Here is a 115,343-nt window from a genome sequence, read left to right as displayed (position 1 = left end):
GTAACACTTCTTTCTCCACCCGATGCTATGACGGTCAATGCCACGCATTTGACCAGTATCATGATCCGTGAAACCCGTGGTTTGAGGGATGTTCGACAGTTTTTTGCCGAACGCAAGGTCGCAGCAGCGGTACTCGGTCCGGGCTATGGAAATCCCGCGTTCGCGCGTGAGCACGCCCTGTTTCTCGCAAGCGGCGAGGCTGAGGGGGTTCATGGTTTGGTTCTTGATGCCGACGGGATTACGGCCTTTGAGCAGAATCCAGCTGAGCTTTTCGATAAGCGACAGGGCATAAAGACTGCTCTTGTGCTTACACCACATGAGGGAGAGTTCCGGCGGCTTTTTCCTGATATAGCAAAGAGTTCGACATCAAAGATCGAAAAGGCTCGCGAGGCTGCAAGGCGTGCTAACGCAGTCCTTATATATAAAGGTCCCGATACCGTGATCGCGGACCCGGGTGGTCTGGCAGTGGTCAACGCCAATGGAACCCCGCTGCTCGCCACAGCGGGATCAGGCGATGTCTTGACAGGAATCGTGTGCGGCCTGCTTGCTCAAAGGATGCCCACATTTGCAGCGGCCTGTGCTTCCGTGTGGATGCATGCGGACGCCGCGCGACGCTTTGGCCATGGACTTATTGCGGAAGATTTGCCTGCTCAGATACCTGCTGTCCTGTCGGCATTGGTGCGATCCTCTCGCAATTAACGACCGGACGTCCGGCTGTTCTTGGTGCCGACATCAATCGTGATGCTTCCAGAGACCGAAACGTCAGTATTGCCAACACGAAAATTTTTCCAGTTACCGCTTGGTGCCTGTTCCGGTTCGGGAGCAGGCGGCGGGGCGGTCACAATGGGTTTTTGAGCCTGAACGCCGGGCAGTCCCGGCGATCCGTCGTTCGCAGACGCTGTTGATACCGTGGCTAAGAAAACAAAGCCAAATATAAGAAAACGCTGCGTAATCATTTACCATTCTCCCTTTATACGGGATCGGTGACCGCATCGATGAGCTGTTCGGCCATTTCGAGGGTGAACTCGTCAAAATGCGAAATCACACGGCTTGGATCGTAATGCTGCACGGGAAGATCGGTATACCCAAAGTCGACGGCAACAACGGGGATGCCTGCAGCTTTTGCGGTGTCGATGTCGGTTCGGCTATCCCCGACCATGATTGCCCGTTCACGATTGCCACCAGCCCGTACGATGGTCTCGGTGAGATGGCGCGGATCAGGCTTGCGATAAGCAAATGTATCGGCTCCGCAGATTGCAGCAAATCGTTCGGCTTCACCCATGGAAGTCAGGAGTTTTACCGACAAGGCCTCAAATTTGTTCGTGCAAACTGCCAACTCGTAGCCACTTGCCGAGAAGCGGTCCATTGCTTCCACAACGCCTGGGAAAAAGGTTGAATGTCCCGGCATGTGATCCGCATAATGTTCGCGGAACTCTTCCACGAGGTTGTCGAGCAGTGCTTCGTCAGCCTGTTTCTTCTGCGCAGCGAAAGCACGCTCGATCATGACGCGCCCGCCTTGTCCTACGAATCTGCGTAACGATTCACGATCTGCTGTTTTCAGGCCCGATATAGCGAGGCAGTGATTGAGACTGTCGAGAAGGTCTGGTGCTGTGTCGACAAGGGTTCCGTCGAGATCGAAAACGATGATGGGCTTGGGGTTGGCAGCAGACATTAGCTTCTCGTGTGTGAAATGGGGAATAAGGAAGTCCTATCTGATTGTCGACTTCGGCTCAACCTCGCGATCGGGATGCGCTCTAAAAACCGAAATTCTGCGTCATAGTTCGAATAGGCGCTTTGTTGTGCCGCGTCCGCATGCTAGAGGCGAACCGGACCACAATGAGAATCCGCAGGGGAATATCGGGAATTCAAGTATGGACGAAGCTCGCAAGCTGAAAATCGCAGCCGCCGCAGAAGCGCTCACGCACGTCAAGGACGGAATGCGTCTGGGGATTGGTACTGGTTCGACAGCCGAGGAATTCGTGCGCCTGCTTGCCGACAAGGTAAGCAACGGCTTCAAGATCATTGGAGTGCCTACTTCCGAACGCACCGCAAAACTTTGCGAGGAACTCGGGGTTCCGCTTACGACGCTCGATGAAACGCCTCATCTCGATCTTACCGTGGATGGTGCCGATGAAGTCGATACCAACCTTTCGCTCATCAAGGGCGGCGGTGGAGCGCTTCTTCGTGAAAAGATCGTGGCTGCGGCATCTGACGCAATGATCGTTATTGCCGACAGCTCAAAGGTAGTTGAGGCGCTTGGGCGTTTTCCACTGCCTATAGAAGTCAATCGCTTCGGTCTCGGTGCTACCATGCACGCGATTGAAGAGGCAGCTGCGAAGTGTGGTCTTGCAGGCCCACTGGCACTGCGTTTAAAAGATGGCTCATCCTTCGTAACAGATGGTGGGCATTATATCGTGGATGCATCTTTTGGCCGCATTCCCGATCCAAAGACACTATCTGACGCTCTCTTCGCAATTCCAGGCGTTGTCGAGCACGGACTTTTCATCGGACTGGCGCGTGCGGCAGTGGTTGCCGGCAACGACGGCATCCGCACCATGAACCGGTCTTGAACTGATTGAACGGAGTACTGACCTTATGATCCCGGCAACTGGCTTTCGCCGTCTGATTGCACCGTTTTCCGCGCTCGTACTGATGTCGGGCATTCATGCAGCTTCGGCACAGGAAATCACTGAAGCTCATCTGGAAGCTGCCCGTGCTGCTATTTCTGCGATTAGTGCTACTGAGCAGTTCGACGAAATTCTGCCGAACGCAGCGCGCTCCCTCAAGGGTGAACTGATCCAGAAAGATCCGAATCTGGAAGCCCTGATCACGAAGACTGTCGATGACAAGGCTCTCGCTCTTGCTTCCCGCCGTGCTGATCTCGAAACCGAATCCGCTCGCGCCTATGCAAAAGCGTTTTCCGAAGACGAGCTCAAAGCCATAGCAGCATTCTATACATCGCCTGCAGGCAAGAAGCTTCTGTCCGAAGGCCCGATTGTGACGCGTGAAGTCGTGAAGGCAGCAAATATCTGGCAGAATGGCATCGCTCGTGATCTGGCGACCGGCGTAGCTGAGGTTCTGGCGGCACAGGCTGGCGCTGCTGCAGCTCCGGCACAGCCTGCGCAGCAGTAATTTTTGCGGTAACGAGGAATTTGAAAGCCCGGTCCCTTGGCCGGGCTTTTTCTTTTGCTTACATAACAGCCAACCTAATGTTTATTGGAGAATCCCATGACCGGCTTCGACTATGATCTTTTTGTTATCGGCGGCGGTTCTGGCGGTGTTCGGGCAGCGCGTCTCGCTGGGGCCATGGGCAAAAAGGTCGGTCTTGCAGAAGAATATCGCATGGGCGGAACCTGCGTTATTCGTGGCTGCGTACCGAAGAAACTCTTCGTCTATGCTTCGCAGTTTCCTGAGCATTTCGAGGATGCAGCTGGCTATGGTTGGGATGTCGGCACATCGACGTTTGACTGGAAAAAGCTGATCGATGCCAAGGACAAAGAAATTGCCCGGCTTGAAGGGCTCTACACCAAGGGCCTCCAGAATTCCGATGTCGAAATTTTTGCCAGCCGCGCCGAATTGATCGATGAACATACTGTCGAGCTGAAGGCAGACGGTCGTCGCGTTACTGCAGACCAGATATTGATTGCGACCGGCGGTCATCCGAGCATGCCCGAATCTATGCCTGGACATGAATATTGCATCAGCTCCAACGAAGCGTTTCATCTCGCTGAGCTGCCGAAAGCGATTGCCATTGCGGGTGGCGGATATATCGCTGTTGAGTTCGCGAACATATTCCACGGCCTTGGCGTCGAAACGACACTCGTGTATCGAGGCAAGGAAATCCTCTCCCGTTTCGACCCGGACTTGCGCCATCTTTTGCATGAAACCATGGAAGCAAAAGGTATCCGTATCATTTGCGAAGCGGTTTTCGAGAAAATCGAGAAGCAGTCCGACGGTAATCTGAAAATCGCGTTGAACAATGGCGATACATTGGAAGTCGGTCAGGCAATGATGGCGATCGGGCGCAAGGCCAACACGACGGGTCTTGGGCTAGAGAGAGCTGGCGTCAAGATGGATGAGCTTGGCGCAATTCCGGTCGATGATTATTCGCGTACCAATGTCGCGAACATCTGGGCCGTCGGTGATGTTACGAACCGCGTCCAGCTGACGCCGGTGGCAATTCACGAAGCCATGTGCTTTCTCGAAACGGCGTTCAAGGACAATCCGACGAAGCCCGACCATGAATTGATTGCGACGGCGGTGTTCTCTCAGCCAGAAATTGGCACGGTCGGTTTGCCGGAAGATGAGGCTGCGAAGAAGTATCCGGAACTTGAGGTTTACCGAGCGCTGTTCCGCCCGATGAAGAACACGCTTTCCGGCCGCAATGAAAAAATGCTGATGAAGCTCATCGTTGATGCCGCGAGCCGCAGGGTGGTCGGGGCGCATATCATGGGGCCAGATGCCGGTGAAATGGCTCAGCTTCTGGGTATTTCCCTCAAGGCTGGTGCGACCAAGGATGACTTCGATCGCACGATGGCGGTTCATCCGACTGCGGCCGAAGAACTGGTCACCATGTACAAGCCGACCTATCGCGTCGTGAATGGTGAGAAAGTCGGCGGCTAACTCTTTCGCGACCGGTTTCTCCGGTTAACGATTATTGCTGGCATAAAGTCTCGGCCTGCATTATATCAGCGCGACCACGCAGGCCGGTTTTCCGGGGCAGACTGTCATCTTTGTCAGATGCGAGCTGTCCGTTAAAGGATTCCAGCATTCGTGTAAGGAGGATATAATCCGAGAGAAATCGAGCGGATAGAAGCAAACAGGTGCTCAAATGACGAAGAACTGGACCCCGCATTCCTGGAGAAACAAACCGATCAAGCAAGTGCCGTTTTATCCGGACGCACAGGCTCTGAACGACGTTGAGGCTCGTCTTCGCACCTATCCGCCGCTGGTTTTTGCAGGTGAAGCACGCAAGCTCAAGCAGCAACTGGCTGAAGTGGCGGAAGGCAAGGCATTTCTGCTCCAGGGCGGCGATTGTGCTGAAAGTTTTGCTGAACATGGCGCGGATAACATCCGCGACTTTTTCCGCGTCTTTCTTCAGATGGCCGTTGTACTCACATTCGGTGCGTCGAAGCCCGTCGTGAAGGTCGGTCGTATCGCCGGTCAGTTTGCCAAACCACGTTCATCGGACATGGAAACGCTGAATGGTGTGGAACTGCCGTCCTACCGTGGTGACATCATCAACGGTATCGAGTTCGACGCGGCATCGCGCATTCCCGATCCGCAGCGTCAGGACATGGCATATCGCCAGTCGGCGGCTACGCTTAACCTGCTGCGGGCATTCGCCCAGGGCGGTTACGCTAATCTGGAGAACGTTCACCAGTGGATGCTCGGCTTTGTCGGCAAGAGCCCGCAGGCAGAGCGCTATGCAGCTTTGGCGCAGCGTATTTCCGAGACCATGAACTTCATGCGTGCAATCGGGATCACGGCTGACAGCAATCATTCGCTGCGTGAAACCGATTTCTACACCAGCCATGAAGCGCTGCTTCTTGGCTTTGAAGAAGCGCTGACTCGTGTGGACTCGACGTCCGGCGACTGGTACGGCACGTCCGGCCACATGATCTGGATCGGTGATCGCACACGTCAGGCTGACCATGCGCATATCGAATACTGCCGTGGAATCAAGAATCCGCTCGGTCTCAAGTGTGGGCCGTCGCTGCAGCCGGATGATCTCATCCGCCTTATCGATCTTCTGAATCCGGAAAACGAAGCAGGGCGCCTGACGTTGATTGCGCGCTTTGGCTACGACAAGGTTGGTGATCATCTGCCGCAGCTTATCCGTGCTGTCGAGAAGGAAGGTCGCAAGGTTGTATGGTCATGCGATCCTATGCACGGCAATACGATCACTGCCGGTGGCTACAAGACGCGTCCGTTCGACCGTATCCTCAAGGAAGTGGAGTCCTTCTTCGCGATCCATCGCGCTGAAGGATCGCATCCGGGTGGTATCCATGTCGAAATGACCGGCAAGAATGTGACGGAATGCACGGGCGGCGCGCGTGCGATCTCGGCAGAAGATCTGCACGATCGTTACCACACGCATTGCGATCCACGTCTCAACGCCGATCAGGCACTGGAACTCGCGTTTTTGCTGGCCGAACTCCTCAAGAAGGAGCGCGATGCCGGTGCGGACAAACAGGTTGCGAGTGCCTGACCGGTTTCCAACATTCTAGAGCTTGCAGGGCGGAGGTTTCGATCTCCGCCCTGTTGCATTTCGGGGAAACTCACCTATTGATTGCCTTGGAGCGGCATGTGTCTGAATGGATGCATAAAGGACGCTTTATGCTTTCAGAAAATTGGCTCTGATTTTCGGGCCAAGCTGTAACCAATTTGATTGAGGGTAATGATGCAGCGCATTTTCCTGGCCTTTCTTAATTCCATGCGAGCACTGAAGTACCTCGCAGGACATGAAAAGGCCGTCCAACAGGAGCTTGTGCTGTTTCTTCTGTCTCTGCCGGTGGCTTTTTTCCTTGCGCCGACATGGCTCGCTTTCCTCTTCATGACTGGCTCGATCTTGTTTCTCATCCTCGTGGAAGTGTTGAACACTGGTATCGAGGCAACGTGTGATGCCGTCTCGCGGGATTTTCACAAGGAAATTCAGATTGCAAAGGACTGCGGTTCTCTTGCTGTTCTGATTTCTATTGTGTTCGTCGTCGCGATCTGGGGCTATATCCTCGCCAATACCTATTTGGCCTGACAAACAGAGTAGTCTGTTGATTGCATCCGTTGCATTTGCTTGCCTAAGCGCGCTAAAGCTTGGGCATGTTAGCCTCTCATGAGAATCTTGCCATGCTCCGTATTGCCGTTGCGCAGCTTAATCCCATCATGGGCGATATCGCCGGAAATCTGACCAAGGCACGCGCGGCACGCGTTGAGGCGGCCAGGATGAAGGCCAATCTCATTTTGTTTACAGAATTGTTCATCTCCGGCTATCCGCCGGAAGATCTGGTTCTGAAACCATCTTTTCTTGCTGCGTGTGAAAAGGCTGTTCGTGCGCTGGCGAGCGACACTGCCGACGGCGGACCAGGCGTCATTATCGGCACGCCGCTTAGCCGTGAAAGCGGTCTGCACAATTCTATCGCAGTTCTGGATGGCGGCGAGATCATTGCCGAACGGTTCAAGGTCGATCTGCCCAACTATGGCGAGTTTGACGAGAAGCGCGTATTTCAGGCAGGCCCAATGCCTGGGCCAGTCAATTTCCGTGGTGTTCGCATCGGGATTCCAATCTGTGAAGATATTTGGGGCGAACTCGGTGTGGCGGAAACGCTGGCTGAGAGCGGCGCAGAGATTTTGCTCGTACCGAATGGTTCGCCTTATCATCGTGCGAAGATGGACCGGCGCCATCAGGTTGTCCTGAAGCAGGTGATCGAAACCGAGTTACCGATGGTCTATGCCAATCAGGTTGGCGGACAGGATGAACTGGTTTTCGATGGTGGATCGTTTGCATTCAACACTGACCGGTCGCTCTGTCTGCAAATGCCTCAGTTTGAGGAGCAGATCACGCTGACCGTTTGGCGCAGAGAGAATGACGGCTGGCGCTGTGACGAAGGCGAAAAGGCTAATCTTCCTGAAGGGCTTGAAGCTGATTATTCCGCCTGCATGCTGGGCTTGCGGGATTATGTGAACAAGAACGGTTTCAAGGATGTGGTGCTCGGGCTTTCGGGCGGTATCGATTCGGCAATCTGCGCGGCTCTCGGCGTCGATGCGTTGGGTAAGGATCGCGTGCGCTGCATCATGCTGCCTTACCGCTATACATCCGATGAATCTCTGAAAGACGCGGCCGATTGTGCAAAAGCGCTCGGTGTTCGGTACGATATTGTTCCGATCTCTGCGCCAGTTGAAGGCTTTCTTGAAGCGCTACATCCGCTGTTCGAAGGCACCGAGAGCGGCGTTACCGAAGAAAACCTGCAAAGCCGCGCACGCGGCACCATTCTGATGGCTGTTTCAAACAAGTTCGGTTCGATGGTTGTCACCACCGGCAACAAGTCTGAAATGTCGGTAGGCTATGCGACGCTTTATGGCGACATGAATGGCGGGTTCAATCCGATCAAAGACGTCTACAAGATGCAGGTCTATGCGATGTCGGAATGGCGCAACAGTCATGTTCCGAACGGCGCACTCGGACCATCGGGTGACGTGATCCCGCACAACATCATCTCCAAGGCGCCGTCTGCTGAACTGCGTGAAAACCAGACGGATCAGGATAGTCTGCCACCTTATCCGGTTCTCGACGATATTCTTGAATGCCTTGTCGAAAACGAAATGAGCAACACCGAGATTGCTAAACGCGGGCATCCGCTCGAAACCGTTCAACGGATCGAACATTTGCTCTATCTGGCTGAATACAAGCGCCGACAATCGGCGCCCGGTGTTAAAATTACCAAGAAGAATTTCGGACGCGATCGCCGATACCCTATAACGAACCGCTTCCGCGACCGCTGAAAGACAATAAGATGACAGTAACCGTTCGTTTTGCTCCGTCGCCGACGGGCTATATCCATATTGGTAATACGCGCACAGCGCTTTCAAACTGGCTTTTCGCACAGAAGAATGGCGGCAAGTTCATTCTGCGCTATGACGACACCGATGTTGAACGCTCCAAAGAAGAATACGCACAGGCAATCGCAGTCGATCTTGACTGGCTCGGTGTCAAACCTGATCGCGTCGAATATCAGTCGAAGCGTTTTGATGTTTATGGCAAGGCGGTAGAGAAGCTCAAACAGGCTGGTTTGCTTTATGCTTGCTATGAAACGGCTGATGAATTGGAGCGTCGCCGCAAACTGCGCCTCGCACGTCGTCTGCCGCCGGTATATGGCCGCGAAGGTTTAAAACTCACTGACGATGAGAAAGCTGCGTTTGAAGCTGAAGGGCGCAAGCCGCACTGGCGTTTCCTGCTGCCGAATTTCGAAGCTGATCCGTTTGATACGCAGCGCACGGAGGTTCATTGGGATGACCTTGTTCGGGGCCCGCAGACTGTCGATCTGGCCTCTATGTCCGATCCTGTGCTGGTGCGTGAAGACGGCACTTATCTTTATACCTTGCCGTCGGTGGTGGATGATATTGATCTCGGTGTCACGCACATCATTCGCGGTGACGACCACGTAACCAACACCGGTGTGCAGATTGCTATTTTCGAGGCACTGGGGGCCAAGGCTCCGGTTTTTGGGCACCACAATCTACTGACGACAATTTCGGGCGAGGGGCTTTCAAAGCGAACCGGCGCACTGTCTGTCGGATCGCTGCGCGACGCCGGGTTCGAGCCGATGGCAGTGGCCTCGTTGGCGATTTTGATTGGCACCTCGGAAAGTGTTTCGGCGGCACCCAATATGGAAAGTCTCGCCGAACGTTTCGATCTGGCATCCATATCGAAGTCATCGGCAAAGTTTGATCCTGCGGAACTGGACACGCTCAATCGTGCCCTGTTGCACGAGATGCCGTTTTCAGAAGCCCAGCCACGTCTGGCTGCCATGGGCATTTGCGGCGAGAAGGCTGAGCCGTTTTGGCAGGCGGTGCGAGGAAATCTCGACCGCTTCAAGGATGCGGTACATTGGTGGTCCATCGTTGACGGTGATCTGCGAGAAACTCCGGACCTGTCAGAAGAGGATCGTGTTTTCCTGGAAGAGGCTTTTGCCCTTTTGCCACCGGCTCCCTGGGATCATCAGACATGGAAAGTCTGGACCGAAGCAGTGAAGGCTGCAACTGGGCGCAAGGGCAAGAACCTTTTCATGCCCTTGCGACTGGCGCTTACGGGGCAGGCGCATGGGCCGGAGTTGGCTGACTTGCTGGTGTTGATTGGTCCGGAAAGAACCCTGACCCGACGACCCTGACTTTTGCGTTTGCCGTATAGGGACGTTCCACAGGCGGTGTCATTGCGACAGGTGCAACATAGGCTGGTGTGGTATTCGAGGTCTGTACCGTTGCAGATGACGTGTAATCCACTTTCTCTGTTTCGACAGGAGTGGGAGTTTCATAGGCAGGCAATGCAATTGAGTTGGCCATCTCGGCGCTCGGCTTGGCGATGCCCCTGGACTTCCGCTGTGGTACGTGGACAGTTTTCGACTGAGGTTTCTTAGGGGACACCACCCAGGAGGCCTTGCACGATTTGACATGTTTGGACGCAGACGGACGTCCGGCAAGCGCCATATTCAGCTCATTGACGCGTTCGCGCAAAGTCTGTGTTTCGGTTGCCAGATGATCTGTTCTGGTCAGCAATTTCGTGCACTGTGCGGATTTGACAGCAGGTGTAAACAGGCTCCCGACGCAACGATTTTGAGCCGAGGTCTTTCTCATCTGAGAAAGCTCTGCTTCCTTGCGATCAAGGAGTGACTGGGTGACGCGGAGTTGCTTCTTAAGCTGTATCTGTTCGGCAGGCGTGCATAATTCTGGAGGGCGTATAGTTGTACAGCCAGCCAATATTCCCGAAAATATCAAAACTACTGAGTAAGTCAGCGATCTATTAGAATTAATTGAAATAAAAGACATGATAACCTCGATAACGATGCTGGCGATATCATGTTTAAAAAATATAGTAAATTAAATACTAACGACGAGTATATTTAAATATACTCGCCGTTATTTAAACTTATGTTATAATTATCTAACTTAGTTGTTGTTAAATTACTTCTTCTTGCGAAGAGTCTCTCCTGATTTTTGCAAGGCTTCAACAACTGCCAGTGCTGTCATATTGACGACGCCACGCGAGGTGACGGATGGCGTCAGAATATGTGCCGGACGTGCCGCGCCGAGCAGGATTGGACCCACGTGCAGCGCATCTGTAACCATCTTGACTACGTTCAGCGTGATGTTTGCAGCGTCAAGGTTGGGGAAGACAAGAAGATTGGCTTCGCCCTTCAGGCGCGAATTCGGGAACACACGGTCGCGCAGAGCCTGAGAGAGAGCAGAGTCGCCGTGCATTTCGCCATCGGATTCTAGCTCAGGCGCCTTCTCGGCAAGAATTGCCGCTGCTTCACGCATCTTTTCGGCGCTGGCTGATTCTTTCGACCCGAAATTCGAATGGGATACGAGGGCAGCCTTTGGCTCAATACCGAAGCGGCTGATTTCCTTTGCGGCAAGAATTGCCATTTCGGCGATCTCGTTCGCGCCCGGTTCGACGTTGACATAAGTGTCTGTGAGGAAGAGGGCGCCACGCTGCGAGATGAGCAGGCTCAAGGCGGAATAGTCTCGGATACCGGGAACCTTGCCGATAATCTGCCGTACGACACGGAGGTGGCGTTCGAAGCGACCTTCAAGACCGCAGATCATGGCGTCTGCTTCGTCGCGCATAACCGCGAGAGCGGCAATTGCGGTCGAGTTCGTGCGGACGATGGTGCGTGCAGCTTCCGGTGTGACGCCCTGCCTGCCGGTGTAGGACAGATAAAGGTCTACATAGTCGCGATAGCGCGGATCGTCTTCCGGATTGATGAGTTCGAAGTCCGTTCCCGGACGAATCTTGAGGCCGTAGCGGCGCAAGCGTGTTTCGATAACCTGCGGGCGTCCGACGAGAATCGGAGCTGCGATACGCTCTTCAATGACTACCTGAGCAGCGCGGAGCACGCGTTCATCTTCACCATCTGCATAAATGACGCGCTTTGGTTTTTCCTGGGCGCGGGCGGCAGCAAAAACCGGCTTCATGATGAGGCCGGAGCGGAAGACGAAGCGGTTCAGACGATCGAGATAGGCTTCCATGTCTTCGATCGGGCGTGTCGCCACGCCTGTTTCCATGGCCGCTTTGGCCACTGCCGGGGCGATACGCAGAATCAGGCGCTGATCGAATGGCGATGGAATGATGTAGTCTGGTCCGAAAGTGGGTGTGTCGCCGGAATAAGCGCGTGCTGCGACATCCGAAGGCTCTTCGCGGGCAAGAGCGGCAATTGCGCGAACAGCCGCCAACTTCATTTCTTCGTTAATTGCAGTCGCACCGACATCGAGTGCGCCGCGGAAGATATAGGGGAAGCAGAGAACGTTGTTGACCTGGTTCGGATAATCCGAACGTCCGGTGCAGATCATGGCGTCGGCGCGGGCCGCACGAGCCTCTTCCGGCATGATTTCCGGCTTCGGATTGGCAAGGGCCATGATGAGTGGCTTTTCGGCCATCTGTTTCAGAAGTTCAGGCTTCAGCACGCCAGCAGCCGACAGGCCGAGGAAGACGTCAGCACCACCGATGACATCGGCCAGAACGCGCGCGTCAGTCTTCTGGGCGTAAACTTCCTTCCAACGATCCATCAGTGTGTTACGGCCTTCGTAGACAACGCCTTCGAGATCACAGACCCAGATGTTTTCGCGTTTCGCGCCGAGATTGACGAGAAGATTGAGGCAGGCAAGGGCAGCAGCGCCAGCGCCCGATGTAACGATCTTGGCGTCCCCGATTTTCTTGCCGGCAAGTTCCAAACCGTTCAACACCGCCGAAGCAACGATGATCGCTGTGCCGTGCTGGTCGTCGTGGAAAACCGGAATGTTCATTTTCGCGCGAAGCTGTTCTTCAACTTCGAAGCACTCCGGTGCCTTGATGTCTTCAAGGTTGATGCCGCCGAAAGTCGGCTCCAAAGCGGCAACAACATCAACGATGCGACCGATTTCGTGCGCGTCGATTTCAATGTCGAACACGTCGATGTCGGCGAATTTTTTGAAAAGGACAGCTTTACCTTCCATGACCGGTTTGGAAGCAAGCGCACCAATGTTACCAAGGCCGAGAACCGCAGTGCCGTTTGACACGACGGCAACGAGATTGCCGCGAGCGGTGTATTCGGCGGCAGTTGCCGGGTCTTCGTGGATTGCGAGGCAGGGAGCGGCTACGCCGGGAGAATAAGCTAACGCCAGATCTCGTTGGTTGCCAAGTGGCTTTGTCGCCTGAATTTCCAGCTTTCCGGGCTTCGGATAACGGTGGAAGAACAGAGCTGCTTCATCGAAATCCGAACGGGAAGTGGAAGGTGTTTTCTTGGTCATGGTCGCATCGCTTTCCAAAATCTTTCGTGCAGGGCAAAAGCTCGTTTGCACGTGGAGGGTGCGGTATCCGCATACAGTTTCCGTACACGACTTCCGCACTCTGGGCCGTCATTGTTCTTAGTCTATCGGCTCAAATCTCAGTAGGCCCGTTTTCGAGAATGAGTTTTTCCAATTTTGCAGATCTATTATTTGATGCTGTTAAAACGCACTCTGATAGGCGCCGCCATCGATAACGAGATTCTGCCCGGTAATGAACCCGGAATGTTCCGAACATAGGAAGGCACAGGCCTGACCAAATTCCTTTGGCTGCCCGATTCTTCCGGCGGGAATTGCTGATGCTCGCTTTGCAGCTTCCGCATCCGCTGTCGTGCCGTTCTTCTGGGCTGAGAATGCAAAGCCATTGCGAAGGCGATCCGTGTCAAAGGCCCCGGGAAGGATGTTGTTGATCGTCACATTGGAGGCTGCAACCGTGCGGGCGACGCCAGCCAGAAATGCAGTCAGACCGGCGCGGGCGCCAGATGAGAGATCAAGCCCGGGAATGGGGGCGTAAACCGACGTCGATGTGATATTGACGATACGGCCGAAACGGCGCTCGACCATTCCGTCGATAACAGCTTTGATCAATTCTATGGGGGTGACCATATTCTGTGTCACACCCTGCAGGATCGCGTCGCGGTCGAGCAGGCGGAAATCCTTGAAGGCTGGACCGCCGTTATTATTCACGAGAATGTCGGGTGCAGGGCAGGCGGCAAGCAGTTTGGCTTGCCCTTCAGCGGTGGACACGTCGGCAACGACAGCATCGACTTTCACGCCAAATGTTTTGCGAATTGCTTCCGCGGTTGTGGCGAGAGTTTCTTCGTTGCGTCCATTGAGAACCAGATCGCAACCGGCTTCGGCGAGCGCCTCCGCGCATGCCCGTCCGAGTCCCTTGCTGGAAGCACACACAATTGCTTTTCGACCCTTCAGGCCCAAGTCCACGGCTCGATCCTCACATCTTGTTCAAGTTTTAGAGACATGCCACCAAGCGAGCAGTCCGATCAACCGGATTCTGGTTCACGGGCGCATATGTCCACCTTTTACCGGCAGAATATGCGTTCATTGCGAACAATATTTGGTGAAGTGCTATTCAAGCGGCGGCATGAATTCTGCCCTCGGGCGTATAAGCGATCCGCTATCAGCCTGTTCCAGTGCATGGGCGAGCCATCCCACAATGCGTGCGAGCGCAAACAGAAATAGCGGTGCGTCGGGCGGTAGATCATAGATTTCTGTAACGGCGGCGAGGGCGAAATCGACGTTTGGCTTTTCTCCGAGAATGTTCGCGGCACTTTGTTCCAGATCGCTATAGGAGGCAGGCAATTCCAGATGTTCCAATAGTGCGATGGCGCGAATATCACCTGTTTCGCGGTAAAGCGGGTGGCCGAAAAAGTGAAACTGTGTTCCTTGCCTGAGCTGGCCCTTGATCGCTGCTTCCGCTCCTATTTGCCGGGTTTGCGTAATAATAGCCGCCGCCGCTGTGGCCGCTCGTCCATGCCGCGGGCCAATCAATGTTGATAATCCGGCGAGAACCGCAGCGGAAAGCGGTGTACCTGTCGACGCCGCAACGCGTGTAGCGAATGCCGATGCATTGAGTTCGTGGTCGGCCAGAAGCACAAGAATGCGCCGGATCACATCACTTGCCTGCGGCTTTTGCCAAGCCTGAGCAATGCGTTCATGCATCGGCATATTCGATGCGGAAACGCCCAGAACGGTATTGTGAAACAGTTGCAGCAGACCAAAAGCCTCTTGCTGCAGAATCGATGTTGAACGCCCCGAACTGGGTAGATCATTCGCGGCGCGAACACCAAGAACAGTAAACAGCCGTTCCAGAGGCGCAGTCTCGGTCTGACGAATGTTCAAGGTCGATTCGTTGTCACTGCTGATGATACCGTCGAAATCCATCTGCCACAGCAGTGCAGCCACTTCCTCCAGCGTCGCTGTTTCGGACAGCTCAGCAGCGTCGCAGCCTCGATAGAGCAAGCGGCCATCCAGGATGGTCGAAATGCCCGAGCGCATGATCGGCAGGCCCCAACGAATGGTGTCGGCGGCAACCACGCTATCTCTCTTGCGACCGGGACGCTTGCCAGCCAGACGATGGACATCCTCCGACCGATAGAGGCTGCGTCTTGGATCATCCGGCAATGGCTTGGAACGGATGCGCCCGCGACTCACATTTGCGTAAAGAGTCTGCGGCTTTGTCTGGAGAACAGCGAGGGCTTCCTCCGCAGTTAGCCAGTCCATTATTGCCCCCTACATTGATCTATTTCGTCAAGATTGACGTCAACTATACTTGGATTCAATGTCGAAAGGCAAACAAGGAGAATAATTATGAATAGCGGACTTGAAGATGTGATTGCTGCTGAAACCGTATTGTCTGACGTCGATGGGCTTGCAGGCAGGCTGGTTATTCGCGGTCGGTCGCTGGACGATCTGGTCCCGCATAGCAGCGTCGAAGATGGAATAGAACTTCTGTGGGGCGGCTTTTTCAATGACCTTCCCAAAGGGGAAGAGCTTCAAAAAGCGCTCGGTGAAGCGCGCGTACAGGTATTTCATCATACGGATGCGCTTGACGATACATTGATGGAAATGTCTCCCATCGAAGCGCTTCGCGCATTGATGGCACGCATCCCTGATGACGATGATCTGACCGCAGCCTTACACCTGATGGCGGCACCGGCAGTCTTTACGACGGCCATTCTGAGGGGCCAGAAGGGGCGCCGTCCCATACATCCTGATCCGACGCTTCCCCATAGCGCTGACATCCTTCGTATGATGAATGCGGGAATGCCGGATGAAGCAGAAGTTGCGGGGCTGAACACCTATCTTATGACGGTTTCCGACCATGGATTGAACGCATCGACTTTTGCTGCGCGTGTCGTGGCATCAACACGAGCCGGATTGACCTCATCGCTGCTTGCCGCAATCAGCGCATTGAAAGGACCGCTGCATGGTGGTGCACCCGGACCGGTCCTCGATATGCTGGATGCAATCGGTAGACCCGACAACGCTGAACGTTGGCTTGAATCTGCTGTTGCCGATGGAGACAGGCTGATGGGGTTCGGTCACAGGGTCTATCGTGTACGCGATCCTCGTGCCGATGCCTTGAAAGGTGCATTGAAGCACATCGAAGCCCTAGAACAAGGGCGTGGAAAACACCGCGTTGAGTTGGCCGAGGCCGTTGAAAAAGCCGCTATCGCAGTTCTAAAGCGCCACAAGCCGGACCGTTCCCTCGAAACCAATGTCGAGTTCTATACTGCTTTGTTGTTGGAACAACTGGGGTTCCCGCGTGAGGCTTTCACTTGCGTTTTCGCTATGGGGCGAACCATGGGCTGGATAGCGCATTGCCGTGAACAGGTTGCGGCAAACAAGCTCATTCGTCCGCAATCGCGATATGTCGGCCCAACTGTGGGACTTGTCGCCTAAAGTGGACACAACAAGAGGCGCGGACGCTACCTTCCGCGCCTCAAAGCCGACCGTCATATCTCTGTGACATGAATCGGGTTTTCTGCGCTCAGATCAGGTTGCCATTGAAGGGGACAACCACATGAGCACCGACGCTCCGCAGCCCAGAAAACTCCGAACCCTCTTTATCTCGGATGTGCATCTCGGTTCCAAGGCCGCACAGGCGGAACTGCTTCTGGATTTTCTTCGCTATCATGAAGCCGAGACGATCTATCTTGTCGGCGATATTGTCGATGGGTGGCGCCTGCGGCGCAATTGGCATTGGCCGCAAGAGCATAATGACGTAGTCCAGAAGCTGCTTCGCAAGAGCCGGAAGGGCGCCAACATCATCTACATTGCCGGTAATCACGATGAGTTCCTGCGCAATTTTCAGGGAACGCATTTTGGCGGCATCGAAGTGATGAACCGCGCGATCCATGAGACGGCAGACGGTCGCAAGTTTCTGGTAATCCATGGTGATCAGTTCGATGTGGTTGTACGCAATGCCCGCTTTATCGCCTATCTGGGCGATTGGGCATATGACACAGCGATCTGGATAAATACGGTTATGAGCCGGGTTCGCTCGCTTTTCGGTCTGCGCTACTGGTCATTTTCAGCCTGGGCGAAGTTTCGCGTCAAAAAGGCGGTCAATTTCATTGGTCAGTTCGAGAGCGTGGTTTCGGAAGAAGCGCAGCGTATCGGGGTTGATGGTGTGATCTGCGGCCATATTCATCACGCCACGATCGAGAGCATGAATGGCGTGGAATACATCAATACGGGCGATTGGGTGGAAAGCTGCACGGCCGTGATTGAACATTTCGATGGCCGTATGGAGCTCATCGAATGGACGGAACGCCGTGATCGCCGCCCGACGACAGGTATTGTCAATTCCGACAGTGAAGAGCATGGCGAGGATAGGGTGATCCAGCTCCCACTTCCCGTCCGCGAACTGGCGACCTTCCGCCGATGAAGAAAATCGTCATCGTTACCGACGCCTGGCATCCTCAAGTCAACGGCGTCGTGCGCACGCTGACCAAATGTCGTGATCTGATGATTGAGCGCGGATACGACGTCACCGTCATATCTCCGCTGGATTATCGGTCGGTCCCCTGTCCGACCTATCCGGAAATCCGGCTCGCCTTGACGACGCCAGGTGCGCTTAGACGACGTCTGAAGGTCATGCGACCGGACTATGTGCACATTGCAACCGAGGGTCCACTCGGGTTTATGGCACGGCGCGCCTGCCTGAAAATGGGCTGGTCCTTCACGACAAGCTTTCACACGCGGTTTCCCGAATATCTTGCGGAACGCTTTCCTGTCCCGCCACAATGGACCTATGCTTTCCTGCGACGTTTCCATAATGCGGCCCAGCATACGCTGGTACCGACCCAATCTATTGTGGATGATCTGAAGGGGCGAGGTTTTACGCGGCTGGACCTCTGGACGCGCGGTGTCGATCGCAATCTGTTTTATCCTCGGCGGGAAGTGGTCAAGGACTTGCCACGTCCGGTGTTCATTTGTGTGGGACGCGTCGCCACGGAAAAGAACCTGCCAGCGTTTCTGGAGCTTGATCTTCCCGGCACAAAGTTGATCGTCGGGGATGGTCCTTCCCTCAACGATCTGCGTGCGCGTTTCCCGGAGGTTGTGTTTGTCGGGAAGCAGGAAGGTGAAACGCTGGCAAACACCTATGCCGCAGCCGACGTGTTTGTCTTCCCAAGCCGGACAGATACGTTTGGTCTCGTCTTGCTGGAAGCGATTGCCTCCGGCTTGCCGGTGGCGGCCTATCCCGTTCCCGGATCACGGGATGTCGTGGGGGCAACCGGGGCAGGCGTTCTCTCCGAAGATCTTGGGAAGGCGTGTCTGTCAGCCCTGCAAATGGAGCCGTTTGAGCCCGCACAGGTGCTCAGGCAGTTCACCTGGGACGCTTGTGCGGACATTTTCGAAGATGCTCTCGCTCCGATAAGCGGAACCGCGAGCGAGAGTTATCAACGTGCAAGTCAGCCCCAAACGGCGGCTTCCGGCGGGTAAACCAGAGCCCCATCATAGCGCAAGCCTGGGTCACGATCATGGGCGAGGAGTAGCGGGCCATCAAGGTCAACCACATTGGCTTTCTGGGCGAGCAGAACAGCTGGCGCCATGCCGAGCGATGTGCCGACCATACAGCCGACCATGATCTGAAGACCGTAGTTGATTGCCTTGTCTCGCATGATGAGACCTTCAGTCAGTCCACCTGCTTTGTCGAGCTTGATGTTCACCGCGTCGTAGCGCTTGGCCAGCTCCTCAAGTCCGACCGACGTATGAACGCTTTCATCGGCACAGATAATGACAGGCCGTTCAATTTCACTGAGAATATGATCGTTATCCGCTGGTAAGGGCTGTTCGATAAGAACGACGCCTGCGTCGGCTGCTGCACGCATGTTCTCGGCAATATTGTCGGCCGTCCAACCTTCGTTCGCATCGATAATGATGTGACTGTTCGGAGCCGCAGTCGTGACCGCTTGTATCTTCTCGATATCGTTTTCACCACCCATTTTGACCTTGATGAGAGGATAGTGAGCGACCTTCGCTGCCGACTCTGCCATTTCGGCGGGTGTGCCGAGCGAAACGGTGATTGCGGTTTCAAGTGGTCGGGTTGGCGTACCGAGCATATCGGCGACGCTTCTGCCTGATGCCTTTGCCTCGAGATCCCATAAGGCACAATCGACCGCATTGCGGGCAGCGCCGGCTGGCATCAAAGTCTGGATATCCTGTCGTGTGGCGCCACTTTCGATAGCTGTACGGGCGGCTTCAATCTGGGCACTCACGCTCTCAATGCTTTCGCCATAACGCGCATAAGGAACGCATTCGCCGCGCCCTTGATTGAGACCGTTGCCAATCACACACACAACGACAACGGCTTCCGTCTTGGAACCTCTGGAGATTGTGAATTTTCCGGCGATGGGATAGCGTTCGACAATGATATTCAAGGTATTGTGCATAGAGATGCCCTCTGGGACGCAGTATTTCGGTCGTTCAACGACTCGTATATGAGGTAGGCCATGTTGACCGACACTGCCGACAAAGCAAGAGCCACCAATAATCCTGCGCCGAAGATTGATCTGACGGAGCAGGACGGTGCGCGCCATATCAGGTTGAGCGGTCGCTGGGTCTCGCAGAGCGTCAATCTTGTCGATGACAAGATGCGCAGTCTTGAGAAAACGGACGAACACAAAGCAACGATAATCGATGTTTCTGGCGTATCCGGTCTCGATACGGCAGGTGCCTGGCTGATTGAACGCTTGCGGCAGCGGCTCGTTGCAAAGAGTGCCGACGCCCAGCTTGAAGGCGTGCGTCAATCCTGGCTCCCTCTGATGGAGGAAGTGGGGCAGGCTGTCGAACGTACTCTGGATATTCCACGTCAGAAGAAGCCGTTCTTTTTCATCTCGTTTCTGGCCGCGCTTGGCGGTGGCGTTATCTCTATGGGTAACGACTTCAAGATGGCGATGCATATCCTGGGCGCCACGATCCGCGGGGCCCAGCTGAAATACGGTCGAGGAAGCGGTATTCCAATCGCTGCCATCGTTACGCAGATGGACCGCATGGGCGTCGGTGCGATTCCCATTATCATCCTGATGTCGACGATCGTTGGTGCGATCATCGCCCAGCAGGGCGCATTTCAGTTGCGCTATTTCGGTGCAGAAATCTTTGTCGTCGATCTGGTTGGCATTCTGGTGCTGCGTGAACTCGGGGTGCTTCTGACAGCTATCATGATCGCCGGTCGTTCAGGCAGTGCGATCACAGCTGAAATCGGCTCCATGAAAATGCGCGAGGAGACGGATGCTCTGACGGTTATCGGCCTCAATCCGGTCGGCGTTCTGGTTTTTCCCCGTCTCGTTGCGCTGGTCGTAGTCCTGCCATTGCTCACCATCATTTCCGATCTGGCTGCATTGATCGGGGCAGGCGGGGTCGCTTGGTTCTACTCCAATATTTCGCCCGATGCTTTCATTAGCCGCCTGCATGACGCGGTGGCGCTTAATACTTATTTCGCCGGTCTTATCAAGGCACCGTTTATGGCCATGATCATCGGGATTCTCGCCTCGGTAGAAGGTATGAAGGTCGGCGGCAGTGCAGAATCACTTGGCCGTCGTGTTACTGCTTCCGTTGTGAAAGCAATTTTTGTGGTTATTGTCGTGGATGGTTTGTTTGCGATGTTCTATGCGGCCATTAATTTTTAGAAACTGCTTATGTTCTTTGTTTTTAATGGGTTCTTTGAGACACAGTTGCACAGAAAATTGACCCCTCAATCGTGTTCAACGGTTCAGTCCGAAGCCAAGCTCGGTTAAAGAATGGTTATGGAGAACGGCATCGACCACCGGTCGCAACTGCAGGACGAAGACAATCGCCAGACGACCGCGCCGATGATCTCGGTGCGCGACGTGACGGTTTCGTTCGGGCGTCAGACGGTGCTCGACAAGCTGTCGCTTGAGATTTACCAGGGCGAGGTTCTGGGCTTCATCGGTCCTTCGGGGGCGGGAAAATCAGTGCTAATGCGGACCATTCTCGGTCTCAACAAGAAACAGTCGGGTGAAATCGAGATTCTCGGTCGCAACATCGATCAGCTGAATGAGATGGAAAAAATGTCCATCGACATGCGTATGGGCGTCTTGTTTCAGCACGGAGCGCTATTTTCGGCGCTGAATGTTCTTGAAAATATTCAGGTTCCGATGCGCGAGTATCTTGATCTGTCGCCGAAGCTGATGGACGAGCTGGCGCGACTGAAAATCGACCTTGTCGGTTTGAAGCCTGACACGGCAGAAAAGTTTCCGTCCGAACTTTCCGGCGGCATGATCAAGCGTGCTGCGCTTGCACGTGCTCTGGCTCTGGATCCGGATATTCTGTTCCTTGACGAACCGACATCGGGTCTTGATCCCATTGGCGCTGCAGAGTTTGACGACCTGATTGCCAATCTGCGGGATACGATGGGTCTGACCGTCTATATGGTCACTCATGATCTCGATAGTCTTTTTGCAATTTGCGACCGGATTGCCGTTCTTGGAAACAAGAACGTACTCGTCAGCGGCACCATTGAAGACATGCTAACGGTAGACGATCCGTGGGTTAAATCCTATTTTCGGGGCAAGCGTGCGCGCCAGATTGATCCATCGGCGCCAACGAGACGGCGGCCCGGCAGCCGCTTGCAGACTGGATAAGATATGGAAACTAAAGCCAATTATGTACTGGTGGGTGTCTTTACGCTGATCGTCAGCCTGTTGGCTTTCGCGTTTGTGTTCTGGATCGCCCGTTTTGGGGAAGCACGCGATTCTCTGGAGCTTGATGTTCGCATCCCGGGTTCCGTGACTGGCCTTTCGATCGGGAGTCAGGTTCTATTCAACGGTATCAAAGTTGGCGATGTTCGGGCGCTGCGTCTTGATCCGTCCAATCCAGAAATGGTGATCGTCAAAACCCGCGTCAACGCGACAACACCTATTACCCGCTCAACTGCAGCAACCCTCGGTTTTCAGGGACTGACCGGGCAGGCTTATATTGAACTGAAGGGCGGTCGTCTTGATGAGCCCAATCTTCTGACCGAGGCTGCAAACGTAGATTCGGTTGCGCGTATTGATGCCGATCCGTCCTCAATCAACAATCTTCTTGCTACCGCACAGGATATTGCTGCACGAGCCAATGCCGTGCTTGGTCAGTTGGAGGGTTTCGTAAAGGATGCTCGTGGACCGCTGACGGATACAATCAACAACACGAAGACTTTCACCGACGCACTGGCACAGAACGCCAACATTATTCAGGAACTTGGTGAGAACACCGGAAACATCAACCAGATCGTCACTGACGCCAAGGATATGATGGCTCGCTTGAACGCTGCTTCTGTGCGTGTTGACGCCATTCTGGCGAAGACCGACAAGCTCCTGTCGAGCGACGACAAGGATGGGGTTGTTGCACAGGCTAAGGCAACGCTGGAATCCATCCGCCAGACATCCGACAATCTCGACAAGCGGATGGGGCCGATTGCGGACAATCTCCAGCGTTTTTCGGGACAGGGATTGCGTGATGTGCAATCCGTCGTGGTGGATAGCCGCCGCTCCATTCAGCGCATAGAACAGGCAATTACCGATCTCGAGCGTAACCCTCAGCGCCTTATCTTTGGCGGTAAAGGGAATGTACCTCAGTATGACGGGAGGACGCGTCATTGATTTCCAAAGCTAGCCTTATTGACATGAAATCACGTCGCACTCTTTGTCGTACAACTTCAATATCTGTTCTGCTCAGCATACTTCTTGCTGGCTGCGGGACGACAACGCCACTTGACACGTTCAATCTGTCTGCACCGCAGCCGGGTGTTTCTTCGCCAAGCCGCAAGAGCACACAGTTGCTGGTTCCGACGCCAACAGCCCTTAAGGCGCTCGATAGCGAGAATATCGTTGTCAGCTCAGCGCCCGGTTCCATCGAATATCTGAAGGGTGCTCAATGGGGTGACAGGCTGACGAACATTGTGCAATCACGTCTGGTGCAGGCCTATGAGAATACAGGTGTGTTCGGCGGGATTGGCCGTCCAGGAGACGGGCTGGCAATCAACTATCAGATTCTGACCGATCTGCGCATGTTCGGCATTCAGGCCTATGCATCGCCTAAGCTCGCAGTGGTCGAACTGGCTGTCAAACTGATGAATGACAAGAATGGCGAGGTTCGGGCCACCCGCGTGTTCCGTACGGCCATTCCGGTAAGCGGTGCGACGAATGCGGCCTATGTGAAGGCACTCGACGCGGCTTTTGAACGGACTGCTAGCGAGATTGTTAGCTGGACAGTGACAGCGCTCTAACCGTTTTTTTTAAAGCACATATTGTCTGAAAACCGTTTCACACTTTTCGAGATGCACTCCAACCGAGGCAAGGTGGAACAATAAAAAAGGTCGGCGTGTTGCGCCGACCTTTTTTATTGAACGGAACCAGCCGGTTTCATCCGAGCCAGACAAACAAAAACGCGGCCCGAAGGCCGCGTTTCCTTTTAGTTCTGGTCTTAGCGAAGGCGACCGCTTGCGTGGGCAAGCATGGTGTAGACCTTGCCAGTGTCCGAGGTGAGGTAAGTCCGCGTCACCATGTTGTCTCGGTCGTTGCGGGCTACATCTTCAAGCAGACGCTGGAAGTCGTCCATGTAGCGGTCGACGGCGCGGCGGAATTCACCATCCGTCTGATACTTGCGCTTGATATCATCAAAAGTCTGCTGACCCTTCAGCGTGTAGAGACGGCGAGTAAAGACGTTTCGTTCACCGCGACGATAACGGTCCCAAAGCTCCACCGAAGCTTCATGGTCGATAGCGCGGGCAATGTCCACCGAAAGCGAGTTCAGCGATTCAACGACATGGCTTGGTGAACGAGGCGTTGCGACCGGCTGTGCTTTCGGCTGCGCGGCTTCTTCTTCCTCGCGGGAAGCACGGGCCAGGAGATCAGACACCCATCCACGTGGCTTTTCTGCCTGTGCGGCTGCCGGTGCAGGCTGAGCCTTCGGCGCTTCGTAGGCGCGCTGGCGAATTGCAACATCTGCCTGTACCACCGGTGCCTGAACAGGGGCTGGACGAGCTGCTGCCGGTGCCGGACGCGAAACCGGGCGATCAGCACGGCTTTCACCGACATCTACCAGACGACCGGACTTATTGACGATTTCGGCGAGTTCCTTGAGCGCATTGATCTGCTCGCTCACGGCTTTGCGCATAGCGGTCGTTGTTTCCTTGGCCTCGGCAGGCATGTCGAGAACGCCACGCTTCAGTTCGCCACGGGTCGTGTTGAGCTCGTTGCGAATTTCGCTTGCAGTGCGGCGAATATCGTCGGTTGCTGCAGAGAACTTCTGTGCTGCCTGTTCAACGATTTCCGAAACGCTTTCCCGCATCTTCTCGGCAGACGAACGGGTCTGGCCTTCGGCGCGCTGGAATGCGGAGGTCACCAGCCCTTCGAAGGACTGCATCAGCTTTTCCACGCCTTCCGACTTCTCGACGAGACCGGATGCCAGTTTGTCGAGCGCCTGATGACGATCTTCAAGCGTGCTGACAAGGCCGTTCTGGGCCGTGTTGATCATGTCGGAAGCCGAAGAGAGAACCTTTCCGTGCTCTTCGAAACGGTCGGCGATGTCTGCGATCTGCGACAGCGTGCTGTCGGAGATAGCGCGCAGCGTACCGATATTGCCGTCAATCAGGCCCGTGGAGGCCTGGAACATCTGCGCTGCACGGTTGGTGTTCTCAACGAAGCTCGACGTCGTGTCGACAAGGCGACCATCGATATCGGTGAGATTGCGCGTTGCAGTGTCGATCAACTTGCCCAGTTCGCCGTTGGAGGCTGCAAGACGATCGATCAGTTCGCTGACATTGTCGGAAAGACCGGTCTTGGCCTGCTGAACAGCGGCAATTGTTTCCGCTGTGCGGCTTGCAAGCGCATTGACCAGAGCGGCATTTTCCGAACGAAGCCTGTCGGTTGCGGCATGGGTTGCTTCTTCAAGCTGCTGCGCCAGTCCACGACCGCTATCAGCAAGCCGCTGTACAAGCGGTTCTGCCGTATCGTTGAGGATCTTGGTGATTTCCTGCGAACGGGCAGCGAGAACGGCATTGAGCTCACGAGTACGTTCTTCCAGCGTCACCGCAGTCGTGTCGGTTACCTGTGCAATACGAGCCTCGACGGAGCCGAGTTCCATCGTGATGCGCGAGCCGATATCACCGAGACGGGTTGCAATCGCGTCAGCACGCTCAGCGAGGCGCGTTTCGGTACCAGCGAGATTGTCGGCAACGCTGGCCGAGAAGGACTCGCTATGGCCTGCAAGCGTTTCACTCGTCTTGGAAGCCGTATCGGCAATCCGCGCTTCAATCGAGCTAAGTTCGCCGGTGAGGCGGCTTTCGATTGCTTCAAGACCGCTGGCAATAGCGCTGGCGCGTTCATTGAGGCGCGTTTCGGTGCCAGCAAGGTTGTCGGCGACGCTTGCAGCGAAGGCTTCGCTATGACCGGCAAGCGTTTCGCTGGTTCTGCTTGCCGTGTTGGCGATGCGGGCTTCGATTGAGCCAAGCTCGCCGGTGAGGCGGCTTTCGATCTCACCAAGACGACCGGCAATCGCGTCGGCGCGGTCGCCGAGACGTGCTTCCGTCCCAGACAGATTATCGATCAGGCGAGCGCTGAATGCTTCGCCGAAGCCGTCCAGAGCTTCACCAGCCTTGGCTGCTTCAGCCGAAAGCGTGCTCGCGGCTTCGCCGATCTTCTCGCGCAGCGTGCCAGCAACGATGCCAGCGCTCTGTTCGAGTGCACGGCGGACATTGTCGACGCCGATGGTGAGTGCCTTTTCCATCGTCTGTGTGCGTTCTTCGATAATGCCGGTCTGGCCTTCGAATGCGCGGCTGATGGTCGAACTGCTGTCGGCAATTGCGTTGTGAAGGTTGGTCGTGCGCTGTTCCAGGATATCACTGTGATCCTGCAGGGTCTGGCTCAGCGATGTCGTGCTCTCACTCAGGGTCGAGCGGATTTCGGCAGCACGCGTTTCAATTGTGCGCTCGTGACCGTCCAGAATGCCGGAGAGGGCATTGTTGTGATCGTTCAGGACGTTATGAAGGCCGCTCGTGCGCTCTTCGACCTGACGAACATGTTCGCCCAAGGCGGCAACAAATGCATCGCGACCGGCACCAATGGAATCAGTCATGCTGCTTGCACGTTCATCGAGAATGCGTGCGAGCGTGTTCTGATTATCAGTGATGAGCGCCTGTAGCGAATTTACGCGCTCATCGAAAGTGCGAGCGAGAACCTCACGGTTTTCGTTGAAGTTATCGCGCATTGCGGCGGCACGCTCATCCATCAGTTGAGCAAGCATGGCTTGATTGCCCGCAATGACACCATGAAGCGTGGTGGCGCGCTCTTCCAGCGAACGAGCGTGGTCTGCAAAGCTTGCATCAAGCAGTGCGGAATGGCTTGCCATTGTCTCGCGCAATGCGTTGGTCCGCTCTTCCAGAATTGCCGCATGACTATCGGCAACGGTGTTGAGGGCAGATGCGCTGACGTTAACGGCATTCTCGATATCGCTCGTGCGTGCAGCAAGCGTATCGGCATGACCGCGGATGACGGAGGAAACGCGTTCCGTTTCGCCTTCCAGCGAAGCAGCCAGAACATCACGGCTTTCGGCAAGCTTGCCTGCAAAGGCATCGGCCTTTTCGCCAAGAATATTGCCGACGCTTTCGCCGATAGACGTCAAATCTTCGCCGATCTTTGTCTTGGTTTCGTCGATCATCGTGCTCAGAGACGTGCGACCGCTGGAGAAGGTCTCTGCGATTTCACGAGTACGAGCGATGAGGTTTTCGTTGATCTGCCGCGAACGGGTTTCGAGAGCTGCATTGAGCTTCTCAGTGCTGCTGTCGAGAGCATGCGCACGTGCTTCGAATTCGGACAGAAGCGACCGGCCACGCTCGGAAAGGGTGCTTTCGAGGTTGGCAAGACGGGTGTCGAATTCGCTGACCATGGATTGCGTTGCACCGCCAAGCAGATTGGCAATACCGGTCGTGCGTTCGTCCAGAGCTTCCGTCAGGCGGTCCGATACAGTGCGCGACTGTTCATCAAGCGTTGCAATGCGCGTATCGAGCAGGTTTGCAAAAGCTTCGCCCGAAGTCGTGATGCGGGAGCCGATGTCACCGGTGCGGGTTTCAATGGCCTCGGCAATAGCGCCGCCGCTTTCGTTGATGCTGCCGATCAGGCGTTCACCGGATTCGCCGAGCAGGGTGCTCAGCTGCTGCGAGGCAGACAGAACATTGTCGCGGATGATGTTGGACGCGCTGGAAAGTTCTTCCTTAAGCTGCTCATGCGCACCGGAGATCGATGAACGTACCCGTTCGGCATGGCTGACAACAGCTTCACGCTCGTTGCCCAGATCGCTGACGAGCGAACGAATGCGAACTTCATTGTCGCTATAAGCACGCTCAAGCTGATTGACTTCGGACTGAACGAGCGTTTCCAGCTCGACGGCACGAGCCAAGGTGCGTTCGATGCCTTCGTTCATGGCGGCGACTTCGCGGCGCACTGCCTGTCCGAGGGTAGAAACGCGATCACCGGATACGGCTTCCGGCTGGAGCAGGCGCATCGCAGCTTCCGACATGCTGCGTGCTGCCGTATGCATTTCCTGCGCGCGTTTTACGAGTTGCGCGAAGCCCCAGAACATGGCGACCGGCAATGCTACACCCGCAACGACGCCGAGGCCGGCGGGCGAGGTGAAAAAGTCCTTGGTGGCTTGCAGGGTCGAAAAGACATCAGGATTGATGGCTTTGCTCAGGGCGACGCCGCCAGCGGCCCAGAGCACGCTGATTGCAGTTGTCGTCCAGAAAAGCTTAGAGGAGTTTTCCGTCGCACGGCGTGGAGCGGCGATAATCGCTTTTTCACTGCGGGAATCGTCATTGGCCGGCGTGAAGGTAGGGGATGCAACGGTGGCGGCGGTTGCAACAGGTGCAGCGGAAACAGGCTTGCTGACAACAGGTTCGGGCGCTGGCGTTGCGACCTTCGAGGTGTTGGCAGGCTTGTGCTGAACGTTGGCCGTACCTTGCGAAACTGGTCCGGCAGCTTTCACAACCGGCGGGACCGGCGGCGCTGCAGGCGTTGCAATCACCGAGGCAGTGGTGATGGTGGCCACTTTTGCAGCAGTTTCCACAGGGGAAACGGCAACGGGCTCTACCGTCTTGGTCTTCTGCTCAGCAACAAGTTCTTCAGCCGCGCGCGAAATCTGTTCTTCCAGATCATCGACGGAGAAGCCTTCATCGAACGCACTCAAGTCCATGTCGATATCAAGATCGTCACCGAAATCGATATCAAGTGCCTGTTCCAGCGCCTTTTCAACCTCAAGGTCGAGCTTCTGTGCCTTGGATTTGGAAGCCATTGTTTGCCTACCTCGTACTCATTACTGCGACGGCCGGACCATAAAAAGGCCGTTACAAAACTTTCTCCGCCATTTTGCATCGTATCGGCTCGGGCTTGTTAAGGAAATAGGCCTCTTCTGCCGATACCTAAAACTTTAAATACAAGGTTAACGGAAACCGGCTCAATTCATGAAAATTCGACATTTCCGGGCTTCCCGCATTTACCAGCAAGTTGTGGAAATCGATCCGGACCGTTTCCTTCATCCAGGAAAGCTCTACGAGTTTATTAACAAAAATACCCGTACAGAGTGTCTGGATGACTGAATTTCATTTCATGATTGCATGCACTGTAGCGCTGGATTCTGTCCGTCATTCCTAACCGTCCCTCAATTCACATCATATGATGCAGTTTCCGCAGACGGCAAGGAAGAGTTTTCGGGTTTTGGGCCCAACTGTCGGGTTTATCAGGCAGGGAAACTCGTCGTCGATGCACGGCATATTGGCGCAGTTGTGGGCGCGGGCGCGGTCAAGGTTGAAACTAATTGCAGAACGCCGTATCTGCCATTTCGAGTTTATTTGCGTTTCCCTGCGAAGGCAGTGATGGGCGCTCAGGATGAAGATCGCGCGAAACTTGCGTGTTTCAAGGAATGAAAATGACGAAGATCGTATTCGTATCAGCTGATGGCGCGACACGGACCGAAGTCGAAGCCGACAACGGGTCAAGCGTGATGGAAGCTGCCATTCGCAATGGCATTCCGGGCATTGATGCGGAATGTGGCGGTGCCTGCGCCTGTGCAACCTGCCATGTCTATGTTGATGAAGACTGGACGGACACTGTCGGCGGACCTGACGCGATGGAAGAGGACATGCTGGACTTCGCTTATGAAGTTCGTCCTACTTCACGCCTCTCGTGTCAGATCCGGGTTTCTGACGATATTGACGGCCTTGTCGTGCAGGTGCCCGAACGCCAGAATTAAGTTTTAAAAGAGATGGTGATGTGATGGGCGCCGAACCGCAGAATGATATTGTCATTATCGGCTGCGGGCCTGTTGCACTCTTTTCCGTTTTTCAGCTTGGGCTGTTCGGTTTCAGGTGCCATCTCATCGATGCCAGTGATCGGCCCGGTGGTCAATGTGCGGCACTCTATGCCGACAAGCCGATTTACGACGTGCCCGGGTTTCCTGAAATCATGGGTGAGGAGCTGGTCGAAAGGCTTCTCAAGCAGATCGCGCCATATAATCCTGTTTTTCATTTCAACAAGATCGCGGTCAGCATCGCGGTCGATGATGACGGCGTGGCTGTTGACACTAGCAATGGCGACAAGCTTGAAGCACGGACAGCGGTGATTGCATCCGGTCTTGGTGCTTTCGGTCTCGATGGACAGGTTATCCGTCCCGACCCTCTGGCCGAAGTTTCCTTAATCAAGACGGGCAACATGCTGGCTGTTAGTCCCGAGACCTTCAGAACTTCAAGTTCGAAGGTCTACGCTATCGGCGATGCTTGCCACTATCCGGGCAAGCTGAAACTTATCCTGTCAGGCTTCCATGAAGCAGCATTGATGACGCAGGCTATACGCCGCGAATTGAGATAGTTCGACACTACTGTTATTTGGAAGCCTGCTGGGCGCGCTCCATGCGATAAGTCAGCAAGCGTGCAAAGCGGTTTTCGAAATTGATCGTCTCAACCCGGTCAAACCGTTGTTGCTCCTTATCATGCGCTTCCATAAGGCGTGCAGTCACTTTGTCGATGTCAGCGCGAAGCACAGAGCAATCCGTGCGGGTGCGCAGTCCGCGTATTTCCCGTTCCATCTGGCTTGCAAAGCTGCGGGCAATGACGATGTGGCTCTCTTCGTGGCGGCGAATATCCTGCAACAGGGTATCCCAGATCAGCGCCAGTTCCGGCGTGGCCTTGCGGCGCTGTTTCCAGCGGGGCAGGGAGACCTTTGCGTGAACGTTTACATAAACGTCCTGCACCTTGCAGGCTTTCCCGGGTGCGCGACCATAACGTACCTTCGCATCGAAACGGATTTCAGCGGCACCGGGATGATGCTGACCAGTCTTCTTGAGGAAGGGGCCATTGCGGGAAAGAGCCTTGTCGAGGTCCGCTGCCGTTTTGCCGCTCACGGTATAGTAGCTGAATTCGCGAAAGATCGCGGCGGCTTCCGCCTGGGGAGCTACGATGGCAAGAACTGCACTGAGAGCCAGAACCTTCTTCCTCAAATTCATGTCCTGGCACCTCTTTCTAAAACCAGTAAGAAATTCTCTTTTTATTGCCGTGAGCATGGCATGCAATCGTCAAGAGAACTATAACGCCCTTCACAAAATGACTTCAGGCGAGGTTGGTTGCAACCTCGCCGCAATGAAATGCCCCCAAGTAAACAGCCCAAGGAAATGACACAGGAACATTTCGCTATGACGAAAGAATGGCACGTTGCTCATGGAAGAAGCCTTCGTCTGGGGGAAAAGTCCGTGATCATGGGCATATTGAATGTCACGCCAGACTCATTTTCCGATGGCGGCCACCACAATGAGCTGGAAAGGGCCGTCGAAGTGGCCGGTCAGATGCTTGCCGATGGAGCGACGATCATTGATGTTGGCGGAGAATCGACCCGGCCCGGAGCTGCTGCGATCGATTCCGAAACGGAGATCACGCGCGTTGTCCCGGTCATCGAAGCATTGGTGAAAAAATACGATTGCATCATCTCCATCGACACTTACCGCGCAGCAACAGCGCAGGCGGCAGTTAGTGCCGGGGCACATATCGTCAATGATGTCTGGGGACTACAACGAGAACCAGAAATCGCTCATGTCGCCAAAAGGAGCGGCGCAGGGCTGGTCATCATGCATACCAGCAGGGATCGACCCGTTCATGCTGATGTCATCGAGGACCAGTTCTCGTTCCTGGATGCTTCACTGGATATAGCGAAAAAGGCAGGCATTGAAGAAACCCGCATCGTACTCGATCCCGGTTTTGGTTTCGGCAAAAACAAGGATGAGGATATTGCGCTGCTGGCGAGAGCAGGCGAATTGCAGAAATTCGGATTTCCGTTGCTCGTCGGCACGTCGCGCAAACGCTTTATCGGCGGCATGACGGGCAGGGACAATCCGCTCGACCGCGACATAGGAACTGCGGCAACGTCTGTCGCACTGCGTTTGGCAGGTGCCGACATCTTCCGTGTTCACAATGTCGCTTTTAATAGAGATGCACTTGCCGTTGCAGATGATATCCTGCAATCCAGACGCAGTGAAAATAGAAAGTGAAGCCGTGTACACGATCCGAATGATGAACTGCGCGTTTTTCGCGCATCACGGCGTTTTCGATGAAGAGCACAAGCTCGGTCAGCGTTTTTACGTCGATGCTATCCTTGATGTCGATCCGGGCAATGCGCTGGAGAATGACGATATCGACGGCACCGTGCATTACGGTATCGCCTTTGCTGTCATTGAAGACATCATCACCGGTCGTCAGCGCTATCTGATCGAGACGCTGGCTCTCGACGTGGCCAAGGCAATGACTGCCCGGTTTCCGCAGGTAAAGCGCGCAGAAATTACCGTCCGCAAGCCGAATGCACCTGTTCCGGGCGTATTGGACCATGTTGAAGTGACGGTGGTTTATCCGCAGTGACTACAGGCAGACATTATCGTGCCTGGCTGGGGCTTGGCGGAAACATCGATGATCCTGTCGCTTCGATGGGCAAGGCGTTGCGTATATTGGACGAACGAGCCGACACAGATGTCGTTGCGGTTTCGGCAGTCTATCGCACGCCGCCATGGGGGAAGACGGATCAGGCGTGGTTTCACAATGCCTGTGCAGAGATAGAAACATCGTTGCAGCCATTGGAGTTGATTGCGACCTGCCTTGATGTGGAGCGTTCTTTGAAGCGTGTCAGGCTTGAAAGATGGGGGCCGCGCATCATCGATATCGACATACTGGCAATGCAGGATGATGCGGGAGAGACTGTCGTCATGACGGATTCCGCTCTCGAGCTTCCGCATCCGCGTATGCACGAGCGCGCTTTCGTCCTCGTGCCCCTGAGCGATATTGCACCGTCTCTCGAGATTGCAGGCAAGGCCGTTGCGGACTGGAATGCCGGGATAGAGCAATCCGGAATAGAAAAAGCCCGCACGGATGCGGGCTGGTGGCGTGAATAGCGTTCCGGTCAGTTCTTGGCGATACTGCCGACAGCGATATTATCGACGCGCTTCAGGCTCATGCCGATGACCGGAACCAGTTCCTTGCCGACCCGCACCGAAACCGTCACGTTCATCGTGTTCGGATCGGAGACACGTGCCAGCATCGCACCATTGAGCTGCTTGCGGTTCAGGCCGAAAACAACCTTGTTTCCACTGACGGAACCCGACGTGACATCAAGGCCTTTGCCCGCTGCGCCATCATTGAATTTGCCGGAATAAGCGGACCCGACACGCGTGACGGTGGCCTTCATCGGCTGCGAAAAGACACCGACGCGGCAGGTGCCGTCGAGTGTCATGCCAATATCTTCATCCGGAGTCGATCCGGCGAGATTGCAGACGAATTTCGTGCCTTTGTATTTCCCGGCGACGATTTCACCCGGGCCTGACCATTGGCCTTCGATCGTTTGAAAGAACTGTTTGTCCTTGTCAGCGGCCAGAACCGGCGCAGCGGAAAATGACACGGGCAGCAGCGTCAGGCAGGCGGCGATGCAATTCTTCATATTCAGCTCTGTCCCGGATTCACGACCTTGATCGGACGTCATTCCTAATCGTTGTTTTCCAGCATGTCACGACCAAAAGCTGGTCGCGCCTCGCAAACCGTCGGATTTGCCGACGTTGCCATAAGCCGATTGACAGAGAAGGACACGGTTCAGGGGAGTGTGCCGATACATCTGGTCGCTCGATTCTGGCGCAGATTTCTATCTATCTATAATCGTCGCGAATGGTTAATGCTTCGGAAATAAACCGCTATTTTCCGGGATGCTTTTTATCCGGTCGTTCGCCGTTGATCTTCACGAGATCGCCGATAAAGTCGCCGATGCCGGGGCGTTTTTCCGCATTGAATGGAAACGGACGCACCACATCCATGGCGGCAATCCCGATGCGCGCCGTCATGAGTCCGTTGACGACGCCTTCACCGAGCTTGGCCGATAACCGGGACGCAAGACCATGGCCGACGAGCTGCTGGATCACGCTGTCCCCCATGGCCAGCGTTCCTGTCACGGCCAGATGGGCAATGACCCGGCGGGCAAGTTTCAGAAAGCCCAGCGTGCCAGGACGACCACCGTAAAGTTGTGACAGTCGGCGGATCAGCCGAGCTGATTCAAAAATGACGTAACCGATATCGACCAGCGCACGCGGGCTGATTGCCGTGACAATCGAAACCCGCTTTGAAGCATTCAGAATAAGTGTGCGTGCTTCACGGTCGAGGGGGCGAAGGATTTCTGTTTCGGCAAGCAGGATCAGGTTTCGGCCGTCAATGATATCGTCTGTCAGAGCGTCCAGAAGCTGTCGTCCGCGTGCCGTCTCCGGCAAGCCCGCCGCAATTGAGCGCAAGGCGTCCACTGCCTTTCTGGCCGCGGCCATATCGTCGCGTTCTGCTGCATCTGCGGCGTCCTTGCGAAGGTGCTGCACGGACGCGAGGCGGCGTAATGCGACCAGTTCACGAACGACGATGGCGATAAAGGCGGCAAGCGCAATTATCGCAACACCAAGAGCCGTCCAGCCCAACCAATCCGCGCGGGAAAATAGCGCTCGGATAAGGTCTTCGGTCCAGATGCCGATGGCGAATGAAACAAGGATACCGAGTGCACCGAAAAGTATTCTGCTGAGCGACCAGCCCTTGCGTTCGGGCGCTTCAAACGACGGATCGAGGATTTCCAGCTCTGCTGCCTCTTCTTCGCTCAATGCAAAAACATCTGGTTGGGCAACAACAACATCAAGGTCTCGCACTGCACGAGGGCGACGTGGTGCTTCATCCGCTGCTTCGGGGCGGTTAGAGGACTGGCTTACCGTAAAGGAAGCTGGTTTGCGTGGTGTCTTCTCTGTCATGCGAGACGATCCCCAATCAGAAACTGCAAGGCACGATCCAGCCTTATATGGGGCAGGGACAACGTGATGCCTTCGGCAGTACGTTCAAGCCGGGGCGGCCGGAAACGGACGAAACGAATGGCTGGGTCATCCTGCGCAAAGGACTTTTCAAAAATCGCATTGGGATTCTTCGGTAAGTCACCGGGAAATATAGCTGTTTCGGTTTCGCCATCGAATACTTCACCGTCGATCCTTTCGCCTTCCAGCGGCGTGCCGACGATGACGGGAAGGGTTTCCTTACCTTGTGTAACGGTTGCCTCGCGAGTGGCGCGCACGGCAGCCATTGCGAGGACATCAATATCCGCGCCGGAAAAATCGGCGCGCTCTATAGCCCGTTCCACGAGACGGCGCACGATGGCTTGCAGACGGTCATGACTTTCATGATGCAGATGGTCGGCCTTCGTTGCAGCCACGAGAATCCGGCCGATCCGTCGCTGGATCAGCCCGGTTAGCAGGTTAGAGCGTCCCGGTCGGAAGCAGGACAGGATATCGGTGAGTGCACGTTCGAGGTCGGCAACGACCGCGCCACCAGCATTCATTGCCTGCATGGCGTCGATAAGCACGATTTGCCGGTCGAGCCGCGCAATATGTTCGCGAAAGAAGGGCTTGATGACATAGGTTTTATAGGCTTCGTAGCGCCGCTCCATCATTGCGCCCAGAGAACCGGCCTTCAGATCGTCCGGTTTCAGGTCGGGAAGCGGGGCAAATGTCAGTGCCGGTGAACCCTCGAGATCGCCCGGCATCAGGAAACGCCCTGGCGGCAAGGTCGATAATGCACGCTCATCCGCTTTGCCTGCACGCAAATAAGCCGTAAAACTCTTGGCCAGACGCTGGGCAGTCAGTTCGTCTGCCTTTTCGGAAGGGGTGACGAGTGAAGCTTCGGTGATCCAATCCTGAGCCAGATCCTTGTGCGTCGGTTCATGGGCCAGAGCAAAGGAATCCGCGCTGAACTCCGCATAGGATTTGCCCAGCAAAGGCAGATCCAGCAGCCATTCTCCGGGATAATCCACAATATCGACCGAAAGCTTGCCCGGTGACAGCCAGCGCCCCCAGGCAGAAGCGGATTCATATTCGATTGTCAGGCGCAATTGCGAGATGGCGCGCGTGGAGTCCGGCCAGATACGCTCATCGATCAAAGCCGACAGATGCTCTTCATATTGAAAGCGGGGGACTGCATCATCGGGCTGCGGTTCGAGCAGCGCGCGTGAAATGCGGCCCGATTTATAGGCCTCGAACATTGGAAGCCTGCCGCCATGCAGCATGTTGTGAACGAGAGCTGTGATGAAGACCGTCTTTCCGGCACGCGACAAACCAGTCACACCGAGCCGCAATGATGGAGACAAAAGCCCGGTCGCACGGTCTGCCAGCGTATCCAGTGCGATCTTCGCTTCGTCGCCAATACTTGTCAGCTTAGCCAATTAATCCTCGCCGAATTCAATGATCTGTCAGCGGTATAGATAGGGTTGCGTCAGCGGTCTTGGCAAGGAATGTTGGTGCACTTACGGAAAATCTACTGGGGTAGTATGAAGCTTTCGAGATAGCCTGCTCCACGTTCGAGTTCGCCCAGTGAAGCAGGAAATGTAATATTTGCCAGTGCGGCAGTGGGAAAACCTGCACGGAGCTTCAAGAGGCCATCCTTGTTGCCATCGCCACATAAGGCCAGCGCCAGATCCTCTATGCTGGGATTGTGTCCCACGAGCAACAGCGTCGGCACATCGCCATGTTCACGTATGGCTTGCATGTAGTCAGCCGCGCCGCCGCTATAGATCGTATCGTCGATGATGGTTTCGACCTCGATACCCAGACGTTCAATAATGCCGAACGCGGTTTCTCGCGTTCTACACGAACCGGAAAGAACCACCCGATCAGGATAAAGATCGATTGACTTCATCGTCCTAGCAAGCCGGTCGAGCGAAGCTTTGCCTTCCTGATCAAGAGGGCGGTCAAAATCCTTCATCCCAGGTTTCGCCCACACGGCTTTAGCATGTCTAAGGAGAAGCAAACGACTCATCTGTAACGTTCCAAGCTGTGTTTTGTGAGCATTTTCGACCATATTTCGAGCGCAATTGAGCGCTCCGGTGGTCCATTCTCCCGATTTTTTGATGTCTGTCAGCATTATTTACAGGTGCCACATGCCTAATTATTGAGCTGATTATGCTTCCATAGGTTGATGGTGACAGTGACTGGAAAATATACCCACTTTATTGGCAATTGATTGAAGTTATTCTGAAAGTCCAAAGAGCAATTTTTTGCGTGCAGTTTTGAATTGCATAATTTTGATGCAAAATCATACAAAATTGATGCACTAAAAAGTAGTGGGATACGGTTGTTTGATGTTGTGTCCTTGTTGCTATGGAACTATATAACCGCTCGCGTCTCCTAGATGTGGGGTAATTCAGAATGAGTGAATTGATTGACCTTGACTATAGGCCCACTGAAGACGAGCCGTTCATGAATGAGCGGCAGAAGTCTTACTTCCGCGCGAAACTGGTCGCGTGGAAGAATGATATTCTGCGAGAAGCGCGTGAAACGCTTGAGGCGCTACAGCAGGAAAATGCAAACCACCCGGACCTGGCGGACAGGGCATCCTCCGAAACGGATCGGGCAATTGAGCTACGTGCTCGCGACAGACAGCGCAAATTGATCTCCAAAATCGACGCAGCATTGAGCCGCATTGATGAAGGAACATACGGCTTCTGCGAGGAAACGGGAGAACCTATCAGCTTGAAGCGGCTTGATGCGCGTCCGATCGCTACGCTATCTATCGAAGCGCAGGAGCGCCATGAGCGTCGTGAGAAAGTCTATCGCGACGACTAAGCTTCGAGACGGTTTGAAAATTTATAGGCTGCGGTTTCCGCAGCCTATTTTCTTTGTATCGAGACAAATTTTGGCCGGAAGTTCAGCTTCTGCGAGTTTCATCCTTGGTCAATTCACCGAGAAGCTTTTCCATTTCATCTTCGATATCATCCTTCGCCTTGTCTTCGACAACGTCGTCCGTTGCGGAAATATCAAGTGAGCTTAGAAGCTCATTCTCGAAGAATTCAGTATCGAATGAGATCGCGTCCTTGGCGTCATCGCTGGCGGCGCTCTCCGAATTGACGTCTGCAGCGATTGCTTCGTGCAACGCACCGCCGAGATCGGCCAGGTTATCGCTCGGCGTTTCTACTGCTACGGCCTCTGTTTCTACAGGCTTTGACTCGGCAACCACGATTTCCGGCTCGACGCGCTCCGGTTCCGAAGGGGCGCTGAATGCCGGAGCTGCAGTCGCAGAGACTGTAGGTCCGGTTACATCGACCGAAGGAGATTTATCCGCAACCGTTGTTTCACGCTCGGGAACGATGCTGCCAAGATTTGCTGAAGCAACCGATGCGGCGGCGGCAACACCGGCTGCAGTGGCGGTCGCACCGGACGAGGTTGAACTCAGAACGCCGCGCGAAACCTGGCTCAATGGATAGGCCGGATGTGCACGTGTTGACTGCGGCTGTGCTTGCGCGGGGCGGGGCGGCAATACGGTGCGTGGCTGTGGCGGATAGTTCGGCGCCGGGCGCGGTTGAGGCCGTGGCTGAGGTGGTTGAGCGGATTTCTGCTCGACAGGGGGGCGTGGCGGGATTGGTGCCGTCGGCGCCTGCGGCGGCACACGAACAGGTGCAGCAGCCTGCTGGACCGGCTCTTCTCGTGCTGGCTCAGGCTTGCGGTAGACCGGTGCTTCGATTGCGGAGGTGATCTGGATCGCTTCGTCCTTCTCTTCGGCTTGCGGTGTTTGCAGTGAGAGAGCAGGGCGCTCCGCCTTGTCATTGGTCAGGGTTGCTTCGTGCTGCTTGAAGCGTTCGATATGTTCAGGCTCGATGCGTGAAGCTTGCACACGCGCATGAGCCCGCGATTCCATGACAATATTCTGTTCCACCACAACATCGGTTGGCCCGCCGATGAGCAGGAGATGTTCCACGTCGTCGCGGCGAATAAGCACGAGCTTGCGTCGGCTGTCGACCGCTGCTGCGTCCATCACCGAAAGGCGCGGCTGTCGCGTACGCCCGTTGGAAACGAAAGTACCACCGCTGAAACGGCGAATGATACTGAGAACAACGAAAATTCCGCCAAGAATGATCGCAAATATTAGGATGAAGCCAACAATATTAGCCGCACTCTCTCCAACGATGCCGCTGAGCCATTCCTTCATGCGGATACCCTCTTATACAATAAACGAAAAACCTGCGACGAATGGAGACTGCGCTTCCCCCGGCACTCCGCATCATCACATGATTGGTACAGTAGTTGAATTTCTAAGCCTTGGGAATGTTTCTTGGAAATGCGAGAAATATATGATCCCCAGGCAAAACGGTGCAAAAAAGTCCAATTTGCACCGTTTCAGTGCAGCAATGCTTGTACTGCTCGCCGATTAAAGCATTCTGCGAATCGGATATACCCTGACATATTGGCTGCGCGTTTCCACGTGAGAGCTGAACTGTGCGGAAAAGTGCATTCGAGAAAATCGGATATGCGGATGATTGAAATGACGTCTTGGCTGATCGAAAAAATGCCTGGCACCCGGGGCACCCGGATGCCTGTTGGTGCTCGGCCACGCAACATGAAAGGGCAGCAGGCTTGATGTCGCGACAGACGGACAACGCTTACCCGAAACCGCTCGTAATGCCCAAGCGCAACCGCAGCGGAGCTCTTCGCCTGCTGATCGTCGGTATTCTGCTTACGGTCGCCGCAATCGCCTATTTTGTGTTCCGCGACCAGCTTGGAGATGGATTCGCCCTCGTTCTTATGGGCGTTCTGTCGATGGTCGGCGTATTCTACCTTTTCGGCGCAGCAACGGGTCTCATTCAATTCAGCCAGAAGAACGGTGAACAGGACCTCGCTCATTCCTTCATGGATTCGCAGCCGGAAGGGACTGTCATTTCCGACGCGCGCGGCCAGATCGTTTATGCCAATCAAGCTTATGCCGTCATGACTGGTGTTGCGAATGCTGAAGGAGTCCGTTCGCTCGATAATGTATTGACGGCAGAACCTGCGGCATCCGATGCCATATACCGTCTGACGAATGCCGTTCGCGATGGTCTGTCGGCACAGGAGGAAGTGCGCCTTTCCGGCGGCCTTTCCCGTGAGGGGCATGGCTCGCTGGCGCCTGTCTGGTATCGCATCAAGGCGCGTCCCGTTGAAGCCGGACACGAATTCAAAAGCCCGCTCGTCGCGTGGCAGATTGCCGATATTTCCGACGAGCGTGCGGAGCAGGAGCGCTTCTTTCAGGAGCTGCAGGAAGCGATCAATCACCTCGATCACGCGCCAGCCGGGTTCTTTTCTGCCGACCCTTCCGGCCGGATCATCTACCTCAATGCGACGCTTGCAGAGTGGCTCGGTGTCGATCTGACCCAGTTCACACCGGGATCGTTAACACTCAACGATATAGTGGCAGGCAGTGGAATGGCGCTCATCAAGGCGGTGAAAGCCGAGCCGGGCACAAGCCGCAACACTGTCATCGATCTTGATCTGATCAAGCGGAACGGACAGAGCCTCGCCGTTCGCTTCTATCACCGTGTCCAGGCTGCGCGTGATGGAACGCGCGGTACGAGCCGTACCATCGTTCTGGATCGTGCGGAGGGCGAGGATTCATCAATGGCGCTGCGCTCCGCAGAAGTGCGCTTCACGCGTTTCTTCAATTCGGCTCCGATGGCCATCGCTGCGGTTGATTCTGCCGGACATATACTGCGCACCAATGCGCGCTTCCTCGATATTTTCGCTCCTGTTGTCGATCGCGATGCGATTGACGGCAATGCGAAGCTTGAAATTGTCGTGCATGAACGCGACCGCGAAACCTTTAACAGGGCGCTTGCCGCAGCCTTTGCAGGACAGGCAAGCATTTCGCCTGTTGATACGGTGTTGCCGGGCAACGAAGAGCGGCACATCCGCTTTTATATGAGCCCTGTCACTGATCTGGGCGGCGAGCGCGCCGAAGAAGCGGCGATTATCTCGGCTGTCGAAACAACCGAGCAGAAAGCCCTTGAAAGCCAGATGGCGCAGAGCCAGAAGATGCAGGCTGTCGGCCAGCTTGCAGGTGGTATTGCGCACGACTTCAACAACGTTCTGACGGCGATCATCATGTCGTCGGACCTGCTGCTGACCAACCATCGCGCATCCGATCCGTCGTTCCCGGACATTATGAACATCAAGCAGAACGCCAATCGCGCGGCCTCGCTTGTGCGCCAGCTGCTGGCATTCTCGCGCCGTCAGACGCTTCGTCCGGAAGTGCTCGACCTGACCGACGTTCTTGCAGATCTGCGTATGCTTCTGGCTCGCCTTGTCGGCAAGGATATAGAGCTGAAGATCGATCATGGACGTGATCTCTGGCCGGTCAAGGCCGATCTCGGACAGTTCGAACAGGTTGCTGTCAATCTCGCGGTCAATGCACGTGATGCCATGCCGGACGGCGGCGAAATCACGTTGCGTACCCGTAACGTGTCGACGCAGGAAGTCGCAAAGCTGCATTATCGCGATCTTCCGGAAGCGGACTATGTGGTCTTCGAAGTGGAAGACACCGGGACGGGTATTCCTGCGGATGTGCTCGAAAAGATTTTCGAGCCGTTCTTCACGACGAAGGAAGTGGGCAAGGGTACGGGCCTTGGGCTGTCGATGGTCTACGGGATCATTAAACAGACCGGTGGCTTCATCTATTGTGATTCCGAGGTTGGAAAAGGCACGACATTCAAGATTTTCCTGCCGCGCCTCATCGAGGAAAAACGCGCCGACGATGCGCCGGTTGTCGTGAAGGAAAAGAAGGTCGAGAAAGCAACCGATCTTTCCGGTTCCGCGACCGTTCTCCTGGTGGAAGACGAAGACGCGGTCCGTATGGGCGGCGTGCGCGCACTCCAGTCACGCGGTTATACAGTCCACGAAGCGGCTTCCGGTGTCGAAGCGCTTGAAGTCATGGCAGAACTTGGCGGTGAGGTGGATATCGTCGTATCGGATGTCGTCATGCCCGAAATGGATGGCCCGACACTGCTGCGTGAGCTTCGCAAGACGTATCCTGATATCAAATTCATCTTTGTGTCGGGTTACGCGGAGGATGCCTTTGCGCGCAATCTTCCAGCTGATGCCAAGTTCGGATTCCTGCCAAAGCCGTTCTCACTCAAGCAGTTGGCGACCACAGTTAAGGAAATGCTGGAGAAGCAGGATTAATACTTCGACGAGGCTGATACCGTGATGCCTGAAGGCAATATCGCCATTCTCGGAGGCGGGCCATCTGGTCTGATGGCCGCCGAAAGACTATCAGCGCGAGGCTATCGCGTGACGGTCTACGAGCAGATGCCGACAGTTGGCCGCAAGTTCCTGCTTGCCGGAAAGTCAGGGCTGAACATTACGCATTCGGAAGATTATGTAACTTTCGCGAAACGCTTCGGCTCAAGCATTGACCGTATATTGCCAGCCTTGACGACTTTCGGCCCGACCGAATTACGTGCCTGGGGGGATGAATTGGGTGCCGAGACATTTGTCGGCTCATCCGGTCGTGTCTTTCCCAAAGCGATGAAAGCGTCTCCGCTTTTGCGGGCTTGGGGAAAACGTCTGGAAGATCAGGGCGTTCGCATTCTCACCCGACATCGCTGGATTGGCTTCGAGGGCAATACTCTCAAGATCGAGAACCCCGACGGTGTTCAGACGATTACATGCGATGCTGCGCTCTTTGCTTTTGGCGGCGGAAGCTGGCCGAAGCTCGGTTCCAACGGCCTCTGGATCAATGAGTTTCAGCGAAGGTCAATCGATATAGCGCCGTTTCAACCCGCAAATTGCGGTTTTGACGTTGCCTGGAGCGACTTCTTTGCTGAACGCTTCGCCGGTGAACCGGTGAAGTCTGTTATCGCAACTTCCCATGCAGGCGCGACACAGGGCGAGTTTGTCATTACACGCGGTGGGGTTGAGGGTAGTCTCATCTATGCGCATTCCGCAGCTCTGCGCGACAGCTTGCAGAAACATGGAAAGGCATTTCTAACGCTCGATCTTGTTCCTGGACGAACTATCGAGCGACTGGAAAGCGATATTGCTCGGCAGGATACAAAGCTGAGCTTCGGCAATCTGTTGCGCAAGGCTGCAGGTCTGACGGGCGTGAAGGCAGCTCTTGTGACGGAATTTACCCGCGACAGAAGCCCGAAAGTGCTGGCCACTGCGATCAAAGCTATTTCCATTCCACTGCTCCGTCCGCGCCCGCTGGATGAAGCGATTTCGTCGGCAGGCGGTATTCGTTGGCATGAAATCGACAAGAACTACATGCTGCCGAAGCTACCCGGCATTTTCGTTGTCGGAGAAATGATCGACTGGGAGGCTCCAACTGGTGGCTATCTCCTGACTGCCTGTTTCGCGATGGGCCGCGCGGCGGCGGACGGTATCGATGCATGGCTCGAGGCAGGTAACACGTTCGGCGGGAAATAAGACGACACTGACTTCTTTAAGTGGAAATCAGCACATTCGGATATACGGCTGATCGACTGCGGGCTAAGCTGCCGGACAGTGGCATTGAATGCTTGCCGTCTGAGGGGAAGGTACATTCGCATGAATTCAGCTTCTGCCGTCGCTTCACATCCGCTTTTGAGACAAAGAGACGGGCACCATGCCCGGGTGACATTCGAGGAATTGTTCTTCGATTTGGTCTATGTTTTCGCGGTTACGCAGCTCAGTCATGAACTTCTGCACAATCTGACGCTCACCGGTGTTGTCGAAACGCTGATCCTCTGGTTCGCGGTATGGCTCGGCTGGCAATATACCTGCTGGGTGACAAACTGGTTCAACCCGGAAACGCCGCAGATACGCAGCCTCTTGTTCTGCGTCATGCTGCTCGGTTTGGTGATGGCATCGTCCATCCCCGGTGCTTTCGCTGACAAAGGCTGGATATTTGCTCTGGCCTATGTGGCGATTCAGGTCGGCAAAACAGCCTATATCGTGTTTGTTCTGGGGCAGGACCATCCACTTGCCGCCAATTACAGGCGTATGCTCGGTTGGCTCACTATTTCCGCTGTCTTCTGGATAGCCGGTTGTTTCGTCGAGCATGAAGCCCGTATGGCGCTGTGGCTTATTGCCGTGCTTTGCGAATATTTATCGCCGATGTTCGGCTTTGCACTGCCGGGTCTCGGACGCTCTCACACCAGTGATTGGACCATTGAAGGCGGACATCTGGCGGAGCGTTGCCAGTTGTTCGTAATCGTGGCACTTGGCGAAACGGTTTTGGCTACCGGGGCAACCCTTGCAAATGCTGAAGTCTGGAATTTGGCCCTCATGTCGGCGCTGCTGGCCACTTTTCTCGGGACGCTTGCCATGTGGTGGCTTTACTTTGGCACCTCCAGCAAGGATGCGACAGATACGATCACCCACTCCGCTGATCCTGGACGGATTGGCGCATCTTTCCACTATGTTCACGCCATTCTGGTGGCCGGGATTATCGCAACGGCAGTCGGAAACGATCTTGTCATGGCCCATCCGCATGATCCGTTGAAGACTGCTTACGTTCTTGTTCTTGTCGCAGGACCGGCGATCTATCTGATTGGCAGCGCCATCTACAAGAAGGTTGTCTATGGCGTTATTCCCACGTCACACGTCTTTGGTGTTTTGGCTCTACTGGCAGCGATCCCGGTCGGCTATATGGCCGATCTATTGGAAATGGGCATATTGACGACGGTTATCATGCTGGTCGTGAGTGTTTGGGAGGGGCGCAATAAAAGACTGCGCTCGGCTGCGATGGTAGGATAGGTGGGCTTTCGACGCCGCCGTCCGATCCCTATCTACGGACACAAATCATATTTCGGAAGCCTATAGCGCATCATGTCAGATATACAGTCCGTCGATCAGCAGCCAGCCGATAATGGCCATGTGAAAGTCGCCCGCAAGGTCGACATTGTGGTTATTGGAGCCGGGCAGGCGGGGCTCTCGTCGGCCTATCATCTGAATAAACTTGGTCTCGCAGGCGAACGGCAATTCGTGGTTTTGGACAAGGCCGCAGGGCCGGGCGGAGCCTGGCAATTCCGCTGGCCTTCGCTAACTCTCCAGACTGCCAACGCCATTCACGATCTCCCCGGCATGAAGTTCGAGGATATTGTCGAAACGACCAATGGCGAGGTGCGTGCATCGGTTGCCGTCCCACAATATTACCGCGCCTATGAGGAAGCCTTCGATCTTCCGGTGCACCGTCCTGTGGCCGTGAGAGTCGTTTGCGATCGTGGCGAACGGCTTCGTGTGGAGACAGATCGGGGCAACTATTCGGCACGCGGGATCATCAACGCGACCGGCACATGGGAGTCTCCTTATATCCCACCCTATCCGGGTGCGGAGCTTTTCAAAGGCCAGCAACTTCATACGCGGGATTATCAGACAGCTGACGCCTTCAAGGGCAAACGTGTTCTTGTCGTCGGCGCGGGTATCTCGGCTGTGCAGCTTCTGGACGAGATATCGCGTGTGACGGAAACCGTATGGGTCACGCGCAAAGAACCTGCTTTCCGGAAAGGTCCGTTTACACCGGAGTTGGGCCGTGCTGCCGTGGCTTTGGTTGAGGAAAGGGTACGCCGGGGCTTGCCACCTGGATCGGTCGTTTCAGTAACGGGGCTGCCGTTGACGCCGGCCATTGAAGCGGCACGCGCTCGCGGTGTGCTCAACCGTTTGTCCATGTTCAGCGAAATCACGGAAACAGGTGTTCGGTGGGACGATGGAAGTGAACAATCCTTTGATGTTATTTTGTGGTGCACAGGATTTCGCAGTTCGCTCGACCATCTTGCCCCGCTGCAATTGCGCAATGCGGAAGCCGGTATTCTCATGACTGGACGCCTTGCAACACAGGTGGCCGCTGATCCCCGTATTCATCTTGTTGGTTATGGCCCATCTGCCTCGACCATCGGTGCAAACAGGGCAGGTGGTGCCGCCGCGCGGGAGTTGGCAAGTTATCTCGGCTTGGTATGATTGACGTAACGACTATTTGCGAGGGGCAGCATGAAGCGTATTCTGAAGTTTGTCGGTGGTCTTCTGCTCGTCATCGTGCTGGGAGCAATTCTCTGGCTGGCGGTTCGGTCGCCTGAGCTGTTGCGTGTCGGCACCGGCTATGCTGCCAAGATTGTCTGTTCAAATGTTTTCATTGCCGGTCGGGATGCTGATGCCGTCCTTGCAGACGATGTTCAGGCACCGGGAAACCCGCTGCTGCGGTTTCTGAATGCCTCTCTCGACAAGAATAATAGCAGTGTGACGGTGCGGATTTTCGGCTTCTTTGCACCAAGTACCGCAATCTATCGCCCAGCGCTGGGATGCGCGAATATCCAGAAAGATGATTTGCGCGTTGAAATTCCGACCGGCCCGCAGGTGCCCGCAGAACCGATCCGGATTGAGACCGATCCAGCGGTGCAGGCTGTGATTGAGGATCAGGCTCTGGCCGGGCCGGGAATGCGTGCAATCGCAGTTATTCGCGATGGCAAGCTGATCGCGGAGACGTATGGTCCGGGCTTTAATGCGGATACGCCTTTGCTGGGCTGGTCCATGACCAAGTCCGTCATCGCGACACTGATCGGCATGCGCATTGCTGAAGGGCGCATGAGTTTGGAAAGCACAGCCCTTTTACCGGAATGGAAGAACGATGAGCGGGCAAAGATTTCTCTCGCAAATCTGATGGCGATGAATAGCGGTCTGCGCTTCGATGAGGACTACGGCACAGTAACGGATGTCACGCGCATGCTTTATCTGGAGCCGGATATGGCCGGGTTTGCTGCGTCTTTGCCGCTGGAGGCGGCGTCAGGGACGAAATTCAATTATTCCAGTGGAACGGCGAATATTCTGTCAGAGCTTTTCATGGATAGTTTTAACAGCCGCGAGGAGGCGCTGGCTTATCCGCGGCTTGCCCTATTCGGTCCGCTTGGCATGAACAGCGTCATTTTGGAGACGGATGCATCAGGCGTCTTTGCCGGTTCTTCCTATATGTACGCTACCGCCCGTGATTGGGCTCGGTTGGGCGCGTTTCTCGCGGACGGTGGAAACCTGTACGGAAAGCCGATCCTGCCTGCGGACTATATTTCATTTATGCGCAAACCCAGGCCCGAGTCCGAAGGGCGCTATGGTTCCGCTCAGGTCTGGCTGCAGATTAGCGGTGTGAAGGCAGGTGAGGATGGCATTCCGGAAGACGCATTCTGGATGTCGGGCCATGACGGGCAAAGCGTCATGATCGTTCCTTCAATGCATCTTGCTGTCGTTCGTCTCGGCCTGACACCGTCCCGGGCACGCTATAATGTTCAACGTTTGAACGCCAAGGTGATTGAGGCTGCTCGACAGGCGCATTGATTGTCAGTTTGCGAAAATCGTTACCACTCGGATTCTGGAAGGCACTGAGGCCGAATTCCGGCAACACCGCGTAAAGGTGATCGAAAATGTCCGACTGAATCTGTTCGAACGACGCCCAGACGGTCGTGTTCGTAAAGCAGTAGATTTCCAGCGGCAGTCCTTCGGGAGTAGGGTCCATCTGGCGCACCAGCAATGTCATGCCTTTGTGTATGCCGGGGTGATTGCGCAGATAATTGTCTACATAGGCCCGAAACGTACCGACATTGGTGAACTGACGCCTGTTGACCGGATTGTTGGCGCGGTCGCCAAGCTTCTGGTTCCATTCGGCGATTTCCTTGGCCTTCTTGGGCAGATAATCCGCCAGCCAATCAACTGTGCCAAGTCTGGCTCGCTCGTCATCCGACAGAAAACGAATGGTGTTTTGATCGATATAAAGCGCGCGCTTGATGCGACGCCCGCCGGATTCCTGCATGCCGCGATAGTTCTTCATCGGCTCGGTGATGAGCTTGCGGATCGGAATGGTGGTGATCGTCTTGTCGAAATTCTGGACCTTGACGGTATAGAGCGCGATTTCCGTGACATCGCCATTGGCGTCGAGATTCTTCATTTCAATCCAGTCGCCGACACGAACCATGTTGGACGAGGCGATCTGCATACTGGCGACCAGAGAAAGCAATGTGTCCTGAAAGACAAGGATTAGCACCGCGGCCATAGCACCGACACCGGAAAGAAGGATAACCGGCGACTTGTCCAGCAGTGTCGCAATGACAAGGACTGCCGCCACGATGTAGACAGCAAGTTTGGCCACCTGAATGTAGCCCTTTATGGGGCGGTATCTGGCTTCGGGACGGCGATGATAGAGCGTATCGATCAGCCCAAAGACTGAATTGACCGCCAAAGCCAGTGTCAGAATGATGAAAGCTATCGCTACATTCCGAATAACGGTGATCACGCCTTCGGGCAGGCCTGGCACTGCCATGATCCCGGATGAAATAATCAACGCCGGAACGATATTGGCAAGACGGCTGATGACACTGTGTCTTTTAAGCTCTTCGTCTTGTCCGAAAGAGGTTTTCTGGACAAGACGTTCGAGTAGTTTGAGCAAAATCGCCTTGATTAGAAAGTTTGCAATGAAAGCTGAAAGAAATAATCCTCCAAGCGCCACAAGGGTTTCCGCCCAGGGATGAGCAATAAAAAATTCGGACAATAGACTTTCCTGAGATTAACCTGGTGAAAATTGGGGGCCGTGTTGCGATGCTTGTATCATGTTCTACCAGGAATTAAGGCGGCCATATGAATATTTCAACCGCGAGTAATGGTTATTTGCATCAAAACCCCGGCCATAAGGCCGGGGGGGTAGACTTGTCGTATTGCTCATCGAGACCGTATCATTGGGCTGGAGGTGGTGATGCCGGAGCTGTATCGCTTGCCGGGGCATCAGTCGTCGGGGCATTGGTCTCGTTTGCTGCTGATGGATCGGCTACACCGTCCACAAAAAGCTTCGAGCGATCGAATGCCGGCGCATCGGTCAACTGCTGTTTGGTCGCCTTTATGACCAGCCATTTTTTGCCGTCACTGCGGGTTGCAAGCTGCAGTTGATCCGGGCTTACAGCGACGTCCTTCTCGCCGATTCCAAGAAAACCACCCACGCCGATCACCGCAGCTTCAATATCACCTTCGGGGCTGGCGATAAGATCATTCAGCTTGCCGACAGTCTGGGCGTCAGCAGCATCACTTTCATAGACGCTCTGTCCGATGAAAGAGGTGACGAGAAGCTGGCCCTCTTTCGGTTCCAGAAAGCCGACCTTGTCGGTCTCACCCGATGTGGGATTGCCAAACATGTCCTTGGACGAAACCGGCATTTCCTCTGCCGCAGCCGCTGGCTCGGCAGGTGCGGGCGTTGGTGCAGTTGTCTGAGCATAAGCACCACCACCTATCAGCAATGCACACGTCGTCGTCAGAAGTGTAGTCCTGAACATAACTATCTCCTTTATACGTTCGGTTGCTTAGGTTGAACGTGGAAATAGTCGGTTCGTTCCGAAATTTGTTGAATCTCAATATTTCATCATAGAAATATAATTCTATATAATTTTTCTTTGAAAATACTTATGGAAAAGAAAAGCCCGCATAAAGCGGGCTTTTTTATCTTCATATTCAACGAACTAGACTTAGCTACAGCCACTCGTTGCACCGCAAGTGTCGCACTTGAGACACGTTCCGTTGCGAACCATGGTAAAGTTCTGGCATTCGGTGCAGCTGTCGCCGGTATAGCCCTGCATCATCGACTTGATGCGGCGGTCAGCTTCCAGCTTCTTGGCGGCATTCGCACTTTCCGCGCGGGCGGAAGCAGCGTCTGCTGCAGCCTTATCCGAGAAAAGTTCGGTTGCCGTTGCCGATGTGCTTTCCTGCTGCTGTGCCGGAGCAGGTTGCTCTTCCAACTCCCGCTTGAAGGCGGTCGCACCATCCGTCACCAGACCGATTGTTGCGGGGCGATTGCCCGTCGGCGTGGTCGACTTCAAGGTTGTGACGTTGGAAGCCTGCGGCGCAGAATTTGTCGATCCCTTGGCTTCGTTAGTCGAGTTGGTCACCAGAGTGGGCTTGTAACCACGCGTCCAACCGGTCGAGACCAGGTTGGTCTTACCTTCCTTGATACCCTTGCCGAGCGCCGTATTACCGAAATCGCTTGTGTCGACATGGGCGAGGTCATTGCGTCCGAGATAGGACACCGCCAGCTCACGGAAGACATAGTCGATGATCGACGTTGCGGTCTTGATGGCATCGTTGCCGATGACCATGCCTGCCGGTTCGAATTTCGTGAAAGTGAAGGCTTCCACATACTCCTCGAGCGGTACGCCGTACTGCAAGCCGAGCGATACGGCGATGGCGAAGTTGTTCATCATTGCACGGAAAGCAGCGCCTTCCTTGTGCATATCGATGAAGATTTCACCGAGACGTCCATTACCGAACTCGCCGGTGCGCAGATAGACCTTGTGACCGCCAACGACTGCCTTCTGCGTATAACCCTGACGACGGTTCGGCAGCTTTTCGCGCTCATGCACGATCTTTTCGACAACCTTTTCGACGATACGCTCGGTTACCTGAACGGCGCGGGCTGCAGCAGGGGCTTCGATCAGTGCCTCGACTGCATCGTCTTCGTCCTCATCATCCGAGATGAGGGCGGCGTTGAGCGGCTGCGAAAGCTTGGAGCCGTCGCGATAAAGCGCATTGGCCTTGAGCGCCAGCTTCCAGGACAGCATATAGGCGTTCTTGCAGTCCTCGACGGTTGCGTCATTCGGCATGTTGATCGTCTTGGAGATCGCACCCGAAATGAACGGCTGTGCGGCTGCCATCATGCGAATGTGGCTATCCACCGAGAGATAACGCTTGCCGATCTTGCCACAAGGATTGGCGCAATCGAACACGGCGTAGTGCTCTTCCTTGAGGAACGGCGCCCCTTCGAGGGTCATTGCGCCGCAAACATGGATGTTGGCAGCTTCGATGTCCTTCTTGGCGAAACCCAGCGCCGGGAGCATCTCGAACGAGAAATCGTTGAGCTGTTCATCGGTGAGCTTCAGCACGTCCTTGCAGAAGTCTTCGCCCAGCGTCCACTTGTTGAAAGCGAACTTGATGTCGAATGCGCTTTTGAGAGCAGCATTCAGGGCTTCGATCTTCTCGTCGGTGAAGCCCTTGGACTTCAGAGAAGACGGGTTGATGCCCGGAGCCTGATTGATGTTGCCGTGACCGACAGCATAGGCTTCGATTTCAGCAATCTGGCTTTCCGAATAACCGAGCGTGCGGAGTGCTTCCGGTACAGCGCGATTGATGATCTTGAAGTAACCACCGCCAGCGAGCTTCTTGAACTTCACCAGCGCAAAATCAGGCTCGATGCCGGTCGTGTCGCAGTCCATGACGAGGCCGATCGTGCCGGTAGGCGCGATGACGGTGGACTGTGCATTGCGGTAGCCATGCTTTTCGCCAAGTTCCAGCGCCTTGTCCCAGGCAGCACGTGCATGGGTAATCATATCCTGATCCGGGCAATCCTCGGCAATCAGTGCAACCGGATTGACAGCAAGTCCTTCATAACCTTCCGTCTGGCCATGGGCTGCGAGGCGGTGGTTGCGAATGACGCGCAACATATGCCCGGCGTTTGGCTCATAGCTCGGGAAGGTTCCGAGTTCCTTTGCCATTTCAGCGGAGGTGGCATAGGCCACACCGGTCATGATCGCCGTCAGCGCGCCACAAATTGCACGGCCTTCGTCGGAGTCATAAGGAATACCGGAAGTCATCAACAGGCCGCCAATATTGGCGTAGCCGAGGCCGAGCGTGCGGTATTCATAAGAAAGACGGGCGATTTCCTTCGACGGGAACTGCGCCATCATCACCGAGATTTCGAGAACGATGGTCCACAGGCGTGCCGTGTGCTCGTAAGCCGCAATATCGAATGAACCATCCTTGTTGCGATAGGTGAGCAGGTTGATCGACGCCAGATTGCAAGCCGTGTCGTCAAGGAACATGTATTCCGAGCACGGATTGGAAGCGCGGATCGGACCGGCGGTCGGGCAGGTGTGCCAGTCGTTCATGGTCGTGTTGTAGTGCAGGCCCGGATCAGCGGACGCCCAGGCGGCGTAACCGATCTTTTCCCACAAATCGCGCGCCTTCAGCGTCTTCATGACGCGACCGTCGCGACGAGCTGTCAGGTTCCAGTCGCCGTCGTTTTCGACAGCGCGCAGGAATTCGTCCTTCAGCGAAACGGAATTGTTGGAATTCTGGCCCGAAACAGTGAGATAGGCTTCCGAATCCCAGTCTGTATCGTAGGTCTTGAACTGAATGTCGGTGTAGCCCTGACGCGCGAACTGGATCACACGCTTGACGTAGTTTTCCGGAACCTGGTTCTTCTTTGCGGCCTTGATTTCGCGCTTCAGGGCAGGGTTCTTCGCCGGATCGAAGCAATCATCATTGTCCGCTTCGCAGTTGACGCAAGCCTTCATGATGGCGGTCAGATGCTGCTTGACGATCTTGGAACCGGTGACGAGCGAAGCAACCTTCTGCTCTTCCTTGACCTTCCAGTCGATATATTCCTCGATATCCGGATGATCGATGTCGACGACGACCATCTTGGCGGCGCGGCGGGTCGTGCCGCCCGACTTGATCGCACCTGCGGCGCGGTCGCCGATCTTCAGGAAGCTCATCAGACCGGAGGATTTGCCACCACCGGAAAGTTTTTCACCTTCGCCGCGCAGATAGCTGAAGTTAGAGCCCGTGCCGGAGCCATACTTGAACAGGCGCGCTTCACGGACCCACAGATCCATGATGCCGCCTTCATTGACGAGATCGTCGCCAACGGACTGAATGAAGCAGGCATGCGGCTGCGGATGTTCATAGGCCGACTTGGACTTGGTCAGTTTGCCGGTCTGCCAGTCGACATAGAAATGGCCCTGGCCGGGACCGTCGATGCCATAGGCCCAATGCAGGCCGGTGTTGAACCATTGCGGGCTGTTTGGAGCCACACGTTGGGTCGCGAGCATATAGGCAAGCTCGTCGCGGAAGGCGAGGGCGTCTTCCTCAGAGGCGAAATAGCCACCCTTCCAGCCCCAATAGGTCCAAGTGCCGGCGAGACGGTCGAAAACCTGGCAGGCGTCCATTTCGGAGCCGTAGCGATCATTTTCAGGCAGCTTGGCAAGCGCGTCCTCGTCAGCGACCGAGCGCCACAGCCATGAGGGAACGTCGTTCTCCTCGATCTTCTTCAGCTGTGCGGGAACGCCAGCCTTGCGGAAGTACTTCTGTGCAAGAATGTCCGCAGCGACCTGGCTGAACTGCGCGGGCACATTGATGTTCTCAAGACGGAATACGATGGATCCATCGGGATTCTTGATCTCGCTGGTCGCAGTCCGGAACGCGATGTCCGCATAGGCCGACTGATTCTCTTTCGTGAAACGGCGTTCGATCTTCATCTGTCCCATCCAAACGTTCTATATATAGTAGCTCTAGTGACGGTTTTCAGCCACGGCCTGTCTGTATCGCGTCTCTGTCAAAACAGCTCTTCTGCGGGGAGGAGCGTCTTGTTGGGGAGAAAACTCCCGGAAATCCGCTTCCACCTCATCAAAGCCCACGAAAAAACGCCTCAGGGGAGCTTAATTGCAACCTTGCTAGCGCGATCGCGATCAAAAATCGGCGGAACGAAAAATACCTTATCTTGTAAGAAGCATGAGCGCAAATACTAAATCTAGTGTTAACGCTGTTTCTGATCGATGTTGCATCTGCTTCTCCAGAGAAGGGCGCACCCAGAATTTGGGCGCAAGAAAGCACCGAGCGAAAACCGCACTTTCAAAGCGCAACGCTCGTTCGATACTCAACTTGACCGAAAAAAGGACCGGCAGATTACAACGCCCGATCACGCTACTTACGCAACGATAGTATCATAAAAAACGACTCGGCTTCGAGCGTCAAGCAATGGTTTGTTGTAACGCTCCAGCATCTAGATATTGTGCGTAACAGCTTGGGGCAAATGTGGATAACGGGGAGAAGCGACACTTTTGCGAACCAAGCCGGCTATGTGATTTGGGGAGCCTGGATAGCCGCTATTACTAGCAGTTAGAGGAACAAGCACGGCAGTGTCGACTGTCGAAAGAGAAAATCCCTGCAAAAGGATCATAATCCGGGGGAATGCTGCATTGAAGACGGCTTGCCGGCTGCTTACTCAGCAGCAGCGGCAATGCCCGAATCACCAAAATGGTTCAGTAACTGCTTCAGTTCTGTCTCTTCGACGCGATTGGCCGCTTCCTGTGGCGACACCCATTCGCAGATGCGCTGATCCCGCTCAGGCCAATCTTTCTCCTGCCCGGTGAACTGCACCGCGAATACTGCTGCCGTGAACTGGTTTATGCGTTCAGGCGGTAGGTCGGTCTTGCAGTAGCAGAAACTGCCGATTGGTACTGGTGAGACCTCACCACGAATGCCGGCTTCTTCATAAGCTTCACGAAGAGCAGTATCCGCCAGAGTGCGACCGACTTGCGGCCAGCCCTTGGGGATGATCCAGCGGCCTGTACCGCGGCTCGTAATGACGAGAACCTTGAGGATGCCCATGTCGCGACGATAGACAAGCGCCGCAACCTGCTGCAAACGACCGGAAGGCGTCAAAATACGCTTTTCGGTTGCAATCAGTTGTTTGGCCTGCGACTTCACCGCGAAAATCCCCTTTTTATCTATAGCATGATCCGATTCGCCAAAATAACAACTGATTAGTTAGGCAACAGACCTTTGAAAATATCCGAAAAAAGCTTTTATTTTAAAGGTATTACTGAAATTTCAGGGTGGGATGACAGCTTTGAAAACGCTATCCGCCCTCGATCAGCGTTATTTCGTTGCGTTTTCCATAAGGTGCGATTGCGGCGGAAATGTCACCGCAATCGCGTTCGTTTGTTTTCGTTTCGCAGTGTTTTGATCTGGCGGATGTGAATCCGCCAGTTTTATCGGAAGTGCATTCGATGGATTTATGGCTTCAAGTCTGTCGGGCTTCAGCCGCGCTTGTCGCCTGCGATCGGTTCCTGATAGGTGAAGCCCATATCCCAAGGGAAGTAGATCCAGGTGTCCTGAGACACTTCCGTTACGAAGGTATCGATCAGCGGACGGCCTTTCGGCTTGGCGTAAACAGTCGCAAAATGGGCCTTCGGCATCATTTCCCGCACGATGGCTGCGGTTTTGCCGGTGTCGGTCAGGTCGTCTACGACGATGACGCCGTCGCCGCCATTTTCCAGCAGTGTTTCGCTCACACCCTTGAGGATCTGCATGTCGCCTTGCGACGTGTAGTCGTGATAGGAGGCAATACAGACGGTTTCGATGAGACGAATGCCGAGTTCGCGGCAGACGATGGCTGCAGGGACCAGACCGCCACGCGTGATGGCAACAATTGCGTGCCAATCGCGATTCATACCGGCAATCCGCCAGGCAAGGGCGCGGGCATCACGGTGGAACTGATCCCATGAAACTGGGAAGGCTTTATCTGGCAAGGACATCGAAACGCTCCGTGGAACGATCCGGAGCTCGTTCTCCGGACCTTTAAAAACCAAAAATGCGCTATGACGGATTGCCAAGCGCTGTAACTGTCAGGATCTGCGGCTTTTCTTCGTCTGCGCCCTTTCAGGCGGGCGGCAAGAGAGGAAAAGGCTCTCCACCCGGCACAGTCAGCGCCGGGTGATGCTGATAACCGCAAAAATGGTGTTCTTGCAAGCGTGTCGTGTCATCACAGGCTAGTTGTCGGCCAGTTGTTGGCCAATTGCCGGATCAAACTGGCTTCAATCGTGTCTTCTAACGCGAGAAAAGCGTGAGAATGGGCAGCTCGTTCAGCATGGAGCGCGTCACCCCGCCAAAGACCAGTTCACGCAACCGGGAATGACTGTAAGCGCCCATCACGAAAAGATCAGCGCGTTCAGCGATGATATGTTCCCTCAACGCATCCTGCGTATAACGTCCGTTGGATGCCAGTGCTGTGGTCGTCACATCAATCCCGTGCCGAGACAGTGATTCCGCAATATCGTGGCTCGCCAAAGCCTGATCCTCGCCTTCAATTTCCGGTGGATCGACCCAAACGATTTCCGTTCTGTCGGCATGTTTCATCAAGGGCAGGGCGTCGAAAGCGGCCCGGGCCGCTTCCCGCTTGCCGTTAAAGGCGACGACGATCCGGTCGAGCGAAATCATCTGCAGCACCGGTGCATAGGGAACCAGCAGAACAGGGCAGCTGGAATTGAAAACAATCGTATCGGCGGTTTCGTCGTTGGTGGCCGGATCGTCGGGGTCGGGTTGCCCGGCGACCAGCAATTCGGCTCCAAGACAAGCAGTCAGCACGCCATCAGCAGCGGTGCCGGTTTCGGATCGCGTGATGCGATATTCATAGTTGGTGCCCTGACGGCGCATCTCTTCCTCGAAAAGATGTTTCAGTCTTTCGGAAAGCTCCTTGTGCTGCTTGTCATGCAGTTCGAACATTCCCGGATCGATGAAGCCGTTCGGGTCGGCATAGACGATGGGCGAAGGGATTGAATAAAGCCCGATGACGTGAATATCGGGCACTTTCTGCTTTAGAAGTCCAACGGCGGACACAACCCGCTTCAACTCGGATTCACTGCGAGAATAGGCAACCACCGTCTTGTAGGACATGACCGAACTCCTTCCGGCTGTGTTTCTATTTTAGCATATAGTGCAACGAGTTGCGCGGGCAAAAGGTTGCAAAGGATTAAGCGGCACCTTTTGTTTCGAGCGACGAGATCATTTTTTCGATTGCATCAATTGCCGTATCGATTTTTTGAGGATCGCTCCCGCGGACGACAAGTTCCGTGCTGAAGCGCCCGTTCTCGAATTTCGGATAGGAACCGATGATCGTATCGGGGTTTTCTTTCTGGATTTCCGTCAGGGGAGCGCCAATCACGCCTTCGCCAAAAGGACAAAGCACCGACCTGGACAGAAGCTTGCGGCCGGTCTTCAGTGTCGGCAGTACATTGTCAAGCATTGCCTGAAACACGGAAGGCACGCCTGCCATCACATAGACATTGCCGATATGAAAACCGGGCGCAGCGGAGATCGGGTTCGCTATATGCTCAGAACCTTGCGGCATACGCGCCATGCGCTTGCGCGAGTCGGTGAATTCCAGCCCACGCTTTGCATAATTGTCGCCAAGCAGTTTCATGGCTTTTTCGTCATAGATACAAGGCACGCCAAAGGCCGCAGAAACCGCATCGGCGGTGATGTCGTCATGGGTAGGGCCAATTCCACCGGACGTGAAAACATAGTCATAATGCGGTCGCAGTGCATTCAGAGCGGCGACGATGGCGTTTTCTTCGTCCGGAACAATCCGTACTTCCTTGAGATCAATGCCCGCCGCTGTCAGGACATCAGCGAGATGTCCGATATTCTTGTCCTTGGTGCGGCCTGAGAGAAGCTCGTCGCCAATTGCCAGCATGGCTGCCTTGACGGCTTGCTGCGGATTGTTGGTCATATCCAGACTCCATTTTCTGGCATCAGTTAAGCGCCAGCAGGACAAGGCTGCAACTGCTTTATTGCAGCATTTTATTTGGGCGCGAGAAGTTGTGCCTTCCCAAAGAAGGCGGCTCCCCTAATTGAACCTGTCGAGGTTGGGGCCTCACAAATCGGGATATGGAGACGTCACATGGTTAAAGTGCTGGTGCTGTATTATTCGGCCTATGGTCACATGGAAAAAATGGCCAAGGCGGCGGCTGAAGGTGCGCGCGAAGGCGGCGCGGAGGTCACGATCAAACGGGTGCCGGAACTGGTTCCGCCGGATGTCGCGAAAGCCTCGCACTATAAGATCGATCAGGATGCGCCGATTGCCACGCCGGCTGAACTCGCGGATTACGACGCCATCATCATCGGCACTGCTACCCGCTATGGCATGATGGCGGCTCAAATGAAGAATTTCCTCGACCAGACCGGCGGTCTCTGGGCAAAGGGTGCCCTCATTAACAAGGTCGGGTCGGTGATGGTTTCCACAGCCACGCAGCATGGTGGCGCGGAACTGGCGTTGATTTCCACACAGTGGCAGATGCAGCATCAGGGCATGATTATCGTCCCGCTTTCCTATGCCTATCAGGGGCAGATGGGAAATGATGTGGTGCGCGGTGGTGCTCCCTATGGGATGACGACAACTGCAGATGGCGACGGTTCGCGCCAGCCTTCGGAACAGGAACTGGACGGGGCGCGGTTTCAGGGCAAGCGTGTTGCGGAAATCACTGCCAAGCTGAACAGTTGAGCGGAGTAGCAGCTATTGAAAAGCCGCAGATTCAATCTGCGGCTTCTCTGAAAAAAGAGTTTAGAAAGATCAGTTAACTGTTTCTGTTTTATTATCTTTTTCAATGACATGATAAGTCATTTGCGGATAAGGGATGTTGATCCCGGCTTTGTCAAATTCGATCTTCACCGTTTTGATCGTGTGACGCGACACCTGCGCATAATCGGCGCTGTTTATCCAGTAGTTGGCGCTGAGAACAACGGCACTGTCGCCCAGTTGCGATACGAAATAGGCCGGTGCGGGTGTTGAGAGAACACCTTTCTGATCTTCGACAACCTTCTTTATGATCGCGAAGGCCTGATCGATATTGTCTTCGTAGCCAATCCCCACCTTGAACTCGTGCATGCGGGTTTTCATGCGGCTGTAATTGGTGACGGGCGTATTCCAAAGAGAAGAATTGGGTGCCAGCACGTAGAGGCCATCAATGGTTTTGAGCTCCGTCGCAAACAAGCCGACGTCTTGCACGGTGCCGACGACGGTGCCTGCACTGATATATTCACCAACGCGAAATGGCCTGAGGACCAGAATCATGATGCCTGCTGCGATGTTCTGCAACGTACCTTGAAGGGCGAGGCCGATAGCAAGGCCAATGGCGCCTAGCGCTGCGAGAATGGACGCGGTCTGGACGCCAAACTGCCCGAGAACCATGACCAGAATGATGACGAGTATGCCGTAGCGGACGACAGCGCCGAAGAATCCGACCAACGTCTGGTCGAAGCCGCGAATTTTCGACAGCGACTGTATAGTCCATTTTTGAAGGATTCCGGCCAGTATCCAGCCGACGCAAAGGATAATCAGCGCACCGAGTGTGGAGACTGAATATCGTATGAGAAGGTCGTACATCTGGAGAACGAATGCGTTTGTATTTGCGATCAACTGTGTGGCTTGCTCTTCCATTGTTCCGTCTGCATCTGTTTCGAGTAGGGGAAAACTGGAGGATAGGGCAGCAAATTGTCAAGGCGAGGTTGCCTGGAGCGGATATGGGAAAACTGAGCGCAAAAGGAGGAGGTGGTGCGGTCGGCGGGACTTGAACCCGCAAGTCTAAAAGACGACGGATTTTAAGTCCGTTGCGTATACCAATTTCGCCACGACCGCAGCAATTACCCTCGTCTATGTCATGATTTGTGTCACGAATTCAAGCCACAAAGCCTGTTAACATCAACAGTTAGTATTGCCGAATATATGCTTACTCTAAATCGTTGATTTGGCGACCTGACGAGCTTCAACCTTGTCTGCATTGTCAAACCCATGTAGCCATGGGCGGAAAACCAGCAGGAAATGCAGAAAGTCGAATAATGACCGCCTTCGTCAAATCCGTATCCGAGGCCGAAAAGGCAATGCGCGCGCTGTTTCCTGAAACGCCGCTGCAGCTCAACGATTACCTTTCACGGAAGTACGGTGCGGAAATTTGGCTCAAGCGCGAAGATCTCACACCGGTCCGGTCCTACAAGATTCGTGGCGCTTTCAACTTCATCTCCAAGGCAGTCGAAACGACCGACAAGAATGCGGTGTTCGTTTGCGCTTCCGCAGGCAACCATGCACAGGGTTTTGCATTCGTCTGCCGCCATTTTGGCCGCAAGGGTGTCGTTTTCATGCCGGTTACGACGCCGCAGCAGAAAATCGACAAGACCCGCGCTTTTGGCGGCGAATTCATTGAAATCAAGCTGGTGGGCGATATTTTCGACGTTTGCTATGCCGCGTCGCAGGAGTTTGCCGCAAGCCAGAAGGGCGTGATGGTGCCACCTTTCGATCATCCCGGTATCGTCGAGGGGCAGGCGACGGTGGCGCTTGAGATCGAGCGGCAGTTGCCGGAGGGAAAGAAGCCCGACTTTATTCTGCTGCCTGTCGGTGGCGGCGGATTGTCCGGCGGCGTTACGCAATATGTTTCAGATCTGGGCTGGAAGACGAGTTTCCGCTTTATCGAGCCACAGGGCGCTGCGAGCTTGAAAGGGAGCCTTGAAGCAGGCAAGCGTATCAAACTTACGCATGTTGACAATTTCGTCGATGGTGCAGCTGTTGCCGAGATCGGAAAAGAAAACTTCAAGCTTCTCAAAGGGTTCGATCCGAAAACTGTTATAACGGTTCCGGAAAACCGGCTTTGCGCAACAATCATCGAAATGCTCAATATTGAGGGCGTCGTGCTTGAACCAGCGGGCGCGCTCGGCATTGATGCGTTGAAGGACTTCAAGAAGAGCGACCTCAAAGGCAAGCGCATCGTCATTGTTGTTTCGGGCGGCAATTTCGACTTCGAGCGCCTGCCGGATGTTCGTGAGCGTGCACTGCGCTTCGAAGGCTTGAAGAAATATTTCATCTTCCGCTTCCCGCAAAGGCCGGGCGCTCTTCGGTCGTTCCTTGATCTTCTGGGTCCTGAAGATGATATTGCGCGTTTCGAATATCTGAAGAAATCGGCGCGTAATTTCGGCTCTGTGCTGATCGGCATCGAAACGAAGAACGCGGCGAACTTCAAGCTTCTGGAAAAGAAATTCGCAGAAGCCGGTTGGGCCTATCAGGACATAACGGACAATCAGGTGCTCGCTGATTTCATCATCTGATTTCGGTGCCTTAAGCGAAATCAGTTGCTTTTTCGACGAAAACACCCCATATGCCGCGTCAGGCGCATGGGCCGACGTGTTCGTCGGCTTTCCCGGCATTGGACTTGTTGCGTCTCGCCTCTGTCTTCCGGAATGGTCCGGAAGCGGGGAGACCCGAGAAAATGTTCGGGCACGGCAGCGCAAGTCGCCTGGAGTTTATAAGCTTCGGCGTCCCGTCGTTATCATTGAACAGATAGAGTTCGGCAAGTTGCGCTTGACCGGCATTTGTATGCGGACCATGACATCATGGTGCCGCCGAAAGAGATTGAATTGACAAAAGAAATTACGGGCGGCTTTGCCGCTCTCGGCGTTACCGGCATTTTGCTCAAGGGCGTCGAAGCCGCTGGCATGACCGAGCCGAAGCCGATCCAGTTGCAGGCGATTCCACACCAGCTTGAAGGCCGCGATATTCTTGGTATCGCGCAGACGGGCTCCGGCAAGACCGCAGCTTTCAGCCTGCCGATCCTGCAGAAGATCATCGGCCTCGGCGACAAGCGCCGTCCGAAGACCGCGCGCGCACTGATCCTGGCGCCAACGCGTGAACTCGCCGTGCAAATTGAACAGACGATCCGCAATGTTTCCAAACACGCGCATATCTCGACAGCGCTTGTGTTGGGCGGCGTTTCCAAGCTGTCCCAGATCAAGCGCATCGCACCGGGCATCGACGTTCTGATCGCCACGCCTGGTCGTTTGACCGATCTGATGCGTGACGGTCTGGTTGACCTCTCGCAGACGCGTTGGCTCGTCCTCGACGAAGCGGACCGTATGCTGGACATGGGCTTCATCAACGATGTGAAGCGCATTGCAAAAGCGACGCATTCTGATCGTCAGACCGCGCTGTTTTCGGCCACTATGCCGAAGGAAATCGCGTCGCTGGCAGGAAGCTTGCTGCGTGATCCGGTTCGTGTGGAAGTCGCTCCGCAGGGAACGACGGCTGCTGAAATCACGCAGGTTGTGCATCCTGTGCACACCAAGGAGAAGCGCCGTCTTCTTTCCGCGCTGCTGGGTGACAAGGCTATGCGTTCGGTCATCGTCTTCACCCGCACCAAGCACGGTGCCGATGCGGTGGTCCGTCATCTGGAACGCGATGGCTATGAAGTCGCCGCCATTCACGGCAACAAGTCGCAGAATGCACGTCAGCGTGCGCTGAACGGATTCCGTGATGGATCGCTGCGGATTTTGATAGCAACCGACATTGCTGCACGCGGCATCGACGTGCCGGGTATCAGCCACGTCGTGAACTACGATCTGCCTGACGAGCCGGAAACCTATGTGCATCGTATTGGCCGCACCGGCCGTAATGGCGCCAGCGGCGCGTCGATCACGCTTTATGATCCGGCGGCGGAAGAATCCAAGCTGAGAGCCGTTGAGCGTGTGACGCGTAACAAGCTTCCGATCAAGGATGCACCTGTGGAGCTTGCACCTGCTCCGGCACCGCGTGCGGCGGCTCCGGGCGAACGCCCGCAGAAGACCCAGCATCGCAAGGGCGGAACGGCGCAGAAGCCGCGTCGTGCAGCCCCGAAGTCAGGCGACCATCGTACAGGCGGTCACGCAGCAGGTGAAGCCGCTCCGAAAGCGAAGCGTCCGTTCCGCCGCAAGCGCCGCAATGCCAACGGCAATGGCGGACAGCGCGCAGCGTAAGGCTTGCCTTGAATATTTTTTCAAAAAGCCGCCCATTTCGGGCGGCTTTTCTATTTATGAGCGCAGGATAGGTTTCAATTTGCGTAATGGCTTGGAAAAATATTCCATGCTTGCTTGAAGGGCAGGGCCGTTCCTCATAATTTCCTCTTCAAAACAGGAAGGACGGAAGCCATGTTCCAATCGGTGCTCGACGCAATCGGCAATACGCCATTGATCCATTTGAAAAAGGCTTCCGAACTTACCGGCTGCGCAATTTATGGCAAGGCCGAGTTTCTCAATCCCGGACAGTCGGTGAAGGACCGCGCAGCGCTCTATATTATTCGCGATGCCGAAAAGCGTGGGCTTCTGAAACCCGGTGGTGTCATCGTTGAAGGTACGGCCGGCAATACCGGCATCGGCCTCACGATGGTCGCGAAAGCGCTTGGCTATCGGACAGTTATCGTTATTCCCGAAACGCAAAGCCAGGAAAAGAAGGACGCGCTGCGCCTGCTTGGCGCCGAACTGATTGAAGTTCCAGCCGCCCCCTATCGCAATCCGAACAATTATGTGCGTCTGTCGGGACGATTGGCTGAACAACTTGCCAAAAGCGAGCCGAACGGTGCGGTCTGGGCCAATCAATTCGATAATCCGATCAACCGACAGGCCCACATTGAAACCACGGCGCAGGAAATCTGGCGTGATACTGACGGCAAGGTGGATGGGTTTGTCGCCGCTGTCGGATCGGGTGGAACGCTTGTCGGCACCGCATTCGGTCTGAAGGATCACAATGCTGATATCAAGATCGCACTTGCCGATCCATATGGAGCCGCACTCCATTCCTTCTACACGACGGGCGAGCTGAAAGCCGAAGGCGACTCGATCACCGAAGGCATCGGGCAGGGGCGCGTCACCGCCAATCTTGAGGGGTTCACCCCCGATTTCTCTTATCGCCTCTCCGACGCGGAGGCGCTCGATATTGTTTTCGACCTTGTGGAAAATGAGGGACTTTGCCTCGGCGGTTCTTCGGGTATCAATATTGCAGGCGCAATCCGGCTTGCAAAAGATCTCGGGCCGGGCCACACAATTGTGACGGTGCTTTGCGACTATGGTAATCGTTACCAGTCCAAGCTGTTCAATCCTGCTTTCCTGCGTGGCAAGAACCTGCCAGTGCCGGGATGGCTGGAGAGGAAGACCGAGATAGACATACCGTTCGAGGGATAATCATGGCATACGAGACCGAAGCGCTTTTCCGCGAAGATTCCTATCTTTCAACGGCGGAGGGCACGGTACTCGCCATTACCGAGACGGGCGGGATTATTCTCGACCAGACAAACTTCTATGCGACCTCCGGCGGCCAACCGGGGGATATCGGCTTTCTCGAGCGCGCGGATGGTTCTCGTATCGAGATTTCAGCAACCGTTACGGGCGAAAACAAGAACGAAATCATTCATGTTCCGGCAGAAGGACAGGCTTCGCCCACTGTCGGTGAAAAGCTGGTCCTGCATGTTGACTGGCCGCGTCGCTACAAGCTGATGCGGATGCATACGGCCTGCCACCTGCTTTCCGTTGTCTGCCCGTTTCCGATTACCGGCGCTGCGGTGGGCGAGGATGAAAGTCGCGTTGATTTCGATCTTCCCGATCCGAGCTACACCAAGGAATTCGTGACCGAAAGGCTCATGGAGCGGGTGAATGCCAATGACGCGGTTGCCATTCGCTGGATCAGCGATGAAGAATTCCTTGCAAATCCGGATATCGTAAAGTCGAAGAATGTGCGTCCTCCGGTGGGGCTCGGTCGCATACGCCTTGTTCTTATCGGTGAAAACGGCGTGGTGGATTCGCAACCTTGCGGTGGTACGCACGTTTCCGAAACGCAGGAAGTGGGTGAAATCCACATCGGCAAGATCGAGAAAAAGGGCAAGGAAAACCGCCGGTTCCGCATTCGCTTTGGCTCCCTGCCAGAAGCCTGAACCCATTTTTTTCTGCGTGTTTCCCGGTTTTACGAAACATGCTTGAGGAGTGTTTACCCATGGTAGAGAAAAGCGCCTTCGTCGTTTCACGGGACTGGTTGAAAGAACGGCTCGGCAAGCCGGGCATCGCGATTGTCGATGCCTCCTGGTATCTCCCGGCTGCTGGACGCAACGGGCAGGAAGAATACAACGCTGCACATATTCCAGGCGCTGTGTTCTTCGATCAGGACAAGATTGCTGACAAGGAATCCGGTCTGCCGCACACCCTGCCGTCGCCAGAGCTTTTTGCGCAGCATGTCGGTGCCATGGGAGTTACGGCTGATGAGACAGTTGTTGTCTATGACGGAGTCGGCATGTTTTCCGCACCGCGCGTCTGGTGGATGTTCCGCGTGATGGGTGTGAAGAATGTTTATGTACTTGATGGCGGCTTCGACGGCTGGAAAAAGGCTGGTTATCCGGTGACCGAAGAAGCTACAAAGATTGCGCCAACGCTGTTCACGCCATCATTCGACGAGGCCGCAGTGGTCGATTTCGTGCAGATGCGCGAAATTGTGGACGAGCGAGGCTCGCAGATCGCCGATGCACGCGCAGCCGGACGCTTCACCGGACGCGATGCCGAGCCACGGGCAGGCATGCGCTCCGGCCATATGCCCGGTGCACGCAACGTTCCCGTTGGCACTTTGTCTGAAAACGGTGAGCTAAAGGACCTTGCAAGCCTGCGCAAGATTTTCGACGAGGCCGGTGTTGATCTCTCACAACCGGTCGTTACGAGCTGTGGCTCTGGCGTGACCGCAGCGGTCATCATGCTTGCATTGGCGTCGGTCGGTCACAAGGATAATCGTCTTTACGACGGTTCCTGGAGTGAATGGGGAAGCAGGCAGGATACACCAGTTGTCACCGGTGAAGCTGAATAAGCATGACCGGAAAACTGACCGCCCGCATCACCCACCTGGAAATGTCTGCCCGTCAGGCAGTTCAGGTGCCGGTGCCATCTGGTATCCGCCTCGCTATGATGCGCGCGGGTGCCATGCCGGTCCATTACTACCGCTATCTCTATGAACAGATCGGGCGTAAGCATCACTGGATGATGCGCCGTGTTCAGACGGACGCGGAAGTTGAAGCCGTAATTCATGCAGATACGACTGAAATCCACGTTCTCTATGCAGAAGGCTGTCCCGCTGGATTTGTCGAACTCGACTTGACCGCTTTGCCGGAGGCTGCCGAGATTGTCTATTTCGGTCTCATCGATGATTTTCAGGGGCGGGGTCTCGGAAAGTTTTTCCTGAGTGAGGCCATTTCCGCAGCCTGGGCGCATGGACCGGAAAAGGTGACGATCCATACTAATACGCTCGACAGCCCAAGAGCTCTGCAACTCTATCAGAAAATGGGATTCGTGCCGGTCGGTTGGTCTGAAGAGGTAATTGAACCCTGGGAATGAAGCGCGGCGCTATCCGCGCGCCACTTCCCGAGCACTTACGATAGAAACGACAGATGCGCTGGCAAGGCGCCCACTTTCTTCATCGAAGACCACGCAATTGCGTCCGCGCTGCTTCGCAATATAGAGGCAGCGATCAGCGCGGCTGAGTACCTGCGAGTTCGTCTCATTTTTCGGCGCAGAGGCAACACCGATACTGATCGTCAACGGATAGACCTGATACTCCGTTGTGTGAAACGGCGTATTTTCTACTTCTGCGCGTATGCGTTGTGCAACCCGCATACCGGTCTCTCCACTGGCACCCGGCAGAAAAACGCAGAATTCTTCCCCACCGATACGGCCGACAAGATCGCCTTTTCGCGTCACATTCTGAAGCGCGAATGCGATCAGCTTCAAGGCACGGTCGCCGACGCCATGGCCAAACGTATCGTTGATCGCCTTAAAATGGTCGGCATCGATAACGAGCAAGGTGCCGGTTTCGATACGGGAGCGGCTGATCTTCATGGCTTCGAACAACGCTTCACGGTTGAGAAGACCAGTCATGTGGTCGATCCGTGACCGTGCCTGCAGTTCGACATGCGCTTTTTCAAGCTGGAGATAAGCGTCTTGCAACTTGCTATGTTGATGAAAAATATAGGCAAGAGAAGGGAAGGCCGTGGCTGCGGGAATGCCCGCGCTAAGGCCGAGCGCGACGATGCCAGGCGTGACGCCAGAAGTAAACGCCACTATCGAGGTTGCCCCGAGAGAGAACAACACGACAGACAACGTTATCAAGGCTGCTTTTAGTAGAGCAGTCTTCTTCATTTCCTCGCGCTCCCAACCCTGAGTGAGGATGATCTACGACCCGCGCCTGATCCCTATTAAGAACGGGCATTTATTTTGTGGGCCTTATAAAAGGAACGCCGGAGAGGGGAAAGATACCACCATGCGCTTCTTGCAATTTTTTGTCTATGAGTGCCATTATTGACACAATCACAGGTAGCATAGCGAATATATGTTACGAGGAAATGTAATTAAGCACAACTATGTTTAAAAGAACCGTCTCAACGAGACATAAATCGTAAGTGGCTAATATAAGTCAGGAAATACCCTGGGTAAGGCATTGCAACGAATCCCGGAGCGGCCTGACACCCCGGGATTTTGGCCGGGATTTCGCCGGCACTATGACTGCTGATGGTTTGAATCAGAAGACCGCCAAATATTTCAGAAGCGAAATGATGCCAATAATGATCACGATAACTTGAGCGATCTGTTTGACCTTGGCATCCAGAGGCAGCATGTTGATGAGATAAAGTACGAGGAAGATAACAAGAATTGTTATCAGAAGGCTGATGAGGATGGACATAGGCGGTCTGATCCTTCCCGGAACTTGGGGTTGCGTTGCCTAACCGACGACCGTTCCTCGACGCCGCCGATTGAGGCCGTTCAAACCGAAAGAAAGAGCAGGGCTCTTGCTAGCGGCACATCGTCTCCAATCCAAAAACGATGTGCCGGTTAACGTTCCAAGGAAAAGAAGGTTCCGCTTTGTAAGCAATAACTTAAATCAAGCTGACACCGAACAGTGCAAGATTTTTCAGATATTCAGCTACGCATGCTGCCCGTCTCGCGGCGGCGCTGATGCCAGCTGAAAGCCTCTTCAATTAGATGAGGTGTATGCCCGCCACGTGCGCAAGCGCGGTCGAAATAATCGTTGAGTTGTGGGCGATAGTCCGGGTGCGCACAGTTGTCGATGATGACACGGGCCCGCTCACGAGGGGCGAGGCCGCGCAGATCGGCAAGGCCCTGTTCCGTTACCAGAATGTCCACGTCATGCTCCGTATGGTCGATATGCGTGACCATCGGAACGACGGACGATATCGCGCCGTTCTTGGCTTCGGATTTGGTGACGAAGATCGAGATGAAGGCGTTACGGGCAAAGTCGCCTGAACCGCCAATTCCGTTCATCATATGCGTGCCGTCGACATGCGTGGAATTCACATTGCCATAAATGTCGAATTCGAGCGCTGTATTGATACCGATAATGCCGAGACGACGGATGACTTCCGGGTGGTTGCTGATTTCCTGCGGGCGCAGAATAAGCTTGTCGCGGTAACGGTCGATATTGTTGAAGACACGCTCTCCACAGGTGGGGCTGAGCGTGATCGATGATCCTGATGCAAAGTCGAGCTTTCCGGCATCGAACAGGTCGAAGGTGCTGTCCTGCAGCACTTCGCTATACATGCGCAGATTGTGGAACGGGCTATCGGCAAAACCGTTCAATACGGCATTTGCAATGGTGCCGATGCCAGCCTGAAGCGGATTGAGCGTCAGATCAAGACGTCCGGCAGCGACTTCCTGCATCAGAAATTCAATCAGATGGCCCGCAATGGCTATTGTTTCACCGTCGGCCGGTTCCACGGTCGAGGCGCTGTCATTTTCTTGCGTGATGACGATGCCTGCGATCTTTTCCGGTGGGATCGGGATATAGGGCAGGCCGACGCGGCTGTCGCACGCCGTGACCGGTATAGGGTCGCGGGAAGGGCGCTTCGTTGGAATATAGATGTCGTGCAGACCTTCAAGCGCCATAGGCTGATTAAGGTTCACTTCAACGATGACCTTATCCGCCAGAATGGCAAAACTTGCCGAATTGCCGATCGATGTCGTGGGAATGATTCCGCCGCTCTCGGTGATGGCAAGAGCCTCGACCACGGCGTAGTCGATAGGACCGATCTGGTTTGAGCGCAATTGCTCTACAGTTTCGGAAAGATGCTGGTCGATGAACATCACTTCACCGCGATTGATCGCGGCACGCAGGGTTCTGTCGACCTGAAACGGCATGCGCCGCGAAAGCACGTGTGCTTCTGTAAGAATCTTGTCGACGTCGTGGCCGAGGGAAGCGCCAGTAATCAGCGTGATCTTGAAGGGATCTGTCGCAGCACGGGCAGCCATGGCAACGGGTACAGCCTTGGCGTCGCCAGCGCGGGTAAATCCACTCATGCCGACGACCATACCGTCCTGGATAAGGCTCGCAGCCTGTTCAGCGGTAATGATCTTGTCTCGAAGCGAAGTGTTTCGAATACGTGCTTCCAACATCTTTAAATCGACCTTCCTTCCCATCCGGACTTGAGCCGGAAATGGCGCTCACCGTCTCGAAAGCAAGATATCGCTACCGACCATCTGCGAAATACGGCGCCGCCCGGGTAATAGCCTATATGGACCGACAGTACACGCATGCTTTGGTCTTAGATGCCAAGACAGATTGCTGTGATACTGGTCGTGTTTCTCACGTCACGCGATTCTTCGAAATGATTGAAATCAACGATGTAAAGCAGGCTGCTGTGCGTCCAATCGGCATGAAGGGCAGGATACAAACGGCTAGTGTTTAGTGACGTACATCGATCACATAAGATAGATTATGGAACCAACCCATATCCATCTGTCCTGAAACATTGCGACAACCGCTTGCGGCGCTGTCGACATCTGAGCTCCTTCGAGACTTAGATGTGAACCCTGAATATCAGCCCAGAGTACTAGCGACGCTGAGCGATATAGAGATGGCCTGGAACTGGCGCTCCTTGTTCGCTGCGAACGACGATATCTTCGCAACGCACACAGTCCATTCCGTGGTTGTCGAGCATCGCACGCACATAGGTTTGTGCGTGTGCAAAGCGCTGATAGTCTCCAACCATGAATGCGCGCCCGGCAAGCCTTGTATCGTCCAGCGTCTCGCTGGAGAAGCCGAAATATCCGCCCGGCAGCAGATGCGCGGCAACGCCCGTGAAGAATTTGTCGAGTTCGCCCATATATGGCAAAACATCGGTAGCCACGATCAGATCCCAATCCTGTTCGCTCGTGGTTTCGAGAAAACGAACGGCTTCGCCGACGAACAGCACCTGATAGTCGCCTTTCTCGTAAGCGACTTCGATCATGTTCTCCGAGATATCGACGCCGGTCTTATGTCCGGCCATGTCATCGAGCGCATCAGCTGACAAGCCAGTGCCGCAGCCCAGATCGAGCATGCGTTCAGCGAAAAACTCGTCGTTCATGTCGAGGAGCATTTCCCGCAGCTGCAGCGGAACGTCATAACCGAGCTGGTCAACAAGGATCGTGTCGAACATTTCGGCATGTTGATCGAAGAGTGTCGACACATAGGCATCCGGTGCCTTTAGAGGTACCGCGCCGCGTCCCATGCTCGCAAGCCGCACGGCTGCGCCGCCATGGTCATCAGGATCGATCCGCAGCACATCTTCATAGGCCTTGGCAGCGGCATCGAAATCGCCAGCTTTTTCCAGTGCAAGCGCCCGCTCATAGGCTTCTGCAAGCGCTTCCTGATCAAAAGCTGGTTGGTCATTCTCAGCCATAAAGATCGGCCCTTCTTCTGTTCTTGGCATCTGTTAGCTGCGGTATGTAAGTGTTTGTAAAATCTGTAATTTCTTACTTTGGTGGACATTCGAGCGCGTAGAGCAAGAGTATCCCTCCCCGCTTCCTACGCTTATCTGGAAAATCTCGCAAGCGGGGTCGCTGCAATCAGATGGTTCCCTACTCGGCAGCTGCTGTGACGCGCTCGTCTTGTCCTTTATGATCCGCCAGCTTTCGTGCAATCACAGCACAGGCCATAAGCTGGATCTGGTGAAAGAGCATCAAAGGCAGAACAATGCTGCCGACATTCGCACCGGCGAAAATCGCGCTTGCCATTGGAGCTCCGCTGGCGAGGCTCTTCTTTGATCCGCAGAACATGATCGTGATGCGGTCGGGACGATTGAAACCGAGCAACTTGCTGCCGTACCAGGTGGCCAGCAGCACAACGACCAGCAGAACGATGTTGACGCCCACCATCATGCCGAGATCGTGCCATGAAACGGTACGCCAAAGACCTTCAACCACAGCCTCGCTGAAAGCCAGATAAACGACCATCAGGATCGAGCCTCGGTCAACAAAGCCGAGTGCTTTGCTGTGCCGCCGCATGAAACTGCCGATCCATGGCTGCAGAATTTGTCCGAGCACGAAGGGTGCGAGCAGCTGCAACAGAATGGATTCGAGCGCATCGACCGATATTCCACCACCGCCTTTGACTGCGAACAACAAGCCGACCAGCAAGGGTGTGAGAAACATGCCGAAAATGTTCGACGCAGATGCTGATACGATTGCCGCTGAAACATTGCCGCCCGCAATTGAGGTGAAGGCTATGGACGACTGTACCGTCGAAGGCAAAACACAAAGAAAGAGGATACCTGTGTAAAAAGCTGATTGCGACAAGCCGGGAATGGTCCAGCCTGCCGCCAGACCGAGGATCGGAAACAGGATGAACGTCGATGACAGGACTGCCAGATGCAGTCTCCAGTGCGTTATGCCTGCAACGACGGCCTCACGCGAGAGCCTCGCACCATGCAGAAAGAACAGAAGCCCGACAGCAAATTTCGTCGCCAGCGCAAACCAGTCTGCAAAATCACCGTGCACGGGGAGCACGGACGCAAGCAGAATGGTCACGATCAGCATGCTGGTGAATTTGTCAGGCAGGAAGCGCATCGTATCGTCCAATCTTGCAGGCATTGCGGAGCGCGACGCCCGCTTCATTCAAAATTCACATTCGTTCATAAACCTCTCGGGAGGAGTTTCAATCCTCCCGATATGGCGCGATAGCTCACACTTTTGAGATGTGGCTTCCAATTTACAATCCAAGCTGGTTCATTCGTAACCGTTGGGGTTCTTCGATTGCCAGTGCCACATATCCTGGCACATTTCGCGGAGGTTCTTCTCTGCGGACCAGCCGAGGAAATCGCGGGCAAAGGTTGGATCAGCGTAACATTCAGCAACGTCGCCTGGACGGCGCGGCGCAATCTCGTATTTGATCTCGCGGTTCGAAACATGCTCGAAGGCCTTCACGACGTCCAGAACGCTATAGCCCTGCCCCGTGCCGAGATTCACCTCGAAACACTGCGGCTCATCCAGCTTCTTGAGTGCCTTCAAGTGGCCGGCGGCCAGATCCACTACGTGAATGTAGTCGCGAACGCCGGTGCCATCGGGCGTTGAATAATCATTGCCCCAGACATTCAGTTTTTCGCGACGACCGGTCGCGACCTGCGCGATGATCGGCATCAGATTATTCGGAATGCCCTTTGGATCTTCGCCGATCAGGCCGCTCTCATGTGCGCCAACCGGGTTGAAATAACGCAGGATGGCGATCTTCCAGCTGTTGTCGCCGTTATAAATATCGCGAAGCATGTCTTCGATGACGAGCTTGGTCCGACCATAGGGATTGGTTGCCGATAGCGGCTGGTCTTCCGTGATTGGCAATTTCTGCGGATCGCCATAGACCGTGGCTGATGAGCTGAAAACCAGTGTCTTGACGCCGGTTGCTTCCATGGCCTGCAACAGGCGGAGCGTGCCCACCACATTGCAATCATAATAGAGCATCGGCTTTTCGCTCGATTCACCGACGGCCTTCAGACCGGCAAAGTGAATGACGGCAGTGCATTTGTGATGCCGGATCACTTGTTCCAAAAAAGCGCGATCTCGAATATCACCTGCTTCCCGGCGCGGCGTGCGCCCGGTAATCTTTTCGATGCGATGCAGGGCTTCCGGGTGGCTGTTGTCAAAATTGTCGACCACAACGACGTCGTGGCCTGCCTCGATGAGCTGAACACAGGTGTGCGAGCCGATATAACCAGCGCCGCCAGTCACAAGAATTGTCATCGTTTATGTATCCGCTTGTTGAACATACCGCCCCGATGTGCGATCCCCGGCTGACTATGCAAAATCAGTAACAGACTTCAAGCCATCCGGTGCGATTCTCTTGAATGGTTGCAATAGATCAGCCAAGTTTGACGGAGCGATGATGAAACCATCCCGCAATATCGATCGCCTTCTGGAAATCATGGCAGCGCTCCGTGACCCCGAAACCGGCTGTCCATGGGATGTGGAGCAGAGTTTCGAATCCATCATGCCCTATACGCTTGAGGAAACTTATGAAGTCCTCGATGCCATAGAGCGCAATGATATGGACGATCTGCGCGAAGAACTTGGCGATCTGTTGTTGCAAGTGGTGTTCCATTCGCGCATGGCCGAAGAACAGGGCAGCTTTGCATTTGGCGATGTTGTCGAAGCTATCACGTACAAGATGATACGTCGGCATCCGCATGTTTTCGGTGACGCTGAAGCCAGAAATGCAGGCATGGCCAAAGGTTCATGGAATCGCATCAAGGCTGAGGAAAAAGCAGAGCGGGCCGAACGGCGTGAGAAACTCGGACTTGAAACGGCCGAGAAGAACGGCTTTCTGGACGATATTCCACACGCCTTCCCTGCCCTGCTTCGTGCTTTGAAACTCCAGCAGAAAGCCGCGAAAGTCGGCTTCGACTGGTCTGAGGCAGCACCGATCCTCGACAAGATCGCCGAGGAAACCGCAGAGCTGAAGGAAGCTATGGCGGCGAAGGAGCGCGCGGATATCGAAGAGGAATATGGTGACCTGCTGTTTGCCATGGTCAATTTGGGCCGTCATCTTGAGATCGATGCGGAAACTGCGCTCGTCGCAGCCAATGAGAAGTTCAAGCGGCGGTTCCATTTCATCGAAAAAACGCTCGGTGAAACCGGAAGCGACCTTGACGCCGCTACTCTCGATGAAATGGAAGCAATCTGGGGCGAAGCCAAGAAAAAAGGCCTCTAACTATTTGTTTTTACGCATTTCCGGACGCAAAACCGTTTCACACTTTTGCTGGAATGTGCAATCGGTCTATTTCTCATCTTCCCATTTTGGACGGAACATCTGGTAGACGCTTTCCGTCGTGGCAAAATCCATATAGCCAAGTCTGCTGACAGGTCTGGCTTTCGCGATATCGATGAGACCGTTGGTCAGGACCTGTTCATCGATATGCACGCCGACAACCTCACCGATCACCATGTAATTGTCGGTCGGCCTGCCCTCTTTGTCCTGCAATCGTTTGATTTCCACCGCGACACATTCAAGCGCTGCATAGGCCTCCTTGACGCGTGGGGCTGCGATAAGCCTGCTCGACGTCTGGGTTAGTCCGGCATATTCGAACTCGCTGATACCGCGAGGCGCGTCGACAGATGATGCATTCATCTGGGTTCTCAAATGATCGCTCACCAGATTTGCGGTGAACTCGCCGGTTTCTTCGATGAATGAAACGCTGTCCTTCACACCACTCGATGAGAACATGACCATAGGCGGCGTGTCACAGATCGCGTTGAAGAAGGAGTAGGGCGCGAGGTTGACGGCGCCCTCCTTCGATTTCGTCCCGATCCAGCCTATGGGGCGTGGTGCAACGATTGCCTTGAACGGATTATGGGGCAGCGGGTGCCCTTCCCTCGGTTCATAAAACATATGTTTATCCGCTGATTAGAAAGTCTTGTTGAAGTCAGTTCTAAGCTTGCGTCCATGGGCCGGAATATTCGGTAACGATCTTGTCCATGTCGGCTCTCGGGCGTTCCGGCATCTTGTTTGCCGCCGTTCCGATATGAACAAACCCGGCAACGCGTTCATTGGGCGCCAGTCCCAGAAATGCGCGGGCGGAAGCGTCGTCCGAATACCAGTTTGTAATCCAGTTGCTGGCATAACCAAGCGCGTTCGCAGCCGTGCAAAGGTTCATTGCGACAGCGCCAGCCGAAAGGAATTGCTCCCATTCCGGAATGCGCTCATGCGCGACAGGCGACGACACCACGCCGACAACAAGGGGCGCACGCGAGAAACGCGTAAGCTCTTTTTCCTTGCGTCCTTCCGGCATCGGACCTTCAATTTCTTCGGCACGCTGAGCAAGATACTCGCCGACTTTGAGACGCGCATCGCCGCGATAAAGGATGAAACGCCAGGGTGTCAGGCGTCCGTGGTCAGGCACGCGTGCGGCAACTTTCAGCAAGGCTGCAAGTTCCTCGCCCTCGGGTGCTGGTCCGGAAATTGCCGAAATCGGGGTGGAACTGCGCTGTGCCAGAAAATCGAAGATCGGATGGGCCACGGATAACCTCGTCACTAAAATGCTGCTTATATTGCTCCACTTATTCGGGGCTGCTTCTTCTCGCCCGTTGCATCCGTACTGTAAAGTCAAAATTCCAGAAACGATTAATCAACAGAAGTTGGAAAAATGCGGGTGCCGGAAGCGATTTGGCCTTGAATTCGCCACCCGCATGGGCTCAAAAATACAACATGTCGGATCGCTTGAACCTGTTTTACCCAAAGAGAAAAATTGCCCTGCGCGGAGGATCGTTTTTTACGGCGTTCGCGTTTGCCGTCAGTGCAATGCCATCGTTGGCTCAGAGCCTAGATCCGCAGACAAATATTCCACAGTTGCAGACCACCACGACTGGCCTGCCAGACTTGCCGCAGCCAGCGCTCGATCTTCCGACACTGAACACTTATGCCGCCCCATCCAGCCCGGAGAACAATCCGCTCGTCCAGACGCGTGAACTCGATCTCAAGGCGCGGTTGAGTGAAGGTGGCGGTGATATTCCGGCGGGGCTTGTATGGCGCGTGTTCTCGCCGGATGTCGGAGCGGATGGTCAACTGCCGTTGATCGCAAGTGCAAAGGGCGGCAGCGCTGTTTTCAATCTGCCCGAGGGCAGCTATCTGGTGCATGTCGCCTATGGGCGCGCCGGTGCTACCAAGCGGATCACGGTCGGCAACGCGACCCGTCATGAAGTGATGATGCTCGATGCGGGCGGGATGAAGCTCAGTGCGATTCTGCCGGATGGCGGCAAGATTAATGACGATCTCCTGCGTTTCTCGATCTATGCGGACGAAGACAATAATGATCGTTCGCTGATTGTGCCCGACGTCAAGCCGAACGCGATCATTCGCCTCAACAGCGGCACTTATCATGTTGTTTCCAACTATGGCACGGCCAATGCCACCATTCGGGCCGATATTCGCGTGGAAGCCGGAAAACTGACGGAAGCGACCGTTCAGCATCGGGCCGCGGAAGTGACGTTGAAGCTTGTGCGCGAGCGCGGCGGCGAAGCGCTTGCCGATACGTCATGGTCAATCCTGAACGCTTCCGGCGATGTGGTACGCGAAAGTGCTGGTGCTTATTCTTCGATGGTTCTTATCGAAGGCGATTATGTCGCCGTCGCCAAGAACAAGGACCGCATTTATCAGCGCGATTTCAAGGTTTCATCCGGCAAGAACGAGGAAGTCGAAGTCGTCGCCAATGGCGAATCCGAATCCGTTCAAGACAGCATGGATTGAGTTTAAACTATCTTCAAAAGCAAAAGGCCGCGCAATGCACGGCCTTTTTATTGTTAGCCACCATTCTTGAGGCGGAGCAGATCGGGCGGGGTCGCCTCTTCCACCAGCCGTGCAATGGCTTCATCGAGCGTCATGGATTCCTGATCGCGCGAACCGAGACGGCGCATATTAACCGTGTTTTCTTCGGCTTCGCGCTTGCCGCAGACGAGGATCACCGGAACCTTCTGCAAGGAATGCTCACGAACCTTGTAGTTGATCTTCTCGTTGCGCAGATCGGTCGAGACCTGCAGTCCGGCGGCTTTCAGCTTTGCCGCAGCCTGCGCCGCATATTCGTCGGCATCCGAGGTGATCGTGGCAACAACAACCTGCACCGGCGCAAACCACAGCGGCATATGACCGGCGAAGTTCTCGATCAGAATGCCTAGGAAGCGCTCCATCGAGCCGCAGATCGCGCGGTGGATCATGACCGGTTGGCGCTTTTCAGAATCCTTGTCGATATAGAAGGCGCCAAAGCGTTCCGGCAGGTTGAAGTCCACCTGCGTGGTGCCGCACTGCCATTCACGGCCGATAGCATCCTTCAGCGTATATTCGAACTTAGGACCGTAGAACGCGCCCTCGCCCGGCAGAATGCCGGTCTTGATGTTGTTGGACTGCTGCTGGATCTTTTCCAGCACCGACATCATCACGCTTTCGGCACGATCCCAGAGCTCATCCGAGCCGACGCGCTTTTCAGGACGGGTCGACAGCTTGATGGTGATCTCTTCGAAACCGAAGTCCTTGTAGACTGACAGGATCAGGTCATTGATGCGCAGGCATTCGGCAGCCATCTGCTCTTCCGTGCAGAAGATGTGCGCATCGTCCTGCGTAAAGCCGCGCACGCGCATCAGGCCATGCAACGCGCCTGACGGCTCGTAACGGTGCACATTACCGAATTCCGCAAGCTTGATCGGCAGGTCGCGATAGGACTTGAGGCCATGCTTGAAGATCATGACATGGCCGGGACAGTTCATCGGTTTCAGCGCAAAGACACGATCGTCATCGGTTTCGTCACCGGCAACGGTTACCTTGAACATGTTGTCGCGATACCAGCCCCAGTGGCCCGAGGTTTCCCAAAGCGATTTGTCGAGCACCTGCGGCGCGTTCACTTCCTGATAGCCATGGCTGTCGAGGCGGCGACGCATATAACTCACCAGATTCTGGAACATCTTCCAGCCCTTGGCGTGCCAGAACACAACGCCCGGTCCCTCTTCCTGGAAATGGAACAGGTCCATTTCACGGCCAAGGCGGCGATGATCGCGCTTTTCGGCTTCCTCAAGCATATGGAGATAGGCCTGAAGATCGTTGTCGTTGGCGAAAGCCGTACCGTAGATGCGGGTCAGCATCGGATTGTTGGAATCACCGCGCCAGTAAGCCCCGGCGACCTTCATGAGCTTGAAGGAATTGCCGATCTGGCCGGTTGAAGCCATGTGCGGGCCACGGCAGAGGTCGAACCAGTCGCCCTGATAATAAATCTTGAGGTCCTGCCCGGCAGGAATGGCTTCCACCAGCTCGACCTTGTAGTTCTCGCCCTTGTCGGCAAAAACCTGCTTGGCTTTTTCACGCGACCAGACTTCCTTGGTGAAAGGCTTGTTGCGCTGAATGATCTCGCGCATCTTCTTTTCGATCACCGGAAGATCGTCGGGCGTGAACGGTTCGTTGCGCGCAAAGTCGTAGTAGAAGCCGTTCTCGATAACGGGGCCAATGGTAACCTGCGTGCCCGGAAAAAGCTCCTGCACGGCCTCTGCCAGTACGTGCGCCGTATCGTGACGAATGAGTTCGAGCGCGCGCGGGTCTTCGCGGGTCAGAATCTCAATCTTGCCGGAAGCGCCGAGAGGATCGGAAAGATCGCGCACGGTGCCATCGACGGCATAGGCAACAGCTTTTTTGGCGAGAGATTTGGAAATCGATTCCGCGAGGCCCGCGCCGGTCATCGAGGCATCGTATTCACGCACAGAGCCATCGGGAAATTGCATGGAAACGGTATTCGACATTCTGATCATCCTTATCCAGTCCCGCCAACGATTGCGGGTGGGTTCATGCGTATGAAAATGAAGGTTGGGTTCTAGTCTTTTTTGCCCAGCCAGTAAAGCGCGACAGACTGACAGCGTCAGGTCGCGCTCATCTGTGCAATTGAAATGAAATCAGTTCCGAATCGGGAGGCAGTCGATCTTCTGCTGCTTCAACTGCGAGCATGCCTTTTCGGCGGAGGCAGAGTCCCTGAAACCGGAAAAACGCGCACGATAGACCTTGCGGCGCTTTTCTGCAGGAGAAATTTCAGCTTTCAGACCCGGTGCGACTTTGTCGACCGCCGGACGATATTTGGCCAGCAGCTCCTTGGCACCGGAAAGTGTCGGTGGAGCGCCGAGCTGAATCGTCCAGGCCGATGCTCCAGCGGCTGAGGCGATCAGGAAGCCACCGTCGCCCTGCTCGATACGGGAATCGTCGATCAGGTCTGCTACTGCGTCTGCTTTCGGCTGGGCCGGAGCTGCCTGTTTGGCGACAGGCTGCGGCTTTGCCATTGCAACGAGCTGCCCCGTGGCCTCAGTGCCTTCCGTGCCGAACCGGGTGAGCAGTTTCGCCATCTGGTCGTCGCGCTGCCGCGCCGATCCAGCCCCCAGTACAACGCCGACAAGGTGCTTGTCGTTGATGACGGCTGAGGAAACGAGGTTGTAGCCGGATACATCCGTATAGCCGGTCTTGATGCCATCGACGCCCTGATAGCGATACATCAGATTGTTGTGGCCGTTGCGAACACGGTCGCGGAAAGTGAAGGAGCGCTGCGAGAACAACTCATATTGTTCCGGAAAGTCACGGCGGAGCGACATGCCAAGCACGGCCATATCCCGCGCTGTGGTCAGCTGGGTTGACTTCGCGGTCAGTCCCGACGGATTGACGAAGAAAGTGCTCTTCATGCCGATCTGGCGCGCACGCTGCGTCATCAACCGGCCAAAAGCCGCTTCCGATCCGGCGATATATTCGCCCATGACTGTCGCCGCATCATTGGCCGACACGATAATCATGCCATTGATCGCATCGCGGACGGTAATCGTCTCACCCGGCTTCAGCCAGAGCTTCATGCGAACCTTTGCAGCCGCATTTTTCGATACAGGCATTGCATCGTCCCAATGCAGCGTGCCGGTCTTGAGACCTTCAAAGGCGAGATAGAGCGTCATCATCTTGGCCAGTGAAGCTGGTGCACGCTGCACATTCGCATCGTCCTGCCCAAGGATTCGCCCGCTATCGGCGTCGAAAACAACCCAGGACGTATTCGCCATCGCCGCAGACGTACAAAGCACACTCGCACCGAGCGCTAAGGATGCAATGAGACGTGAAAGACGGGACGATGATTTCAGCATAACAGCTCACAGGAATAGGGACGCCGGGGGGACATGCAGGCAAATTGCGGCCCGAAAAAGACCACAGCACTGCCTTAAATTCCAATTCTCAATGAAACGTTGATATCCTTAATGAATTATAATCAGCTAACAAAAAACTGTCAGAATTCACAGCTGGGGGTAATTCGGGGAAACTGGGAGACGGCTTTGATAAAGCGCATCGCGCCCTAAGATGCCTGTTCCAAAAGTCGTCCTGTGTGGCTGCAAATGACGATTATCTGCGTGCCGGTGCTCATGTACCCAAAAGCGCATCGCGCCCTAAGATGCCGAGCAGCGCCAATACCGCCAGGGCAGATACCATTTGAGATCGCTGGAGAGTGCACGCGGCACCGGATCGAAACCGTGGGTTCCGAACGGCCCGCAACGCACGACGCGAAAAAGCCCCATCCATCCGCCGCTCCACAGGCCGTGGCGAGCAATGGCTTCATAGGCATATTCGGAACAGGTCGGCAGATGGCGGCAGGAATTGCCGATGAGAGACGACAATGTCACCTGATAGAAGCGCACGAACGAAGTGCCGATCACTCTTCCGGGTGTCTTGCGCCACGGATCTGTAAAATTCCGGCTATAGCGCTTTGGTGCGCCCTCGCCTGCATGATTCTTGCCGCAAGAGCACATCAGGCAGCTTTGGCCTTTTCCTCGATTTGCCGGATGCAATCGACAACCGCATCGAATGTAAGCAGCGTGGAGGCGTGGCGAGCCCTGTATTCGCGGACAGGTTCGAAATATTTCAGGTCGGCAAAACGCCCTTCCGGCGCCGGACCTTCTTCCTTCAGCATCTTGTACATTTCATCGCGGACGGCTTTCAGTTCCTCTGCGGAAGCGCCGATAATATTGCGCGCCATCACGGACGAAGAAGCCTGCCCAAGTGCGCAGGCTTTCACCTCATGTGCGAAATCCGTCACAATGCCGTCAGCCATTTTCAGGTAGACGGTAACAGTCGATCCGCACAGTTTGGAATGCACTTTGGCAACGGCATCGGGCTCAGGAAGGCGTCCCAGACGCTCCATGTTTCCAGCGAATTCCAGAATACGTTTGTTATAAATATCATCGATCATGGAGGCGAACCTTCCGCAGTGCCGGAGAAAAACATAATTTTGTCGTCCGACTGCGGTTTGAAGTTGCAATTTAATGTCTATATAATAGGCAGGTAGCGTCTGCGCTATGGGTAACATTAGCACAGACCCGGGGGCAGTCGCACGAAAACCTGTCCGGTGGCCTCAAGCGCCGGATCAATACATCGCCCGCTCGCAAAGCGCATCGTTGTATTGTCCGTTTAACTCGTCTCCTCCTTGAAGGAGACTACTGGAGAATACTGATGGACGCTCGCATCCTCAAAGAAGATGACGAATCCGGCCTGCCGAACAAGCAGGCAGATGTAACTCTTTTGCATGGCAAGCCGACGCAGGCCGATGCAGAAGCAGCCGTACGCACGCTTTTGCTTTGGGCCGGAGACGACCCGGAGCGTGAAGGTCTTCTGGAAACGCCGAAGCGCGTTGCCAAGGCCTATAAGGAACTGTTCGCAGGCTATACGGAAAGCCCGGAAGAAGTTCTCGGCACAGTGTTCGAGGAAGTCGGCGGCTATAACGATCTTGTCCTCGTGAAGGATATTTCGTTCCATTCGCATTGCGAGCACCATATGGTGCCGATCATTGGCAAGGCGCACGTCGCCTATCTGCCTGATCACAAGGTGGTTGGCCTTTCCAAGATTGCCCGCGTCGTGGATATTTTCGCGCGCCGCCTGCAGACACAGGAAAGCATCACCGCACAAATCGCCGATAGCATCCAGCGCATTTTGAAGCCGCGTGGCGTCGCCGTCATGATCGAGGCCGAGCACATGTGCATGGCCATGCGCGGCATCCGCAAGCAGGGTTCGACGACCATCACCACCACATTTACCGGCGAAATGCAGGTGAATGCGGAGGAACAGGTTCGCTTCATGACCCTGACCCGCAGATAAGCGGCAGACTATGAGCTTCTTTCCTGTCCAGCCTTCTGACAAGAAGGCCATCGAAGAAGGTGCGGCATTCATGCCGCGCTTCGATGCATCGGGTCTCATCACAGCCGTTGTAACCGATGCGCGTGACGGCGAGTTACTGATGGTCGCCCATATGAATGAGGAAGCGCTGCGTCTCACCCTCGAAACGGGAATTGCGCATTACTGGTCTCGTTCGCGCGGCAAGCTCTGGAAGAAGGGCGAGACGTCAGGCAATCTGCAAAGCGTTGTCGAGTTGCGAACGGATTGCGACCAGGATGCGCTTTGGCTGAAAGTGCGCGTCGCCGGTGACGGGCCGACCTGCCATACAGGCCGCCGCTCCTGCTTCTATCGGCAGGTTGTTGCCGAGAACGGCGATATATCGCTGGCTATTGAAGGTGCTTGCGATCACGAGCATTAATCTTGGTCAAAAGGATGTGATGGCGCGAATATGAGTCGCGCCATCAATTCGCAGCATTTATTCTTTGGATACTATGTTTCGCTAATCTGAAGCGGTTCCATTCAAACGGAGTTGTCGGAATCGTTTTAGCCATTTGTCTGTGCATTTCCTGACGCAAACCGCTTGAGTCTTTTGTCGGAAATGCTCCAAATCGAGACGAAGAGGTATCCATCGTGATGCTTGCATGGGGGCAGAGGCGGAAGGCTGCGAATAACGACCTTGCACCGCCGACAGAAGAAATCGTTGAAAAACCTGAAATCAAGCGTGAGCCGCGCCGGATAGCCTTGGCGCTGGGCGGCGGAGCTGCGCGTGGCTGGGCGCATATCGGCGTTCTGCGCGCGCTGGACGAAGCCAATATCGATATCGAGATGATTGCCGGAACTTCCATCGGCGCGCTTGTCGGTGGCTGTTATCTGGCCGGAAAGCTCGATGAACTGGAAGATTTCGCCCGTAGCCTCACACGGCGGCGCATGTTCAATCTTCTCGATATCACCTTTCGCGGTAGCGGGCTGTTCGGCGGGATGAAACTCGATGGTCGCCTGCGCGAGCATCTGGACGGGCTGCGCATCGAGGAACTGGACCGTCCCTTCGTTGCCATCTGCACCGAATTACGCACCGGTCACGAAATCTGGCTGTCATCTGGCCCGCTTATTGATGCCATGCGTGCTTCCTATGCCCTGCCCGGTGTTTTCGAGCCCGTGCGCTGGCAGGAGCGTGTTCTGGTCGATGGCGCATTGGTCAACCCTGTCCCCGTATCTGTGTGCCGTGCTTACGAGCAGCGCCTCGTCCTTGCGGTGAACCTGCATTACGACCAGTATGGTCGCGCTGCAGTCATCAAACATGCGCAATCACGCCAGGAAGGTCTGGCTGAGGCAATTCATGGCGAGAAGGAAGCGCGCCTTGGCATTACAGGCGTGATGATGGAAGCTTTCAACATCATTCAGGACCGCATCTCGCGAGCCCGCATGGCGGGCGATCCACCGGATGTCACGCTTATGCCGATTGTGGGACAGATCGGGCTTGCCGATTTCCATCGCGCATCCGAGGCAATCGACGCCGGATACACGGAAACGCTGAAGCGTCTTGAGGATATCAAGCGCTTGCAGGGCATCGCCGGATAATTTTTTGGCGATTGAGGCGAATCCGAATGAATCGGATTCGTCGGATTCGCTCTTGTTGCCCCTGGCAGCCCTTTGTTCCACCGCTACACTCTCGTTCGGTGACGTTTTTCGGAATTTTTTTTGATTTACGGAAGCCTTTGAAAAAGCCCGGAAATTCGGGGTTTCAACGATGTCTTCGATGATTGCGTGCCGGCTTTTTCACATTCTTTTTCAAAAAGATTGCCGGAAGATGCAGATGGGGCTTGTGCACCCCAAAGTGATTTGCTAAATGCCCACTCGCCGACGGAGTTCGGCTCCTACCACGGGCGGTCGTGGCGGAATTGGTAGACGCGCAGCGTTGAGGTCGCTGTGGGGCAACCCGTGGAAGTTCGAGTCTTCTCGACCGCACCATCTTCTCTCAAGAACAATTTAAAATGCTTTCCCCGCAAGGGGTTAAAGTTGTTTCTTGATTAGAGGCTTTCACTTTTCATCGATGCAATACAAACAAAAACGCGCCCTTCGATGAAGAGCGCGTCTGGTTGATGACACTATTCTCGTTCAGCTTTTGCCGATTTCCGAAAGAATGATGTTGCTGTGTTCTCCCAGCTTCGGCGAACGCTTGTCGAGCTTTAATTCGGCATCGGAGAAGCGAATAGGCGTCCGCAGACCGGGAACGCCTTGCGGGTCGATCTTCATCGCCCTCGCCTCGAATTGCGGGTCTGCGAATACATCGGCCACCGTGTTGATCGGACCGGCAGGCACGCCAATTCTGGCAAGCTCAGCCAGAAGATCGTCACGCTTCCATGCCTGAGTCTTGTCTTCCAGAAGTGCCGTGAGAGCCGCCCGATTGGCTACACGCGCCGAATTGCTGACGAAACGCTCGTCTCCTGCGATGTCACCAAGGCCAAGCAATGAGGTCAGTTTTCCGAACTGTCCGTCATTGCCGCAGGCGATGATGAAATAGCCGTCGGAAACAGGCAGCGTCTGATAGGGCGCAATATTCGGATGGGCATTGCCCATGCGCTTTGGTGAAACACCGGACGCCAGAAAATTCATCGCCTGATTGGCCAAAACCGCCGACATACAGTCGAATAGCGCCATATCGATATGCTGGCCGATGCCGGTGCGCTCGCGCATAATGAGTGCGGACTGGATCGCAATCACGCTGTAAAGCCCGGTGAAAATGTCGGCGAAAGCCACGCCAATTTTCTGCGGCTCACCGTCAGGTTCGCCGGTCAGATCCATGATGCCGCCCATACCCTGGATCATGAAATCATAGCCTGCACGCTCGGCGTATGGGCCGGTATGGCCGAAACCGGTGATCGAGCAATAGATCAGGCGTGGATTGATGGCCTTCAGGCTCTCATAGTCGAGGCCGTATTTATCCAGCCCACCCAGCTTGAAGTTCTCGATGACAACATCGGCGTCAGCCACGAGCTGGCGCACCAGTTCCCTGCCCTCATCAGTGCGGAAATCTGCAGTGATCGAACGCTTGCCGCGATTGCAAGCATGGAAATAGGCGGCGGACCTTTCGCCTTCCACATCGATGAATGGCGGGCCCCATTTGCGCGTATCGTCACCTTCAGGGCTTTCCACCTTGATGACGTCGGCGCCAAGATCGGAGAGCGTCTGCCCTACCCATGGTCCGGCAAGAATGCGCGCCAGTTCTACCACCTTGAGACCGTCAAGCGGCGTGTTCTGCATTTTCAGCAATCCCGTACAAAAATAAAGAGGCCCGCCCGCGAACTGCGAACGGGCCCGAATGGAAGGCTTGGCGATACAGCGATCAGAAGAATGCCTGAATGCCGGTCTGGGCGCGGCCCAGGATCAGCGCATGAACGTCATGCGTGCCTTCATAGGTGTTCACTGTTTCCAGATTCTGCGCATGGCGCATGACGTGGTATTCGATCTGGATACCATTACCGCCGTGCATATCGCGGGCCTGACGGGCAATATCGAGCGCCTTGCCGCAATTGTTGCGCTTCACGATGGAGATCATTTCCGGGGCCATCCTGCCGTCGTCGAACAGACGACCGACGCGCAAGCTTGCCTGAAGGCCAAGAGCAATTTCGGTCTGCATGTCAGCCAGCTTCTTCTGGTAAAGCTGCGTACCGGCCAGCGGCTTGTCGAACTGCTTCCGATCAAGACCATACTGACGGGCACGGAACCAGCAATCCTCTGCAGCGCCGAGGACGCCCCAGGAAATGCCGTAGCGGGCGCGATTGAGGCAGCCGAACGGACCCTTGAGACCGGAGACATTCGGCAGAAGTGCGTCTTCCGAAACCTCGACACCATCCATGACGATTTCGCCGGTGATCGATGCGCGCAGCGAAAGCTTGCCGCCGATCTTCGGTGCGGAAAGCCCCTTCATGCCCTTTTCGAGGATGAAGCCACGAATGGCGTTGTCATGCGCAGCGGACTTTGCCCAGACGACGAACACATCGGCGATCGGTGAGTTCGAAATCCACATCTTGGAGCCGCTGAGGCGATAGCCACCGTCGATCTTTTCGGCGCGGGTCTTCATGCCTGCCGGATCGGAGCCTGCATCGGGCTCGGTCAGGCCGAAGCAGCCGATCAGCTCGCCGGAGACGAGGCCCGGAAGATATTTCTTGCGCTGCTCGTCCGAGCCATAGGCATAGATCGGATACATCACGAGCGACGACTGCACGCTCATCATCGAACGATAACCGGAATCGACACGCTCGACTTCACGCGCCACCAGGCCGTAGGCAACATAGCCTGCATTGGCTGCGCCATATTCTTCAGGAAGCGTCACGCCCAGAAGACCAGCCTGCCCCATCAGACGGAACAGTTCCGGATCGGTCGTCTCATCCAGATAGGCCTTTTCAACGCGGGGCAGCAGAACGTCCGTCGCAAAAGCCTTGGCCGAGTCGCGGATCATGCGCTCGTCTTCGGTCAGCTGGTCATCCAGCAGAAACGGGTCTTCCCAGCTAAAAGCCGCACGTGACATCAGTGTATTCTCCTCAATGAAAATTTACAGGAAATATGAACTGTGCCGAGGTCTGGTGCAATCGACGTTTACTCATCGATCTATTCCATTTAGTAATGGATCATGACTTCGATATCACGCCGCTTGCTCCCCTCCACCAGTGCGCTTGCCGCCTTCGATGCGGTTGCGCGGCATGAAAGCTTTTCGGCTGCAGCCGAGGAACTGTCGCTGACGCAAGGCGCGGTGAGCCGACAGATTGCAACACTCGAAGAGCAGCTTGGAACAGCGCTTTTCGACCGCACCAGCCGCAATGTGGTTCTGTCCGATGCCGGGCGCGTCTATCTGAAGGCGGTGGGGCCAGCGCTGGCATCCATCCGTGCCGCTTCGCTGCAAGTCATGTCGCATATGCGTGGCACCACGCTCAATCTCGCTTTTCTGCCGACATTCGGCACACGCTGGCTGATCCCGCGCATACCGCGTTTCGTGGCAAAGTATCCGGATATCATCCTCAATTTTGCGACGCGTATCGGGCAGTTCGATTTTGATCGCGAAGGATTGGATGCAGCGATCCATATTGGCCAGCCGGACTGGCCCAACGCCGATAGTGTCTTCCTGATGGATGAAACGGTTGCGCCTGTGTGCAGCCCTGCATTTCTACAGCAGAATCCGGTTCATGCGCCTGCCGATCTGTTGCCGCTTCCCCTGTTCAATATGGCTTCACGCCCCGGTGCATGGGACCACTGGTTCAAGAGCCTCGATATCGCGGCTCCGGTTTCACCGGGAATGCGCTTTGAACAGTTTTCGAACGTCTCGCAGGCTTGCATTGCAGGCCTTGGCGTTGCGCTGATGCCGCTGTTCCTCATTCGCGCCGAAATCGATAGTGGCCAGCTTGTGGTTGCCTGTCCGCATACGGTCAAAAGCCCGAGCAGCTATTATTTTGTGACGCCGAAGGCTCGTTCGAGCACTCCGGCGGTGTCGGCTTTCCGGGATTGGCTGTTGGCGGAAGTCAAAAGCGAAAACAGCCGCTCAGGCGATTGATTGGCCGATTGAACGGCTGGCGATCTCGTATGAATGCAGACGCTTCTTGTGATCATGTATCATGCCGGTCAACATCAGTTCATCGGCGCCGGTGCTTTCTGCAAAGGCCTTGATGCCTTTCGATACCGTGTCCGGTCCACCGACCACACGGCATGACAGCATCTGGCGAACAAGCGCCTGCGCTGCCGGATCAAGCCGCTCCGCATAGCCTTCGACCGGTGCAGGAAGCTTGCCGGGGCGACCGCTGCGCAGGTTGACGAAAGCCTGCAGTTGCGACGTGAAAAGATGGTTCGCCTCTTCGTCCGTGTCGGCTGCGATCACGTTGAGGCCCAGCATCACATAAGGCTTCTGCATATATTCCGATGGCTCGAACCGCTCGCGATATAGAGCGATGGCGCGCTCCATTTCGGCAGGCGCGAAGTGCGAGGCAAATGCGTAAGGCAGCCCCAGCATTGCGGCAAGCTGCGCGCCGAACAGGCTGGAACCGAGAATCCAGACAGGCACATTCAACCCCTCGCCCGGCACGGCACGCACGCGCTGGCCCGGTTCGGCAGGTTTGAAATAGTTGAGCAACTCGACCACATCCTGCGGAAACGCATTGGCGTCACTGTCGAGATTGCGACGAAGCGCATGAGCGGTGATCTGGTCAGTGCCCGGAGCGCGCCCAAGACCGAGATCGATACGCCCCGGAAACAGGGAAGCCAGCGTGCCGAACTGTTCTGCAATCACCAGAGGTGCGTGGTTGGGTAGCATGACGCCGCCAGCACCGACGCGAATGGTTGAGGTGCCGTTGGCGACGTAACCGATGACCACAGATGTGGCGGCACTGGCGATGCCCGGCATATTGTGGTGTTCGGCAAGCCAGTAACGGTGAAAGCCGAGCCGTTCGGCATGTTGCGCAAGCTCCAGCGTATTATGCAGCGATTGTGCTGCATCGCTACCTTCGGGAACTGGCGAAAGATCGAGAACGGATAAGGGTATCATACTGGCTCATATGGGTTGGAACGCAGCGTTTGCAACGTTAGCAAAAATCAAAAGGGCGACCTATTTCTAGGCCGCCCTTTGTCATTGGTTCAACGCAAGTTTCAGTGATGTTGCGCTGGAGCCGGTTCGCCGCCTTCATCCGATGACGCAACATATTCGCCTTCAACATCCTTCTTGGCGATGAAGGTGTAGAACATCGGCACCACGAACAACGTGAAGATCGTGCCGATCACGATACCAGTGAAGATCACCAGACCCATCGAGTAACGTGCGGCTGCACCGGCACCGGTCGCGATGATGAGTGGTACAACGCCAAGCGCCATGGCGGCAGTGGTCATCAGGATCGGACGCAGGCGGGTTTCAGCCGCGACGATGATCGCATCCCGGCGTGAAAGACCATGCAGACGGCGTTGCTGGTTGGCGAATTCCACCATCAGAATACCGTGCTTGGTAATCAGCCCGACAAGGGTGATGAGACCGACCTGCGTGTAGATGTTGAGAGTGCCGAGACCGATGTTCAGCGGCACGATGGCACCGAAGATCGACAGCGGAACCGACATCATGATGATGAACGGATCGCGGAAGCTTTCGAACTGCGCCGCAAGCACGAGATAGATCACGATGACGGCGAGGCCGAAGGCGATCAGGATCGTGTTGCCCTGCTCCACTTCCAGACGCGACTGACCGGAATAATCCAGGAAGAAGCCTTCCGGCATCTTGGATTTGGCCAGATCGACCAGAGTTTGCAGGCCCTGCCCGGTTGTAACGCCAGGCAGCGGCAGAGCTGAAATCGTGGCCGAATTCAGCTGGTTGAACTGCTCGATTGCTGCAGGCGATGCGTTCTGGCTGATCGTGATGACCGACGACAGCGGGATCATCGAGCCGGAAACACTGCGCACATAGAAGTCGCCAAGCTTTTCCGGGTTCGAACGGTATGCATCGGGCACCTGCGTGATGATGTCATAGCTGTTCGAATCGCGGTCGAACTTCGCGACCGATGCGCCACCGGTCAGGAGACCCAGTGTCGAACCGATATCGCTGATCTGCACACCCAGCGTTGCTGCGCGGTCGCGATCGATGGTGATCGTGACCTGCGGTGCGTTGAAGGAAAGCGAGTTCTGCACGATGATATACTGGCCGGAAGCCTGTGCTTCGTTCTTGATTTCCTCAGCCAGTGCGAAAACCTGATCGGCTGGGCCAGTCGATTGGATAGCAATCGAGATCGGCAGGCCGCCACCCGTTCCCGGCAGGGACGGAGGCGCGAAGATGAATGCTTCAACACCTGCGACCTTGGAAATACGTGCGGTCAGGTCTTCCTGAATCTGCTTCTGCGAACGGGTACGCTCGTTCCAGTCCTTCAAAACCCACAGCGCGATACCGGATGTCGTGCCACCGTCCATGCCGACGATCTGGAAACGGGTCTTCAGTTCCGGAAGATCCTTGGTCAGTTCGTCGATCTGTTCGGCATAGAGATTGGTATAGGCCGAGGTTGCATATTGCGGAGCCTGGAACATCGAGAACAGCGCGCCGGAATCTTCTTCCGGTGCCAGTTCGCTCGACGTGTTCATGAAAAGGAAGCCCGTCAATCCCATCAGCGCTACGACAATTGCGAGCGTAATGCCGCGATAGTTGAGCGAGTTGGAGACACGACGGTGATACCATTTTTCGAAACGCGAGAAGGTCCGGTCGATGAACTTCTGGAACCGGGTCTGGTCGCCATGCTTGAGCATACGCGCGCACATCATTGGCGAAACCGTCAAGGCGGCAACGCCCGAAATGATAACGGCGCCAGCCAGCGTGAAGGCGAATTCGCGGAACAGGGCACCCGTCAGACCGCCCGTGAAGCCGAGTGGTGCGAACACCGCCGCCAGCGTGATCGTCATGGCGATGATCGAGCCGGTGATTTCCTTCATGCCCTTGAAGGCAGCGTCCATGGGCCGGAGACCCTCTTCGATATGCCGGTGTATGTTCTCCAGAACCACAATGGCATCATCGACCACAAGTCCGATGGCGAGAACCATCGCGAGCAGTGACAACAGGTTGATCGAGAAGCCGAGCGCATAAAGGAAAAAGCACACGCCGATCAACGAGATTGGGATCGTGACAATCGGAATCAGCACCGAGCGGAACGACCCGAGGAAGACGATGATGACCAGAATGACGATGGCCACGGCTTCGCCGATGGTGGTGAAGACTTCCTTGATCGAAGAGCTGATCTGCTCGGTCGCGTCATAGACGAGAACAAGCGACATGCCTTCCGGCAGCGACGCCTGGATCGACGGCAGTTCCTTGCGGACGGCAGCGGCCATGTCGATGGGGTTCGCCGCCGGTGTCGGGAAGACGCCGAGGAAGGTACCAGCCGAGCCGTTGAACGAAACGATGGTGTCCGTGCTTTTCGCAGCCAGTTCGACCCGCGCAACATCACGCAGACGAACGACGTCGTCACCCGAAGCCTTGATCGGCATGGCACCAAAGGCTTCCGGTGTCTGCAAGGTCGACTTCAATGTGATCGATGACGACACATATTCGTTCTTGGTCGTGCCGGGCGCCGACAGGAAGTTGGAAGCGTTGATTGCCGCCAGAACTTCCGGTGCCGTGATCTGACGTGCCGCAAGCTGGATCGGGTCGAGCCAGACACGCATCGAATAAACCTGACCGCCCAGAATTTCAGCCTTTGCAACACCCTGAATGGTGGACATGCGCGGCTGGATAACGCGTTCCAGATATTCCGTGATCTGTTCGCTCGTCATATTCGGGTTCTGCGCTGCCAGATACATGGTAGCGAAGTTTTGACCCGTTCCCTTGACGATGACGGGATCATCGGATTCGTCCGGCAGGTCGCCGCGAACCTGATTGACCTTGGCGATTACTTCCGTCAGCGCCGCGTCGGGGTTTGCGCCGAGCTTCATCTGCACGGTCACCGTGCTCGACGACGGACGGCTCGAAGACGTCACATAGTCGATGTTTTCAGTCGTAGCGACCGCTTCGGCGATCGGCGCGGTGATGAAACCCTGAATGAGATCGGCACTCGCGCCGGCATAGTTTGTTGTGACCGTGATAACGGTTTCATCGACCTTCGGATATTCGCGCACTGTCAGCTGCGCGATACCCTGAAGGCCCAACAGAATGATCATGAGGGCAACTACCGTGGCAAGCACGGGTCGCCGGATGAAAATATCGGAAAAGCTCATCGGGATCGCCTATTGCTTGTCAGCCGGTTGGCCGGCCGGAATCGGATTGACGGTGTTGTCGATGTTCACCGGTACGCCGGGCGAGAGCCGGTTCTGGCCTGCCGTGATGATGATGTCTCCAGCCTTGAGGCCGCTCGTCACTTCGACAATGCCGGAATAGCGGCGTCCAAGCTTGATGAAGACCTGCTGTGCGACCTGCTTCTCGCCATCTTCCGGCTTGGCATCGGCAACAGGAGCCTTGGCGGTGTTGTCGCCTTCGGCAGCCTTCGCGCCTTCCTGCTTCTGTTCCGGACGGACCGCATAGACATAGTCGCCGTACAGGCTGGAGATGATCGTGGTCTGTGGCAGGGCAATGACATTGTCTTCTTCCGGCAATTCGACGCGAACCTGCACAAACTGACCCGGTGTCAGTTCATGATCCGGATTCTGTACTTCCGCGCGCACCGAAACGAGACGGGTCGTCGGGTCGATTTTCGGATCGATACCGATAATCGTGCCGGTGAAGTTGAGTGCTTCTGCAGTCGAACCGACCTTGACGGTTTGTCCAAGCTTGATGGAGGCAAGCGACTGTTCCGGGACAGTGAAGTCGATGCGCATCACGTCGGTGTTCTGCAGCGTGGCAATGACCGTGCCAGGCGTCAGATACTGGCCGAGATCGACCTTGGAAATGCCGATAACGCCTGAGAACGGAGCCTTGACCGACTTCTGCGCCAGCGTTGCACGCATCTTTTCCACCACCGCACCGGCGGCATTGGCGACCGATGCGGTCGTATCGACATTCGATACAGCACCGACACCGCGCGTGCGCAGCGTATCGGCGCGTTTCAGGTTCTGCTGGGCAAGAACGGCTTCAGCTTCGGCGGCTGCGAGGTCCGCCTTCTGAATGCTGTCTTCGAGCTGAAGTAGCAGGTCGCCTTCCTTGACTTCCTGATTGGCCTTGAAGTTGATCTTCTGCACGAGGCCGTCAAGCTGTACGGTCAGATCGACGCCGTTGAGCGCGTTGGCTGTGCCGATTGCTTCGACACCCGGCTTCCATACGCCCGGCTCCACTGTCACGGTCGAAACCGTCTGGGCGGGCTGCTGCATGTTGGCGAAGAAGTCTTTGATGGCCTGTGATCGGAACAGGTTAAAGCCAACGAGGCCTCCAACGACGATCACGAGGAATATTATTGCCAGAATAAGGCGCTTGATCATTGCGGATGCACTCCAGATGGCTCCCTGATCAATCAGGGTTGGGGGATTGGCCGCGGCGCCTTCTTTCGCAGTCACGCAAAGGTCGCGCGTATTTTACTTGAATGAAAGTGGCGAATAACTGTACCGTCTGGACGGTATTGTCAACATACGAACTGTCAGGAGACACCAGTAAATTGCTAACAAAAAAGAAGGTCTCGTCGCGCGAGCGTATTTTGCGCGCTGCTACTGAGCTTGCCCGTGAGATCGGACCCGCTCACCTGTCTCTCGATGCTGTAGCAGCCCGTGCGGGCCTTTCAAAAGGCGGACTACTTTATTCTTTTCCGACAAAGGCCAAACTGCTCGAAGCAGTGGTCGAAGAATATATGAAAGAGCACGAACACGCCATGGAGGTTCAGGAAACACTCCAGAAAGGCGATAAAAACCGCGTGGCACGGGCTTTTCTCGATGTTTACCGGGTTCAGGCCGATGATGAGCCGCCAGCTTGTGGTGTCCTTGCCGCGCTTGCTGAAGATCCGGGTTTCATGGTGCCGGTTCGCCAATATCACAGGGCATTTCTCGACCGCATGATCAAGGACACGACCGATTCCGATACCGCGCTGATTGTCTACCTGGCCGTCGCGGGTCTCGAATGCTCCAAACTGATGGAATGTGAAATTCTGAACGATGAGGAACAGCGCGCCGTTCTCGTCCGTTTGGAAAACATGCTGACAGAAAACTGACAGCTATAAAGAAAAAGGGCGCCGGGCGCCCTTAATTTTAGCAAGTTTCGAATCAGAGCGCGGGAATATCACCCCTCGCCCATCCTTCCGAGGTTTCGGCGGAAAAATCGCCGAAGCGCCCGTCGGCAATCGATGCGCGGATGCCCTTCATCAGATACTGATAATAGGCCAGGTTATTCCAGGTCAGGAGCATGGCGCCGAGCGCTTCACCGGATTTTACCAGATGATGCAGATAGGCGCGGCTATAGTCGCGCGATGCCGGACAATCCGATTCCGGATCGAGCGGGCGATGATCGTCTGCATGGCGCGCATTGCGCAAGTTCACTTTGCCAAAGCGCGTAAATGCGAGGCCGTGACGGCCTGCGCGCGTCGGCATCACGCAATCGAACATGTCGATCCCGCGCGCCACCGACTTCAGAATATCGTCCGGCGTGCCGACGCCCATCAGGTAGCGGGGCTTTTCCGATGGCAGGATCGGGCAGACCACTTCCAGCATGTCGAGCATGACCTGCTGCGGCTCGCCGACCGCAAGTCCACCGACCGAATAGCCCTTGAGATCCATGGCCTTCAGCGCTTCCGCCGATTTCTCACGCAGACGCGCTACATCGCCGCCCTGCACGATGCCGAACATCGCCTTGCCCGGCTGAATGCCGAAAGCGACCTTGCAGCGCTCGGCCCAGCGCAGCGACAATTCCATTGCGCGCTCGGTGTTCTTTTCCGGTGAAGGCAGCGCCACGCATTCATCGAGCTGCATCTGGATATCGCTATCCAGCAGCCCCTGAATCTCGATGGATCGCTCCGGCGTCATTTCATAAGGCTTGCCGTCGATATGCGAGCGGAATGTCACGCCGTTCTCGTCGAGCTTGCGCAATTGCGCGAGCGACATGACCTGAAACCCACCGGAATCGGTCAGGATCGGGCCTTTCCAGCCGCCGAACTCATGCAGGCCACCCAGCCGCGCCACGCGCTCGGCACCCGGCCGCAGCATCAGGTGATAGGTATTGCCAAGGATGATATCGGCGCCAAGTTCTTTCACCTGGTCCATATACATGGCCTTGACCGTGCCAGCCGTACCGACCGGCATGAAGGCAGGTGTGCGCACCACGCCGCGCGGCATGGAAATCTCGCCCTGACGAGCAGCGCCGTCGGTTGCCAGCACTTTGAATTCGAAATTTTCGCTTGTCTTTAGATTTTCCAGAGTCATGCGGTGTCTTTAGCTTTGTCGGCTCGCTCAAGCAAGCTGCCGTCACCATAGGAATAAAAGCGATAGCCATTGCTGATGGCGTGTTCATAGGCGGCGTGCATCGTCTCAAAGCCACTGAAGGCCGATACCAGCATGAACAGCGTCGAGCGCGGCAGATGGAAGTTGGTCATCAGCAGATCGACTGCACGGAACTTGTAGCCCGGCGTGATGAAGATATCGGTCGCACCGGTCCACGGACGGATGATGCCATCTTCGCCCGCAGCACTTTCGATCAGGCGCAGCGACGTCGTACCGACGCAGATGATCTTGCCGCCCCGCTCGTGCACAGCATTGAGCGCATCGGCGGTCCGCTGCGACACATAACCGATTTCAGAATGCATCTTGTGGTCGGTCGTATCGTCGGCCTTGACCGGCAAGAACGTTCCCGCCCCCACATGCAACGTTACGAAATGTTCTTCAACGCCTTTGGCCTTGATCTTTTCCAGAAGATCCGGCGTGAAATGCAATCCGGCAGTGGGAGCGGCAACAGCGCCCTCCTCGCGGGCATAGACCGTCTGATAGTCCTTGCGGTCGCGCTCGTCTTCGGCGCGCTTCGACGCGATATAGGGTGGCAGTGGAATATGCCCGACCGATGCGATGGCCTCATCCAGCATGGCGCCGGAAAGGTCGAACACGAGAAGCGCTTCGCCCGCATCGCCCTTTTCCGCCACGGTGGCATCAAGTGTACCAAGGAAGCAGCTTGAACCGGAATGGCCGAAACGGATGCGGTCGCCCTCCTTTACGCGCTTGCCCGGACGCAGAAACGCTTTCCAGCGATCCGGACCGGTGCGCATATGCAACGTGGCGCTGACCTGCGAAATATTGCCATCGCGCTCGCGCATGCCTTCAAGCTGCGCGGGTATCACCTTGGTATCATTGAAAACAAGCGCATCGCCGGGTTGCAACAGATCGGGCAGCTCGAACACCTGTCGATCTTCGAATGGCTGGCCGGGACGGACACGCAACAATCTGGCGTGATCACGCGGCTCCGCTGGACGCAGAGCAATGCTCTCTTCCGGCAAATCGAAATCGAAAAGATCAACACGCATTATGAACCTCATGACTACGGCCCCGGTATGAACCGGAGCCGTAATTTCTCAATGAAATCGGTAGGATCAGATGTCGGCAGCGATGCGGGCCGTCACGATCGTGTCAGGATCGGCAACAGGCTCACCGCGCTTGATCTTGTCGACATTGTCCATGCCTTCAATGACCTGGCCCCAGACGCTGTACTGGCGGTCGAGCCACGGAGCGTCGGCAAAGCAGATGAAGAACTGCGAATTGGCCGAATTCGGGTTGGCCGAACGGGCCATCGAAGCAGTGCCACGCTTGTGCGGCGTGTTGGAGAATTCAGCCTTCAGATCTGGCTTGTCCGAACCGCCCATGCCCGCACGCGAGCCATTGAAATGCGCGCCGCCGGTCTTGCCGAACTTCACGTCGCCGGTCTGTGCCATGAATCCGTCGATTACGCGGTGGAACACAACGCCGTCATAAGCGCCTTCGCGAGCCAGTTCCTTGACGCGCGCAACATGATCCGGCGCGAGGTCTGGATAGAGTTCAAGAACGACGTTGCCCTTGGTGGTTTCCAGAACGAGCGTGTTTTCAGGGTCTTTGTAAGCCATTGGGCCTCTCCTTGTATTTACTTCTTATCGTATTTTACTTTTTATCGGCCTGAAGCGTGGCCTTGATGATCTTGTCGGGGTTTTCCACGGCGCCATTATCGGCTTCGCTACCCTTCTTTATCTTGTCGACGATATCCATGCCGCTGACAACCTTGCCGACCACGGTGTACTGGCCGTTGAGGAATGCGCCGTCCGCAAACATGATGAAGAATTGCGAATTGGCTGAGTTCGGGTTCTGGCTGCGGGCCATGCCGACCGTGCCGCGCACGAAGGGTTCTTTTGAGAACTCTGCCGGAATATCGGGATAGTCGGAACCGCCTGTGCCGACGCGCGAAGCATCGAAACCCTTGTCCACGTTACCGAACTTTACATCGCCGGTCTGTGCCATGAAGCCTGGAATGACGCGGTGAAATGCAACGCCATTATAAGCGCCTGCCCCGACCAGCTTTTCAATCTGGGCGACATGCTTCGGCGCTAGGTCGGGGCGAAGCTGGATGGCAACGTCGCCGTCCTTCAGCTTGAGAACGACGGTGTTTTTGGCATTGGCGGCGGAAGCCGTCTGGACCGCTCCTTGCGACAGCGCGAAAAAGGCAACAGCGGCAAGCGCCGAACGGATGAAAGACATGATCGAAAAACTCCCTGCAGTCAGGATTTGAATTTGGTGTTCAAGGCGGCAGCAACAGCCGCAGGAACGAAGGGCTTTATATCGCCGCCCATGGAGGCAATCTGGCGGACCAATGTGGCGGTAATTGTGCGTACTGCCGGGTCTGCCGGCAGGAACACGGTCTGCAATTCCGGCGCCATAGTGCCGTTCATGCCCGCCATCTGCATTTCATAGTCGAGATCGGTGCCATCGCGCAAACCACGCACCATCAATTGTGCGGCATGTTTGCGTGCTGCATCAATGACCAGTCCGTCGAAGGAAATGACCGAAACCCGGCCTGCATCCTTGCCCAATATGGCCTTGGAGCTTTCACCGATGAGCGCCACACGTTCCTCGAAGGTGAAGAGAGGTTTTTTGCCGGGATGAACGCCGATCGCGACAATAACCTCGTCGGCAAGGCGCAAAGCACCTTTGAGGACATCCATATGGCCGTTTGTCACCGGGTCGAAGGAGCCCGCATAAATCGCGATCGTCATTTCTTCCAGCTAGCCTTTTCTGACGGGATTTTCAACAAGAACCACTGCGATAAGAAAACAGAAACCAAGAAACCAGATGAACGCGATATGAACAGCGATTTCACGACAAGTTCACAACCGATTTACCAAGATAGGTGCAAGTTTGGTGCAACCTTTTCGCTTCTGAAGCGTATGTATGTCGAAAGGATAACACGATGATGATCTTTCTTCTGGCATTATCCATGATGGTCGCGATGGCTGCATCGGCAATCATACTGCTTCTCGAAGAGAACGAGTCCAAGCGTCAGCGCGTGCGTCAGGTGACATTTGACATCAACAGCTTGCGCAACATGCGTTCGCGCTAAATATTAGCAGCCGAGTTCACGCAATAGCGTTGGAGCTTGCTGTGAAAGAGTTTCTGTGATCGCCAATTCCTCCAGTCTTGGCATCTGAAAAAGGCCGATGGTTCCCGCCATCGGCCTTTTTCATTGATCTATATAAAAAGCCCGGGTCCGTTGGTTTGTCGCATTATCCGACGCAAAACCGTTTCACACTTTTGGCTCGAAAATGCTCTAACCCGGGCTTCTCTATTATTCTTCGGTGTCCGCGATTGGTGCTTCGCCTTCAGAAGCTGCCTCGCCCTCACTGCCGTTCTCTTCGTCGCTATCCGCTTCGGATATGCGTTCGACCGAGACAACCTTTTCGCCATCCGCCGTGTTGAAGATCGTGACGCCCTTGGTGGAACGTCCGGCAATACGGATACCGTCAACCGGTACGCGAATGAGCTGTCCGCCATCGGAAACAAGCAGAATCTGATCGCTCGCCTCGACCGGGAACAGGGCAACAAGCTTGCCGATTTCGTCGGTCTTCGACGTGTCGGTAGCGCGGATGCCCTTGCCGCCACGGCCTGAAACGCGGAACTCGTAGGACGAGGAACGTTTGCCGTAACCGTATTCGCTGACAGTCAGCACGGTTTCTTCGCGGGCCTTCAGCTCCTGATAGAGCTCTTCGGTCAGTTCCGCATCGGTTCCGACTTCCTCGCCGACAACCACGATGTCGTCTGCGTCGTCCGCACCCTGCGCCCGGCGCTCGGCAATCGAACGCTTGAGATAGGCGGAACGGGTTGATGCATCGGCATCAACGTGATGCAGGATCGCCATGGAGATGACCTTGTCGCCTTCCGCCAGGTTGATGCCGCGCACGCCGATGGAATTACGGCCTGCAAAGACGCGCACATCGGTAACCGGGAAGCGAATGCACTGGCCACCGGCACAGGTCAGAAGCACATCGTCGAATTCCGTACAGGTATCGACGGAGAGGATTTCATCGCCCTCGTCTTCCAACTTCATCGCGATCTTGCCGTTGCGGTTGACCTGAACGAAGTCGGACAACTTGTTACGGCGAACCGTACCGCGCGTGGTCGAGAACATGACGTCGAGATTTGCCCAGGATTCTTCATCCTCCGGCAACGGCATGATTGTGGTGATGCGCTCGCCCTGCTGCAACGGCAGCATGTTGATGAGCGCCTTGCCACGGGACTGCGGCGTGCCGACGGGCAGACGCCAGACCTTCTCCTTGTAGACAATGCCACGCGAGGAGAAGAACAGAACCGGCGTATGCGTATTGGCGACGAACAGGCGGGTGACGAAATCCTCGTCCTTCGTGGCCATGCCGGAGCGGCCCTTGCCGCCACGGCGCTGCGCACGATAGGTCGTCAGCGGAACGCGCTTGATATAGCCTGCATGACTGACGGTGACGACCATATCCTCACGGGCGATCAGGTCTTCGTCATCCATTTCGGCGCCACCGAAACCGATTTCGGTGCGGCGTGGCGTGGCGAACTCGTCACGAACCGCAATCATCTCATCCTTGACGATCGTCATCACGCGTAGGCGCGACGAGAGAATGTCGAGATAATCGCGGATTTCCTCACCGATCTTGTTCAGTTCGTCCGCCACTTCGTCGCGACCGAGCGCGGTCAGGCGCTGCAGACGCAGATCGAGAATGGCACGAGCCTGTTCTTCGGAGAGGTTATAGGTGTCGTCTTCATTGATACGATGGCGCGGATCGTCGATGAGACGGATCAGCGGAGCCACATCGGCTGCAGGCCAACGACGTTCCATCAACTGCTCGCGGGCCGTCGTTGGATCGGGCGCACGACGGATGAGTGCAATCACCTCATCGATATTGGCGACCGCAATTGCAAGGCCGACCAACACATGCGCGCGGTCGCGCGCCTTGTTGAGCAAGAACTTTGTGCGGCGCGTCACGACTTCCTCGCGGAAGGCAACAAAAGCGCGCAGCATGTCGAGCAGATTGAGCTGTTCCGGCTTGCCGCCGTTCAGCGCCACCATGTTGCAACCGAACGAGGTCTGCAGCGGCGTGTAACGATAGAGCTGGTTCAGAACGACATCGGCAACGGCGTCGCGCTTGAGTTCGACCACAACGCGATAGCCTTCGCGGTCGGATTCGTCACGCAGATCGGAAATGCCTTCGATGCGCTTGTCGCGCACCAGTTCGGCCATTTTCTCGATCATCGAAGCCTTGTTCACCTGATACGGGATCTCGGTGATGATAATGGCTTCGCGGTCACCGCGCATCGGCTCAATGGTGGCGCGTCCGCGCATGATCACCGAACCGCGCCCGGTCGTGTAGGCGGAATTGATGCCTGCGCGTCCGAGGATGATGCCACCGGTCGGGAAATCCGGACCAGGGATGATCTCAATCATTTCTTCCAGCTGAATAGCCGGATTCTCAATGAGCGCTACGCAGCCGTCAATGACTTCACCGAGATTGTGTGGCGGAATGTTGGTCGCCATGCCGACAGCGATACCGCCCGAACCGTTGACGAGCAGGTTCGGGAAGCGTGCAGGCATAACCACAGGTTCCTGCTCGCGGCCGTCATAATTGTCCTGGAAGTCGACCGTGTCCTTGTCGATGTCCGACAGGATGGATTCGGTAAGCTTTTCCAGACGGCATTCGGTGTAACGCATCGCTGCCGGCGGATCGCCGTCGATGGAGCCGAAATTGCCCTGCCCGTCGACAAGCGGATCGCGCATGGAGAAATCCTGCGCCATACGCACGAGAGCGTCATAAATAGAAGCGTCGCCATGCGGGTGATACTTACCCATGACCTCACCGACCACACCCGCCGACTTACGGTACGGGCGGTTATAGGCGAGGTTCATCTCGTTCATGGCGTGGAGAATGCGGCGATGTACGGGCTTCAGGCCGTCGCGCACATCGGGCAGCGCACGGCTCACGATAACGCTCATCGCGTAATCGAGATAGGAGCGCTGCATCTCCTCGATAATGGAAATCGGTTCGATACCGCTAGGGCCGCCGTTTGGGCCACCATTCATATCGTCGGAACCGGGTGGAGGCGTTTGATCTGACACTATTCAGATTTCTTTCTCAACAGAATCGATAAAGTCACTTTATAACGGAAACCAGCAAAAAACGCCAATTTCACGACCGTTTCGGCGGGCTATTTCCGTCTGTCAATTCAATGACTTAAAAGATATTCACATAAAGATTGAGCAACGATGTTGCCCGTACTGGCGCTTTGCGTCGACCATGTGCCACTGATCGTCTACAATCCATGTATCCGATTGAGCATAACATGCCAACAAGAAGGGCGCGTGCAGTATGGGGTTCTACGATACGGTTTTCAGCGCGTTCGTCACCCTGCTTGTTACAATCGATCCGCCCGGACTGGCGCCATTGTTTCTGGCACTGACGCCGGGCATGGAGCGGCACCACCGCGGACAGGTGGCGCTTCGCGCCTCCATCATCGGTTTTATCGTGATGGCGCTCTTTGCCATTGCAGGCGCACAGATACTCGGCATGTTCGGCATTACTATCGGCGCGTTCCGCGTCGCCGGTGGCCTGCTGCTGTTCTGGATCGCATTTGAGATGATTTTCGAGAAGCGGACGGAGCGCAAGGAAAAGAGCGCCGAGGTGGCCATCACCAAGGACCATATCCGCAATATAGCCGCCTTCCCGCTCGCCATTCCGCTGATTGCCGGTCCGGGCGCAATTTCGGCTATCGTTCTGACCTCGGACTCATTCCATGGCGTCGGGCCGCGTTTGGCCCTTCTTGGCGTAATTTTCGTCTGCCTGCTGATTACCTATCTCGTGCTGTTGCTGGCAGAGCGGGTCGACCGGTTTCTCGGCGAAACCGGCCGTTCCATCCTGACACGCCTTCTCGGCGTTATCCTGGCAGCGCTTGCCGTTCAGTTCGTCGCAGATGGCGTGAAATCACTCATTACTGGTTAGAACGGTTCATCAGAACCGCTCTAACTTTTATCACGCATTTCCGAACGCAAAACCGTTTCACACTTTTGCTGGAAATGCTTTTAAGCCGATTTCTGTGCCTTCTTGCCAATCATGGCGTGACGAAGCTTGGACGAGAACCAGTCGATCACGGCAACAGCGATCAGGATCATGATGATCAGGAAGGAAACGTCCTGAAGGTTCAGAACCTTGATCTGTTCCGCCAGATGCGCGCCGATACCGCCTGCCCCGACAATACCAATGATCGTCGCCGAACGGGTATTTGACTCGAAGAAATAAAGCACCTGACTGCCGATCAGAGGCAGAACCTGTGGCAGCACGCCGAAGCGATAGCCGTGCAGCTTGCCGCCACCTGATGAGACCACGCCTTCGACCGGCTTCTTGTCAGCACCTTCAATGGCTTCCGAGAACAGCTTGCCGAATGCGCCGAAATCCGAGCAGGCGATGGCGAGAATACCGGCGAAAGGTCCAAGCCCCACAACCGACACCCAGATCAGTGCCCATATCAGCGTATCGACGCCGCGGATGGTGTCGAGGAAGCGGCGAATGCCAAAATGCAGGAATACATTCGGAATGATGTTCTTCGCAGCCAGAAAGCCGAATGGGAAGGCAAGGATCGCCGCCAGCAATGTGCCGAGATAGGCAATCGCCAGCGTTTCCATCATAGACCACAGATAAAGACTGAAACGACCGCCGGACGATGGCGGCATCATCATCAAGGCGAAATCACCGAGGCGACCGAGGCCGTTTAGAATGCGCAGCAGTGAAAAATCGAGCCAATAGAAAGCGAACCAGACTGAAGCGATAAGCGCTACGGTTAAAATCGCCAGATTACGCCATGTGCGCCCATTGCCGAACAGATCGGCATATTCGGTCCTCAATTCCTTTTCGTGCGCATGTGCTTCGCGGGAGAGACTTTGTGCAATGTCGGTCATAATTCTCTCCTCAACCAATACGGCCAAGCAGTGCGTGACGCACGCGCTGGGTGACAAGATCGATCACGACGATCGTCACGATGATCAGCAGCAGAATGGCGCTGACATCGCTGTAATAGAACTGGCGGATCGAGGTGAGCAGTTCCTGCCCGATACCGCCTGCCCCCACAAAACCCATGACGGAAGCACCGCGCACGTTGACTTCAAAACGCAGCAGGCCATAGGAAGCAAAATTTGCGGCCACTTGTGGCAGCACGGCAAAGCGGATGACCTGCAGGCCGGAGCCGCCCGATGCGCGAATACCTTCGACCGGGCGCATATCGATATTCTCGACGACTTCGGAGAACAGCTTGCCCAGTGCCCCTGTTGTATGAAGCATCAGTGCCAGCACACCGGCCATCGGCCCAAGACCGAAGGCGATAACGAACAGCAGCGCGAAGACGATTTCAGGAACCGTACGCAACAGCTCCAGCCCGCGACGAACGATGAAGCGAACCGTCGAATTCGGAGCCATGTTGGATGATGCTGCGAAGGAAGCCGCAAAAGCGACCACAGCACCGATCAACGTCGCCAGATAGGCGATCAACAGCGTCTCAAACAGCATCTTGAGCCAGCCGCCGAGGTTCCAGTACCAGGCAGCGAGGTCGCCCCAGAAATTGGCGATGGTCAGATCCGGCAGAATGCGACCGAGGTAGCTTGTAAAACGAAAGAGATTTTCGACCAGTGTGCCCGGCCGAACATCGGCAACGACGGAGGCAGCAATGGCGACAACGACAAGCGCGAGGAGCAGCGCGATACCGTAGAGACGCCGTTTGCCGACTTCTCTTCGATAATCGGCAAGCAGAGTTTTTGCACCGTTGCCGTCGAGTGAGGATACCGTCATGCGAGATTCCTTTAATCAAGCATGATCTTGTCCGAAAACCGGTTCCCACTTTTCGGGATCATGCTCTAAAAAAATGCCCGAAGCTTTTGCGGCTTCGGGCACTTCAATTGTTCTACGGATTAGGACTTGCGAGCCTTGTCGTTGAACTTGAGCATCTCGATGATTGGTTCGAAATCCTTAGCTTCGGTCGCTACGAATTCCTGATCCTTGCCGTCGGAAAGGGCATCAAAACCTGCCTTGTCCTTCTTCGGCATATCGAGGAAAGCCTGCTTGATGTCGGCCTTCAGCTGGTCTGGCAGAGTGTTGAGAACAGCGAACGGACCTTCTGGAAGGAAGTCCGACTTGAAGATGACGCGGAAATCATCCTTCGTCATTGCCTTGCCGTTGGCGTCTTTCAGCACGCCGCGGCTGACCATGCGGGTCAGGTTGGAATCGTTTTCCGAGTTCCAGGAGTTGGCAGCGGCGTCAGCGGTGCCCTGCGCAAGAGCAAGAACTGCATTTTCATGACTGCCAGCAAAGAAGTTCTTACCGAAGAACGTATCGACGCTATAGCCTTCGCGGTTGAGGAAGAAGCGCGGAGCATTGTTGCCCGACGTGGAGTTCGGATCAACGAGAGCAATGGTCTTGCCCTTCAGGTCATCCATTTTCTGGTAGGGGCTGTCGGCGCGAACATAAACGACAGAGTAGTAGCCGTTGACGCCGGTGTCATGACGCTGGTTGACGAGCGGAGTGGTTTCAACGCCGGTCATGACGGCGCGGGCATAAGAAGCCGGGCCATAGAATGCGATCTGGATGTTACCGGCGCGCTGGCCTTCGATGACGGCGGCGTAGTCGTTGGCGACGCGCAGCGTGACCTTGGTGCCAAGTTCCTTGCCGAGATATGCAGCCAGAGGTGCATAACGGTCGGAAGTGGTCGAGGCGTTTTCAGCCGGGATAACGCCCAGAACGATTTCCGGATAATCCTTGCTCCAGTCAGCAGCCTGAGCGGTGGAGGCCATCATTGGCATGGTCAGCGTTGCGGTAAGCGCAGCCGCCGCCAGAAAGTTTCTACGGTTAAGCATAGGTATCTCCTGTTAATCCTGAGTTTGGAGCGTGTTTTTTCCGGAGCTTTATGCGCTCAGGCGGAAAGCTGGCGCAGAACGGCTTCAGCCGACTGCGGAACTGGCATTGGCATTGTTTCAGCCTGTTCATCGGCGTCGATGACGTCAGCGGCTTCCATGCCGTAAAGGTCACGTGATGCCATATCTGTCAGCATCGACGGTGTGCCACGGAATACGATCTTGCCAGCAGACATGCCGACGAGGCGGTCGCAATAGCTGCGCGCAATATCGAGCGAGTGCAGATTGCAGAGGACCGTAATGCCATATTCGCGATTGATGCGGCGCAGGGCGTCCATGACGCTGCGGGTATTGCGCGGATCGAGCGACGCAATAGGCTCATCGGCAAGAATAATGCGTGGCTGCTGCACGAGCGCGCGGGCAATCGCCACGCGCTGCTGCTGGCCACCCGAAAGTTCATCGGCGCGGTGCGCCGCAAGATGCGCAATATCGAACTGCTGCAGAGCGGAAAGCGCGATCAGGCGTTCTTCGTCGCTCCAGATACGCAGGAGCGACTTGGGCGTCGAAACATAATTGAGACGCCCCATCAGAACATTGGTCAGAACATCCAGACGATCAACCAGATTGAAATGCTGGAAAATCATCGCACATTGCGCGCGCCAGTCACGCAATCCCGAGCCTTTAAGGCCCGTAACATCACGACCATCCCAGTGAATTGTTCCCTCGGACGGCTCGACAAGGCGATTGATCATACGCAGAAGCGTCGACTTTCCCGCGCCCGAGCGCCCGATAATTCCCACAAACGTGCCCGGCTCGATTTCGAGGTCCACGCCCGAAACCGCCACCTTGTCATTATAGCGGCGCGTTATGTTGTTCAGTTGAAGCATGAATTCGTCTCCATTCATGCTCACTTTGAATTGCTTCCATGACACTGCAATGAAAGCATAATGACGTTTGTGTAAATTTACACGCCGCTATAAAGATTTCACCTAAGCAATTGTTTTAACAGTTATTTCCTTCAAATGATGAAGGAAGGTCTCTGTGGATGCATTGACATCACCTGAATTGTCTATTGTGACAACATCTCCGGCATCGTCATCGAAGCTCACTTCACGCGCAAGTCGCGCGGTGATTTCTTCCCGGCTTTCACGACCACGCGACGCAAGCCGTTCTGCCAGAACGTCCGGTCGGGCTGTTATCACGACCACAGAACGTGATTTGTAGAGCCTGCGAATATCGCCAAGCACTCGCCGTGAAACGTTGGCGATCACCACCGTACCGTCGGCGATTTCATCCTCCAGTGATTTTGGCAATCCATAGCTCAGGCCATGCGCCTGCCAGTGCAGAGCGAAGGCTCCCTCGCCTGCAGCTGTTGCAAAAGATGCTTCATCCAGACTGTCATGATCTTCCGTGCCCGGCATTTGCGGGCGGGTGATGATGCGGCGCACAAAATGAAAACGCGTGTCGCCCGCAAGAGCCACACGCGCTGCATCCATGATCGTATCCTTGCCGGCCCCGCTGGGGCCGACGACGGCGACGAAACAGCCTTTCGGCATATCGGATTGCATCTGCATCAAAGCACCCGTTCGCCTTCGCGCCAGACCGTACGGACAACCGGGATTGCACCTTTCGGGCGCACGCGAACGAGATCGGCGCGCTTGCCGATGGCGATTTCGCCGCGATCATCCATGGCCATGGCGTCGGCAGGATTCTTGGTCACGAGGCGGACAGCCTGTGGCAGCGCAATCGGACGTTCACCCGAAGCAAGGCCGAAAGCCGACTGAATGAGGCTGAACGGAATATAGTCCGAAGACAGGATGTCGAGGCTGCCATTGTCCACGAGATCACGCGCGGCGATATTGCCGGAATGCGAGCCACCGCGAACGATGTTCGGCGCGCCCATCAGGATCGAGAGGCCCGCACCTTTCGAAGCATTGGCCGCTTCCATCGTGGTCGGAAACTCGGCAATCCGCACGCCATGGTCGAGCGATTCATCGACATGCGCACTGGTCGCATCGTCATGGCTGGCCAGAACGATGCCACGTGTCGCAGCCATTTCGGCAATGGCGCGGCGATGATTGGCCGAATAGGCGTCCGAATCCGCCATACGCTTCTCACAATGCACCCGGAACTCCTCATCCGTGAGCTTCATCTTGCGCATGTAATAAGTGCGATAGGTCTCAAGATCAACGAATTGACGCTGTCCCGGCGCATGATCCATCAGCGAAGCGAGTTTGACGCGGTCATCGCCCGCAAAAAGCTCGAACGTTTCGAGACAATCTGCCGAAGATACTTCGCAGCGCAGATGCAAAAAGTGGTCTGCACGCAGGCGATTTTCGCGAACACCGCTTTCAATGGCATCCGCAAGCATCCGCATATCCTTACCAACGAAGTCGCGGTCATAGTCGGAGCCGACACGCATCGCATCGAAAACCGTCGTGATGCCCGATGCTGCTACCTGCGCATCATGGGCCTGAACCGCAGCGTCGACATTCCAGCGCACTTTCGGACGCGGCGCGTAATGGCTTTCCAGCTGGTCGGTGTGCAATTCGATGAGGCCCGGAATGACATAATCGCCATCCATGTCATCGCCGCCATTGGCATAGCCCTGATCGATGGCTGCAATTTTGCCGTCACGGATCAGGATAGAACCGGAAACAATCTCGTCAGCGAGCACGATCTGCGCATTTTTCAGAACGATTTCATTAGCCATTGGATAGCTCTTTCATGACCGCATTTGTGTTGGCGGCCGTTTCATATTTTGAGAGGAAAGCTTCGATATCGAGCGCGCGGAAATCATCGAGCGCTTCACGCAGACGATCATGGCTCCAGTCCCACCAGGCCAGCCGATCCAGACGATTGCCGGTCGCAGCATCGAAACGTTCGCGAATGAGACGCGCAGGCACACCACCCACGATCGTATAGGGTGCCACGTCCTTGCTCACCACTGCTCCGGCCCCAACAATCGCACCATTGCCAACCGTCACACCCGGCAAGATGGTGGAGCCATGGCCGAGCCATGTGTCGTGACCGATTTTCACCGCATTGCCACGACGCCACTCGAAAAACTCCGTCTCATCCTTTTCCTCCGGCCAGTAATCACCGGCACGGTAGGTGAAATGATGCAGCGTCGGGCGCCATGTCGGATGGTTGGTGGCGTTGATACGCACATGGCTGGCGATGTTGGAAAACTTGCCGATTTCCGCACACCAGATTTCGCAATCGACGCCGAGATAGGAATAATCATCAAGCACAGTTTCCGAAACGCGGCTGCGCTCGCCTACCTCTGTGTAGCGACCGATTGTGCAACCGCTGACGATGGCGGTTTCATGCACCAGCGGTTCTACCGATAGCTTGGTCATGCGGCGGCCCTCGGAGAGAAAGCTGTCACGTCGATAATCCGGTCCGCAACCTCCGTACGCACATCTTCATCGTGGAAGATGCCTAGCATGGCGACGCCCTGCTCCTTCTTGGTCTTGATGAGATCAACCACGACCGCACGGTTCTTCGCATCGAGTGAGGCGGTCGGCTCATCAAGCAGCAACACCGGATGATCCGTGATGAAACCGCGCGCGATGTTCACGCGCTGCTGTTCGCCACCCGAGAAAGTCGCAGGCGGCAAGGCCCAAAGCCTTTCTGGCAGATTGAGCTGTGACAGAAGCTCGCGAGCGCGGTTCAGCGCCACTTCGCGATCGACGCCACGCGCAACCAGAGGCTCGGCAACCACATCAATTGCCGCGACGCGCGGCAATGTGCGCAGAAACTGGCTGACATAGCCAATCGTATCGCGCCGCACCGCCAGCACTTCACGTGGATCGGCTGTTGCCAGATCCACCATACGGTCTTCGTGACGAATGAGGATCGAACCTGCATTCACGGCATAATTGCCATAGACCATCTTGAGAATGGAGCTTTTACCGGCACCGGAAGGTCCGCCAAGCACGGCGCATTCACCTGCTTCCAGATTGAAGTCCACGTTACTTACGACTGGCAACTGAATGCCACCCTGCAAGTGCATCGTGAACGTCTTCGCCAGACCCGACACCGCCAGCGGAGAGGATGTTCTAACTTGTGTCATTTCTCACCTCACGCATGAAGTTTCGCTAATTTACGAACAACACGCTGCAAACATCTGTTTTAATTTACTAAACCTGCAGAATAGACGACACGAGCAGTTGCGTATATGGCGCCTGCGGGTCATCCAGCACGCGGTCAGTCAGGCCCTGTTCGACAATATGGCCGTCTTTCATGACCATGATGCGATGGGACAGAAGCCGGGCTACGGCAAGATCGTGAGTAACGATGATCACCGACAGACCAAGATCGCTGACGAGGCCGCGCAACAGGTCGAGAAGACGTGCCTGCACAGACACATCGAGACCGCCGGTCGGTTCATCCATGAAAACAAGTCGCGGAGCCGTCACCAGATTGCGGGCAATCTGCAAGCGCTGACGCATGCCGCCAGAGAAGGCACGCGGCTGATCGTCGATACGGTCGGAAGCGATTTCGACACGTCCCAGCCATTCCGTGGCCGTCGAGCGGATATTGCCATAGTGTCGCTCACCAACAGCCATCAGGCGTTCGCCGACATTGGCGCCAGCCGAAACCGTCATACGCAATCCGTCTGCAGGGTTCTGGTGCACAAAACCCCAGTCGGTCCGCATCAGGAAACGGCGTTCCGCTTCGCCAATCTTGTAGAGATCGCGGAATTCACCGTCACGCATCCGGTATTCGACGGTGCCGGAAGTCGGCTCCAGACGTGTTGCCAGACTGTTCAGGAGCGTCGTCTTGCCCGAACCGGATTCGCCGACGATGGCCAGCACTTCGCCTGGCCACAGATTGAAGGAAATGTCTGCACAGCCACGGCGATTGCCGTAAAACTTCGACAGGCTGTTTACTCTCAGCAGGGGTTCGCTGTTCATTTTACTGTCTCCTTGGCCGCAGCCTCCTTGTTTGCAGCCAGATGACCGAAATGGCCGTTGGCCTGACGGTCTTCGCAAAAATCAGTGTCGGAGCAGACGAACATCGAGCCGCCGCGATCATCGAGCACGACTTCATCCAGATAGACGCCCTTCGCGCCGCACAGCGCACAGGGTTCCTTGAACTTCTGCACTTCGAACGGATGATCCTCGAAATCGAGGCTGACCACCTGCGTATAAGGTGGGACGGCATAGATGCGCTTTTCGCGACCGGCGCCGAACAGCTGCAATGCCGGAGACATATGCATTTTCGGATTGTCGAATTTCGGCGTTGGCGAAGGCGCCATCACATAGCGCCCTTCGATCATCACCGGATAATCGTAGGTCTTGGCGATATGGCCGTGACGCGCAATATCTTCATAAAGCTTCACATGCATGAGGCCATATTCGGCAAGCGCATGCATCTTGCGAGTTTCCGTTTCGCGTGGCTCCAGAAAACGCAGCGGTTCCGGGATCGGCACCTGATAGACAATCACCTGCCCCTCGGTCAGCGGATATTCCGGGATACGGTGGCGGGTCTGGATGATGGTCGCCTCGCCCGTATGGGTGGTGACGGCGACATCGGCAGTCTTCTGGAAGAAGGCGCGGATGGAAACGGCATTGGTCGTGTCATCGGCACCCTGATCGATGACCTTCAGCACATCATCCGGCCCCAGAATGGCAGCCGTCACCTGCACGCCGCCGGTGCCCCATCCATAAGGCATCGGCATTTCACGGCTGGCAAAAGGCACCTGATAGCCCGGTATTGCGATGGCCTTCAGGATGGCGCGGCGGATCATCCGCTTGGTCTGTTCGTCCAGATAGGCGAAGTTATAATTGGCCAGATCGCTCATTCTGCGGCCTCCTTCGTTACGCCTTCAGTCTCATTGTGCGCTTGGTCATATTCCGCACGCATGCGGCGGATGAGGTCGAGTTCTGCCTGGAAATCCACGTAATGCGGCAGTTTCAGATGCTCGACGAAACCCGTCGCCTGCACATTGTCGGAATGCGAGATGACGAATTCCTCGTCCTCGGCAGGTGCCGTCACATCCGCATCGAATTCCCGCACGCGCAGTGCACGGTCGCAGAGCGACATGGACATGGCCTTGCGTTCGCTCTGGCCGAACACCAGACCGTAACCGCGCGTGAATTGCGGCGGCTGCTTGGCCGAGCCCTTGAACTGATTGACCATCTGGCATTCGGTCAGCTGCACGCGACCGAGCGAGACGGCAAAACCAAGTTCGGGCACGTCGAACTCGACATCCACTTCGCCAATGCGGATTTCGCCGACGAAAGGATGATTATTGCCATAGCCGCGCTGGGTGGAATAGCCGAGCGCCAGCAGGAAGCCTTCATCACCGCGTGCCAATGCCTGAAGGCGCAGATCGCGCTCCATCGGGAATGTCCACGGTTCGCGGGTCAGGTCGCCCGGTTCGTGACCTTCCGGCAGGGAACCATCATCCTCAATCATGCCGACCGCGCCAAGAATATCGGTTACACGCGGCGTTTCTTCCTTCACGGCTTCCCGCATTTCGGGTTCCGGAACGGCAACATCACCGGCCAGATCTGGGTCGAGCAGACGATGCGTGTAGTCAAAGGTCGGTCCGAGCAACTGACCACCCGGCAAATCCTTGTAGGTCGCAGAAATGCGGCGTTCGATAAGCATTTCAGCGGTTTCCATCGGCCGTGAATAGCCAAAACGCGGCAAGGTGGTGCGGTAGGCGCGCACCAGAAAGATTGCCTCGATCAGATCGCCGCGCGACTGGCGCACAGCAAGTGCCGCCAGTTCGCGGTCATAGAGCGAACCTTCGGCCATGACGCGATCAACCGCCAGCGCCAGCTGTTCGGCAATCTGGTCGAGACGCAGAGCCGGAACCGAACGATCGCCGCGACGACGATCATCGAGAAGACGGTGTGCATTATGGATGGCCGTTTCGCCACCCTTTACGGCAACATACATTTTCAGCCCTCCAGAGCGGAAACGCGGGTTGTGCGGGGAAGCGCTGCAACAGCACCGTCGCTGACCAGAACAAGATCAACGCCGAGCGGGTATTGTGCGCCGTTCTCACACCATTGCTGGATGAAATCCTGCGGCAGGCCATCAACCTGAAGTGCACGTTCGCCATCGATACCGGGGCCTTTCAGCACAAAGCCCTGTCCGCTTGTCAGCGACGCAACAGCGAGAACAACGGTTGTCGAACGGTCGGGAAATTCGGCATCACCCTGCGAAAACCCTGCCAGAGACGGCAGCAGCGAAACATTGCTGGCCAGAGCGAATTGTGCGGCATCCGCACTTTCGACACGCGGCGCGCCCGTGTGGAAAGTAAGCCAGGCGGTTGCGCTTTCATCAGCTGCTATCGCTGCATCGCACCAGACAGTCGCATCGTGATCGAGCAGGGTTGCTGCAATAACGCCCAGTTCAGGCGTCAGCGGCTGCGGTGGTGTGGCTGTGCGAGCCAGAAGATAGATGCGACCGGGATTAGCCATGGCGTGCATGACGGCATGAAAAGCCGACTGCGCATCCGTCACCGGATCGTCAAAGCCACCTTCAAACGCAGAGGAAGCGCTGTTTTCGAGAGAAAAAGGAAGCATCAATTGTCTCCCCGGACCATTGTGAAGAAATCGACCTTGGTAGCGGCGGCTTCGCCGCGCAGCTTGACGTCGGCATCGTCCAGCCGCTTGCGCAAGACATTCAGCACTTGTGCCTCCACGGCATCGCGATGGCCTTCATTGAGCCACAATGCATCAAAGACAGCGGCAAGCCGCGCCTTTTCCTGATCGCGACCGAGCGCATAAGAGTGGCCGACCGATCCGTCGGAGAGCCGCACCGTAGCGCGCGTCACCGTTGCCTCGCCGACATTGAAGGGTGCGCCGCCGCCGCCAATGCGGCCACGCAGCATTACGAGACCGGTTTCCGGTCCGCGCAGAACTTCAAATTCCGGCTTGTTGGACCATGCCTGCCAGAAAGCTTGCAGCTCTTCGCCGCTTGCACGTGCAAGAACTGCCATGCTTGCCTGCCGTGCGGCTTGAACTGAATCTGGCACTGCATCCGGCACCGTTCCGCTTTCAGTGGCGGAACCGGCTCCGCCTCCCTTCGCACTTTGCTCCGTACCGTACATGAGCTTCCCTGCCCTGTTAGTTCCAGAGCGCGCTTTGACCTGATTGCATCAGATCAATGCTCTGGAGTTTGTTTTGAGGCGCATCTTGTCCGAAAACCGTTTCATGTTTTTCGGGATGCGCTCCCGTTGACTTGCTCTCTCAAATTGTCTAGTTATATAGACAACTATACAATACCAGAATGATTACACCCTGCCAATGACAGGACGATGACAGTTGATGACAAAGACCAGACGAATTGAGAGAAACAGCGGCGTGGCGATCTGGAGGCAGATTGCCGACGAGATACGCGGTGAGATCAGGGCTGGCAGGCTTCAGTCCGGTGCGCGTATGCCCGCCGAGATGGAACTTGCCGACAGGTTTGGAGTCAATCGCCATACGGTGCGCAGCGCCATCGCCGCGCTTACGCAGGAAGGCGTACTGCGTGCCGAGCAAGGGCGCGGCACCTTCGTTGCCAATGCAAAGCGCCTCACCTACCAGATCGGACGTCGCACCCGCATTTCGCAATCGCTGGCTTCGCAGGTGCGCGACATGAAGGGCGCGCTGCTCGCTTCCGGCACAGCGCCTGCCTCTCCGGATATAGCCGAGGCGCTAGAGATCGAGCCTGGTTCACCGGTCCTGCGGCTGGAAACCTTGCACAGCGCTGACGGACGCCCTGTGTCGCGCGCAACGCTCTGGATCAGTGCCGAACAATTTCCGGAAATTGCCGAGGATTATGCGGAAAGCGGTTCCATCACCGTGGCTTTCCGAAAAGCAGGTATTGCCGATTACTTCCGTAAATCGACAATCATATCCGCCCGCCATGCGGATTCGGATGATCTGAAACATTTGAAGCTTTCGCCCGGCGCTATTGTACTGACGGCCAAGGCGATCAATGTGAACACCGATGGAGTGCCGATCCAGTATTCGCTGACACGGTTTTCAGCGGATAATATGGAGTTTTCTATCGACACGTATCCCGGTGACCCGCAGATGAACGACATGAACTGAAGCATGCTAGCGCTAAACTGCTCTCGAAGCTGTTATGAACGCGTTCAATCCAGACAGGACATTTCCAATGACCGTGACCATTTTTCATAATCCGAAATGCGGCACCTCGCGCAATACGCTGGCAATGATCCGTGCCAGTGGCGAAGAGCCCGTCATCATCGAATATGTGCAGAATCCACCCACGCGGAAACGTCTGCTCGGTCTGCTGGCGGCAATGAACATGACACCACGCGAACTGCTGCGCGAGAAAGGCACACCCTATGCTGAACTCGGGCTGTCCGATCCGAAATGGACTGACGACGAGCTGATCGATTTCATGTAAGCGCGATTTTCGATGCGCCTAGACGGCCTCTTCAGGCGTAACCCTCACGGGTTCTAGCGGTACCCAGCTTTATTGGGCATTTGCCTTGGAGAAGTTGAACGGCAGCAGGTCGCCAATGTCGGCCGTTTCTTCGCGCTGAGGTAGCTCAGTAAGCACGTGGCGTAGCCAGGTGAGCGGGTCGACACCACAGGCGCGGCAAGTCAGCATCAGACTGTAGATCACAGCACTGGCCTTGGCCCCGTCAGCGGTATCGCTGAACAGCCACGATTTTCTGCCGGTGGCAAAAACTCTGATCTCGCGTTCCAGAATGTTGTTATCGATCGGCATCCTGCCGTCGCTGGTGTAACGCGTCAGGTAACTCCATTGGTTCAGGGTGTAGGACACCGCATCGCCGAGCTTGGTATCCGGCACGATCTTTGGCGCGATATTGTCGAGCCACGCCTTTAGGGCGTTCAGGACAGGCAGGCTGTGCTGCTGGCGGAAACGGCGAATGCAATCGGCCTTTGTCTCCCTCGGATCTGGGGTCTTGTCTCTCGCCTGCCTTTCGATCCGGTAGAGCTGTTCGAAGAACCGGAGAGCTTGCTCCGGCGGGCCGCCACCATTCTTTCTCGCCTTGAGGGCATCAACGAAGCGCCGCCTGGAGTGAGCCATGCATCCGACATGGGTTGCGCCATTCAATGTGCGCCAGGCGGTGTAGCCATCAGTGACGAGTATGCCACGGTAGTCACCAAGGAAGGTCTGCGGGTAAATCTGACCACGGCCGGGCTGGTAGTCGAGAAGCACGATCGGCTCGTCACTGTTCTCGCTGCTGCGGTACGCCCACATGTACGACGTGCTGGTGGCTTCCTTGTCCTTTTCCTTCAGCACCTGAACCGTCGTCTCATCGCCATGGATGAGAGACTGCGATTGCAGCCGCAGCTTCAAAGCATCGTAGATGCGATGTAAATGCTTCTCGCTCGAGCCGATGACCCAATGCGCAAGAGCACCACGGCTAATCGGAACGCCAGCACGCTCGAATGTCTGAGCCACGCGGTAGAGCGGCGTGCCATCTACGTATTTGTGGACGAGAGCAAAGGCGAGCGTCGACGCGGTGGCGATGCTGCCCGGCAGGGGTTGCGTGGGCATGGGCGCGATTACGACGGGCGTGCTAATCCCTGTACGGTCACAGTGCCGGCAGGCGTATTTGAACCGTACGTTCTGCAGGACGTTTGCCTTGATCTCGATATGGAGCTGCTCGCTAACGGCTTCTCCCATGCGATGCATTTGGCTTTTGCAGCACGGGCAAGCCTTCTGATCGTCAGCAAGGTCGTATTCGACACGCTCGCGCGGCAGGTCTGCCGGTAGAGGCCTGCGCCCCCGCTTTTTGCCCGTAGCGCCCCCGGCCGCAGGCAAGCCAGTATCCGGAAGCTCGACGTCATCGTCTTCCTCGCTACCACCTTCGACCGCAGCCTCTTCGGCCTCGTTGAAGAGACGATCAATGTGCTTTTCACTGCGCGGGGCAAAGCGGTGCAGCTTTGCCAGTGCCAGTTCTTCTTCAAGCTTGACGACCCGCTGCGAGAGCGCTTCCTTCTCGGCTTTGAGTGCGGCGATTTCGGCAGCATTGGCTGCCAATTGCGCCATCAGTTCTGCAATGCTCGGTTCGCCGGTGCGCGTCATCAGATTCTTGAATCTGAACCGCCCCTGCGCGTCAATCGCAATTTGTCATCCTCAGCCAGCAATCTGATACTGCCGCACGGGATGGCGGACCATCGCATCGATATCGATGCCATCGAGGATCCAGTGGAGTTGCTCTGTCGTCAGCGTCACCACCGCAGTTTCCCGGCGGGGCCACCTGAACCGATCTTCTGTTAGCTTCTTCAGGACCATAACAAACCCGGACCGATCAAAGAACAAGAGCTTCACCCGGTCACGCCTGCGATTGCAGAAGGCAAACACCGATGGAGCAAACGGGTCCAGCTCCATCACCTCTTGCACCAGGACCGCGAGGCTGTTGATGCCCGCGCGGAAGTCGATGGGTTCCCGATGGAGGTAGACCTTCAGATCAGCGCCCAGTCTGAACATGGCTCAACGCTCCTATGATTGCCGCCAGACCATCGACATCGCTGCATTCCAGCGTCAGGCTGATACCGTTCGGCAGCACCGCGCTCAGCTTGGATGCATGACATCGCTTGCCGACCGGCTCCACATTCGTCGGTGGACCGCTGGCAGAAGACGACTGCATATCCGTAGCTATCTGAACCGGAACGAACGTAGATACCGCAGGTAAAGCACTATCTTCTTTGGCTCTCTTTACCCACTTGCAAACGAGATTGGCGTTGACGCCGTGCTCCAGAGCTAGACGCGAAACCGAAACGCCGGGCTCTAAACACGCTGCGACAAGCCGATCTCGGGAGGCAGGGTCATATCGACGGCGGCCGTCGCGGCCAACAAGCCGCACCTGCAGTTTAAAGCATGTCGCTGTTAACCGGATTCGGGATTCCCGTTTGG

At 55.6% G+C, this 115,343-nt stretch carries 103 protein-coding genes, 2 tRNA genes and 2 pseudogenes (1 of these 107 running past the window's edge); 46 read left to right on the top strand and 61 right to left on the bottom strand.

Going from position 1 to position 115,343, the window contains the following annotated elements:
* Positions 1-699: the 3' end of an NAD(P)H-hydrate dehydratase gene (locus CES86_RS04235; protein ID WP_094513774.1), read on the top strand. 804 nt of this gene lie to the left of the window's left edge; the window shows 699 of its 1,503 coding nt (coding positions 805-1,503); its start codon lies off the left edge, out of view; the stop codon is at positions 697-699.
* Here the strand turns inward: CES86_RS04235 and CES86_RS04230 are convergent.
* Positions 696-956 (bottom strand): hypothetical protein, encoded by a 261-nt coding sequence (locus tag CES86_RS04230; protein ID WP_010660036.1) that lies wholly within the window; start codon positions 954-956, stop codon positions 696-698. The genes CES86_RS04235 and CES86_RS04230 overlap by 4 nt on opposite strands.
* Before the next feature lie 14 nt (positions 957-970).
* Positions 971-1,672, bottom strand: a complete 702-nt coding sequence (locus CES86_RS04225) for an HAD family hydrolase (RefSeq protein ID WP_010660037.1) — start codon at positions 1,670-1,672, stop codon at positions 971-973.
* A 199-nt stretch (positions 1,673-1,871) separates the two neighbouring features.
* Here CES86_RS04225 and rpiA point away from each other — a divergent pair, with 199 nt between their 5' ends.
* The 7 genes from rpiA to gltX all read left to right on the top strand — a co-directional run bounded on the left by rpiA (position 1,872) and on the right by gltX (position 9,884).
* Positions 1,872-2,570 carry a ribose-5-phosphate isomerase RpiA gene (gene rpiA / locus CES86_RS04220; protein WP_094513773.1) on the top strand — a complete coding sequence of 233 codons (699 nt, stop codon included), beginning with the start codon at positions 1,872-1,874 and terminating at the stop codon, positions 2,568-2,570.
* 25 nt (positions 2,571-2,595) lie between these two features.
* On the top strand, positions 2,596-3,132 hold the full coding sequence (locus tag CES86_RS04215; protein WP_010660039.1) for a DUF2059 domain-containing protein: 537 nt from the start codon (positions 2,596-2,598) through the stop codon (positions 3,130-3,132).
* Positions 3,133-3,228: 96 nt separating this feature from the next.
* Positions 3,229-4,623, top strand: a complete 1,395-nt coding sequence (gor, locus tag CES86_RS04210) for a glutathione-disulfide reductase (protein WP_029924742.1) — start codon at positions 3,229-3,231, stop codon at positions 4,621-4,623.
* A gap of 208 nt (positions 4,624-4,831) precedes the next feature.
* Complete coding sequence (locus CES86_RS04205; protein WP_010660041.1) at positions 4,832-6,211, top strand: class II 3-deoxy-7-phosphoheptulonate synthase; 1,380 nt, start codon at positions 4,832-4,834, stop codon at positions 6,209-6,211.
* A gap of 192 nt (positions 6,212-6,403) precedes the next feature.
* A complete protein-coding gene (locus CES86_RS04200) occupies positions 6,404-6,754 on the top strand; it encodes a diacylglycerol kinase (protein WP_010660042.1) in 351 nt (116 codons plus the stop codon).
* Positions 6,755-6,819: 65 nt separating this feature from the next.
* Positions 6,820-8,499: an NAD+ synthase gene (locus tag CES86_RS04195; protein WP_094513771.1), complete on the top strand. Its 1,680-nt coding sequence runs from the start codon at positions 6,820-6,822 to the stop codon at positions 8,497-8,499.
* An 11-nt stretch (positions 8,500-8,510) separates the two neighbouring features.
* Positions 8,511-9,884, top strand: coding sequence for a glutamate--tRNA ligase (gene gltX / locus CES86_RS04190; protein ID WP_094513770.1), 1,374 nt, complete (start codon positions 8,511-8,513; stop codon positions 9,882-9,884).
* Positions 9,885-10,674: 790 nt separating this feature from the next.
* Here the strand turns inward: gltX and CES86_RS04180 are convergent.
* The 3 genes from CES86_RS04180 to CES86_RS04170 form a co-directional block, all read right to left on the bottom strand.
* Positions 10,675-12,999, bottom strand: a complete 2,325-nt coding sequence (locus CES86_RS04180; RefSeq protein ID WP_029924749.1) for an NADP-dependent malic enzyme — start codon at positions 12,997-12,999, stop codon at positions 10,675-10,677.
* Between the two features lie 198 nt (positions 13,000-13,197).
* Entirely contained in the window at positions 13,198-13,977 is a 780-nt protein-coding gene (locus CES86_RS04175; RefSeq protein ID WP_010660047.1) for an SDR family oxidoreductase, read from the bottom strand.
* 144 nt (positions 13,978-14,121) lie between these two features.
* The gene (locus CES86_RS04170) at positions 14,122-15,276 is read right to left on the bottom strand and encodes a citrate synthase (RefSeq protein WP_029924751.1); all 1,155 of its coding nucleotides are present in this window, start codon (positions 15,274-15,276) and stop codon (positions 14,122-14,124) included.
* 87 nt (positions 15,277-15,363) lie between these two features.
* On the opposite strand from CES86_RS04170, the gene CES86_RS04165 reads away from it, so the two are divergent.
* The 3 genes from CES86_RS04165 (at position 15,364) to CES86_RS04155 (ending at position 18,504) form a co-directional block, all read left to right on the top strand.
* Positions 15,364-16,458: a citrate synthase/methylcitrate synthase gene (locus tag CES86_RS04165; RefSeq protein ID WP_010660049.1), complete on the top strand. Its 1,095-nt coding sequence runs from the start codon at positions 15,364-15,366 to the stop codon at positions 16,456-16,458.
* A 121-nt stretch (positions 16,459-16,579) separates the two neighbouring features.
* Positions 16,580-17,446: a UDP-2,3-diacylglucosamine diphosphatase gene (locus CES86_RS04160; protein WP_012092008.1), complete on the top strand. Its 867-nt coding sequence runs from the start codon at positions 16,580-16,582 to the stop codon at positions 17,444-17,446.
* Entirely contained in the window at positions 17,443-18,504 is a 1,062-nt protein-coding gene (locus tag CES86_RS04155; protein WP_029924755.1) for a glycosyltransferase family 4 protein, read from the top strand. Before CES86_RS04160 ends, CES86_RS04155 begins: the two co-directional genes overlap by 4 nt.
* Here the strand turns inward: CES86_RS04155 and dgcA are convergent.
* Positions 18,474-19,454 carry an N-acetyl-D-Glu racemase DgcA gene (dgcA, locus tag CES86_RS04150; RefSeq protein ID WP_029924757.1) on the bottom strand — a complete coding sequence of 327 codons (981 nt, stop codon included), beginning with the start codon at positions 19,452-19,454 and terminating at the stop codon, positions 18,474-18,476. The genes CES86_RS04155 and dgcA overlap by 31 nt on opposite strands.
* A gap of 60 nt (positions 19,455-19,514) precedes the next feature.
* Between dgcA and CES86_RS04145 the strand changes: the two genes are divergently transcribed.
* The 4 genes from CES86_RS04145 (at position 19,515) to CES86_RS04130 (ending at position 23,290) form a co-directional block, all read left to right on the top strand.
* A complete protein-coding gene (locus tag CES86_RS04145) occupies positions 19,515-20,690 on the top strand; it encodes an ABC transporter permease (RefSeq protein WP_010660053.1) in 1,176 nt (391 codons plus the stop codon).
* A gap of 111 nt (positions 20,691-20,801) precedes the next feature.
* Entirely contained in the window at positions 20,802-21,665 is an 864-nt protein-coding gene (locus tag CES86_RS04140) for an ABC transporter ATP-binding protein (protein WP_029924759.1), read from the top strand.
* Positions 21,666-21,668: 3 nt separating this feature from the next.
* The gene (locus CES86_RS04135; RefSeq protein ID WP_010660055.1) at positions 21,669-22,664 is read left to right on the top strand and encodes an MlaD family protein; all 996 of its coding nucleotides are present in this window, start codon (positions 21,669-21,671) and stop codon (positions 22,662-22,664) included.
* 23 nt (positions 22,665-22,687) lie between these two features.
* Positions 22,688-23,290: an ABC-type transport auxiliary lipoprotein family protein gene (locus tag CES86_RS04130; RefSeq protein ID WP_407922997.1), complete on the top strand. Its 603-nt coding sequence runs from the start codon at positions 22,688-22,690 to the stop codon at positions 23,288-23,290.
* A gap of 197 nt (positions 23,291-23,487) precedes the next feature.
* Here CES86_RS04130 and CES86_RS04125 read toward each other — a convergent pair whose 3' ends face one another.
* Positions 23,488-28,350, bottom strand: coding sequence for an apolipoprotein A-IV repeat region-like domain-containing protein (locus CES86_RS04125; RefSeq protein WP_010660057.1), 4,863 nt, complete (start codon positions 28,348-28,350; stop codon positions 23,488-23,490).
* A 633-nt stretch (positions 28,351-28,983) separates the two neighbouring features.
* On the opposite strand from CES86_RS04125, the gene CES86_RS04120 reads away from it, so the two are divergent.
* Both CES86_RS04120 and CES86_RS04115 read left to right on the top strand, forming a co-directional pair.
* Positions 28,984-29,307, top strand: coding sequence for a 2Fe-2S iron-sulfur cluster-binding protein (locus CES86_RS04120; protein ID WP_010660058.1), 324 nt, complete (start codon positions 28,984-28,986; stop codon positions 29,305-29,307).
* Between the two features lie 23 nt (positions 29,308-29,330).
* The gene (locus CES86_RS04115; protein WP_029924767.1) at positions 29,331-29,921 is read left to right on the top strand and encodes an NAD(P)/FAD-dependent oxidoreductase; all 591 of its coding nucleotides are present in this window, start codon (positions 29,331-29,333) and stop codon (positions 29,919-29,921) included.
* Positions 29,922-29,934: 13 nt separating this feature from the next.
* On the opposite strand, the gene CES86_RS04110 is transcribed toward CES86_RS04115, so the two are convergent.
* On the bottom strand, positions 29,935-30,555 hold the full coding sequence (locus tag CES86_RS04110) for a DUF922 domain-containing Zn-dependent protease (RefSeq protein WP_012092016.1): 621 nt from the start codon (positions 30,553-30,555) through the stop codon (positions 29,935-29,937).
* A 186-nt stretch (positions 30,556-30,741) separates the two neighbouring features.
* On the opposite strand from CES86_RS04110, the gene folP reads away from it, so the two are divergent.
* The 3 genes from folP to folK are packed head-to-tail and all read left to right on the top strand — an operon-like array spanning position 30,742 to position 32,481.
* The gene (gene folP / locus CES86_RS04105; RefSeq protein ID WP_029924771.1) at positions 30,742-31,590 is read left to right on the top strand and encodes a dihydropteroate synthase; all 849 of its coding nucleotides are present in this window, start codon (positions 30,742-30,744) and stop codon (positions 31,588-31,590) included.
* A gap of 4 nt (positions 31,591-31,594) precedes the next feature.
* A complete protein-coding gene (folB, locus tag CES86_RS04100) occupies positions 31,595-31,954 on the top strand; it encodes a dihydroneopterin aldolase (protein ID WP_010660062.1) in 360 nt (119 codons plus the stop codon).
* Positions 31,951-32,481: a 2-amino-4-hydroxy-6-hydroxymethyldihydropteridine diphosphokinase gene (gene folK, locus CES86_RS04095; protein ID WP_029924773.1), complete on the top strand. Its 531-nt coding sequence runs from the start codon at positions 31,951-31,953 to the stop codon at positions 32,479-32,481. Before folB ends, folK begins: the two co-directional genes overlap by 4 nt.
* Positions 32,482-32,489: 8 nt before the next feature.
* Here folK and CES86_RS04090 read toward each other — a convergent pair whose 3' ends face one another.
* From CES86_RS04090 to CES86_RS04075, 4 genes are all read right to left on the bottom strand, one after another.
* Positions 32,490-33,023 carry a hypothetical protein gene (locus tag CES86_RS04090; RefSeq protein ID WP_094513793.1) on the bottom strand — a complete coding sequence of 178 codons (534 nt, stop codon included), beginning with the start codon at positions 33,021-33,023 and terminating at the stop codon, positions 32,490-32,492.
* 247 nt (positions 33,024-33,270) lie between these two features.
* The gene (locus CES86_RS04085) at positions 33,271-34,353 is read right to left on the bottom strand and encodes a YcjF family protein (RefSeq protein ID WP_094513767.1); all 1,083 of its coding nucleotides are present in this window, start codon (positions 34,351-34,353) and stop codon (positions 33,271-33,273) included.
* Positions 34,350-35,810 (bottom strand): YcjX family GTP-binding protein, encoded by a 1,461-nt coding sequence (locus tag CES86_RS04080; protein WP_029924777.1) that lies wholly within the window; start codon positions 35,808-35,810, stop codon positions 34,350-34,352. The genes CES86_RS04085 and CES86_RS04080 overlap by 4 nt, the downstream gene beginning before the upstream one ends.
* Positions 35,811-35,902: 92 nt before the next feature.
* Entirely contained in the window at positions 35,903-36,403 is a 501-nt protein-coding gene (locus tag CES86_RS04075; RefSeq protein ID WP_040130128.1) for a SixA phosphatase family protein, read from the bottom strand.
* A gap of 389 nt (positions 36,404-36,792) precedes the next feature.
* Here CES86_RS04075 and dksA point away from each other — a divergent pair, with 389 nt between their 5' ends.
* Complete coding sequence (dksA, locus tag CES86_RS04070; protein WP_010660068.1) at positions 36,793-37,209, top strand: RNA polymerase-binding protein DksA; 417 nt, start codon at positions 36,793-36,795, stop codon at positions 37,207-37,209.
* Positions 37,210-37,291: 82 nt separating this feature from the next.
* Here the strand turns inward: dksA and CES86_RS04065 are convergent, their stop codons facing one another.
* Positions 37,292-38,569, bottom strand: a complete 1,278-nt coding sequence (locus CES86_RS04065) for a flagellar biosynthetic protein FliO (protein WP_029924781.1) — start codon at positions 38,567-38,569, stop codon at positions 37,292-37,294.
* 428 nt (positions 38,570-38,997) lie between these two features.
* Between CES86_RS04065 and cckA the strand changes: the two genes are divergently transcribed.
* The 5 genes and pseudogenes from cckA to CES86_RS04040 all read left to right on the top strand — a co-directional run.
* Entirely contained in the window at positions 38,998-41,571 is a 2,574-nt protein-coding gene (gene cckA / locus CES86_RS04060; RefSeq protein WP_029924782.1) for a cell cycle histidine kinase CckA, read from the top strand.
* A 24-nt stretch (positions 41,572-41,595) separates the two neighbouring features.
* Positions 41,596-42,816 carry a TIGR03862 family flavoprotein gene (locus CES86_RS04055; RefSeq protein WP_029924785.1) on the top strand — a complete coding sequence of 407 codons (1,221 nt, stop codon included), beginning with the start codon at positions 41,596-41,598 and terminating at the stop codon, positions 42,814-42,816.
* A gap of 120 nt (positions 42,817-42,936) precedes the next feature.
* Positions 42,937-44,127, top strand: coding sequence for a low temperature requirement protein A (locus CES86_RS04050; protein WP_029924787.1), 1,191 nt, complete (start codon positions 42,937-42,939; stop codon positions 44,125-44,127).
* A gap of 72 nt (positions 44,128-44,199) precedes the next feature.
* A complete protein-coding gene (locus CES86_RS04045; RefSeq protein ID WP_029924789.1) occupies positions 44,200-45,327 on the top strand; it encodes an NAD(P)-binding domain-containing protein in 1,128 nt (375 codons plus the stop codon).
* Positions 45,328-45,357: 30 nt separating this feature from the next.
* Positions 45,358-46,671: pseudogene (locus CES86_RS04040) on the top strand (serine hydrolase domain-containing protein); the annotation flags it as partial.
* Here CES86_RS04040 and CES86_RS04035 read toward each other — a convergent pair.
* The 7 genes from CES86_RS04035 to CES86_RS04000 all read right to left on the bottom strand — a co-directional run bounded on the left by CES86_RS04035 (position 46,568) and on the right by CES86_RS04000 (position 56,674).
* Positions 46,568-47,896, bottom strand: coding sequence for a mechanosensitive ion channel family protein (locus CES86_RS04035; RefSeq protein ID WP_081861769.1), 1,329 nt, complete (start codon positions 47,894-47,896; stop codon positions 46,568-46,570). The pseudogene CES86_RS04040 and the gene CES86_RS04035 overlap by 104 nt on opposite strands.
* 181 nt (positions 47,897-48,077) lie before the next feature.
* Positions 48,078-48,668: a PRC-barrel domain-containing protein gene (locus CES86_RS04030; RefSeq protein ID WP_029924796.1), complete on the bottom strand. Its 591-nt coding sequence runs from the start codon at positions 48,666-48,668 to the stop codon at positions 48,078-48,080.
* Between the two features lie 189 nt (positions 48,669-48,857).
* A complete protein-coding gene (locus CES86_RS04025) occupies positions 48,858-52,640 on the bottom strand; it encodes a vitamin B12-dependent ribonucleotide reductase (protein WP_036586886.1) in 3,783 nt (1,260 codons plus the stop codon).
* 742 nt (positions 52,641-53,382) lie between these two features.
* The gene (locus CES86_RS04015) at positions 53,383-53,871 is read right to left on the bottom strand and encodes an NUDIX hydrolase (protein ID WP_010660078.1); all 489 of its coding nucleotides are present in this window, start codon (positions 53,869-53,871) and stop codon (positions 53,383-53,385) included.
* 332 nt (positions 53,872-54,203) lie between these two features.
* Complete coding sequence (gpt, locus tag CES86_RS04010) at positions 54,204-54,701, bottom strand: xanthine phosphoribosyltransferase (RefSeq protein WP_010660079.1); 498 nt, start codon at positions 54,699-54,701, stop codon at positions 54,204-54,206.
* A 292-nt stretch (positions 54,702-54,993) separates the two neighbouring features.
* Entirely contained in the window at positions 54,994-55,839 is an 846-nt protein-coding gene (locus CES86_RS04005; protein WP_029924801.1) for a universal stress protein, read from the bottom strand.
* 76 nt (positions 55,840-55,915) lie between these two features.
* Positions 55,916-56,674 carry a competence/damage-inducible protein A gene (locus CES86_RS04000; RefSeq protein WP_029924802.1) on the bottom strand — a complete coding sequence of 253 codons (759 nt, stop codon included), beginning with the start codon at positions 56,672-56,674 and terminating at the stop codon, positions 55,916-55,918.
* Between the two features lie 171 nt (positions 56,675-56,845).
* Here CES86_RS04000 and wrbA point away from each other — a divergent pair, with 171 nt between their 5' ends.
* Positions 56,846-57,445 carry an NAD(P)H:quinone oxidoreductase type IV gene (gene wrbA, locus CES86_RS03995; protein ID WP_010660082.1) on the top strand — a complete coding sequence of 200 codons (600 nt, stop codon included), beginning with the start codon at positions 56,846-56,848 and terminating at the stop codon, positions 57,443-57,445.
* A 69-nt stretch (positions 57,446-57,514) separates the two neighbouring features.
* Here wrbA and CES86_RS03990 read toward each other — a convergent pair whose 3' ends face one another.
* Both CES86_RS03990 and CES86_RS03985 read right to left on the bottom strand, forming a co-directional pair.
* Complete coding sequence (locus CES86_RS03990) at positions 57,515-58,381, bottom strand: mechanosensitive ion channel family protein (protein WP_029924806.1); 867 nt, start codon at positions 58,379-58,381, stop codon at positions 57,515-57,517.
* Positions 58,382-58,493: 112 nt separating this feature from the next.
* A tRNA-Leu gene (locus CES86_RS03985) sits at positions 58,494-58,579 on the bottom strand.
* Between the two features lie 197 nt (positions 58,580-58,776).
* Between CES86_RS03985 and ilvA the strand changes: the two genes are divergently transcribed.
* The 6 genes from ilvA to CES86_RS03955 all read left to right on the top strand — a co-directional run bounded on the left by ilvA (position 58,777) and on the right by CES86_RS03955 (position 65,100).
* A complete protein-coding gene (gene ilvA, locus CES86_RS03980) occupies positions 58,777-60,036 on the top strand; it encodes a threonine ammonia-lyase IlvA (RefSeq protein WP_029376102.1) in 1,260 nt (419 codons plus the stop codon).
* A 285-nt stretch (positions 60,037-60,321) separates the two neighbouring features.
* Positions 60,322-61,716, top strand: a complete 1,395-nt coding sequence (locus CES86_RS03975) for a DEAD/DEAH box helicase (protein WP_036563724.1) — start codon at positions 60,322-60,324, stop codon at positions 61,714-61,716.
* 171 nt (positions 61,717-61,887) lie between these two features.
* Entirely contained in the window at positions 61,888-62,916 is a 1,029-nt protein-coding gene (locus tag CES86_RS03970; RefSeq protein WP_029924808.1) for a cysteine synthase A, read from the top strand.
* Positions 62,917-62,918: 2 nt separating this feature from the next.
* On the top strand, positions 62,919-63,662 hold the full coding sequence (locus tag CES86_RS03965; RefSeq protein WP_029924810.1) for an alanyl-tRNA editing protein: 744 nt from the start codon (positions 62,919-62,921) through the stop codon (positions 63,660-63,662).
* A gap of 59 nt (positions 63,663-63,721) precedes the next feature.
* Complete coding sequence (gene sseA / locus CES86_RS03960) at positions 63,722-64,576, top strand: 3-mercaptopyruvate sulfurtransferase (protein WP_094513765.1); 855 nt, start codon at positions 63,722-63,724, stop codon at positions 64,574-64,576.
* Positions 64,577-64,578: 2 nt separating this feature from the next.
* A complete protein-coding gene (locus CES86_RS03955) occupies positions 64,579-65,100 on the top strand; it encodes a GNAT family N-acetyltransferase (protein WP_029924813.1) in 522 nt (173 codons plus the stop codon).
* 9 nt (positions 65,101-65,109) lie between these two features.
* On the opposite strand, the gene CES86_RS03950 is transcribed toward CES86_RS03955, so the two are convergent.
* The 3 genes from CES86_RS03950 to CES86_RS03940 form a co-directional block, all read right to left on the bottom strand.
* The gene (locus CES86_RS03950) at positions 65,110-65,901 is read right to left on the bottom strand and encodes a GGDEF domain-containing protein (protein ID WP_012092042.1); all 792 of its coding nucleotides are present in this window, start codon (positions 65,899-65,901) and stop codon (positions 65,110-65,112) included.
* 379 nt (positions 65,902-66,280) lie between these two features.
* Positions 66,281-66,442 (bottom strand): Thivi_2564 family membrane protein, encoded by a 162-nt coding sequence (locus tag CES86_RS03945; protein WP_010660091.1) that lies wholly within the window; start codon positions 66,440-66,442, stop codon positions 66,281-66,283.
* Positions 66,443-66,678: 236 nt separating this feature from the next.
* On the bottom strand, positions 66,679-68,169 hold the full coding sequence (locus CES86_RS03940; protein ID WP_010660092.1) for an acetyl-CoA hydrolase/transferase family protein: 1,491 nt from the start codon (positions 68,167-68,169) through the stop codon (positions 66,679-66,681).
* Between the two features lie 41 nt (positions 68,170-68,210).
* On the opposite strand from CES86_RS03940, the gene CES86_RS03935 reads away from it, so the two are divergent.
* Positions 68,211-68,462 (top strand): hypothetical protein, encoded by a 252-nt coding sequence (locus tag CES86_RS03935; protein WP_029924818.1) that lies wholly within the window; start codon positions 68,211-68,213, stop codon positions 68,460-68,462.
* A gap of 144 nt (positions 68,463-68,606) precedes the next feature.
* On the opposite strand, the gene CES86_RS03930 is transcribed toward CES86_RS03935, so the two are convergent.
* The 3 genes from CES86_RS03930 to galE all read right to left on the bottom strand — a co-directional run bounded on the left by CES86_RS03930 (position 68,607) and on the right by galE (position 71,769).
* The gene (locus tag CES86_RS03930; RefSeq protein ID WP_036581764.1) at positions 68,607-69,437 is read right to left on the bottom strand and encodes a class I SAM-dependent DNA methyltransferase; all 831 of its coding nucleotides are present in this window, start codon (positions 69,435-69,437) and stop codon (positions 68,607-68,609) included.
* A gap of 178 nt (positions 69,438-69,615) precedes the next feature.
* Positions 69,616-70,602 carry a bile acid:sodium symporter family protein gene (locus CES86_RS03925; protein ID WP_036563726.1) on the bottom strand — a complete coding sequence of 329 codons (987 nt, stop codon included), beginning with the start codon at positions 70,600-70,602 and terminating at the stop codon, positions 69,616-69,618.
* A gap of 159 nt (positions 70,603-70,761) precedes the next feature.
* Positions 70,762-71,769: a UDP-glucose 4-epimerase GalE gene (galE, locus tag CES86_RS03920; protein ID WP_010660095.1), complete on the bottom strand. Its 1,008-nt coding sequence runs from the start codon at positions 71,767-71,769 to the stop codon at positions 70,762-70,764.
* A gap of 142 nt (positions 71,770-71,911) precedes the next feature.
* Here galE and mazG point away from each other — a divergent pair, with 142 nt between their 5' ends.
* Complete coding sequence (mazG, locus tag CES86_RS03915; RefSeq protein ID WP_094513764.1) at positions 71,912-72,736, top strand: nucleoside triphosphate pyrophosphohydrolase; 825 nt, start codon at positions 71,912-71,914, stop codon at positions 72,734-72,736.
* 66 nt (positions 72,737-72,802) lie between these two features.
* Here the strand turns inward: mazG and CES86_RS03910 are convergent, their stop codons facing one another.
* Together CES86_RS03910 and CES86_RS03905 are read right to left on the bottom strand one after the other, a co-directional pair.
* Positions 72,803-73,414 carry a flavin reductase family protein gene (locus CES86_RS03910; protein ID WP_029924826.1) on the bottom strand — a complete coding sequence of 204 codons (612 nt, stop codon included), beginning with the start codon at positions 73,412-73,414 and terminating at the stop codon, positions 72,803-72,805.
* 40 nt (positions 73,415-73,454) lie between these two features.
* The gene (locus tag CES86_RS03905) at positions 73,455-74,042 is read right to left on the bottom strand and encodes a nitroreductase family protein (protein ID WP_012092048.1); all 588 of its coding nucleotides are present in this window, start codon (positions 74,040-74,042) and stop codon (positions 73,455-73,457) included.
* A 281-nt stretch (positions 74,043-74,323) separates the two neighbouring features.
* On the opposite strand from CES86_RS03905, the gene CES86_RS03900 reads away from it, so the two are divergent.
* A complete protein-coding gene (locus CES86_RS03900; protein ID WP_373366444.1) occupies positions 74,324-75,268 on the top strand; it encodes a hypothetical protein in 945 nt (314 codons plus the stop codon).
* A gap of 53 nt (positions 75,269-75,321) precedes the next feature.
* On the opposite strand, the gene thrS is transcribed toward CES86_RS03900, so the two are convergent.
* From thrS to CES86_RS03880, 4 genes are all read right to left on the bottom strand, one after another.
* On the bottom strand, positions 75,322-77,298 hold the full coding sequence (gene thrS / locus CES86_RS03895) for a threonine--tRNA ligase (RefSeq protein ID WP_029924832.1): 1,977 nt from the start codon (positions 77,296-77,298) through the stop codon (positions 75,322-75,324).
* Between the two features lie 150 nt (positions 77,299-77,448).
* Entirely contained in the window at positions 77,449-78,663 is a 1,215-nt protein-coding gene (locus tag CES86_RS03890; RefSeq protein ID WP_029376106.1) for a D-alanyl-D-alanine carboxypeptidase, read from the bottom strand.
* Between the two features lie 297 nt (positions 78,664-78,960).
* Positions 78,961-79,320: a membrane protein insertion efficiency factor YidD gene (gene yidD, locus CES86_RS03885; protein ID WP_010660102.1), complete on the bottom strand. Its 360-nt coding sequence runs from the start codon at positions 79,318-79,320 to the stop codon at positions 78,961-78,963.
* A complete protein-coding gene (locus tag CES86_RS03880; protein ID WP_010660103.1) occupies positions 79,320-79,760 on the bottom strand; it encodes an iron-sulfur cluster assembly scaffold protein in 441 nt (146 codons plus the stop codon). Before CES86_RS03880 ends, yidD begins: the two co-directional genes overlap by 1 nt.
* Before the next feature lie 260 nt (positions 79,761-80,020).
* Here CES86_RS03880 and folE point away from each other — a divergent pair, with 260 nt between their 5' ends.
* The 4 genes from folE to CES86_RS03860 all read left to right on the top strand — a co-directional run bounded on the left by folE (position 80,021) and on the right by CES86_RS03860 (position 82,648).
* Positions 80,021-80,662, top strand: a complete 642-nt coding sequence (folE, locus tag CES86_RS03875) for a GTP cyclohydrolase I FolE (RefSeq protein WP_006466810.1) — start codon at positions 80,021-80,023, stop codon at positions 80,660-80,662.
* Between the two features lie 10 nt (positions 80,663-80,672).
* Positions 80,673-81,098, top strand: a complete 426-nt coding sequence (gene hisI / locus CES86_RS03870; protein WP_010660104.1) for a phosphoribosyl-AMP cyclohydrolase — start codon at positions 80,673-80,675, stop codon at positions 81,096-81,098.
* Between the two features lie 212 nt (positions 81,099-81,310).
* Positions 81,311-82,258, top strand: coding sequence for a patatin family protein (locus CES86_RS03865; RefSeq protein WP_010660105.1), 948 nt, complete (start codon positions 81,311-81,313; stop codon positions 82,256-82,258).
* A 305-nt stretch (positions 82,259-82,563) separates the two neighbouring features.
* A tRNA-Leu gene (locus CES86_RS03860) sits at positions 82,564-82,648 on the top strand.
* Positions 82,649-82,795: 147 nt separating this feature from the next.
* On the opposite strand, the gene CES86_RS03855 is transcribed toward CES86_RS03860, so the two are convergent.
* Positions 82,796-83,941, bottom strand: a complete 1,146-nt coding sequence (locus tag CES86_RS03855; protein WP_094513763.1) for a CaiB/BaiF CoA transferase family protein — start codon at positions 83,939-83,941, stop codon at positions 82,796-82,798.
* Positions 83,942-84,023: 82 nt separating this feature from the next.
* Entirely contained in the window at positions 84,024-85,208 is a 1,185-nt protein-coding gene (locus tag CES86_RS03850; RefSeq protein ID WP_010660107.1) for an acyl-CoA dehydrogenase, read from the bottom strand.
* Between the two features lie 102 nt (positions 85,209-85,310).
* Here CES86_RS03850 and CES86_RS03845 point away from each other — a divergent pair, with 102 nt between their 5' ends.
* The gene (locus tag CES86_RS03845) at positions 85,311-86,225 is read left to right on the top strand and encodes a LysR family transcriptional regulator (RefSeq protein ID WP_010660108.1); all 915 of its coding nucleotides are present in this window, start codon (positions 85,311-85,313) and stop codon (positions 86,223-86,225) included.
* On the opposite strand, the gene CES86_RS03840 is transcribed toward CES86_RS03845, so the two are convergent.
* From CES86_RS03840 to CES86_RS03830, 3 genes are all read right to left on the bottom strand, one after another.
* Positions 86,214-87,209, bottom strand: a complete 996-nt coding sequence (locus CES86_RS03840; protein WP_094513761.1) for an LLM class flavin-dependent oxidoreductase — start codon at positions 87,207-87,209, stop codon at positions 86,214-86,216. The genes CES86_RS03845 and CES86_RS03840 overlap by 12 nt on opposite strands.
* Positions 87,210-87,310: 101 nt before the next feature.
* Entirely contained in the window at positions 87,311-90,400 is a 3,090-nt protein-coding gene (locus CES86_RS03835; RefSeq protein WP_010660110.1) for an efflux RND transporter permease subunit, read from the bottom strand.
* 9 nt (positions 90,401-90,409) lie between these two features.
* Positions 90,410-91,594, bottom strand: a complete 1,185-nt coding sequence (locus CES86_RS03830) for an efflux RND transporter periplasmic adaptor subunit (RefSeq protein ID WP_043061728.1) — start codon at positions 91,592-91,594, stop codon at positions 90,410-90,412.
* A gap of 101 nt (positions 91,595-91,695) precedes the next feature.
* Here CES86_RS03830 and CES86_RS03825 point away from each other — a divergent pair, with 101 nt between their 5' ends.
* Entirely contained in the window at positions 91,696-92,313 is a 618-nt protein-coding gene (locus CES86_RS03825) for a TetR/AcrR family transcriptional regulator (RefSeq protein ID WP_373418770.1), read from the top strand.
* A 52-nt stretch (positions 92,314-92,365) separates the two neighbouring features.
* Here the strand turns inward: CES86_RS03825 and tgt are convergent, their stop codons facing one another.
* The 5 genes from tgt to coaD form a co-directional block, all read right to left on the bottom strand.
* Positions 92,366-93,517 (bottom strand): tRNA guanosine(34) transglycosylase Tgt, encoded by a 1,152-nt coding sequence (gene tgt, locus CES86_RS03820; RefSeq protein ID WP_010660113.1) that lies wholly within the window; start codon positions 93,515-93,517, stop codon positions 92,366-92,368.
* Positions 93,514-94,605 (bottom strand): tRNA preQ1(34) S-adenosylmethionine ribosyltransferase-isomerase QueA, encoded by a 1,092-nt coding sequence (gene queA / locus CES86_RS03815; protein ID WP_094513760.1) that lies wholly within the window; start codon positions 94,603-94,605, stop codon positions 93,514-93,516. Before queA ends, tgt begins: the two co-directional genes overlap by 4 nt.
* A 66-nt stretch (positions 94,606-94,671) precedes the next feature.
* Positions 94,672-95,178, bottom strand: a complete 507-nt coding sequence (locus CES86_RS03810) for a peptidylprolyl isomerase (protein ID WP_012092069.1) — start codon at positions 95,176-95,178, stop codon at positions 94,672-94,674.
* A 34-nt stretch (positions 95,179-95,212) separates the two neighbouring features.
* Entirely contained in the window at positions 95,213-95,803 is a 591-nt protein-coding gene (locus CES86_RS03805) for a peptidylprolyl isomerase (RefSeq protein WP_094513759.1), read from the bottom strand.
* 20 nt (positions 95,804-95,823) lie between these two features.
* A complete protein-coding gene (coaD, locus tag CES86_RS03800) occupies positions 95,824-96,318 on the bottom strand; it encodes a pantetheine-phosphate adenylyltransferase (protein ID WP_012092071.1) in 495 nt (164 codons plus the stop codon).
* 194 nt (positions 96,319-96,512) lie between these two features.
* Here coaD and CES86_RS27440 point away from each other — a divergent pair, with 194 nt between their 5' ends.
* A complete protein-coding gene (locus CES86_RS27440; RefSeq protein WP_010660118.1) occupies positions 96,513-96,662 on the top strand; it encodes a hypothetical protein in 150 nt (49 codons plus the stop codon).
* Positions 96,663-96,887: 225 nt separating this feature from the next.
* Here the strand turns inward: CES86_RS27440 and gyrA are convergent, their stop codons facing one another.
* Complete coding sequence (gyrA, locus tag CES86_RS03795) at positions 96,888-99,659, bottom strand: DNA gyrase subunit A (RefSeq protein ID WP_094513757.1); 2,772 nt, start codon at positions 99,657-99,659, stop codon at positions 96,888-96,890.
* Between the two features lie 286 nt (positions 99,660-99,945).
* Between gyrA and CES86_RS03790 the strand changes: the two genes are divergently transcribed.
* Entirely contained in the window at positions 99,946-100,575 is a 630-nt protein-coding gene (locus CES86_RS03790; protein WP_010660120.1) for a MarC family protein, read from the top strand.
* Positions 100,576-100,655: 80 nt separating this feature from the next.
* Here CES86_RS03790 and phnE (CES86_RS03785) read toward each other — a convergent pair whose 3' ends face one another.
* The 13 genes from phnE (CES86_RS03785) to phnG form a co-directional block, all read right to left on the bottom strand.
* Positions 100,656-101,528 (bottom strand): phosphonate ABC transporter, permease protein PhnE, encoded by an 873-nt coding sequence (gene phnE / locus CES86_RS03785; RefSeq protein ID WP_010660121.1) that lies wholly within the window; start codon positions 101,526-101,528, stop codon positions 100,656-100,658.
* A 10-nt stretch (positions 101,529-101,538) separates the two neighbouring features.
* Positions 101,539-102,411 (bottom strand): phosphonate ABC transporter, permease protein PhnE, encoded by an 873-nt coding sequence (gene phnE, locus CES86_RS03780; RefSeq protein WP_010660122.1) that lies wholly within the window; start codon positions 102,409-102,411, stop codon positions 101,539-101,541.
* A 119-nt stretch (positions 102,412-102,530) separates the two neighbouring features.
* Positions 102,531-103,472, bottom strand: a complete 942-nt coding sequence (gene phnD, locus CES86_RS03775; protein ID WP_094513756.1) for a phosphonate ABC transporter substrate-binding protein — start codon at positions 103,470-103,472, stop codon at positions 102,531-102,533.
* A 56-nt stretch (positions 103,473-103,528) separates the two neighbouring features.
* Positions 103,529-104,356, bottom strand: coding sequence for a phosphonate ABC transporter ATP-binding protein (phnC, locus tag CES86_RS03770; protein WP_012092077.1), 828 nt, complete (start codon positions 104,354-104,356; stop codon positions 103,529-103,531).
* A 102-nt stretch (positions 104,357-104,458) separates the two neighbouring features.
* On the bottom strand, positions 104,459-105,037 hold the full coding sequence (gene phnN / locus CES86_RS03765; RefSeq protein ID WP_036586893.1) for a phosphonate metabolism protein/1,5-bisphosphokinase (PRPP-forming) PhnN: 579 nt from the start codon (positions 105,035-105,037) through the stop codon (positions 104,459-104,461).
* 5 nt (positions 105,038-105,042) lie between these two features.
* Positions 105,043-106,182, bottom strand: a complete 1,140-nt coding sequence (locus CES86_RS03760) for an alpha-D-ribose 1-methylphosphonate 5-triphosphate diphosphatase (protein ID WP_036586751.1) — start codon at positions 106,180-106,182, stop codon at positions 105,043-105,045.
* Positions 106,175-106,831 (bottom strand): DapH/DapD/GlmU-related protein, encoded by a 657-nt coding sequence (locus CES86_RS03755; protein WP_094513755.1) that lies wholly within the window; start codon positions 106,829-106,831, stop codon positions 106,175-106,177. Before CES86_RS03755 ends, CES86_RS03760 begins: the two co-directional genes overlap by 8 nt.
* Complete coding sequence (phnL, locus tag CES86_RS03750; RefSeq protein WP_012092081.1) at positions 106,828-107,547, bottom strand: phosphonate C-P lyase system protein PhnL; 720 nt, start codon at positions 107,545-107,547, stop codon at positions 106,828-106,830. The genes CES86_RS03755 and phnL overlap by 4 nt, the downstream gene beginning before the upstream one ends.
* A 67-nt stretch (positions 107,548-107,614) precedes the next feature.
* Positions 107,615-108,391, bottom strand: coding sequence for a phosphonate C-P lyase system protein PhnK (phnK, locus tag CES86_RS03745; RefSeq protein ID WP_010660129.1), 777 nt, complete (start codon positions 108,389-108,391; stop codon positions 107,615-107,617).
* On the bottom strand, positions 108,388-109,281 hold the full coding sequence (locus tag CES86_RS03740) for an alpha-D-ribose 1-methylphosphonate 5-phosphate C-P-lyase PhnJ (protein WP_012092082.1): 894 nt from the start codon (positions 109,279-109,281) through the stop codon (positions 108,388-108,390). Before CES86_RS03740 ends, phnK begins: the two co-directional genes overlap by 4 nt.
* Positions 109,278-110,387: a carbon-phosphorus lyase complex subunit PhnI gene (locus CES86_RS03735; RefSeq protein ID WP_010660131.1), complete on the bottom strand. Its 1,110-nt coding sequence runs from the start codon at positions 110,385-110,387 to the stop codon at positions 109,278-109,280. Before CES86_RS03735 ends, CES86_RS03740 begins: the two co-directional genes overlap by 4 nt.
* A 2-nt stretch (positions 110,388-110,389) precedes the next feature.
* Positions 110,390-111,019: a phosphonate C-P lyase system protein PhnH gene (phnH, locus tag CES86_RS03730; protein ID WP_094513753.1), complete on the bottom strand. Its 630-nt coding sequence runs from the start codon at positions 111,017-111,019 to the stop codon at positions 110,390-110,392.
* Positions 111,019-111,546, bottom strand: a complete 528-nt coding sequence (phnG, locus tag CES86_RS03725; RefSeq protein WP_081861770.1) for a phosphonate C-P lyase system protein PhnG — start codon at positions 111,544-111,546, stop codon at positions 111,019-111,021. The genes phnH and phnG overlap by 1 nt, the downstream gene beginning before the upstream one ends.
* A 214-nt stretch (positions 111,547-111,760) precedes the next feature.
* Here phnG and phnF point away from each other — a divergent pair, with 214 nt between their 5' ends.
* Positions 111,761-112,534, top strand: a complete 774-nt coding sequence (phnF, locus tag CES86_RS03720) for a phosphonate metabolism transcriptional regulator PhnF (protein WP_167387095.1) — start codon at positions 111,761-111,763, stop codon at positions 112,532-112,534.
* Between the two features lie 67 nt (positions 112,535-112,601).
* Positions 112,602-112,853 (top strand): annotated as a pseudogene (locus CES86_RS03715) (arsenate reductase family protein); the annotation flags it as partial.
* Between the two features lie 72 nt (positions 112,854-112,925).
* Here CES86_RS03715 and tnpC read toward each other — a convergent pair.
* From tnpC to tnpA, 3 genes are read right to left on the bottom strand one after another with little or no spacing between them, the layout of a single operon-like run.
* On the bottom strand, positions 112,926-114,512 hold the full coding sequence (gene tnpC, locus CES86_RS03710) for an IS66 family transposase (RefSeq protein ID WP_094513752.1): 1,587 nt from the start codon (positions 114,510-114,512) through the stop codon (positions 112,926-112,928).
* Between the two features lie 51 nt (positions 114,513-114,563).
* On the bottom strand, positions 114,564-114,917 hold the full coding sequence (tnpB, locus tag CES86_RS03705) for an IS66 family insertion sequence element accessory protein TnpB (protein WP_012477958.1): 354 nt from the start codon (positions 114,915-114,917) through the stop codon (positions 114,564-114,566).
* Positions 114,898-115,326 carry an IS66-like element accessory protein TnpA gene (tnpA, locus tag CES86_RS03700; RefSeq protein ID WP_094513792.1) on the bottom strand — a complete coding sequence of 143 codons (429 nt, stop codon included), beginning with the start codon at positions 115,324-115,326 and terminating at the stop codon, positions 114,898-114,900. The genes tnpB and tnpA overlap by 20 nt, the downstream gene beginning before the upstream one ends.
* Positions 115,327-115,343: the final 17 nt, after the last annotated feature.

The sequence above is a fragment of the Brucella lupini genome (genome assembly GCF_002252535.1).
GTDB classification, from domain to species: Bacteria; Pseudomonadota; Alphaproteobacteria; order Rhizobiales; family Rhizobiaceae; genus Brucella; species Brucella anthropi.
The sequence above is the reverse complement of the archived record's forward strand: the minus strand, read 5'-3'. Positions and strand labels throughout refer to the sequence as shown.

Bases quoted from the DNA above. Each gene is read 5' to 3' on its own strand.
- CES86_RS04145 (WP_010660053.1), top strand. From the start codon at position 19,515: ATGTTGACCGACACTGCCGACAAAGCAAGAGCCACCAATAATCCTGCG.
- gltX (WP_094513770.1), top strand. From the start codon at position 8,511: ATGACAGTAACCGTTCGTTTTGCTCCGTCGCCGACGGGCTATATCCAT.
- CES86_RS04160 (WP_012092008.1), top strand. From the start codon at position 16,580: ATGAGCACCGACGCTCCGCAGCCCAGAAAACTCCGAACCCTCTTTATC.
- CES86_RS04215 (WP_010660039.1), top strand. From the start codon at position 2,596: ATGATCCCGGCAACTGGCTTTCGCCGTCTGATTGCACCGTTTTCCGCG.
- phnH (WP_094513753.1), bottom strand. From the start codon at position 111,019: ATGCTTCCTTTTTCTCTCGAAAACAGCGCTTCCTCTGCGTTTGAAGGT.
- CES86_RS04005 (WP_029924801.1), bottom strand. From the start codon at position 55,839: ATGTCCTACAAGACGGTGGTTGCCTATTCTCGCAGTGAATCCGAGTTG.
- CES86_RS04050 (WP_029924787.1), top strand. From the start codon at position 42,937: ATGAATTCAGCTTCTGCCGTCGCTTCACATCCGCTTTTGAGACAAAGA.
- dksA (WP_010660068.1), top strand. From the start codon at position 36,793: ATGAGTGAATTGATTGACCTTGACTATAGGCCCACTGAAGACGAGCCG.
- phnE (WP_010660121.1), bottom strand. From the start codon at position 101,528: ATGACCGACATTGCACAAAGTCTCTCCCGCGAAGCACATGCGCACGAA.
- CES86_RS03930 (WP_036581764.1), bottom strand. From the start codon at position 69,437: ATGGCTGAGAATGACCAACCAGCTTTTGATCAGGAAGCGCTTGCAGAA.
- dgcA (WP_029924757.1), bottom strand. From the start codon at position 19,454: ATGCACAATACCTTGAATATCATTGTCGAACGCTATCCCATCGCCGGA.
- folP (WP_029924771.1), top strand. From the start codon at position 30,742: ATGACGAAAGAATGGCACGTTGCTCATGGAAGAAGCCTTCGTCTGGGG.
- CES86_RS03880 (WP_010660103.1), bottom strand. From the start codon at position 79,760: ATGATCGATGATATTTATAACAAACGTATTCTGGAATTCGCTGGAAAC.
- phnK (WP_010660129.1), bottom strand. From the start codon at position 108,391: ATGAACAGCGAACCCCTGCTGAGAGTAAACAGCCTGTCGAAGTTTTAC.
- CES86_RS03855 (WP_094513763.1), bottom strand. From the start codon at position 83,941: ATGCAGAACACGCCGCTTGACGGTCTCAAGGTGGTAGAACTGGCGCGC.
- CES86_RS04140 (WP_029924759.1), top strand. From the start codon at position 20,802: ATGGTTATGGAGAACGGCATCGACCACCGGTCGCAACTGCAGGACGAA.
- CES86_RS03810 (WP_012092069.1), bottom strand. From the start codon at position 95,178: ATGGCTTACAAAGACCCTGAAAACACGCTCGTTCTGGAAACCACCAAG.
- CES86_RS03790 (WP_010660120.1), top strand. From the start codon at position 99,946: ATGGGGTTCTACGATACGGTTTTCAGCGCGTTCGTCACCCTGCTTGTT.
- CES86_RS04030 (WP_029924796.1), bottom strand. From the start codon at position 48,668: ATGTTCAGGACTACACTTCTGACGACGACGTGTGCATTGCTGATAGGT.
- CES86_RS03890 (WP_029376106.1), bottom strand. From the start codon at position 78,663: ATGCTGAAATCATCGTCCCGTCTTTCACGTCTCATTGCATCCTTAGCG.
- coaD (WP_012092071.1), bottom strand. From the start codon at position 96,318: ATGACGATCGCGATTTATGCGGGCTCCTTCGACCCGGTGACAAACGGC.
- CES86_RS04200 (WP_010660042.1), top strand. From the start codon at position 6,404: ATGCAGCGCATTTTCCTGGCCTTTCTTAATTCCATGCGAGCACTGAAG.
- phnD (WP_094513756.1), bottom strand. From the start codon at position 103,472: ATGCTTAACCGTAGAAACTTTCTGGCGGCGGCTGCGCTTACCGCAACG.
- CES86_RS03845 (WP_010660108.1), top strand. From the start codon at position 85,311: ATGACTTCGATATCACGCCGCTTGCTCCCCTCCACCAGTGCGCTTGCC.
- phnG (WP_081861770.1), bottom strand. From the start codon at position 111,546: ATGTACGGTACGGAGCAAAGTGCGAAGGGAGGCGGAGCCGGTTCCGCC.
- CES86_RS03925 (WP_036563726.1), bottom strand. From the start codon at position 70,602: ATGCGCTTCCTGCCTGACAAATTCACCAGCATGCTGATCGTGACCATT.
- CES86_RS04170 (WP_029924751.1), bottom strand. From the start codon at position 15,276: ATGGACTGGCTAACTGCGGAGGAAGCCCTCGCTGTTCTCCAGACAAAG.
- phnE (WP_010660122.1), bottom strand. From the start codon at position 102,411: ATGACGGTATCCTCACTCGACGGCAACGGTGCAAAAACTCTGCTTGCC.
- CES86_RS03825 (WP_373418770.1), top strand. From the start codon at position 91,696: ATGAAAGTGGCGAATAACTGTACCGTCTGGACGGTATTGTCAACATAC.
- CES86_RS03955 (WP_029924813.1), top strand. From the start codon at position 64,579: ATGACCGGAAAACTGACCGCCCGCATCACCCACCTGGAAATGTCTGCC.
- CES86_RS03935 (WP_029924818.1), top strand. From the start codon at position 68,211: ATGGCGCTCACCGTCTCGAAAGCAAGATATCGCTACCGACCATCTGCG.
- CES86_RS04205 (WP_010660041.1), top strand. From the start codon at position 4,832: ATGACGAAGAACTGGACCCCGCATTCCTGGAGAAACAAACCGATCAAG.
- CES86_RS03950 (WP_012092042.1), bottom strand. From the start codon at position 65,901: ATGAAGAAGACTGCTCTACTAAAAGCAGCCTTGATAACGTTGTCTGTC.
- mazG (WP_094513764.1), top strand. From the start codon at position 71,912: ATGAAACCATCCCGCAATATCGATCGCCTTCTGGAAATCATGGCAGCG.
- CES86_RS03990 (WP_029924806.1), bottom strand. From the start codon at position 58,381: ATGGAAGAGCAAGCCACACAGTTGATCGCAAATACAAACGCATTCGTT.
- CES86_RS04075 (WP_040130128.1), bottom strand. From the start codon at position 36,403: ATGAGTCGTTTGCTTCTCCTTAGACATGCTAAAGCCGTGTGGGCGAAA.
- CES86_RS03850 (WP_010660107.1), bottom strand. From the start codon at position 85,208: ATGTCACGTGCGGCTTTTAGCTGGGAAGACCCGTTTCTGCTGGATGAC.
- CES86_RS04120 (WP_010660058.1), top strand. From the start codon at position 28,984: ATGACGAAGATCGTATTCGTATCAGCTGATGGCGCGACACGGACCGAA.
- CES86_RS04155 (WP_029924755.1), top strand. From the start codon at position 17,443: ATGAAGAAAATCGTCATCGTTACCGACGCCTGGCATCCTCAAGTCAAC.
- CES86_RS04045 (WP_029924789.1), top strand. From the start codon at position 44,200: ATGTCAGATATACAGTCCGTCGATCAGCAGCCAGCCGATAATGGCCAT.
- CES86_RS04230 (WP_010660036.1), bottom strand. From the start codon at position 956: ATGATTACGCAGCGTTTTCTTATATTTGGCTTTGTTTTCTTAGCCACG.
- yidD (WP_010660102.1), bottom strand. From the start codon at position 79,320: ATGTGCTCTTGCGGCAAGAATCATGCAGGCGAGGGCGCACCAAAGCGC.
- tnpB (WP_012477958.1), bottom strand. From the start codon at position 114,917: ATGTTCAGACTGGGCGCTGATCTGAAGGTCTACCTCCATCGGGAACCC.
- CES86_RS03910 (WP_029924826.1), bottom strand. From the start codon at position 73,414: ATGTTTTATGAACCGAGGGAAGGGCACCCGCTGCCCCATAATCCGTTC.
- CES86_RS03830 (WP_043061728.1), bottom strand. From the start codon at position 91,594: ATGATCAAGCGCCTTATTCTGGCAATAATATTCCTCGTGATCGTCGTT.
- CES86_RS04130 (WP_407922997.1), top strand. From the start codon at position 22,688: ATGAAATCACGTCGCACTCTTTGTCGTACAACTTCAATATCTGTTCTG.
- galE (WP_010660095.1), bottom strand. From the start codon at position 71,769: ATGACAATTCTTGTGACTGGCGGCGCTGGTTATATCGGCTCGCACACC.
- CES86_RS03740 (WP_012092082.1), bottom strand. From the start codon at position 109,281: ATGAGCGATCTGGCCAATTATAACTTCGCCTATCTGGACGAACAGACC.
- tnpC (WP_094513752.1), bottom strand. From the start codon at position 114,512: ATGACGCGCACCGGCGAACCGAGCATTGCAGAACTGATGGCGCAATTG.
- CES86_RS03735 (WP_010660131.1), bottom strand. From the start codon at position 110,387: ATGTATGTTGCCGTAAAGGGTGGCGAAACGGCCATCCATAATGCACAC.
- phnC (WP_012092077.1), bottom strand. From the start codon at position 104,356: ATGCTTCAACTGAACAACATAACGCGCCGCTATAATGACAAGGTGGCG.
- CES86_RS04125 (WP_010660057.1), bottom strand. From the start codon at position 28,350: ATGGCTTCCAAATCCAAGGCACAGAAGCTCGACCTTGAGGTTGAAAAG.
- hisI (WP_010660104.1), top strand. From the start codon at position 80,673: ATGAGCTTCTTTCCTGTCCAGCCTTCTGACAAGAAGGCCATCGAAGAA.
- CES86_RS03965 (WP_029924810.1), top strand. From the start codon at position 62,919: ATGGCATACGAGACCGAAGCGCTTTTCCGCGAAGATTCCTATCTTTCA.
- queA (WP_094513760.1), bottom strand. From the start codon at position 94,605: ATGCGTGTTGATCTTTTCGATTTCGATTTGCCGGAAGAGAGCATTGCT.
- CES86_RS04165 (WP_010660049.1), top strand. From the start codon at position 15,364: ATGAATAGCGGACTTGAAGATGTGATTGCTGCTGAAACCGTATTGTCT.
- CES86_RS04115 (WP_029924767.1), top strand. From the start codon at position 29,331: ATGGGCGCCGAACCGCAGAATGATATTGTCATTATCGGCTGCGGGCCT.
- CES86_RS04025 (WP_036586886.1), bottom strand. From the start codon at position 52,640: ATGAAGATCGAACGCCGTTTCACGAAAGAGAATCAGTCGGCCTATGCG.
- thrS (WP_029924832.1), bottom strand. From the start codon at position 77,298: ATGTCGAATACCGTTTCCATGCAATTTCCCGATGGCTCTGTGCGTGAA.
- CES86_RS03840 (WP_094513761.1), bottom strand. From the start codon at position 87,209: ATGATACCCTTATCCGTTCTCGATCTTTCGCCAGTTCCCGAAGGTAGC.
- CES86_RS03900 (WP_373366444.1), top strand. From the start codon at position 74,324: ATGCCATCGTTGGCTCAGAGCCTAGATCCGCAGACAAATATTCCACAG.
- CES86_RS27440 (WP_010660118.1), top strand. From the start codon at position 96,513: ATGATGATCTTTCTTCTGGCATTATCCATGATGGTCGCGATGGCTGCA.
- CES86_RS04180 (WP_029924749.1), bottom strand. From the start codon at position 12,999: ATGACCAAGAAAACACCTTCCACTTCCCGTTCGGATTTCGATGAAGCA.
- gyrA (WP_094513757.1), bottom strand. From the start codon at position 99,659: ATGAATGGTGGCCCAAACGGCGGCCCTAGCGGTATCGAACCGATTTCC.
- CES86_RS03835 (WP_010660110.1), bottom strand. From the start codon at position 90,400: ATGAGCTTTTCCGATATTTTCATCCGGCGACCCGTGCTTGCCACGGTA.
- cckA (WP_029924782.1), top strand. From the start codon at position 38,998: ATGTCGCGACAGACGGACAACGCTTACCCGAAACCGCTCGTAATGCCC.
- CES86_RS04065 (WP_029924781.1), bottom strand. From the start codon at position 38,569: ATGAAGGAATGGCTCAGCGGCATCGTTGGAGAGAGTGCGGCTAATATT.
- CES86_RS04110 (WP_012092016.1), bottom strand. From the start codon at position 30,555: ATGAATTTGAGGAAGAAGGTTCTGGCTCTCAGTGCAGTTCTTGCCATC.
- CES86_RS03940 (WP_010660092.1), bottom strand. From the start codon at position 68,169: ATGTTGGAAGCACGTATTCGAAACACTTCGCTTCGAGACAAGATCATT.
- tgt (WP_010660113.1), bottom strand. From the start codon at position 93,517: ATGACTCTGGAAAATCTAAAGACAAGCGAAAATTTCGAATTCAAAGTG.
- folE (WP_006466810.1), top strand. From the start codon at position 80,021: ATGGACGCTCGCATCCTCAAAGAAGATGACGAATCCGGCCTGCCGAAC.
- CES86_RS04055 (WP_029924785.1), top strand. From the start codon at position 41,596: ATGCCTGAAGGCAATATCGCCATTCTCGGAGGCGGGCCATCTGGTCTG.
- CES86_RS04085 (WP_094513767.1), bottom strand. From the start codon at position 34,353: ATGACAGAGAAGACACCACGCAAACCAGCTTCCTTTACGGTAAGCCAG.
- gor (WP_029924742.1), top strand. From the start codon at position 3,229: ATGACCGGCTTCGACTATGATCTTTTTGTTATCGGCGGCGGTTCTGGC.
- CES86_RS03945 (WP_010660091.1), bottom strand. From the start codon at position 66,442: ATGTCCATCCTCATCAGCCTTCTGATAACAATTCTTGTTATCTTCCTC.
- CES86_RS04135 (WP_010660055.1), top strand. From the start codon at position 21,669: ATGGAAACTAAAGCCAATTATGTACTGGTGGGTGTCTTTACGCTGATC.
- wrbA (WP_010660082.1), top strand. From the start codon at position 56,846: ATGGTTAAAGTGCTGGTGCTGTATTATTCGGCCTATGGTCACATGGAA.
- CES86_RS03760 (WP_036586751.1), bottom strand. From the start codon at position 106,182: ATGGCTAATGAAATCGTTCTGAAAAATGCGCAGATCGTGCTCGCTGAC.
- CES86_RS03805 (WP_094513759.1), bottom strand. From the start codon at position 95,803: ATGTCTTTCATCCGTTCGGCGCTTGCCGCTGTTGCCTTTTTCGCGCTG.
- CES86_RS03975 (WP_036563724.1), top strand. From the start codon at position 60,322: ATGGTGCCGCCGAAAGAGATTGAATTGACAAAAGAAATTACGGGCGGC.
- CES86_RS04225 (WP_010660037.1), bottom strand. From the start codon at position 1,672: ATGTCTGCTGCCAACCCCAAGCCCATCATCGTTTTCGATCTCGACGGA.
- CES86_RS04000 (WP_029924802.1), bottom strand. From the start codon at position 56,674: ATGACCAACAATCCGCAGCAAGCCGTCAAGGCAGCCATGCTGGCAATT.
- phnL (WP_012092081.1), bottom strand. From the start codon at position 107,547: ATGACACAAGTTAGAACATCCTCTCCGCTGGCGGTGTCGGGTCTGGCG.
- CES86_RS03970 (WP_029924808.1), top strand. From the start codon at position 61,888: ATGTTCCAATCGGTGCTCGACGCAATCGGCAATACGCCATTGATCCAT.
- gpt (WP_010660079.1), bottom strand. From the start codon at position 54,701: ATGTCCTTGCCAGATAAAGCCTTCCCAGTTTCATGGGATCAGTTCCAC.
- phnN (WP_036586893.1), bottom strand. From the start codon at position 105,037: ATGCAATCCGATATGCCGAAAGGCTGTTTCGTCGCCGTCGTCGGCCCC.
- CES86_RS04090 (WP_094513793.1), bottom strand. From the start codon at position 33,023: ATGAAGAATTGCATCGCCGCCTGCCTGACGCTGCTGCCCGTGTCATTT.
- CES86_RS03755 (WP_094513755.1), bottom strand. From the start codon at position 106,831: ATGACCAAGCTATCGGTAGAACCGCTGGTGCATGAAACCGCCATCGTC.
- rpiA (WP_094513773.1), top strand. From the start codon at position 1,872: ATGGACGAAGCTCGCAAGCTGAAAATCGCAGCCGCCGCAGAAGCGCTC.
- sseA (WP_094513765.1), top strand. From the start codon at position 63,722: ATGGTAGAGAAAAGCGCCTTCGTCGTTTCACGGGACTGGTTGAAAGAA.
- CES86_RS04195 (WP_094513771.1), top strand. From the start codon at position 6,820: ATGTTAGCCTCTCATGAGAATCTTGCCATGCTCCGTATTGCCGTTGCG.